Annotated in this window: 113 protein-coding genes (2 of these 113 running past the window's edge); 53 read left to right on the top strand and 60 right to left on the bottom strand. The window is 69.2% G+C overall.

The window, feature by feature from the left end; genetic code table 11:
- From AB0B91_RS35210 to AB0B91_RS35165, 10 genes are all read right to left on the bottom strand, one after another.
- Positions 1–157, bottom strand: partial view of an iron-containing alcohol dehydrogenase family protein gene (locus AB0B91_RS35210; RefSeq protein ID WP_358328908.1) — the 5' end (the start) only. Its footprint begins 878 nt before the window's first position; the window shows 157 of its 1,035 coding nt (coding positions 1–157); its start codon is at positions 155–157; its stop codon lies off the left edge, out of view.
- 217 nt (positions 158–374) lie between these two features.
- On the bottom strand, positions 375–3,227 hold the full coding sequence (locus AB0B91_RS35205; RefSeq protein ID WP_358328853.1) for a CDP-glycerol glycerophosphotransferase family protein: 2,853 nt from the start codon (positions 3,225–3,227) through the stop codon (positions 375–377).
- A 101-nt stretch (positions 3,228–3,328) separates the two neighbouring features.
- A complete protein-coding gene (locus AB0B91_RS35200) occupies positions 3,329–3,646 on the bottom strand; it encodes an MGMT family protein (protein ID WP_358328850.1) in 318 nt (105 codons plus the stop codon).
- Positions 3,634–3,993 (bottom strand): hypothetical protein, encoded by a 360-nt coding sequence (locus tag AB0B91_RS35195; RefSeq protein ID WP_358328847.1) that lies wholly within the window; start codon positions 3,991–3,993, stop codon positions 3,634–3,636. The genes AB0B91_RS35200 and AB0B91_RS35195 overlap by 13 nt, the downstream gene beginning before the upstream one ends.
- Before the next feature lie 22 nt (positions 3,994–4,015).
- Entirely contained in the window at positions 4,016–5,173 is a 1,158-nt protein-coding gene (locus tag AB0B91_RS35190) for a S8 family serine peptidase (protein ID WP_358328844.1), read from the bottom strand.
- Positions 5,167–5,967: a hypothetical protein gene (locus AB0B91_RS35185; protein ID WP_358328841.1), complete on the bottom strand. Its 801-nt coding sequence runs from the start codon at positions 5,965–5,967 to the stop codon at positions 5,167–5,169. The genes AB0B91_RS35190 and AB0B91_RS35185 overlap by 7 nt, the downstream gene beginning before the upstream one ends.
- Before the next feature lie 155 nt (positions 5,968–6,122).
- Positions 6,123–7,445, bottom strand: coding sequence for a S8 family serine peptidase (locus AB0B91_RS35180; RefSeq protein ID WP_358328838.1), 1,323 nt, complete (start codon positions 7,443–7,445; stop codon positions 6,123–6,125).
- On the bottom strand, positions 7,439–8,158 hold the full coding sequence (locus tag AB0B91_RS35175) for a hypothetical protein (protein WP_358328835.1): 720 nt from the start codon (positions 8,156–8,158) through the stop codon (positions 7,439–7,441). The genes AB0B91_RS35180 and AB0B91_RS35175 overlap by 7 nt, the downstream gene beginning before the upstream one ends.
- 69 nt (positions 8,159–8,227) lie before the next feature.
- Entirely contained in the window at positions 8,228–9,409 is a 1,182-nt protein-coding gene (gene moeZ / locus AB0B91_RS35170) for an adenylyltransferase/sulfurtransferase MoeZ (RefSeq protein ID WP_219539309.1), read from the bottom strand.
- Between the two features lie 43 nt (positions 9,410–9,452).
- Positions 9,453–10,352, bottom strand: a complete 900-nt coding sequence (locus AB0B91_RS35165) for an alpha/beta hydrolase (protein WP_358328832.1) — start codon at positions 10,350–10,352, stop codon at positions 9,453–9,455.
- 414 nt (positions 10,353–10,766) lie between these two features.
- On the opposite strand from AB0B91_RS35165, the gene AB0B91_RS35160 reads away from it, so the two are divergent.
- Positions 10,767–11,120 (top strand): hypothetical protein, encoded by a 354-nt coding sequence (locus tag AB0B91_RS35160; RefSeq protein WP_358328829.1) that lies wholly within the window; start codon positions 10,767–10,769, stop codon positions 11,118–11,120.
- A 313-nt stretch (positions 11,121–11,433) separates the two neighbouring features.
- On the opposite strand, the gene AB0B91_RS35155 is transcribed toward AB0B91_RS35160, so the two are convergent.
- Positions 11,434–12,306 carry a Ku protein gene (locus AB0B91_RS35155; RefSeq protein WP_358328826.1) on the bottom strand — a complete coding sequence of 291 codons (873 nt, stop codon included), beginning with the start codon at positions 12,304–12,306 and terminating at the stop codon, positions 11,434–11,436.
- A gap of 82 nt (positions 12,307–12,388) precedes the next feature.
- Between AB0B91_RS35155 and ligD (AB0B91_RS35150) the strand changes: the two genes are divergently transcribed.
- From ligD (AB0B91_RS35150) to AB0B91_RS35130, 5 genes are all read left to right on the top strand, one after another.
- On the top strand, positions 12,389–13,270 hold the full coding sequence (ligD, locus tag AB0B91_RS35150) for a non-homologous end-joining DNA ligase (protein WP_358328823.1): 882 nt from the start codon (positions 12,389–12,391) through the stop codon (positions 13,268–13,270).
- Positions 13,267–14,148, top strand: coding sequence for a non-homologous end-joining DNA ligase (gene ligD, locus AB0B91_RS35145; protein WP_358328820.1), 882 nt, complete (start codon positions 13,267–13,269; stop codon positions 14,146–14,148). The genes ligD (AB0B91_RS35150) and ligD (AB0B91_RS35145) overlap by 4 nt, the downstream gene beginning before the upstream one ends.
- Before the next feature lie 33 nt (positions 14,149–14,181).
- Positions 14,182–14,397 carry a hypothetical protein gene (locus tag AB0B91_RS35140; protein ID WP_358328817.1) on the top strand — a complete coding sequence of 72 codons (216 nt, stop codon included), beginning with the start codon at positions 14,182–14,184 and terminating at the stop codon, positions 14,395–14,397.
- 62 nt (positions 14,398–14,459) lie between these two features.
- Positions 14,460–15,080 (top strand): TetR/AcrR family transcriptional regulator, encoded by a 621-nt coding sequence (locus tag AB0B91_RS35135; RefSeq protein ID WP_214639794.1) that lies wholly within the window; start codon positions 14,460–14,462, stop codon positions 15,078–15,080.
- Between the two features lie 83 nt (positions 15,081–15,163).
- A complete protein-coding gene (locus tag AB0B91_RS35130) occupies positions 15,164–15,397 on the top strand; it encodes a DUF3107 domain-containing protein (RefSeq protein ID WP_250906424.1) in 234 nt (77 codons plus the stop codon).
- Positions 15,398–15,459: 62 nt separating this feature from the next.
- On the opposite strand, the gene AB0B91_RS35125 is transcribed toward AB0B91_RS35130, so the two are convergent.
- Positions 15,460–16,104 (bottom strand): ferritin-like fold-containing protein, encoded by a 645-nt coding sequence (locus tag AB0B91_RS35125; RefSeq protein ID WP_358328812.1) that lies wholly within the window; start codon positions 16,102–16,104, stop codon positions 15,460–15,462.
- Between the two features lie 337 nt (positions 16,105–16,441).
- Between AB0B91_RS35125 and AB0B91_RS35120 the strand changes: the two genes are divergently transcribed.
- The 3 genes from AB0B91_RS35120 (at position 16,442) to AB0B91_RS35110 (ending at position 20,334) form a co-directional block, all read left to right on the top strand.
- Positions 16,442–18,343, top strand: a complete 1,902-nt coding sequence (locus AB0B91_RS35120) for a DEAD/DEAH box helicase (RefSeq protein ID WP_358328809.1) — start codon at positions 16,442–16,444, stop codon at positions 18,341–18,343.
- Positions 18,344–18,515: 172 nt separating this feature from the next.
- Positions 18,516–19,409, top strand: a complete 894-nt coding sequence (locus AB0B91_RS35115; protein WP_358328806.1) for an alpha/beta hydrolase — start codon at positions 18,516–18,518, stop codon at positions 19,407–19,409.
- A gap of 13 nt (positions 19,410–19,422) precedes the next feature.
- Positions 19,423–20,334, top strand: coding sequence for an oxygenase MpaB family protein (locus tag AB0B91_RS35110; protein WP_358328804.1), 912 nt, complete (start codon positions 19,423–19,425; stop codon positions 20,332–20,334).
- Here the strand turns inward: AB0B91_RS35110 and pqqE are convergent.
- The 9 genes from pqqE to AB0B91_RS35065 form a co-directional block, all read right to left on the bottom strand.
- Entirely contained in the window at positions 20,285–21,364 is a 1,080-nt protein-coding gene (gene pqqE, locus AB0B91_RS35105; protein ID WP_358328801.1) for a pyrroloquinoline quinone biosynthesis protein PqqE, read from the bottom strand. The two genes, AB0B91_RS35110 and pqqE, sit on opposite strands and share 50 nt — an antisense overlap.
- Positions 21,361–21,600 carry a pyrroloquinoline quinone biosynthesis peptide chaperone PqqD gene (gene pqqD, locus AB0B91_RS35100; protein ID WP_358328798.1) on the bottom strand — a complete coding sequence of 80 codons (240 nt, stop codon included), beginning with the start codon at positions 21,598–21,600 and terminating at the stop codon, positions 21,361–21,363. Before pqqD ends, pqqE begins: the two co-directional genes overlap by 4 nt.
- Entirely contained in the window at positions 21,600–22,268 is a 669-nt protein-coding gene (gene pqqC / locus AB0B91_RS35095; protein ID WP_358328795.1) for a pyrroloquinoline-quinone synthase PqqC, read from the bottom strand. The genes pqqD and pqqC overlap by 1 nt, the downstream gene beginning before the upstream one ends.
- Complete coding sequence (locus tag AB0B91_RS35090) at positions 22,265–23,065, bottom strand: MBL fold metallo-hydrolase (RefSeq protein WP_358328793.1); 801 nt, start codon at positions 23,063–23,065, stop codon at positions 22,265–22,267. Before AB0B91_RS35090 ends, pqqC begins: the two co-directional genes overlap by 4 nt.
- Before the next feature lie 12 nt (positions 23,066–23,077).
- Complete coding sequence (pqqA, locus tag AB0B91_RS35085) at positions 23,078–23,230, bottom strand: pyrroloquinoline quinone precursor peptide PqqA (RefSeq protein WP_358328790.1); 153 nt, start codon at positions 23,228–23,230, stop codon at positions 23,078–23,080.
- Positions 23,231–23,340: 110 nt separating this feature from the next.
- Positions 23,341–24,507 carry an MFS transporter gene (locus AB0B91_RS35080; RefSeq protein WP_358328787.1) on the bottom strand — a complete coding sequence of 389 codons (1,167 nt, stop codon included), beginning with the start codon at positions 24,505–24,507 and terminating at the stop codon, positions 23,341–23,343.
- 53 nt (positions 24,508–24,560) lie between these two features.
- Positions 24,561–25,568, bottom strand: coding sequence for a PD-(D/E)XK nuclease family protein (locus AB0B91_RS35075; protein ID WP_358328784.1), 1,008 nt, complete (start codon positions 25,566–25,568; stop codon positions 24,561–24,563).
- Positions 25,552–26,262: an MBL fold metallo-hydrolase gene (locus AB0B91_RS35070; protein ID WP_358328781.1), complete on the bottom strand. Its 711-nt coding sequence runs from the start codon at positions 26,260–26,262 to the stop codon at positions 25,552–25,554. The genes AB0B91_RS35075 and AB0B91_RS35070 overlap by 17 nt, the downstream gene beginning before the upstream one ends.
- A 64-nt stretch (positions 26,263–26,326) precedes the next feature.
- The gene (locus AB0B91_RS35065; RefSeq protein WP_358328778.1) at positions 26,327–26,953 is read right to left on the bottom strand and encodes a DUF6758 family protein; all 627 of its coding nucleotides are present in this window, start codon (positions 26,951–26,953) and stop codon (positions 26,327–26,329) included.
- 73 nt (positions 26,954–27,026) lie between these two features.
- On the opposite strand from AB0B91_RS35065, the gene AB0B91_RS35060 reads away from it, so the two are divergent.
- Positions 27,027–27,422: an NUDIX domain-containing protein gene (locus tag AB0B91_RS35060; RefSeq protein ID WP_358328776.1), complete on the top strand. Its 396-nt coding sequence runs from the start codon at positions 27,027–27,029 to the stop codon at positions 27,420–27,422.
- Positions 27,423–27,431: 9 nt separating this feature from the next.
- Here AB0B91_RS35060 and AB0B91_RS35055 read toward each other — a convergent pair whose 3' ends face one another.
- A complete protein-coding gene (locus AB0B91_RS35055; protein ID WP_358328773.1) occupies positions 27,432–28,736 on the bottom strand; it encodes an MFS transporter in 1,305 nt (434 codons plus the stop codon).
- A 124-nt stretch (positions 28,737–28,860) separates the two neighbouring features.
- Here AB0B91_RS35055 and AB0B91_RS35050 point away from each other — a divergent pair, with 124 nt between their 5' ends.
- Positions 28,861–29,352, top strand: coding sequence for a GNAT family N-acetyltransferase (locus AB0B91_RS35050; protein ID WP_358328770.1), 492 nt, complete (start codon positions 28,861–28,863; stop codon positions 29,350–29,352).
- 129 nt (positions 29,353–29,481) lie between these two features.
- On the opposite strand, the gene AB0B91_RS35045 is transcribed toward AB0B91_RS35050, so the two are convergent.
- Positions 29,482–29,979 (bottom strand): GNAT family N-acetyltransferase, encoded by a 498-nt coding sequence (locus AB0B91_RS35045; RefSeq protein WP_358328767.1) that lies wholly within the window; start codon positions 29,977–29,979, stop codon positions 29,482–29,484.
- A 272-nt stretch (positions 29,980–30,251) separates the two neighbouring features.
- Between AB0B91_RS35045 and AB0B91_RS35040 the strand changes: the two genes are divergently transcribed.
- Positions 30,252–31,094: an SMP-30/gluconolactonase/LRE family protein gene (locus tag AB0B91_RS35040; protein ID WP_358328764.1), complete on the top strand. Its 843-nt coding sequence runs from the start codon at positions 30,252–30,254 to the stop codon at positions 31,092–31,094.
- A gap of 26 nt (positions 31,095–31,120) precedes the next feature.
- On the opposite strand, the gene AB0B91_RS35035 is transcribed toward AB0B91_RS35040, so the two are convergent.
- From AB0B91_RS35035 to AB0B91_RS35025, 3 genes are all read right to left on the bottom strand, one after another.
- Positions 31,121–31,861 carry a class I SAM-dependent methyltransferase gene (locus AB0B91_RS35035; protein WP_358328761.1) on the bottom strand — a complete coding sequence of 247 codons (741 nt, stop codon included), beginning with the start codon at positions 31,859–31,861 and terminating at the stop codon, positions 31,121–31,123.
- 259 nt (positions 31,862–32,120) lie between these two features.
- A complete protein-coding gene (locus AB0B91_RS35030; RefSeq protein ID WP_358328758.1) occupies positions 32,121–34,835 on the bottom strand; it encodes a hypothetical protein in 2,715 nt (904 codons plus the stop codon).
- Positions 34,836–35,138: 303 nt separating this feature from the next.
- Complete coding sequence (locus tag AB0B91_RS35025) at positions 35,139–36,140, bottom strand: type II CAAX endopeptidase family protein (protein ID WP_358328755.1); 1,002 nt, start codon at positions 36,138–36,140, stop codon at positions 35,139–35,141.
- Positions 36,141–36,239: 99 nt separating this feature from the next.
- On the opposite strand from AB0B91_RS35025, the gene AB0B91_RS35020 reads away from it, so the two are divergent.
- Together AB0B91_RS35020 and AB0B91_RS35015 are read left to right on the top strand one after the other, a co-directional pair.
- Positions 36,240–36,974 carry a hypothetical protein gene (locus tag AB0B91_RS35020; RefSeq protein ID WP_358328752.1) on the top strand — a complete coding sequence of 245 codons (735 nt, stop codon included), beginning with the start codon at positions 36,240–36,242 and terminating at the stop codon, positions 36,972–36,974.
- Positions 36,971–37,513 (top strand): DUF6529 family protein, encoded by a 543-nt coding sequence (locus AB0B91_RS35015; protein ID WP_358328749.1) that lies wholly within the window; start codon positions 36,971–36,973, stop codon positions 37,511–37,513. The genes AB0B91_RS35020 and AB0B91_RS35015 overlap by 4 nt, the downstream gene beginning before the upstream one ends.
- A gap of 64 nt (positions 37,514–37,577) precedes the next feature.
- Here the strand turns inward: AB0B91_RS35015 and AB0B91_RS35010 are convergent, their stop codons facing one another.
- On the bottom strand, positions 37,578–38,516 hold the full coding sequence (locus AB0B91_RS35010; protein WP_358328746.1) for a CoA ester lyase: 939 nt from the start codon (positions 38,514–38,516) through the stop codon (positions 37,578–37,580).
- A gap of 1,709 nt (positions 38,517–40,225) precedes the next feature.
- Positions 40,226–41,395, bottom strand: coding sequence for a helix-turn-helix transcriptional regulator (locus tag AB0B91_RS35005; protein WP_358328743.1), 1,170 nt, complete (start codon positions 41,393–41,395; stop codon positions 40,226–40,228).
- Between the two features lie 172 nt (positions 41,396–41,567).
- On the opposite strand from AB0B91_RS35005, the gene AB0B91_RS35000 reads away from it, so the two are divergent.
- The 6 genes from AB0B91_RS35000 (at position 41,568) to AB0B91_RS34975 (ending at position 44,167) form a co-directional block, all read left to right on the top strand.
- Positions 41,568–42,443, top strand: a complete 876-nt coding sequence (locus AB0B91_RS35000; RefSeq protein ID WP_358328740.1) for a DUF3037 domain-containing protein — start codon at positions 41,568–41,570, stop codon at positions 42,441–42,443.
- A 181-nt stretch (positions 42,444–42,624) separates the two neighbouring features.
- On the top strand, positions 42,625–42,915 hold the full coding sequence (locus AB0B91_RS34995) for a DUF6247 family protein (protein WP_358328737.1): 291 nt from the start codon (positions 42,625–42,627) through the stop codon (positions 42,913–42,915).
- Positions 42,916–42,923: 8 nt separating this feature from the next.
- Complete coding sequence (locus tag AB0B91_RS34990; protein WP_358328734.1) at positions 42,924–43,160, top strand: hypothetical protein; 237 nt, start codon at positions 42,924–42,926, stop codon at positions 43,158–43,160.
- A gap of 35 nt (positions 43,161–43,195) precedes the next feature.
- Positions 43,196–43,339 (top strand): hypothetical protein, encoded by a 144-nt coding sequence (locus tag AB0B91_RS34985; RefSeq protein WP_358328732.1) that lies wholly within the window; start codon positions 43,196–43,198, stop codon positions 43,337–43,339.
- 132 nt (positions 43,340–43,471) lie between these two features.
- The gene (locus AB0B91_RS34980; protein ID WP_358328730.1) at positions 43,472–43,687 is read left to right on the top strand and encodes a hypothetical protein; all 216 of its coding nucleotides are present in this window, start codon (positions 43,472–43,474) and stop codon (positions 43,685–43,687) included.
- A gap of 114 nt (positions 43,688–43,801) precedes the next feature.
- Positions 43,802–44,167 carry a hypothetical protein gene (locus tag AB0B91_RS34975; RefSeq protein WP_358328728.1) on the top strand — a complete coding sequence of 122 codons (366 nt, stop codon included), beginning with the start codon at positions 43,802–43,804 and terminating at the stop codon, positions 44,165–44,167.
- A 49-nt stretch (positions 44,168–44,216) separates the two neighbouring features.
- Here AB0B91_RS34975 and AB0B91_RS34970 read toward each other — a convergent pair whose 3' ends face one another.
- The gene (locus AB0B91_RS34970) at positions 44,217–45,203 is read right to left on the bottom strand and encodes an EamA family transporter (RefSeq protein WP_358328726.1); all 987 of its coding nucleotides are present in this window, start codon (positions 45,201–45,203) and stop codon (positions 44,217–44,219) included.
- 95 nt (positions 45,204–45,298) lie between these two features.
- Between AB0B91_RS34970 and AB0B91_RS34965 the strand changes: the two genes are divergently transcribed.
- Both AB0B91_RS34965 and AB0B91_RS34960 read left to right on the top strand, forming a co-directional pair.
- The gene (locus tag AB0B91_RS34965) at positions 45,299–46,510 is read left to right on the top strand and encodes a CBS domain-containing protein (RefSeq protein WP_358328724.1); all 1,212 of its coding nucleotides are present in this window, start codon (positions 45,299–45,301) and stop codon (positions 46,508–46,510) included.
- A complete protein-coding gene (locus tag AB0B91_RS34960; RefSeq protein WP_358328722.1) occupies positions 46,500–46,967 on the top strand; it encodes a DUF1003 domain-containing protein in 468 nt (155 codons plus the stop codon). Before AB0B91_RS34965 ends, AB0B91_RS34960 begins: the two co-directional genes overlap by 11 nt.
- Here the strand turns inward: AB0B91_RS34960 and AB0B91_RS34955 are convergent.
- Positions 46,951–47,412 (bottom strand): MarR family transcriptional regulator, encoded by a 462-nt coding sequence (locus AB0B91_RS34955; RefSeq protein WP_358328720.1) that lies wholly within the window; start codon positions 47,410–47,412, stop codon positions 46,951–46,953. The genes AB0B91_RS34960 and AB0B91_RS34955 overlap by 17 nt on opposite strands.
- Positions 47,413–47,571: 159 nt before the next feature.
- Between AB0B91_RS34955 and AB0B91_RS34950 the strand changes: the two genes are divergently transcribed.
- Positions 47,572–48,708 (top strand): Mrp/NBP35 family ATP-binding protein, encoded by a 1,137-nt coding sequence (locus tag AB0B91_RS34950; RefSeq protein ID WP_358328718.1) that lies wholly within the window; start codon positions 47,572–47,574, stop codon positions 48,706–48,708.
- A gap of 224 nt (positions 48,709–48,932) precedes the next feature.
- Here the strand turns inward: AB0B91_RS34950 and AB0B91_RS34945 are convergent, their stop codons facing one another.
- The 4 genes from AB0B91_RS34945 to sigE form a co-directional block, all read right to left on the bottom strand.
- On the bottom strand, positions 48,933–49,289 hold the full coding sequence (locus tag AB0B91_RS34945) for a sec-independent translocase (RefSeq protein ID WP_358328715.1): 357 nt from the start codon (positions 49,287–49,289) through the stop codon (positions 48,933–48,935).
- A gap of 300 nt (positions 49,290–49,589) precedes the next feature.
- A complete protein-coding gene (locus AB0B91_RS34940; protein WP_358328712.1) occupies positions 49,590–51,128 on the bottom strand; it encodes a trypsin-like peptidase domain-containing protein in 1,539 nt (512 codons plus the stop codon).
- 196 nt (positions 51,129–51,324) lie between these two features.
- A complete protein-coding gene (locus AB0B91_RS34935; RefSeq protein ID WP_358328709.1) occupies positions 51,325–51,861 on the bottom strand; it encodes an anti-sigma factor in 537 nt (178 codons plus the stop codon).
- Position 51,862: 1 nt separating this feature from the next.
- The gene (sigE, locus tag AB0B91_RS34930) at positions 51,863–52,504 is read right to left on the bottom strand and encodes an RNA polymerase sigma factor SigE (RefSeq protein ID WP_214639755.1); all 642 of its coding nucleotides are present in this window, start codon (positions 52,502–52,504) and stop codon (positions 51,863–51,865) included.
- A 161-nt stretch (positions 52,505–52,665) separates the two neighbouring features.
- On the opposite strand from sigE, the gene AB0B91_RS34925 reads away from it, so the two are divergent.
- The gene (locus AB0B91_RS34925; protein ID WP_358328705.1) at positions 52,666–53,304 is read left to right on the top strand and encodes an O-methyltransferase; all 639 of its coding nucleotides are present in this window, start codon (positions 52,666–52,668) and stop codon (positions 53,302–53,304) included.
- On the opposite strand, the gene AB0B91_RS34920 is transcribed toward AB0B91_RS34925, so the two are convergent.
- Complete coding sequence (locus AB0B91_RS34920) at positions 53,301–54,707, bottom strand: leucyl aminopeptidase (RefSeq protein ID WP_358328702.1); 1,407 nt, start codon at positions 54,705–54,707, stop codon at positions 53,301–53,303. The genes AB0B91_RS34925 and AB0B91_RS34920 overlap by 4 nt on opposite strands.
- Positions 54,708–54,785: 78 nt before the next feature.
- Positions 54,786–54,953, bottom strand: a complete 168-nt coding sequence (locus AB0B91_RS34915) for a DUF3117 domain-containing protein (protein WP_020545024.1) — start codon at positions 54,951–54,953, stop codon at positions 54,786–54,788.
- A gap of 179 nt (positions 54,954–55,132) precedes the next feature.
- Between AB0B91_RS34915 and AB0B91_RS34910 the strand changes: the two genes are divergently transcribed.
- Together AB0B91_RS34910 and AB0B91_RS34905 are read left to right on the top strand one after the other, a co-directional pair.
- Positions 55,133–55,909, top strand: a complete 777-nt coding sequence (locus AB0B91_RS34910; protein WP_358328699.1) for a PaaX family transcriptional regulator C-terminal domain-containing protein — start codon at positions 55,133–55,135, stop codon at positions 55,907–55,909.
- On the top strand, positions 55,906–56,682 hold the full coding sequence (locus AB0B91_RS34905) for an enoyl-CoA hydratase-related protein (protein WP_358328697.1): 777 nt from the start codon (positions 55,906–55,908) through the stop codon (positions 56,680–56,682). The genes AB0B91_RS34910 and AB0B91_RS34905 overlap by 4 nt, the downstream gene beginning before the upstream one ends.
- A 5-nt stretch (positions 56,683–56,687) precedes the next feature.
- Here the strand turns inward: AB0B91_RS34905 and AB0B91_RS34900 are convergent, their stop codons facing one another.
- The 6 genes from AB0B91_RS34900 to AB0B91_RS34875 form a co-directional block, all read right to left on the bottom strand.
- A complete protein-coding gene (locus AB0B91_RS34900; RefSeq protein WP_358328694.1) occupies positions 56,688–57,239 on the bottom strand; it encodes a DNA-3-methyladenine glycosylase I in 552 nt (183 codons plus the stop codon).
- Positions 57,236–58,264, bottom strand: coding sequence for a hypothetical protein (locus tag AB0B91_RS34895; protein WP_358328691.1), 1,029 nt, complete (start codon positions 58,262–58,264; stop codon positions 57,236–57,238). The genes AB0B91_RS34900 and AB0B91_RS34895 overlap by 4 nt, the downstream gene beginning before the upstream one ends.
- Positions 58,265–58,344: 80 nt before the next feature.
- Positions 58,345–58,929: a TIGR00730 family Rossman fold protein gene (locus AB0B91_RS34890; protein ID WP_358328688.1), complete on the bottom strand. Its 585-nt coding sequence runs from the start codon at positions 58,927–58,929 to the stop codon at positions 58,345–58,347.
- Positions 58,930–58,939: 10 nt separating this feature from the next.
- Positions 58,940–59,737 (bottom strand): TIGR00730 family Rossman fold protein, encoded by a 798-nt coding sequence (locus AB0B91_RS34885; protein WP_358328685.1) that lies wholly within the window; start codon positions 59,735–59,737, stop codon positions 58,940–58,942.
- 228 nt (positions 59,738–59,965) lie between these two features.
- Positions 59,966–61,021 carry a succinyl-diaminopimelate desuccinylase gene (dapE, locus tag AB0B91_RS34880; RefSeq protein WP_358328683.1) on the bottom strand — a complete coding sequence of 352 codons (1,056 nt, stop codon included), beginning with the start codon at positions 61,019–61,021 and terminating at the stop codon, positions 59,966–59,968.
- Positions 61,021–61,854, bottom strand: coding sequence for a 2,3,4,5-tetrahydropyridine-2,6-dicarboxylate N-succinyltransferase (locus AB0B91_RS34875; RefSeq protein ID WP_358328680.1), 834 nt, complete (start codon positions 61,852–61,854; stop codon positions 61,021–61,023). Before AB0B91_RS34875 ends, dapE begins: the two co-directional genes overlap by 1 nt.
- Before the next feature lie 97 nt (positions 61,855–61,951).
- On the opposite strand from AB0B91_RS34875, the gene AB0B91_RS34870 reads away from it, so the two are divergent.
- A complete protein-coding gene (locus tag AB0B91_RS34870) occupies positions 61,952–62,713 on the top strand; it encodes a hypothetical protein (RefSeq protein ID WP_358328677.1) in 762 nt (253 codons plus the stop codon).
- A gap of 15 nt (positions 62,714–62,728) precedes the next feature.
- On the opposite strand, the gene AB0B91_RS34865 is transcribed toward AB0B91_RS34870, so the two are convergent.
- From AB0B91_RS34865 to fdxA, 3 genes are all read right to left on the bottom strand, one after another.
- Positions 62,729–63,400: a DUF4178 domain-containing protein gene (locus tag AB0B91_RS34865; RefSeq protein WP_358328674.1), complete on the bottom strand. Its 672-nt coding sequence runs from the start codon at positions 63,398–63,400 to the stop codon at positions 62,729–62,731.
- A gap of 78 nt (positions 63,401–63,478) precedes the next feature.
- Positions 63,479–64,549, bottom strand: a complete 1,071-nt coding sequence (gene dapC, locus AB0B91_RS34860) for a succinyldiaminopimelate transaminase (protein WP_358328671.1) — start codon at positions 64,547–64,549, stop codon at positions 63,479–63,481.
- An 81-nt stretch (positions 64,550–64,630) separates the two neighbouring features.
- Positions 64,631–64,957, bottom strand: a complete 327-nt coding sequence (gene fdxA / locus AB0B91_RS34855; protein WP_214639743.1) for a ferredoxin — start codon at positions 64,955–64,957, stop codon at positions 64,631–64,633.
- A 104-nt stretch (positions 64,958–65,061) separates the two neighbouring features.
- Between fdxA and AB0B91_RS34850 the strand changes: the two genes are divergently transcribed.
- The 9 genes from AB0B91_RS34850 to AB0B91_RS34810 all read left to right on the top strand — a co-directional run bounded on the left by AB0B91_RS34850 (position 65,062) and on the right by AB0B91_RS34810 (position 78,214).
- Entirely contained in the window at positions 65,062–65,292 is a 231-nt protein-coding gene (locus AB0B91_RS34850; protein WP_358328668.1) for a hypothetical protein, read from the top strand.
- 17 nt (positions 65,293–65,309) lie between these two features.
- A complete protein-coding gene (locus AB0B91_RS34845) occupies positions 65,310–66,371 on the top strand; it encodes an ABC transporter substrate-binding protein (RefSeq protein WP_358328666.1) in 1,062 nt (353 codons plus the stop codon).
- A gap of 102 nt (positions 66,372–66,473) precedes the next feature.
- Positions 66,474–67,250, top strand: coding sequence for a class I SAM-dependent methyltransferase (locus AB0B91_RS34840; protein ID WP_358328663.1), 777 nt, complete (start codon positions 66,474–66,476; stop codon positions 67,248–67,250).
- 142 nt (positions 67,251–67,392) lie between these two features.
- Positions 67,393–69,408 (top strand): hypothetical protein, encoded by a 2,016-nt coding sequence (locus AB0B91_RS34835; RefSeq protein ID WP_358328660.1) that lies wholly within the window; start codon positions 67,393–67,395, stop codon positions 69,406–69,408.
- Positions 69,409–69,411: 3 nt separating this feature from the next.
- On the top strand, positions 69,412–71,232 hold the full coding sequence (locus AB0B91_RS34830) for a UvrD-helicase domain-containing protein (RefSeq protein ID WP_358328658.1): 1,821 nt from the start codon (positions 69,412–69,414) through the stop codon (positions 71,230–71,232).
- 48 nt (positions 71,233–71,280) lie between these two features.
- On the top strand, positions 71,281–73,128 hold the full coding sequence (locus tag AB0B91_RS34825; protein WP_358328655.1) for a sigma factor-like helix-turn-helix DNA-binding protein: 1,848 nt from the start codon (positions 71,281–71,283) through the stop codon (positions 73,126–73,128).
- A gap of 60 nt (positions 73,129–73,188) precedes the next feature.
- Entirely contained in the window at positions 73,189–74,565 is a 1,377-nt protein-coding gene (gene cysS / locus AB0B91_RS34820) for a cysteine--tRNA ligase (RefSeq protein WP_358328652.1), read from the top strand.
- Positions 74,566–74,717: 152 nt separating this feature from the next.
- On the top strand, positions 74,718–77,285 hold the full coding sequence (locus AB0B91_RS34815) for a penicillin acylase family protein (protein WP_358328648.1): 2,568 nt from the start codon (positions 74,718–74,720) through the stop codon (positions 77,283–77,285).
- Positions 77,286–77,371: 86 nt separating this feature from the next.
- Entirely contained in the window at positions 77,372–78,214 is an 843-nt protein-coding gene (locus AB0B91_RS34810) for a hypothetical protein (RefSeq protein ID WP_358328645.1), read from the top strand.
- 11 nt (positions 78,215–78,225) lie between these two features.
- Here AB0B91_RS34810 and AB0B91_RS34805 read toward each other — a convergent pair whose 3' ends face one another.
- Positions 78,226–78,462, bottom strand: coding sequence for a hypothetical protein (locus tag AB0B91_RS34805; RefSeq protein WP_358328642.1), 237 nt, complete (start codon positions 78,460–78,462; stop codon positions 78,226–78,228).
- Positions 78,463–78,492: 30 nt separating this feature from the next.
- A complete protein-coding gene (locus tag AB0B91_RS34800) occupies positions 78,493–78,924 on the bottom strand; it encodes a hypothetical protein (RefSeq protein WP_358328639.1) in 432 nt (143 codons plus the stop codon).
- 89 nt (positions 78,925–79,013) lie between these two features.
- On the opposite strand from AB0B91_RS34800, the gene AB0B91_RS34795 reads away from it, so the two are divergent.
- Positions 79,014–79,922, top strand: coding sequence for a hypothetical protein (locus AB0B91_RS34795; protein ID WP_358328636.1), 909 nt, complete (start codon positions 79,014–79,016; stop codon positions 79,920–79,922).
- Positions 79,923–80,129: 207 nt separating this feature from the next.
- On the opposite strand, the gene AB0B91_RS34790 is transcribed toward AB0B91_RS34795, so the two are convergent.
- Genes AB0B91_RS34790 through mshB form a run of 3 tightly spaced genes read right to left on the bottom strand, consistent with a single transcriptional unit; the run spans position 80,130 to position 82,000 of the window.
- The gene (locus tag AB0B91_RS34790; RefSeq protein WP_358328633.1) at positions 80,130–80,630 is read right to left on the bottom strand and encodes a flavin reductase family protein; all 501 of its coding nucleotides are present in this window, start codon (positions 80,628–80,630) and stop codon (positions 80,130–80,132) included.
- 18 nt (positions 80,631–80,648) lie between these two features.
- Positions 80,649–81,083, bottom strand: a complete 435-nt coding sequence (locus tag AB0B91_RS34785) for a DUF6113 family protein (RefSeq protein ID WP_358328630.1) — start codon at positions 81,081–81,083, stop codon at positions 80,649–80,651.
- Between the two features lie 11 nt (positions 81,084–81,094).
- Positions 81,095–82,000 carry an N-acetyl-1-D-myo-inositol-2-amino-2-deoxy-alpha-D-glucopyranoside deacetylase gene (gene mshB / locus AB0B91_RS34780; protein ID WP_358328627.1) on the bottom strand — a complete coding sequence of 302 codons (906 nt, stop codon included), beginning with the start codon at positions 81,998–82,000 and terminating at the stop codon, positions 81,095–81,097.
- A gap of 30 nt (positions 82,001–82,030) precedes the next feature.
- Here mshB and AB0B91_RS34775 point away from each other — a divergent pair, with 30 nt between their 5' ends.
- Together AB0B91_RS34775 and AB0B91_RS34770 are read left to right on the top strand one after the other, a co-directional pair.
- Positions 82,031–84,097, top strand: a complete 2,067-nt coding sequence (locus AB0B91_RS34775; protein ID WP_358328624.1) for a DPP IV N-terminal domain-containing protein — start codon at positions 82,031–82,033, stop codon at positions 84,095–84,097.
- 210 nt (positions 84,098–84,307) lie between these two features.
- Positions 84,308–85,720 carry an alpha/beta hydrolase gene (locus tag AB0B91_RS34770; RefSeq protein WP_358328622.1) on the top strand — a complete coding sequence of 471 codons (1,413 nt, stop codon included), beginning with the start codon at positions 84,308–84,310 and terminating at the stop codon, positions 85,718–85,720.
- A 340-nt stretch (positions 85,721–86,060) separates the two neighbouring features.
- Here the strand turns inward: AB0B91_RS34770 and AB0B91_RS34765 are convergent, their stop codons facing one another.
- Together AB0B91_RS34765 and AB0B91_RS34760 are read right to left on the bottom strand one after the other, a co-directional pair.
- Positions 86,061–87,818: an ABC transporter ATP-binding protein gene (locus tag AB0B91_RS34765; protein WP_358328619.1), complete on the bottom strand. Its 1,758-nt coding sequence runs from the start codon at positions 87,816–87,818 to the stop codon at positions 86,061–86,063.
- A gap of 1 nt (position 87,819) precedes the next feature.
- A complete protein-coding gene (locus AB0B91_RS34760; protein WP_358328616.1) occupies positions 87,820–89,478 on the bottom strand; it encodes an ABC transporter ATP-binding protein in 1,659 nt (552 codons plus the stop codon).
- Between the two features lie 774 nt (positions 89,479–90,252).
- On the opposite strand from AB0B91_RS34760, the gene AB0B91_RS34755 reads away from it, so the two are divergent.
- Positions 90,253–90,873 (top strand): phosphotransferase, encoded by a 621-nt coding sequence (locus AB0B91_RS34755; protein WP_358328613.1) that lies wholly within the window; start codon positions 90,253–90,255, stop codon positions 90,871–90,873.
- Between the two features lie 15 nt (positions 90,874–90,888).
- Here the strand turns inward: AB0B91_RS34755 and AB0B91_RS34750 are convergent, their stop codons facing one another.
- Positions 90,889–91,398 (bottom strand): GNAT family N-acetyltransferase, encoded by a 510-nt coding sequence (locus AB0B91_RS34750; RefSeq protein ID WP_358328610.1) that lies wholly within the window; start codon positions 91,396–91,398, stop codon positions 90,889–90,891.
- Between the two features lie 425 nt (positions 91,399–91,823).
- Between AB0B91_RS34750 and AB0B91_RS34745 the strand changes: the two genes are divergently transcribed.
- From AB0B91_RS34745 to AB0B91_RS34735, 3 genes are all read left to right on the top strand, one after another.
- Positions 91,824–92,957, top strand: coding sequence for an epoxide hydrolase family protein (locus tag AB0B91_RS34745; protein WP_358328607.1), 1,134 nt, complete (start codon positions 91,824–91,826; stop codon positions 92,955–92,957).
- Positions 92,958–93,210: 253 nt separating this feature from the next.
- Positions 93,211–94,008 carry a class I SAM-dependent methyltransferase gene (locus AB0B91_RS34740; protein ID WP_358328604.1) on the top strand — a complete coding sequence of 266 codons (798 nt, stop codon included), beginning with the start codon at positions 93,211–93,213 and terminating at the stop codon, positions 94,006–94,008.
- Positions 94,009–94,123: 115 nt separating this feature from the next.
- Positions 94,124–94,843, top strand: a complete 720-nt coding sequence (locus AB0B91_RS34735; protein WP_358328601.1) for a methyltransferase domain-containing protein — start codon at positions 94,124–94,126, stop codon at positions 94,841–94,843.
- A 292-nt stretch (positions 94,844–95,135) separates the two neighbouring features.
- On the opposite strand, the gene AB0B91_RS34730 is transcribed toward AB0B91_RS34735, so the two are convergent.
- From AB0B91_RS34730 to AB0B91_RS34720, 3 genes are read right to left on the bottom strand one after another with little or no spacing between them, the layout of a single operon-like run.
- Positions 95,136–95,879, bottom strand: coding sequence for a succinate dehydrogenase/fumarate reductase iron-sulfur subunit (locus AB0B91_RS34730; RefSeq protein WP_358328598.1), 744 nt, complete (start codon positions 95,877–95,879; stop codon positions 95,136–95,138).
- The gene (locus AB0B91_RS34725; protein WP_358328595.1) at positions 95,876–97,798 is read right to left on the bottom strand and encodes a fumarate reductase/succinate dehydrogenase flavoprotein subunit; all 1,923 of its coding nucleotides are present in this window, start codon (positions 97,796–97,798) and stop codon (positions 95,876–95,878) included. Before AB0B91_RS34725 ends, AB0B91_RS34730 begins: the two co-directional genes overlap by 4 nt.
- Positions 97,795–98,541 carry a succinate dehydrogenase cytochrome b subunit gene (locus AB0B91_RS34720; RefSeq protein WP_358328592.1) on the bottom strand — a complete coding sequence of 249 codons (747 nt, stop codon included), beginning with the start codon at positions 98,539–98,541 and terminating at the stop codon, positions 97,795–97,797. Before AB0B91_RS34720 ends, AB0B91_RS34725 begins: the two co-directional genes overlap by 4 nt.
- 134 nt (positions 98,542–98,675) lie before the next feature.
- Here AB0B91_RS34720 and AB0B91_RS34715 point away from each other — a divergent pair, with 134 nt between their 5' ends.
- From AB0B91_RS34715 to AB0B91_RS34670, 10 genes are all read left to right on the top strand, one after another.
- Positions 98,676–99,605, top strand: coding sequence for a LysR substrate-binding domain-containing protein (locus tag AB0B91_RS34715; RefSeq protein ID WP_358328589.1), 930 nt, complete (start codon positions 98,676–98,678; stop codon positions 99,603–99,605).
- Complete coding sequence (locus tag AB0B91_RS34710) at positions 99,602–100,777, top strand: SpoIIE family protein phosphatase (protein ID WP_358328586.1); 1,176 nt, start codon at positions 99,602–99,604, stop codon at positions 100,775–100,777. The genes AB0B91_RS34715 and AB0B91_RS34710 overlap by 4 nt, the downstream gene beginning before the upstream one ends.
- The gene (locus AB0B91_RS34705; RefSeq protein WP_358328583.1) at positions 100,774–101,922 is read left to right on the top strand and encodes an ATP-binding protein; all 1,149 of its coding nucleotides are present in this window, start codon (positions 100,774–100,776) and stop codon (positions 101,920–101,922) included. Before AB0B91_RS34710 ends, AB0B91_RS34705 begins: the two co-directional genes overlap by 4 nt.
- Positions 101,912–102,364 carry a response regulator gene (locus tag AB0B91_RS34700; RefSeq protein ID WP_358328580.1) on the top strand — a complete coding sequence of 151 codons (453 nt, stop codon included), beginning with the start codon at positions 101,912–101,914 and terminating at the stop codon, positions 102,362–102,364. The genes AB0B91_RS34705 and AB0B91_RS34700 overlap by 11 nt, the downstream gene beginning before the upstream one ends.
- 250 nt (positions 102,365–102,614) lie before the next feature.
- The gene (locus AB0B91_RS34695; RefSeq protein WP_308127512.1) at positions 102,615–103,346 is read left to right on the top strand and encodes a hypothetical protein; all 732 of its coding nucleotides are present in this window, start codon (positions 102,615–102,617) and stop codon (positions 103,344–103,346) included.
- A 23-nt stretch (positions 103,347–103,369) separates the two neighbouring features.
- The gene (locus AB0B91_RS34690) at positions 103,370–105,259 is read left to right on the top strand and encodes a fumarate reductase/succinate dehydrogenase flavoprotein subunit (protein WP_358328577.1); all 1,890 of its coding nucleotides are present in this window, start codon (positions 103,370–103,372) and stop codon (positions 105,257–105,259) included.
- Positions 105,256–106,008 (top strand): succinate dehydrogenase/fumarate reductase iron-sulfur subunit, encoded by a 753-nt coding sequence (locus AB0B91_RS34685; protein WP_225300743.1) that lies wholly within the window; start codon positions 105,256–105,258, stop codon positions 106,006–106,008. Before AB0B91_RS34690 ends, AB0B91_RS34685 begins: the two co-directional genes overlap by 4 nt.
- Before the next feature lie 116 nt (positions 106,009–106,124).
- Positions 106,125–106,829 carry a helix-turn-helix domain-containing protein gene (locus tag AB0B91_RS34680; protein ID WP_358328574.1) on the top strand — a complete coding sequence of 235 codons (705 nt, stop codon included), beginning with the start codon at positions 106,125–106,127 and terminating at the stop codon, positions 106,827–106,829.
- A gap of 3 nt (positions 106,830–106,832) precedes the next feature.
- Positions 106,833–107,633 carry a class I SAM-dependent methyltransferase gene (locus AB0B91_RS34675; protein WP_358328571.1) on the top strand — a complete coding sequence of 267 codons (801 nt, stop codon included), beginning with the start codon at positions 106,833–106,835 and terminating at the stop codon, positions 107,631–107,633.
- Positions 107,634–107,647: 14 nt separating this feature from the next.
- Entirely contained in the window at positions 107,648–108,463 is an 816-nt protein-coding gene (locus AB0B91_RS34670; RefSeq protein WP_358328567.1) for an oxidoreductase, read from the top strand.
- Between the two features lie 329 nt (positions 108,464–108,792).
- Here the strand turns inward: AB0B91_RS34670 and AB0B91_RS34665 are convergent, their stop codons facing one another.
- From AB0B91_RS34665 to AB0B91_RS34650, 4 genes are all read right to left on the bottom strand, one after another.
- A complete protein-coding gene (locus tag AB0B91_RS34665; protein WP_358328564.1) occupies positions 108,793–110,157 on the bottom strand; it encodes a hypothetical protein in 1,365 nt (454 codons plus the stop codon).
- 74 nt (positions 110,158–110,231) lie between these two features.
- Positions 110,232–111,200 (bottom strand): hypothetical protein, encoded by a 969-nt coding sequence (locus AB0B91_RS34660; protein WP_358328561.1) that lies wholly within the window; start codon positions 111,198–111,200, stop codon positions 110,232–110,234.
- Positions 111,201–112,085: 885 nt separating this feature from the next.
- Entirely contained in the window at positions 112,086–112,478 is a 393-nt protein-coding gene (locus tag AB0B91_RS34655) for a (deoxy)nucleoside triphosphate pyrophosphohydrolase (protein ID WP_358328559.1), read from the bottom strand.
- Positions 112,475–113,075, bottom strand: partial view of a bifunctional lytic transglycosylase/C40 family peptidase gene (locus tag AB0B91_RS34650; RefSeq protein ID WP_358328556.1) — the 3' portion only. 500 nt of this gene lie beyond the right edge of the window; only the last 601 of its 1,101 coding nucleotides appear in the window; its start codon lies beyond the right edge, outside the window; it ends in the stop codon at positions 112,475–112,477. The genes AB0B91_RS34655 and AB0B91_RS34650 overlap by 4 nt, the downstream gene beginning before the upstream one ends.

Here is a 113,075-nt window from a genome sequence, read left to right as displayed (position 1 = left end):
CATCGATCCGCAACTCCTCGCAGATGCCGTCACCCTGGCTGGGCCCGACGGCGACGGCCACCCTGCCCTGCCGGGCGATCTGCAGGTCGGTCAGCAGCGTGCCGAGGCTGGCGACCGCACCGGCCCGGACGTCGACGAACAGGGGAGCGGAGAGCATGCGGGCCAACAGCGGCATGATTGTCCTTGTCCTCGGACCGGATGTTGATGTCGACAGCGAAATGAGCTGATCAAATCCGTGAGGTTAGCAGCACCTAGCGATCTTCGTACTCGGCCGATCCCACCGCCCCCTACGAAGCCCTTCGGCGGCGGGGCCGGAAGGTAGCAATGCCTGAGGCCCCAGGGCGAAGCGCCCTGGGGACCTCAGGAGAAGAGCCTCAGGAGAACAGGCGGTCTACGACTCGGGCCGTGGCCTTGCCGTCGTCCCTGGGGGCGAAGGTGGCGCGGAAGGCGTCGTAGCGGTCCGCGTGGGCCGCCGCCACCGAGTCGATCGAGCGTAGTGCGTCGATCACCTCCGCCGACGTCGACAGCACCGGTCCCGGCGCCTGCTCCGGGAGGTCGATGTACAGGCCTCGCTTCGACGAGTATTTCGCCAGGTCGTACCCATAGAAGACCATGGGCCGGCCGGTGGCCGCGAAGTCGAACATGACCGAGGAGTAGTCCGTGACCAGCACGTCCGCCACGAGCAGCAAATCCGCTATGTCGGGATAAGTCGTGACGTCGTGGGCGATGTCGGGGACGGCGGGCATGGCTTGCATGGGGTGGGCTCTGACCAGCAGCTCGTGGTCCGCGCCCAGTGCCTCGCGGGCCTTGGCCAGGTCGAATTTGACCATGGCGTTCTTGCGGTCATAGTCGCGCCACGTCGGTGCGTACAGCACCACGCGCTTGCCCTCGACCAAGCCCAGCCGCGCCCGCACCGCGGCCGCCAGCGAGTCTCTGTCCGGCGAGCAGAGCACGTCGTTGCGCGGCAGCCCGCTCTCCAGGATCTCGCCCTGGTAGCCGAACGCCCGCCGCAGCACCGGCGTGGCCCACGGCGACTGCGAAAGCAGCACGTCCCAGCCGCGTACCTCGGCCGCCTGCCGGTGCCAGATCGGCGGCCGGGGGTCGCGGGTCATGTGGGGCTGGTCGTTGCCGATGCGCTTGACCGGGGTGCCGTTCCAGGTCTGCAGGACGACCTGGTCCTCGCGGGAGCGGAACCAGACCGGCAAAAACGCATTTGTCACGATAAATCGGGACCGGGCGAGCGCAGCGTGGTGCTCACGGCTGCCGGCCCGCACCGAGGTCGTGCCCGGAGGCGGGGTGAACGCGCCGTCCTTGACGATCCAGATGTGCTCGCGGTCGTCGCCCCGCCGCACCCGCTCCTCGTAGATGGCCCGGACGCTGTCGGCGTAGAGGCGCCCGTCGTTGACCACGTAGACGGTCGCGTCGGTCAGCGGCTCGGTGCGTTGCGCCGGGTAGAAGACCCGCCGCAGCACGTGGGTGCCCGCGACGCCCTTCTCGTCGGCCGGCCGTTCCTCTTCGACCGCCACCACCGGCACGTCGAAGCGCGTCGAGAGCATCCGGAAGGACCGCCCCTCGAACGCGCGCGGCTTCTCGTCGAGGTCGGGCAGTGTCGCGTGGTCCATGCGGAGGGGGACGATCTCGCCCGACGGGTGCCGGACCGACATGTTCCAGGTGCCGGACGACAGCGGCACCACCTCGCCGAAACGATCCATCGAGGCGGGCTCGAGACGTACGGTGAACTGGTCGCCCGTACGGACCATCGGCACGTGGTAGGACAGCCCCGACCGGTGGCGCAGCGTCAGCACGCGCGGCCCGGCGGCGTCGGGGTAGCCGCCGCGCAGCACCAGCGCGGGCCCTTCCCACACCGCCGAGGTGATCACCGGGCGGATGCGGTGCGCGGAGACGAGCACGCGGTCGCGCCGGTCGCCCAGCACGGTGATCTCGCGGTCTCCGGAGGGTGCCCTGGTCTCGACCAGGTCGCCGAGCATGACGGACGCGGCGGGGTCACCCTTCGGCTCGACCCAGAGCCGCCGCCCGTCCTTCTCCTGCAGCAGCGCGGGCACGGCCAGGCTGACCAGCACCTCGGTGCCGTCGGCGACCGGCGTGAACTCGGCGGCCATGCGGTGGCCGCCCAGCCGGGCATGACCCTTGGTCACCGTACGGCCGGCCAGGAAGATCTTCAGCTCCAGGCGCTCGCCCTCGACGGAGACCCCGGCGAGCTCGGCGCGGTTGGGCTGGAGGACGACCTGGAGCGCCCGGTCGGAGGTCCACACCGGCCTGACCCACAGGCCCGGTTGGAGCTTGAGACCGGCGGGCCGTTCGGTGCGGCCGGGGGACGCGCCACGCAGCAGACCGGTGGCCCGCGCGCCGCGGCTGTAGAAGACGATCTCGGCCCGCCACGTCGTGGTGTCGTGCACGGCGGGCCGGTGGCGCAGCCGCCTGCGTACGGCGTGCACGAGGCCGCGCACGGCTCCGCGCCAGCGCAGGGACCACGGGCTGAGCTCGGCGGTGAACCCGGACCAGTCGTAGTTGCAGCCCGGCTCGCGCGCGCCGTGGGTGGCCTCGGGGGCCAGCACCCGGCGGGTGCGCATGCGCACCGGAGGCAGCCAGCGCGGCCCGCGCAGCACCACGGTCGCCCAGTTGAACCGGCGGCTGCGCACGGACAGGCCCGCCAGGTAGGCGAAGCCGGTGACGCGCAGCTTGCCGTTGACCCACACGATGTCGTCGATGTGGGTCACGGGCACCATGTCGGCGCGCCGCAGCCGATAGAGGCCGGCCGGGAGCTCGTCACGGAAGGGAAGGTCGGCGTACCAGCGCAGGCCCTCGCGGATCCGCTTGGACGGCTCGGCCGCCGCCGCCACGACCTTGGTGAGCGTGTCGCCGTCGACCAGCTCGTCGTCCGGGCGGTGCTCGATGAGGTGGCAGATCAGGCGCCGGGCGACGGGCAGGTCACGCTTGACCCCCGCGTCCACGGCCGCCAGGTAGGGGCGCACCAAAGTGACGAGCTCGCGCCTGCGGGCCGCGCCACGCTTGACCGCCAGGTCCATCCGGGCGCCCAGCGGCCCGCTGAGCACCTCGGCGTCGAACGCCGAGTCGTGGCCGCCCGATCCCACGGCCCGCATGACCGCGTCGAGCGGCTCACCCCGGTCACAGAGATCCTGGACAGCCTTCAGGCGATCGGCGATCTGATCGCCGCCCTGACTCAGGGCTGTGACGCCGGTTGCCATCGGTAAGGCACCGCCTTTCGAACCGCCATCACTGGTTCATGCCATCGTAAGGGGACTAACGTGCAACGGATTCGCCTAACGAGCGAATCCGCAGGTCAAACTCATTTCTTAGAATCGGCTGAACGCCCGTCCCAGCGAGCCTGCCGCATGTCGACGCGCTCGCCGCGCAACGGTGTGCCCTCGTCTCGCCAGTGCTCCAGGCAGCGTCGTACGTGGTCAGGGGCCGCGCCGGTGCCGTCGGAATGCACCACGCGCCACCACGGCACGCCGCCGCCCCAGGTCGACATGACCTGCCCGACCTGACGCGGGCCGCCCTCGCCGAGGTATTCGGCGATGTCGCCGTAGGACATCACCATGCCCGGCGGGATGGACTCCACCACCTCGAGGACCCGTTCGGCGAACGGGTTCACGGACTCCATGCGTTGGGCCCCGCCTCGATGATCTCGTGGTATTTGCCGATTTCGACCACCGTACCGCCGGTCACCAGTTCCACGATGCCGTCGCGCACGGTGTAGTTCTCGCCGTCTTCGCCGACGAGCCGGGCGCCGAGCGCGGCCGCCAGCCGGATGAGCTGCGCCAGTTGCCAGTCGGAGCCCGGCTCGCCGATCACCTGATCGCGCCAGTGCCCTACGACGTGCGTGTCACCGGCGTGTCCGGCGACGATCTCGTCCGGCCCGCGCAGCCCGAAACCGGCCGGCGCGATCGCCTTCGCGAGCTCGGCGAACGCCAGGGGCGCTTCACGAACTACGCGCAGCTCGTATCCCATGACGCGCGACCATAGCGGATCTTTACTCGCTGCGCTGATTGAGCACGATGATGGCTCCGCAGAACATGATCAACGCCACCAGGACGCCTCCTCCGTAGAGCCACAGCCGCCACGGATCGGGCCCCGGCCGCGATGGCACCGGTGAGTCCTCGCCGACGCCGAAGTGCTGGTCGTCGGGCACGGCGACGTCGCGCTGCTCCCCCGCCAGCCGTTCGGCCGCGTTGAGCGCGGCACCGGCGTCGACCACACCGAACCCGGTCTTGTCGTCGTATCCCGCGGCGGGCCGTCCCCTGGCGCTCGCGGCCAGGGCCTGCGCGACCTGCTCGGGCGCCATGGTGGGATAGCGCGACTTGACCAGCGCGGCCACCCCGGCCACCAGCGCGCTCGCCGCGCTGGTGCCCTCCGAGAGCTCGTAGCCGCCCTTGCGCTTGGCGATGGGCACGCCCACGCCCGGCGCGGAGACGAGGACGGACAGGTTGTCGCTGCTGAACGTCGCGCCCTTGCCCTGCTTGTCGACGGCCGCCACGCCGATGACCCCCGAATAGCCCGCGGGGAAGCTCCAGAACGAGGTGCCGTTGTCCTTGGCGTACTGGGTCTGCCCGTCGTTGCCGACGGCGGCGACCAGCACGGCGCCCTTTTCGAGCGCGTAGGAGACGGCCTCGCGCTCGGACTTGAGCGGCCCGTACGTGCCGATCGACATGCTGATGACCTTGGCGCCGTGGTTGGCGGCGTAGCGGATGGCACGGGCCAGCGGGCTCTCCAGCGAGGTCCGTTCCTCCTGCTGGGGATCGATGGTGTCGCCGGTGGGGTCGTCGTCGAGGGCCAGGGCCAGGGAGAGGATGCCCGACTCGGGCGCCACGCCGATCAGCCCTTTGCCGGCCCCGGACCCGGCGATGAGCGCGGCCATCGCGGTGCCGTGCTTGCCGGGCTTGGCCGCGCGTTCGACGGTGGCCGCGGTCATGTCGGGACCGGCGGTCACGCGGCCGCGCAGCTCCTTGAGCGTGCCGTCGACGCCGCTGTCGACCACGGCCACGGTGACGCCCTTGCCTTTGGTGACCGTCCACGCCTGCTCGACGTTGAGCGCGTCGAGCACCCACTGTTGCTGGTCCCTGACGGGCGGGGCCACGGGAGCGTGCAGCATGACCACGGCGGCGGTCAGCGCGCGTACAACGGTCAGCACACGTTCCCCTGAGTGCAGGGCGGGACCTTAGGGGGGTCCGCCAGGAAATAGGCGATCTGGTTGCCGATCGACTTGGCCGCCGGCCACAGCTCGCTGTGGAGGATCTCCTCCGGCGGGATGGCCGCCCGGGTCCTGCCGTCCGCGTAGCCCGCCGTCGAGAACACGATGTACGGTCCGGCGCCCACCCAGCCGGTGCGCTGGCGCTGCTCCACCCCGAACCGCTCGGTCACCGTGCCGGAGAAGGCCACGGGCAGCACGCCGACCCGGTCGTCCTGGGTGAGCTGCTCGGTCGCCGAGAGCCTGGACTCCTCGTCCTTCAGTACGGCCACGCCGACCGTGAAGACGAACGTGGCCGTCTGGTCGACGTAGGTGGCGCGGAGCATGGTCACGCATCCGTGGTCGTCGAGGATGCCCGCCACGGAGGGGTCGACGGCCTTGCCGCACTCGGTCTGGGGTGCGATGCCGACGCGCCGGGCGTACTGCTGGGCCTTGTCGAGCCCGACGTACTTCACCTCTTCCGGGAAGACGCCGGTCGCGGGCCACGCCTGCCAGCGCCTGGCGATCTCCTCCTGTTTGTACTGGTTCTGCTCTGCCGCGGTCAGCGGGCGCGACCTGGTCTCCTCAAGCAGCCCGATCGTGCCGAGGAGCACGAGGACGGCCGACATGACCACGACGATGCCGACGAGCGTCACGAACAGGCGGCGGAAACGCACACCCTGCCGGAGCATGGCCTGCTCCACGCGCTCCTTGGACGCCGCCTTGTCGCGGCCGTTGGCCGCCGGCCACGCGCGCACGCGAGATCGGCGACCGGCTGGAGCACCGAGCGGGTTCTTCCGTCCCGATGTGGCTCCCCCGGCGCGCGGCAACCCTGAGGTGGACCTACGTGCCTTCACCACCGCCTCGTTCCCAGGCTCGGTTCGTGTCTATTTCGTCCCCCTTAGCGGACGGATCATGCGCCTTGACCGCTCTGAGCGCGGCGCACACGCCTGACCAGGGCGAATATCGCCCACATGGAGGAGAGCGCGCCGAGGGCGGCCGCCAAGGCGATCGTCCCATAGACCTTGACCCGCGCTTGGTCCCGGCTGACGACCTCGATCCGGCCCGCCGATCCGCCGCCGAGCGGCCGGGCCGGGTCCTGTGCCTGGGCCCCCGCGGCCGTCTCGGTGTAATGAGCGAGCCGCCCCGCTTCGGCCAGCGCCTTGGCGGCGTTGACCACGCCGAAGCCGGTGCCGGTGTCGTAGCCGCCCGGCGGCCGGTCGGTCGCGCTCGCGGTCATGGCCTGCGCGACCAGCGGCGGCGACATTTCCGGATATTTGGCCTTAATGAGGGCGGCCACTCCGGAGACCAGCGCGGTGGCCTGGGAGGTGCCTCTGCCGACCCAGTACTCGTCGCCGGGGCCCGCGCCCATGATGTCGACGCCGGGCGCGGCCACCAGCACCGAGGAGTTCCAGTTGGAGAACGTCGCCCGGCGCAGCCGCCGGTCCGTCGCGCCCACGGACACGACGCCGGGGAAGGCGGCCGGGTACGAATAGGGGGCGAATCCCGTCTCGTCGGGCTCGCCCGCACCGTCATTGCCCGCGGCGGCCACCAGCACGACGCCCTTGGAGATCGCGTAGCGTACGGCCGCCCGCTCCTCCTGGGTCGCCAGCTCCTTGGAGATCGACATGTTGATCACGCGCGCCCCCCGATCGACCGCGTAGCGGATGCCCCTGGCCACCACGTTCTCGAAGCGCGCGGCGGTGTTGAACTCCCTGAACCCCGGTTCCTCGTCCTCCAGTATCACCCGGACCGACAGGAGCCGCGCTTTGGGAGCCACGCCGATCACGCCGAGCTTGCTCTGGTGGCCGTGGCCGTGCCCGGCGATCAGCGAGGCCATGTACGTGCCGTGCAGGCGACGCGGCGGCACCCCCGGCGGGTTGGCGCCCTCGGTGAAGTCCCGGCCCACGGTCACGGAGCCGGCCAGGTCGCGGTGGCCGGGATCGACGCCCGAGTCGAGCACGGCCACGGTGACGCCCGCGCCCTTGCTGACCCGCCACGCCTTGTTCAGCTCCAGCGTGCTGATCACCGGCTGCTGGCCGCCGCGCACGTCGTCGGCCAGGGCCGCCTCGGCACTCATGAGCCCCGGCGCGGGCCCGGCCCCCAAGACACCCAGCGCCGGCCCCGCACTGAAGAACACCACCGCCGCGACGAGCACGCCCGCACGGGTCGGCACCCCGCGGCCCAGCACCCTGCGGGCCAGCGCCGCACGGGCCAGCACCGCGCGGCTCAGCACCGCCACTCCTGGGAGGCGCAGTCGGGCATCCGGGGCGTGCTCAGGTCGGCCAGGACCCGCTCGGAGATCTCGCTGGCGAACGCGAAGATGGCCGGCCGCTGTTCGCCGACGGAGCGCGCCGGCCGGCCGTCGACCTGGCCCGCCGTGGTCAGCACGAGGTACGGGCCGGCCTGACGTACGGAGCCGGCCTGGCGTACGGAAGGGGCGAAACGGTCGGAGACCGTGCCCTTGAAGGCCAGCGGCCGCAGGCCGGGCACGGGCGCGCCGGCGGCGGAGAAGGCGGTCTTGGCGTGCGCGGCCTCGAACTCGTCGGACAGGGCCACGACGCCGATCGTGACGAGCACGCCCTGCAGCGCGTCGATGTAGGTGGCGCGCAGCACTCCCCGGCAGCCCGCCTTGCGCAGGGCCTTGGCGGCTTTCGAGTCGACGGAGCCGGCGCAGGCGAAACCCGGCGAGATGCCGACCCGGCTGGCCCGCTCCTGTCCGCCCTGCTCGGCGGAGTAGGGCAGGCTGGCCGGGAAGATGCGCCCGGTCGCCCAGGTGCGCCAGCGTTCGGCGACCTCCCGCTTGGCCGCCGCGTGCAGCTCGGCGGTGCTCGGGCCGCGTGACAGCTCCGAGCCCGCCGCACTGGCCGAGACCCCGGCGGCCACCGCGCAGACCATCGTCAGCACGGAGGCCATCACCAGGGCGGGCCAGGGGCGAGCGTCGTCCACGCCATCGACCTTTATGCGGGCGACCGGGCGCCATCCGCAGAAACCGGACCCTCGGGGAAAGGACCGGACTCAGTAGGAGGGCAGGCTGGGGTCCACGGTCTTGACCCAGCTGAGCACGCCGCCGCCGACGTGCACCGCGTCGGAGAAACCGGCGTTCTTGACGATCGCCAGCGCCTCCGCCGAGCGCGCGCCCGACTTGCAGTGGAGCACGATCCGCTTGTCCTGCGGCAGCTTCTCCAGGGCCGAGCCGTTGAGGAACTCGCCCTTGGGGATCAGCGTGGCGCCGGGGATGGAGACGATCTCGTACTCGTTGATCTCGCGGACGTCGACGAGGAAGATGTCGTCGCCGTTGTCCTGCATGGCCTTGAGCTCGCGCGCGGTGATCGTCGAGCCCGTCGCGGCCTCGGCGGCCTCGTCGGAGATCGCGCCGCAGAACGCCTCGTAGTCGTCGAGGAGCTGGGTGACCGTCGGGTTCTTGCCGCAGAGCACGCACTCGGGGTCCTTGCGGACCTTGACGTCGCGGTACTTCATCTCCAGGGCGTCATAGATCATCAGTCGGCCGACCAGCGGGTCGCCGATGCCGGTGAGCAGCTTGATCGCCTCGTTGACCTGGATGGAGCCGATCGAGGCGCACAGCACGCCCAGCACGCCGCCCTCGGCGCACGACGGCACCATGCCGGGAGGCGGGGGCTCGGGGTAGAGGCAGCGGTAGCAGGGGCCGTGCTCGGCCCAGAAGACGCTCGCCTGGCCGTCGAAGCGGTAGATCGAGCCCCAGACGTACGGCTTGCCGAGCAGCACCGCGGCGTCGTTCACCATGTAGCGCGTGGCGAAGTTGTCGGTGCCGTCGACGATGAGGTCGTAGCCGGAGAAGATCTCCATCACGTTGTCGTTGGTCAGCGCCGTGTTGTGGATGACGACGTCGACCAGCGGGTTGATCTCGCGGACCGTGGCCGCGGCGCTCTCGGCCTTCGGCCTGCCCACGTCGGACTGGCCGTGGATGATCTGGCGCTGCAGGTTGGACTCGTCGACGACGTCGAAGTCGATGACGCCCAGCGTGCCCACGCCAGCCGCGGCGAGGTACATCAGCGCGGGCGATCCCAGGCCACCGGCGCCCACACAGAGCACCTTGGCGTTCTTCAGCCGCTTCTGCCCGGCCATCCCCACGTCGGGAATGATCAGGTGGCGTGAGTAGCGGCGCACTTCGTCGACGGTCAGCTCCGCGGCCGGCTCGACCAGTGGTGGCAACGACACTTTCTACGCTCCCGTTCCAGGGGGACCTATCCCCCTGTGAAACCTAGTTGGCGAGTCGGGCATTCCCCAACCGCGTCTCACCGATCAGACGGCGGGCCTCCGCGGCCACCACACGGGGCGTCTCCATCATCGCCACGTGCCCGGCGCGCGGCAACAGCACCAGTCTGACCTGCCTGAACGTACGGGCTGCCTTGGCGGCCATGGCGGGACGCACCAGCCGGTCGTGCCTGCCGTGGACGATCAGGGTGGGCGCCTCGATGAGGGCGGCCTGACGCCACAGGTTCTCCTCGCCGCGGCGGAAGTACTCGGCCACGATGCCGCGGGCCGAGCCGATCATGGCGGCGGCGGCGTAGGCCAGTTCGTCGCGCCTGCGCTGCTCCTCGACCGCGTCGTGGAGGCGTACCGGATGGACCGCGGCGACGTCCGCCCAGACCATGGCGAAGGAGGCCTTGATCCGCTGCTCGGCGGGGATCAGCCGGAGCTTGTCGGCCACCCACTCACCCAGCCTGGGCAACGCCGCGGCGGCGACGCGTATCGGGCCGTACCTGGGCAGCAGGTCGGGCAGCGCCGGCGAGATGAGGACGAGCGAGCGGACCAGGTCGGGGCGGGTGGCGGCCACCCTGACGGCGACCGCGCCGCCCAGCGAGTTGCCGAACAGATGCGCGGGACCGGTCTCCCGCAGCAGGCCGATCACCGCGCGAGCGTGCGCGGCGATGGTGTAGTCGCCGTCGGCCGGTTCGGGCGAGAACCCCGCTCCTGGCAGGTCGATGGCGTAGCCGGTGACGAGGTCTTTCAGCTCGTCCATCAGGTCGGTCCAGTTGGTGGCCGCACCGGCCAGGCCGTGGACGAAGACCGCCTTCTCAGGGGCGCCTTCCGGAGTCACTCGTACATGCACCGAGCCGAACATGCGTCCTGGCCAGTGCGGGATCGGCGCTGCTGCCATGCGTCCTCCTCGCTCACCCAACGATAGCCGTCCTCGCCTTCCAGCCTACATTTCGGGCAAATGCCCCTTTATTAGCATTTATGAGTACGCAATTCACGCAGAAGCACGCGGTGCCGCCGTTCGCAAAACGGACAAATCATTTCATTTCATTTCATAAATGCTTAATGAGAGCAATGAGAGAGTTAGCGTATAGCAAAACAGAACAAGGCCCGTTTATCCGCTGGCTCGTCGGAAATAAATCCGCACGGATGACGCATTAGACGACATCCAAGATATTTACCGTTCAGTCCGGTAAATATCTGGAACGGGGCAACCGATCCTTTAGGGGGGAATTCAATGCCCAAGTTCAAGAGTGTCCTCGCAGGGCTAGCGATCAGCACGGCAGCGGCCGGCAGCGTGATCGGCCTGGGCGCAGTGACCACCGCAACGTCCGCCAGCGCCACCGCCTCCGCCGCCACCAACGCCGGCGTCGTCGCCGGTGGTTGGGGCGGCTGCCACCGTCGCTGCGGCTGGGGCGGCGGCGGCTGGGGCGGCTGGGGCGGCTGGGGCCGTAGGCACAACCGCGGCGGCCGGGTCAAGGTCCACATCCACCTGCACAACAACAACACCAACAGCGTCCGCGGCGACAATGACGCTGACGCGGACGCCCGCAACTTCAACCGCAACGACGCTGACGCGGACGCCCGCCAGCTCCAGGCCCAGGCCCAGCTCGAGCGCGAGCGCGAGAACGAGTTGGCGCGCCAGCTCGCCCAGCGCGGGGTTGAGTAACAACGCGGAGACGACCCGTCCGGGGACACTCCAATAAGGGTCGCCGGATACGGTCCGAGGAGATAGCCATGCAACCGGTTCTCCGGTTTGGGTGAGTTCCGGGGCGCGTGCTGAGTGCCCGTGTTCTCATAAAGGAATACAGGCACTCAGAAAAGTCGCCACGCCCACGCGTACGGACTCGGCGGGAATTCGTTCCCCATGGCATTGAGGGGAGCGGCCGATAAAGTCGCTTCCCTCCTGGATGTGTGAACATGAAAGGCGCCTTCGGCAATCAAGCCGAAGGCGCCTTGCCTTTGCCGGGCGCACCGCCCGATCAGGCGGATTTGCGAGCCTTACGCTTGGGAGCGGCCTTCTCCCCCTCGTCCTTGGACTCCTTGGCGGTCTTCTTGGGCTTGGCGGCCGCGCCGGAACGCTCGCGCTTGGCCGCGTCGACGCTCGCCCGCAACGCGGCCATGAGGTCGACGGCGGGACCCGCCTCCTCCTCGCCCGCCGGCGGCGCGACGACCTCCTTGCCCTCCACCTTCGCCTCGATCACCTGCTGCAGTGCCTCGCGGTAGGCGTCGTGGTACTCGGTCGCGTCGAAGTCCGCCTCCATCGTGGTGATGAGCGACTCGGCCATCTTGAGCTCCTGGGCCCGTACCTCGATGTCCTCTTCGAGGAAACCGAAGTCGGGCACGCGGATCTCGTCCGGCCAGTACATGGTCTCCAGCACGAACACCCCGTCACGCACCCTGAGCGTGGCCAGCGACTCCCGCTGCCGCAGCGCCACCTTGACGACCGCGACCTGCCCCGAGCTCTCCAGGGCGTTGCGCAGCAGCACGTACGGCTTGGCGCCCTGCGCGTCCGGTTCGAGGTAGTACGACTTGGCGAAGTAGATCGGGTCGATCTGTTCGGCCGGCGCGAACTGGAGGACGTCGATCCTGCGTGACGTGCTGAGCGGCAGGTCCTCGAAGTCCTCGTCCGTCAGCACCACGATCTCGCCGGTGGCCAGCTCATAGCCCTTGGCGATGTCGGCGTAGGGGACCTCCTCACCGTCGAGCGTGCACACGCGCTTGTAGCGGATCCTGCCGCCGTCCTCGCGGTGTACCTGGTGGAAGGTGACGTCCTTCTGGTCGGTCGCCGAATAGAGCTTGACGGGAATCGTCACGAGGCCGAAGGAGATCGCCCCTTTCCAGATGCTCCGCATGGGCACTCCTCAGCTCTAGCGGGCTCGCCATATGGGCACATACCCCCTCATGGGGTCGCCAATGCCATACCCAATCGAACCGATGCTCGCCGCACCTGGGCAACTACCCCCGGATCGCGAGCGGTATGGCCTGGAGGTCAAATGGGATGGCATCCGCGCCATCCTCCACCGCAACGGTGCCCTGAAGGTGACGGGAAGGCATGGAGCCGATTACACCCGCCGGTATCCCGAAATTTCGGGGTTCGGAGTGAAGAATGCGGTGATCGACGGGGAGGTCGTCGCGCTGGACCCGCGCGGCCGCCCCAGTTTCGTCCGGCTGCAGCACCGCATGCATCTCACCGATCCGGAAGAGACGATGCTGAAGTTGTATCCGGTCACCTACCTGCCCTTCGACCTGCTCTACCTCGACGGCATCACCCTGCTGGACCTGCCGTACCGCGACCGGCGCAGCCTCCTCGACGAGCTGGACGTCGGCGCCCCGCCGTACTTCCCCGGAGACTCCGACCTCCTCGCCGCCACCAAGGAGCAGGGGCTCGAAGGCGTGGTCGCCAAGCGGCTCGACTCGCCGTACCGGCCGGGCACCCGCTCGCCATGGTGGATCAAGGTGAAGCATCTCAGCACGCGGGAGGTCGTGATCGGCGGCTGGAAACCCGGCAAGGGCCGCAGGTCGGGCGGGGTCGGCTCGCTGATCATGGGCGTGTTCACGGAGCCCGGCCTGACCTACGTCGGGCACGTCGGCACCGGCTTCACCGAGGACGTGCTCGACCAGCTCGACGCGTTCCTGCGCCCGCTGGAGATCCCGCGCAGTCCCTTCCAGAACGAGGTCCCGTGGCGCAACCGATGGGTTAGACCCGAGCTCGTCGGGGAGGTGGCCTACACGATGTGGACCGACGATCTGCGACTGCGCCACCCCGTGTGGCGCGGGCTGCGCCCGGACAAACTCCCTTCGGAGGTGACGTTGTGAGTCCCCAGAAGGTGCCGGTGAAGGTCGGCGGGCGGCAGCTGACGCTGAGCAACCTGGACAAGGTGCTCTATCCCGAGGCCGGATTCGCCAAGGCCGAGGTGATCGACTACTACAGCCGCGTCGCCCCCGTACTCCTGCCGCACCTCGAAGGCCGGCCGCTCACCGTCAAGCGCTACCCCAACGGCGTGACCGGCCAGTCCTTCTTCGAGAAGAACGCGCCCGAGCACACCCCGGACTGGATCAGGAGGGTCACCCTGCCCGTGCCGGGCAGCACCAAGAACCGCGAGACCATCGACTTCGCCGTCATCGAGGACCTGCCCTCGCTCGTCTACTACGCCAACCTGGCGGCCCTGGAGCTGCACGTGCCCCAGTGGCGGGTGTCCGCCGACGGCGAGGCGCTGCCGCCCGACACGCTCGTGTTCGACCTCGACCCGGGCCTGCCGGCGACCATCGTGGAGTGCTGCCGGGTGGCCCTCATGCTCCGCGAGGTGCTGCGCGCCGACGGCCTCACCGCCCGGCCGAAGACCAGCGGCAACAAGGGCATGCAGCTGTACGCGGACTGGGACGGCCGCGAGGAGCCCTCGGCGTACGCCAAGAGGCTGGCCCAGGTGCTGGAGAAGGCGCACCGCGAGCAGGTGGTCAGCGTGATGGCCAGGAAGGCCCGCCCCGGCAAGGTGTTCATCGACTGGAGCCAGAACAACCCGGCCAAGACCACCGTGGCCCCCTACTCGCTGCGGGCCGGGGAGCGGCCCACGGTCTCGACGCCGCTGCTGTGGAAGGAGGTCGAAGGCTGCGAGCATCCGGAGGACCTGGTGTTCGCGACACACGACGTACTGGCCAGGGTCGAGGAACACGGCGACCTTTTCGGTCAGGCGTAGTCTGGTTCCGTCCGCACCTAGAAGGGGACTGCAATGTCGGAGATGGACGTACGTGGGGACGACCTCCCCTTCGACGAGATGATGGAAGAACTCCCGGTCGAGGCTCCCGAGGCCGACGCCGCCGAACAGCACGTCCTGATTCGCGGCACCGGGGGCGGGACGCTCCGGGAGACCCCGCTGGAGGTCGATCCCGCCGACGCCGCCGAGCAGGCCCGCGAGGTGGACCTCGATGATGACGACTATCGCTGATGAGCCGCTGAGCCGCACGTAGGATGTCCGAACAGCCGACTCAGAGACCCATGGAGACCAGCGTGACCGCAACCCCGGACGCCAAGCCCCGGGGCACTCGGCTGCCCCGACTGGCCCGCCGCCGGCAGCTACTCAGCGCCGCGCAGGAAGTGTTCGTGGAGAACGGCTATCACGCGGCCGCCATGGACGAGATCGCCGACCGGGCAGGAGTCAGCAAACCCGTCCTGTACCAGCATTTCCCCGGCAAGCTGGAGCTCTACCTCGCGCTGCTCGACCTGCACGTCGACGACATGGTCAACCGCTGCCGCGAGGCGCTGGCGTCCACGCACGAGAACAAACTCCGCGTGCAGGCCACGTTCAGCGCGTTCTACTCCTTCGTCTCCACCCAGGGCGAGGCGTTCCGGCTCGTCTTCGAGTCGGACCTGCGCAACGTGGCGCCGGTGCGCCAGCGCGTGGAGCGCTCGCTGCAGGAATGCGCGGAAATGGTCAGCGCGGTGATCCAGGAGGACACCGGCTGCACCAGCGACGAGGCCCACCTGCTCGGTGTCGGGCTGGTCGGCATGGCCGAGGTGAGCGCCCGTTACTGGGTGACCACGCACGGCTCCATTCCGAAGGACGCGGCCGAGCAGCTCATGGCCCGGCTGGCCTGGCGCGGCATCAGCGGTTTTCCGCGTACGGCTTAAACCCGTTCGCTGGGCGCGATCAACTGCGTTTCCCGGCCGGTCAGCGGCGACGATGGGGTGAGCCGGCCCCGTCGAAAGGGAGCATGATGGAAGTCAAGATCGGCGTACGCTCCGTACACCGCGAACTCGTCGTCGAGACCGAACTATCGTCCGAGCAGGTCGAAGAGGAGATCAGAAACGCGCTCGCCGCCGATCGCGGCGTGTTCTCCATCACCGACGCGAAGGGGCGGCGCGTGATCGTGCCGGTCGCGTCGATCGGCTTCATCGAGATCGGCGAGGACGAGTCAAGGCCCGTCGGCTTCGGAGGCACCCTCTAGCGGCTCGAGCGGGGTGCGGCGGCAAGCGCCGTACCCTCGCTTGAGCGAAGCGATCCAGACATTCAGATGCCGAGGGCGGCCATCCGCTTGCCGTGTTCCTCGGTCAGTTTGGCGAACAACCGGGAGATCTGCGCCTGGTCGTCGGACGCCGACTCGACCAGCAGCAGCGCCAGCTCCGGCCGGGCCGCCGCGACCCGCTGCCCCTGGCTGAGCGCCTCGCCGACCAGCCGCCGCGCCCACAGCGCCAGCCGGCCGCTCGCCGTCGGGTCGGCCACGAGACCGGCCCTGACCCGCTCCACCGCGAACTCCGAGCGCCCCTCGTCCACGAGCACCTCATCGACCAGCTTCGCGATCGACGGGTCGAGGTGCCTGGCCGCCTCCCGGTAGAAGTCGAGCGCGATGCCCACACCCACGTACGCCTTGACCAGCGCCTGCAGCCAGTCGCCCGGAGCCGTCTGGGTGTGCCAGGCGTCCAGCGCCTCGACGAACGGGGACATCGTCTGTTCGGGATCGGCGCCGAGCTCGGTCAGCCGGTCGTGCAACAGACGGAAGTGGGCGTATTCGGCCACGGCCAGTTCGCTCAGCGCGACCTGATCGGCCAAGGAGGGGGCGAGGGACGCCGCGTCCTCGGTCATCCGCGTGAAGGCGCTGAGCTCGGCATAAGCCAGCACACCGAGCAGATCGACGACTCCTGGAGACTCGTTCATGGAAGGCAGCGTACTTCGGGAACATTCGGAAACTCGGCCAACGTTGTGGTATCGAGTACACTGCTCTGTGAAAGTGCGACCGCACTGTGTTAATTCGGGGGAATTCCCCGTTAACCCCCCACTCCCGGGTCTGCGGTCGCGATGACGCGAGAGGGCTGGCTCTACCGCGAGGACCCAGGCACGGGGTTTGTTTTCCGCCCGTCGGTCCCGGCAGGCCCGCCTTCATTTGAGACTGAGGCAGGCCACGCTGACGACTTTCCGAGACCTCGGAGTCACACCTGAGATCGCTGATGCCCTCGAGACCGAGGGCATCACCACACCGTTCCCCATCCAAGAGATGGCACTCCCGCTCGCGCTGAGCGGCCAGGACCTGATCGGTCAGGCACGCACAGGCACGGGAAAGACCTACGCGTTCGGCATCGCGATGCTCCAGGGCATCGGCAAACCGCGTAAGAACCGTAAGAAGCCACGCGGGCTGGTCGTCGTGCCCACCCGCGAGCTGGCCGTACAGGTCAGCGAAGACCTGGTCACCGCCGCCGGCAAGCTCGGCTCGCGGGTCCTGACCGTCTACGGCGGCCGGGCGTACGAGCCGCAGGTCGAAGCGCTCAAGGCGGGCGTCGACGTCATCGTCGGCACCCCCGGACGGCTGCTCGACCTGGTCAAGCAGAAGCACCTCGACCTCAGCCAGATCACCTCACTGGTGCTCGACGAGGCCGACCGCATGCTCGACCTGGGGTTCCTGCCCGACATCGAGCGGATCTTCAAGCTGATCCCCGACGAGCGGCAGACCATGCTGTTCTCGGCGACCATGCCCGGCGAGATCGTCGCGCTGTCCCGCAAATACCTCAACCGGCCCACGCACGTACGGGCCGAGCACGAGAACGGCGAGGGCGGCGAGGGCATCCCGCACCCGCAGGTACGCCAGATCGTGTGGCGCGCCCACCGGATGGACAAGATCGAGATCGTCGCCCGGCTGCTCCAGGCCGAGGGCCGCGGGCTCACCATGGTCTTCTGTGAGACCAAGCGGGCCTGCGACATGGTCGCGGAGCAGCTCGAGACCCGCGGCTTCGCGGTCGCGGCCGTCCACGGCGACCTCGGCCAGGGCCAGCGCGAGCAGGCCCTGCGCGCGTTCCGCAGTGGCAAGATCGACGTGCTGGTCGCCACCGACGTGGCGGCCCGCGGCATCGACATCGACGACGTCACCCACGTGGTCAACTACGACTGCCCCACCGACGACAAGACCTACGTGCACCGCACCGGCCGCACCGGCCGGGCCGGGCGCACGGGCATCGCGGTCACGTTCGTGGAGTGGGAGGAGCTGACCCGCTGGAAGATGATCAACCAGATGCTCGGGCTCGACTTCGCCGAGCCCGAGGAGACCTACTCCACCTCGCCGCACGTCTTCACCGAGCTCAACATCCCCGAGGGCACCAAGGGCGTCCTGCCGCATGCCAGCCGTTCGCGGGCGGGCCTGTCGGCGGAGCGCATCGAGGACCTCGGCGAGACCGGCAGGACGCGCACTCGCAACGGCGGTCGCCGCCGTGACGAGCGCCGTGACGAGCGCGAGGAGCGTCCTGCGCGCACGCCGCGCCAGCGCCGCCGCACCCGCGGCGGACTGCCCGCAGAAGAGGGCACCGCACCCGTCGAGACGCCGGAGGTCGAGCCCGTGCCCAGTCGCTCCAGCAAGTCGACCGCCAGAAAGACGGAGGAGACACCCGCCATCATTTCAGCTGACGAGATCGAGGCGGCCACCGAGCCGCGGCGCGGTCGCACTCGCAGGGGGGCCGCCTCGGCCGCCATCGAGAACGCCCTCGCCGACGCCCCGGAGGCCCCGCTCACCGACCGCGAGCCGGTTGTCGAGCAGCAGGCCGAGCGGAAGCCCGTGGCCGAGCGGAAGCCCACCAGGGAGCGCAAGCCCGCCGCCGAGCGCAGGCAGGTCGTCGAGCAGGCTCCCGCAGGGGAGCGGATCACGGAGGAACAGGTCGTGGAGGAACGGGTCATGGAACGGGCGCCGATCGCCGAGACGAGCTTCTCCACGCCCCCGCCCCCGGTGCGCCAGGAGCCGGACCGCATCGTCCCCGCGAGCCCGTTCATGGTGATCTTCCAGTCACCCGATCTGGCCACGGACGACGACGACATCGCCCCGTCGGCGGCCACCGAGCGCAAGCAGGCGCGCCGCCAGCCGCGCGGCGGCAGTGGCGGTAACAATGGCGGTGGCAACCGCCGCCGCGTCGGCTAGACACCTGGCAGACGCGGGGACAGAAGGCTGAACAGAAGCAGGCGCGTACCGCATCCCGCGGTGCGCGCCTGCCGCGTTTTCACCACATAACCGGACAACTTTCCGCGAACTCGCACCAGCGTACGGAGTATGCCGGTGTCTAGGCCCTGACCTCTGGGTATTGTTGCCTCACGTGAGTACGCCGCGATTCCTCGACCTGCCTCCTGGCGTTGCACCGCACAAGATCGAAACGGCCCAGGGCACCTTCGCGGCCCTTGAGGCGCTTCCGGTCAGCGGTGTGGTTGAGCGCTGGCCCGCCCTCCTGATCCCCGGGCTGACCGGCAGCAAGGAAGACTTCATCGCGGTCCTGCAGACCCTGGCCCTGTCGGGCCGCCGGGTGGTGGCCGTCGACCTGCGCGGGCAGTACGAGACGCCGGGTCCCGACGACCCCGGCGCCTACACGTGCGCCGCGCTCGGCGCCGACGTCGACCTGCTGGCCCAGACGCTCAGCGGCGGCGACGAGCCGATGCACCTGGTCGGGCACTCCTTCGGCGGGCTCGTCGCGCGCGAGGCGGTCATCGACGGCCGGACGAAGTTCGCCTCGCTCACCCTGATGAGCTCAGGGCCGTCCGCCATCGTGGGCGATCGGGCACGCAACGGCAGGGCCCTGCTGAAGGAGGTCCCGGTCCGGGGGCTCGAGCACGTCTGGGCCACCAAGATGGAGCCCGAGGCGCTGGCCAACGGCGTCCCCGACGAGATCATCGCCTTTCTGCGCAAGCGCCTGCTGGCCAACTCGCCGACCGCCCTGTCGCGGATGGCCGAGCAGACGCTGAACGCGCCCGACCGTACCGACGAGCTCAGGCAGATCGAGGTGCCCACGCTCGTCCTGTACGGCGAGCACGACGACGGCTGGCCGGCCGAGCTGCAGTCGGAGATGGCGGCCAGGCTGGAGGCCGAGTGCGTGGTCCTGCCCGGCGCGGCCCACTCGCCCGCCGTCGAGGCTCCGGAGACCACGGCCGCGGCGCTGATCCGGTTCTGGAACGCCGTCGAGAGCCCGCACTTGGACACATGGTCTAATGCCGTGTAATTATCTACTTACTATGACGAGTAGCGAAGACATCGTCGTCCAGCCGCCGCACAGCGCGACCTGGCTGGTGCACCTCGACCGCTCCATGTGGGTCGGCGGCGTACGCGGCCTGATGCTCCAGGCGCTGCACCCCATAGCGATGCGCGGCGTCTGGCAGAACTCCAATTTCCAGCAGGACCCGTTCGGCCGGCTGCGCCGCACCGCCGACTTCGTGGGCCGCACGACGTTCGGCAGCCCGGCCGAGGCCGACGAGATCGGCCGCCGGGTGCGCGGCATCCACAAGAGCCTGCGCGTCAGCGACCCCGACACCGGCAGGACGCACCGGGTCGACGACCCCGAGCTGCTGCTCTGGGTGCACTGCGCGGAGGTCTCGTCCTACCTGGAGGTGGCCAGGCGCGGCGGTCTGGGGCTCACTGAGCGCCAGGCCGACTCCTACCTGCGGGAGCAGCGCAGGAGCGCCTCCTACGTCGGCCTGCACCCCGAGGACGTGCCCGGCTCGTGCGCGGAGATGGACGCCTACTTCAAGCAGGTACGGCTCACCCTGCGCGTCACCGAGGAGGCCGCCTCGACCGTGCGGTTCCTGCTCTGGCCGAGGCTGCCGCAGGAGCTGAGGGCACTCACTCCGGGCAAACCTGCCTACTTCCCGTTCGGCGCGCTGTGCTACTACACGCTGCCGGATTGGGCCAGGCAGATGTACGGCGTGCTGCCGGAGGTGCCGAGGGCCACGGTGACGGCCGGGCTGAAGGCGTTCAGGCTCGCCATGAACTCCCTGCCCGAGCCGCTGCACGACCACGCGTTCATGCCGTCGACCAGGGAGATGCTGCGGGCCGCCCGCGAGCGGCTCGGTGCCGCCGGCTACGACACCACCAAGGGGCTCAGGGGGCTGACCGATCCGCGGCGCCGGCCGAAGGGGCTGGCCGCCTGAAGGTCCACGTGCCACCGCCGGCCAGCTCGTCGAGGAGATGGTGGTCGGGCGACAGCCCGCAGGCCGGGTCGGTGCGGCCGGCGTCGCCGGTGAGCGCGTACGCCTGGCAGCGGCAGCCGCCGAAGTCGAGCTCCTTGCGCGGGCAGCTCGCGCAGGGCTCGCGCATCCAGCCGGTGCCCCGGTAGGCGTTGAACGCGGGTGAGTGCTCCCAGATCCAGCCGATCGAGTGGTCACGGGCGTTCGGCGGCTCCAGCGGCAGGTCGTAGGCCGCCGGGCAGGGCAGCACCCGGCCGTCGGGCGCGACGGTGATCGAGATCGCGCCCCAACCGCCCATGCAGGGCTTCGGCACGCCGTCGAAGTAATCGGGGATCACCCAGATCAGCTCAACATCCGTTTTTTCCCGATATTTCACGACTGTGGCCGCGGCGCGGGCGAGTTGCTCCCTGGTGGGCAAGAGCGCGGCTCTGTTGAGCAGCCCCCACCCGTAGAACTGGGTGTTGGCCAGCTCGATGCGCTCCACCCCCCACGACAGTCCCAGCTCGATGATCTCGCCGACGGCGTCGAGGTTCTCCCGGTGCAGCACCACGTTGAGCCCGAACGGCAGCCCGCTCGCCGCCACGACGGCGGCCGCCCGCTCCTTCCACGCGAACGAGGCGACTCCGGCGATCCGGTCCGACTCGGCGCCGGTCGCCGACTGGACCGACAGCTGCACGCTCCGCAGCCCCGCTTCGGCGAGTTCGCCGAGCCGTCGTTCCGTGAGCCCGACGCCGCTGGTGACGAGCTGGGTGTAGACGCCCTCCCCCTCGGCCGCCGCCACGATCGGCGCCAGATCCGGCCTGAGCAGCGGCTCGCCACCGGACAGGTGCGCGTGCACCACGCCGAGCCCCGCCGACTCGGCGATGATCCGCTGCCACTCGCCGGTGCTCAGTTCGCTCGACCTGGCCGCCAGTTCGACCGGGTTGGAGCAGTACGGGCAGCGCAGCGGGCACGCGTGCGTGAGCTCGGCCAGCATGGCCCAGGGCGCGCTCACCGCAGCCACCCCTCCCCGCGCACCCGGTCGAGGAACTCCACCACATCCGCCGCCACGCCCTCGGGGAGCTCCGCGACGATGTCGGCCACGGTCCGTTCGCCGTCGCAGAGGCCGACGATGGTCGCCGCCTCCTCGTTCAGCACGACGATCCGCTCGGGCACGATCAGCAGGTCGGCCTGCCGTACCGGATCGTGGCGGAGCATGGCCGCGCGGGACAGTGCGGGGCGCCAGGTCATCAGTAAGCCCCGTCCACCGCGTCGAGCAGCGCCCACAGCACGTCGCACTTGTAGCCGAGGGCCGTGATGGCCTTCTCCTGGTCCGTACGGGTCCGTGCCCACTCCTGGACCAGGGCGAGGGCTTCGCCGCTGTCCTGGCGGCCCTGAGAGACGCGTACGCGGAAGTAACGCAGCCCCTCGGGGTCGATCCACGGGTAATGCTGCTCGAAAGCGGCGATCCGCGTACGCATCAGGTCCGGTGCGAACAATTCCGTCAGCGAGGCGGCCACGGCTTCGAGCGCGGAGCCGTTGCGGCACAGGTTCACGTAGCCGTCGACGGCCAGCCGTACGCCCGGCAGCACGCCCTCGCCCGACAGCAGCAGGGCCCGCTCCAGCCCGGCCGCCTCGCCGAGGCGCAGCCACCGCTCGATGCCGCCCTCGCCCGGCGCGGTGCCGTCGTGGTCCTGGATCCGGCGCAGCCACGTCCTGCGCAGCTCGGGCGTCTCCAGCTTGCCGAGGATGAACGCGTCCTTGATCGGGATGTGCCGCTGGTAGTGGAAGCGGTTGAGTATCCAGCCCCGCAGCTCGTCACGGGTCAGCTCGCCCGCGTGCATGCGCTGGTTGAAGGGGTGCAGGTGGTGGTAGCGCTTCTCCGGTACGGCACGCAGCTCGGCCTCGAAGCCGTTCACAGGTCGATCACCATCCCGTCGGCGGCCACCTCGATCCCCAGCTCGGCGAGCACCTTGTGCTGCTCGGCCGCCGGGTCCACGAGGGGGTTGGTGTTGTTGAGGTGGGTGTACAGGCGGCGGCCCGGCAGCCGGGACAGGCGCTCCATGGTCGCCTCGATCGGCAGGTGGCCCATCTGGGTGGCGGTCTTCTCCGAGATTCCGGTACGGCGGGGCTCCTCGTCGTCCCAGAACGTGCCGTCGATGATGACGCATTCGGCTTCGTCCAGCTCGTCGGGCCACACGCCCATGGCGGGGGCGTAGACCACCGCTCCCCCCATGAGTCGCAGGGCGGACACCCAGTCCGGAGCCTCCGGGGAAGCGGCGTACCGGGGGCGCTTGGCCGAGATCGGGATGAGGTCGGCGTCGGCCCAGGAGAGCCGCAGGTAGGGGCGGAGGATGTCGGCGAAGGGGCGCAGCGCCTGCCGTACCACCGGGGTGCAGCGGACCGCCAGCTCGTCCGCCTCCCTGAGCCTGAGCAGGCCGATCGTGTGGTCGAGCTCGGCGTCGGTGAGGATGACGCCCTTCAGCGGCGACTCGCGCGGCCCCGGTCCCGGCCGCAGCCACGCGCACGCCTCGATCTGGTCGGCGATGTCGGGCGTGGCGTTGACGACGTAGCACCCGTCGTCCAGTTGTACGGCCAGGCTGGCGTGGCGCCTGCGGCGGCCCGGATGAGCGCGTGCCCCGGAGCAGCCAGGGCACGCGCAGTTCCACTGGGGCACGCCGCCACCGGCCGCGGTGCCGAGCACCTGCAGTCGCATGGCGGTGTCCGGTTACCTGGTGGCCAGGAAGTACGCGGTCATCTCCATCGACGCCTCGACCACCTGGTAGTCGGGCTTGTGCCAGGTCGTCTCCTCGCCGCGGGCCTTGACCTTCTTCGCGTGGATCCTGGGTGGTTGCTTACCCTGTTCCTTCGGCTGGGACATGCGCACCTGCCTTTCAGTAGGGGGTTACACCCGATATGACTGCCTACGGCGCTTGCCGTCAATGGCTTAGGTCGGAGCTATCCAGGGGAATTTAGGCTTATAGCCGGTTTCTATTGGTTTTGGCGGGATTCTTCATCCGATGTCTCGACGGGGATGATAAATCCGGCGAGCAGGATGAGGGTCGAGGCCGTGACCATGACCCAGCCGCTGGGGCCCATGCTCGCGGGGTCGAACAGCACACCGGTGATCGAGGCGGCCGTGGCGGCTCCGATGTACCGCGACGCCTGGAACAGGCCCACGGCCATGCCGGTCTCGTTCCGGTCGGTGTGGACGAACACCAGCGAGTTCAGGCCGAACTGGCTGAACGCTGACGCCAGGCCGATCAGCGACGTGGTCACCAGCACCAGACCGATGGGCCCGGCCCAGAACATCACGCACGATCCGGCCAGGAGCAGCGCCGCGCTCGCCAGCAGCACGGCCCGCAACCCCGCCCGCGCGGCCAGCGCCACCGCCACGGGCGTCATGACGATCGCCGACACGGCCATGGGCAGCACCAGCAGCCCCGCGAGATGCGGCGGCAGCCCGCCCGAGCGCTGCGCCCAGAGCGGCACCATGATGAACGCCAGATAGAACACCACATTGACCAGCGCGAACAACCCGTACGTCGCCAGCAGCGCGGGCCGCGGCCTGGGCAGCCACGCCCGCCGCCGCCGAACCGGAGCCACCTTGGGCAGCCAGCGCAACGCCGGCACGAGCGCCAGCGCCGCGAGCGGGACGTTGACCAGGAAGATGGCCCGCCAACCCCACAAGCTGACCAGGAACCCCGCCAGCACCGGCCCCGCGGCGGCGCTGGCCGTCAGCACCATCGAGATCATCGCGATGACGCGGGGCGGCGGCCGCCCCTTCTCCGCCGTCGCCGTGATGATCGCCATCCCGGCCGGGAGCGTCGCGCAACTCCCGAACGCCTGCAGCAGCCGGGCCACCACCAGGACGGGATAGGTGGGGGCCACGGCGGCGAGGGCACCGGTCAGTCCCACCATGATCAGCCCGGCGCAGAACACCCGCCGCGGACCAAACCTGTCGGCCAGCGCGCCCATGACCGGCGGCACGGCGACGGCCGTCAGGTAGAAGCCCGCGGCCAGCCAGGTGACGGCGACGACGCCGACGTGGAACTCGGCCTCGATGCGGGCCAGAGCTATGGCGATCATGGACGAGTTCAGCGGGTTGAACAACGCGCCGAGCGCCACAGCCACCGGCAGACGCCCCACCCGACCCACAACCCGACCATAACCGGATATGTCCAACCATGGTCATGGCCGGGTTGCCGTCGTTATTCGGCCAGGGCGTCCCAGGGGCGGTGCTCGGGGGCGGCGGCCATGCCCTCGGGGCAGTGGCGCCGGAAGTCGCACCAACCGCAGAGCGGGCCGGGGTTGGGGGGAAACATCTCGTCCAGCTCGGGCGACATGGCCGGGGGCCCGACGTGCGGACGCTCTCCGGCAGACCCACCGGTCGCACCTGAGCCGCCGTTTCCGGTCGTACCCGGGACCGGATCAGACGCCGTACCCGATATCCGGCGGCTCGCCGCGCCGGAGGAGCGGGCGCGTACGGGACCCGGTGCGCCCATCACCTCGCGGTAGCACTCATCGGCGGTGGCGGCTTCGACCCCGACCTCCTCCGCGCGTCCCAGGTGGCGCGCGAGGGACTCCTCGGTGTGGCGCCATTCGATGATCTCGCCGGTCGGCAGGTGGTGCAGCTCGACCGAGTGGCACGGGGTGCGCATCATCCTGGAGGCCGCGATCGCGTAGACGGCCAGCGCGAGCGAGGACCGCGCGTCGTCCTGGGTGAGAGGCCGCCGCCCGGTCTTGTAGTCGACCACCACCAGCTCGTCACCCCGCCGGTCGAGCCGGTCGATCCGGCCGGACACAGCGATGATCTTGGTGCGGGTGGCCACCGTACGCTCGACGCCGACCGGATCATCCGACGGATCCAGTGTGCCGACATATCCGGACACGAGGTCGCGGGCACGCCCGAGCCACTGCGCCGACTGGTCCGCGTCCCTGAACCCCTCGGTGATCCACCCGTTGGTCAGCAGGATGGCCGCTGTCAGTGGCGTCCGCCGCTCGTACGGCTCACGCCACCAGGCCGCCAGCGCGTTGTGCACGCTGGCCCCGACGCTGTTGTGCGCCCACGCCGGCCCCTTGGACGGCTGCGGCCGGTCCAGGTAGGTGAACCGGTAGCGGCGGCGGCAGTCGAGCCAGGCGTTCAGCCGCGACGGCGTGCACGAATAGAGCCGTCGCGGCATCCCTTCCAGCGGAAGCTGGTCATACACTCCGGCCATCACCCGGATCGAGCCTGATCCCGGCGGCCTTGGTGCCGTCGGTGAGCGGGCCCTCGTCCGTGTCGGACGACTCGCTGAGCTGCCAGTCGCCGAAGTGCGGCTCCAGGTCGCCGACCGTCACCTCGTCGCCGTGGGCGGCCAGCACCCGCGTCTCGGCGGGCAGCGTGAACAGCCGCGCGCCGATCGCGTTGAGCTGGTAGTTGAGGTCGGGGTATTCGCCACCGATCTTGCCGGGCCCGTCGGCCTGCAGCGTCTCGCCGGTGAACACCACCCCGAGCCCCTCGCAGTAGAGCGAGACCCCGCCGGGCGTGACGCCGGGCGTCTCCATGACATCGAGCCGCACGTCGGCGACGGCGAAGATGCCGTCGTCCTCCATGTCGATGTCGGGCCAGGTCTCGGTCCAGGTCTCCCGCCAGAGCGGCTTGTCCTTGGGGTGGAGGGCGATCACCGCCTCGTCCCTGCTGGCCACCTCGATGGCGGCGCCGACATGGTCGGGCAGACCGTGGGTGCAGATCACGGCGAGCACCTCTCGCTCGCCGACCTTCTCCAGGATCTTGTCGGCGTCACGCGCCGGGTCGATCACGATCACCTCTTCGTCGTCGCCGACGATCCAGATGTTGTTCTCGACCTTGTGCTCGGTGCCGTCGACGTCGACGACACCCTCGCTCACCACTCGCTCGATACGCGCTGTCACGTCTCCGAACTCTAGTCCGTCTGAGTGACGACGCGAATCGCGTTGACGGTGACTCGTCGGGTACCTAGTGTCCCAGCCTCGGCGAGAACGCGCCGAAAGGCAGGTCGAGCTCGAGATCGCGCAGGTCGTGGAGGCTCAGTTCGGCGAGCCCGATGAGGCAGCCGGCGTCGGCGGGCCAGGCGATCGTCCACAGCCAGTTGCCCCTCGCCTCGCCGGCGTAGACGGCCCGGTCGGCCGCCGCGCTCACGCACCACAGCGCCGTCGGGTGCCCGAGCACCCCGATCTTCGCGTTCGGCGGCCCGGAGTCGAACCCCTCTCCGGGATCGGGACCGTCCAGCCCGGCGAACGCGGCGCCCAGCCCGACGCCGGGTTCCTCGGCGATGACCAGCAGGTCGGCGGGCCCCTGGGTCAGCGAAGGCCCGCACAGCGCGACCACGCTGGCCCGCCCCCCGGTACGCTCGTCGCCCGCTTCCGCGAAGCCGGTGACCAGCCAGCCGGGCGGCAACGGCCATGGCAGCCACACGGGCACCATCGAGCTCTTCCGCAACACCTCGACCGCTCTGGCGGACGGCGGCCAGGGCGGCTGGTAGGGCAGGACATCACCGTGCGCATCACATCGCCACGCACTCGACCAGGCACTCGGTCCATGAAGCGGACCAAAACACCGTGGGCAGGTTGGAACCGCTCTCACAGCTACTCACGCTGCGTCCTCGGGTACCGCCACGTCAAGGCCGCATCCGGTGTCTGGTCATAATCTTGACCGTGTGCGCGTAAATTGCGTGGGCGCGATCATCGTCGACGCCTCTGACCGGCTCCTGCTGATCAAGCGCGGTCACCCGCCGGGCGCGGGCCTGTGGTCGATCCCGGGCGGCCGGGTGGAGCCCGCCGAGACCGACGCCGACGCCCTGCGACGCGAGGTCCTGGAGGAGACCGGCCTGCTCGTCACGGTCGGCCCCCTCGTGGGCACCGTGGACCGCCCCGGGCCGGACGGCGTGACGTACGAGATCCGCGACTACCGCGCCACCGTCACGGACGGCACGCTCGCCGCGGGCGACGACGCCGCCGACGCCCGCTGGTGTTCCCGGGACGACCTGGCACGGCTCGTACTCACGGACGGCCTGCTGGAGGCGCTGACGGCCTGGGACGCGCTACCGGCATGACGCCCCGCCTCAAGCGCGCAGGTCCGTGCGATGGTCGTCGCCCCGGAGGCTCAGCAGCGCCACGGCGCTCACGACGCAGGCCGCCACCACGTAGTAGGCGGGGATGTCGACGTCCTTGGTCGTCTTGATCAGCTCGGTGATGATCAGACCCGCCGACCCGGAGAACACCGCGTTCGACAGCGAGTACGCCAGCCCCAGGCCTGTGTAGCGAACCGTGGTCGGGAACATCTCCGCCAGCATCGCCGGCCCCGGTCCCGCCATCAGACCGACCGCGACCCCGGCCACCAGCACGGCCAGTCCCTTGGCCCAGCTCGGGGCGCCGGGGTCCTGGAGCAGGTTCAGCAGGGGGAAGGCGAGCACGATGACCGAGATCGCCCCCGCCAGCATCACCGGCCGCCTGCCGATCCGGTCGCTCAGCACGCCCGCCGGGATGATCGCCAGCGCGAACCCCAGGTTGGCCAGCACCGTGGCGATCAACGCCTGCTGGAAGGTGGCGTTCAACGTGGTCTGGAGGTAGGAGGGCATGACGACCAGGAAGGTGTACCCGGCGGCCGACCAGCCCATGAGCCGCCCGATGCCGAGCACGATCGCCTTGGTCACCTCACCGGCGGTCGGCTTCGTGAGCGGCTCCGCCGTGCTCACCCGCTGGAACGACGGCGTCTCCTCCAGCCGCAACCGCAGCCAGAGCGCCACGAGGCCGAGCGGGAGGGCCAGCAGGAACGGCACCCGCCATCCCCAGTCCGTCAGATCCTGCTGAGACAGCGCGGTCGCGAGCAGGGCCGCCGCGCCCGCTCCCCCGAGCAGCCCCAATGCCACGGTGAACGACTGCCACGACCCGTACAGCCCGCGCCTGCCACGCGGCGCGAACTCCGTCATGACCGAAACCGCCCCGCCGAACTCCCCTCCGGCCGACAGCCCCTGCACGATCCGGACGAGCGTCAGCAACCACGGAGCCGCCGCGCCCAGAGTGGCGTACGTCGGGAGCACCCCGATCAGTGCCGTGGCCCCCGACATGAGCAGAACGACCAGGATGAGCAGGGGTTTGCGGCCGATCCGGTCGCCGAGCCTGCCGAAGAGCGCGGCACCGAGCGGCCGGAAGAAGAACGCCAGGGCGAACGAGGCGTAGGTCTTGACGAGCGCTTCCACGTCGCTCGCGCCTGCGGGGGTGAAGAAGTTGGCGGCGATGATGGTGGCGAAATAGCCGTAGACGCCGAACTCGTACCACTCGATGAAGTTGCCGATCGAACCGGCGATCAAGGCCCGGCGGGAGCGGGCGGGGTCTATGTGCTGGGGGTCACGAGCCGTCGCCGTCATCTGGTGCCCTTTCGGCCGTCCGGAATGACGACAAGCTTCATAGATGTTGATAAGTGTGTCAATTACCTTCAACGACCGCTTAATACGGTTGCGATCAGGACGTTCGGGGCGGCAACCTGCCTGGATGATCGAATTGCAGGAGCTGTCGGCGGATGACTGGGCCCTCTGGCGAGAGCTTCGGCTCGTCGCGCTGGAGGAGGCACCGTACGCGTTCGGGGTCCCGCTCGCGGACTGGCAGGGCGACGGCGACCGCGAGGAGCGCTGGCGAGCCCGCCTGAGCATCCCCGGCTCACGGGACCTGATCGCCCTTCTCGACGGGAAACCTGTCGGGATGGCCAGCGGGATCCCGGGCGAGCGGGAAGGCGTGGCCGAAATGATCTCGATGTGGGTGAACCCGGCGGCGCGGGGACAGGGAGTCGCCGACCGGCTGATCCGAGCCGTGGAGTCGTGGGCCGTGGAGGCAGGCGCCGAGGTCCTGGAGCTGGCGGTCGCGCCGTTCAACGAGAAGGCGATCGCGCTGTATCGGCGGAACGGTTTCGAGAACACGGACCAGATCGGCGACGAGCTGCCGAATGGACTGCGGGAGCTGGTGATGGCGAAGAAGCTGGCCCCTTAGAGGCATGCGGGAATTGTCCATGATCAACTGTAATTTTTGTCCGCAGCGAGCGGACGGCCGAACCACGCCGCGCCGAGTGCCGAAGCCCGTCGGCCGCCGCTTCGACACTCGGCGCGGCGAATGTAACCGCTAGGAAAGGTCCGGGGTTATGGCGCGGAACCGGATGATCTGTTCCTCAGTGCTCCACCGCTGGAAACCAGCCTTCTCCAGGACGCGGATCGAGGGCGGGTTCGACGGTTCCACGTTGGCGCACACCGTGTGCACGCCTGGCGCGGTGAGGGCGAACGCCGCCAGGGCCCGGGTGGCCTCGGGGGCGTAGCCGCGGCCTCGCCGGGAGGCGACGATGCCGTACCCGATCTCCAGGGTGCCGTCGCTCGGCGGCCAGAACAGGCCGATCGAGCCGACCACCAGGCCGCTTTCGCGCTCGATGACCTGACGGTGGCCATAGTCGCCCAGCCAGGCGGGGTGCTCGGCGAAGAGGCCGGCGATGACGTGATCGCCTTCGGCGGGGAAGTCCGCGGCCCAGTGCGCCGGGCGGGTGCCGTCCAGGACGGCGGCGACCTCGCCGTCGGTCCACGTCCGCAGGATGAGACGGGCAGTGGTCAGATCGGTGGGGAAAGATGACACGTGTGACTCCTGGTCGTTTGGTACGACCCGGACCGCGCTAGCTTCGCGCGGGCCGGACAAGGGCATGCTGATGACGGCTGCTGGCAGCCATATTCATCAACCTCCCTCGTCACACGGCGATCACGCGCCTCTCGCGTAGGCGCGACGTTAGCAACCTCCGCCGAGGATGTCGAAACGAGCCGCTCGGCTTCTACGTCACTTACAAATGGCAGCACGCGTGCTACTCGTCCTCATAGACGTCACGCTCAGAGACGTCGCGAAGGGAGTCTTCGATGTCCGAACTGCGTACCTGGCTCACCGATCTCGGGTTGCTCGAGTCGCCACGCTGGCACGACGGCCGCCTGTACTTCTCGGACTGGACCGCGCACGAGGTGATCGCGCTCGACCTCGACGGCAAGCACGAAGTCGTCGCCCGGGTGGACTCGATACCCCTCTGCACGGCCTGGCAGCCTGATGGGCGGATGGTGATCGTCGACTCCGCGCGGGGACTGCTGCTGCGCCTGGAACCCGACGGATCGCTGACGACCCACGCCGACCTGACCGGCATCGCGCGCGGCTGGAACGACATCGTCATCGACGGCCGTGGCAACACCTATGTCAACCGCGTGGGCTTCGACATGCTCAGCGGCGCGGCGTTCGCTCCGGGGGCCGTCACACAGGTCAGCCCCGACGGTTCGGCACGTGACGTGGCCGACGGCATCTCCTTTCCGAACGGGATGGCCGTGACACGGGACAACTCCACGCTGATCGTGGCCGACTCGTACGGCAAAAGGCTCATGGGGTACGACATCGGCGCTGACGGCGGTCTCTCGAACGGCCGGGTATGGGCCGACCTCGGGGACGGCGTCCCTGACGGGATCTGCGTCGATGCCGAGGACGCCGTCTGGTACGCCGACGTGCCCAACCGGCAGTGTGTCCGCGTACGCGAGGGCGGCGAGAAGGTGCGGACCATCGACCTCGACCGCGGCGCCTTCGCCTGCGAACTCGGCGGCGAGGACCGCACGACGCTCTTCATCGTCGCGGCGGAGTGGCGCGGCATGCCCGAGATGGTGCCGCCCGGCACCGGCCAGGTGCTCTCGGCCGAGGTCGAGGTGCCCGGCGCCGGCTGGCCGTAGAGGCGTCCGCGGCCAGCCGGGTGCGATCACGAGTCGGTGAGCGCGGCCGGGCGCCGGAACAACGCCGTCAGCAGGAAGGGAACGCCGAAGACCGGCGCGTCAGGCGACTGCTCCTTCATGGGACGCGACTCGACCTCGGTGAAGTCCGAGAAGATCCAGCGCAGCGCCTCAGGCGTATAGGCCAGCCCGCCGTCCAAGCGACCCTGGCGGTAGAACTCCTCGTCGGACAGCTCGGACCCCATGGCTCCGGCGGCGAAGCAGGTGAGGGCGAGCTGACCGCCGGGGACGAGGAGCCGGTCCAGCAGGCTCAGGTAACTCACCCGGCGATGCGGCGGCAGATGGTGGAGGCAGCCGGAGTCGTAGACCAGGTCGTACTGGCCGGGCGGCAGTTCGACGGAGAAGATGTCGCCGCAGTGGAAGCGGACATCGACGCCGGCCTCGCGGGCCCGCTCCTCACCCCAGGTGACGGCGGCCGGGGACAGATCGACGGCGTCCACCTCGAACCCGAGTGAGGCGAGATGGATGGCATTGCGCCCTGGTCCACAGCCAAGGTCCAGGGCTCGGCCCGGGGCGAGCAGGCCGCGCTCGAGGTAGGACACCAGGCTCTCGTCCGGCTTGGCCACGAAGAAGGGGATCTGCGTGGAGCGGTCGGAGTAGAACGTGTCCCACCAGGTGGCGGCGTTCGGTGTCCATCGGTCGGCATCCGCGGCGAAAAGCCGGTCCAGCATGCTGAGAACGTCGTCCGCCGTACGGATATCGCGGTTCACGCATAGCCTCCTCAGGGCACGGCCGCCCACGCGGCCAGACCCCTGGATTTTACCGGTTTTACGTCGCGTTTGCCCACGTCAGAGGCGGTTTCCGGCGCCGCTCGAAAGGGCTGCGGAGCGGCCTGGATCCTCCATGGGTGCAAGGCCTCCAGGCAGGCGGTCGTAGCCCGGCAGCGCCTCCGTCAGGGGCGTCCAGGTGGCATCTGGAGAGCCCAGCGAGCCCCCTTTGCCGTACCCGGTGAAATCAGGCCAGAAAAGGTCAGCGGTCGGAGGAAAGCGAAGACGTCCAGAGAATCATGTGGTCGGCGTTGTAGGTCGTAGAGCGTCCCAACGCCACCACCTCCGACCCCATCACCGTCACCGCCGCCAGCCACTGCATCCCCTGGCCCGCCAGCCGTCCCTTCGTCAGATCCACCCGGTTCCACGTCAGACCATCCTCGGACAGCCAAACCGCGCTGTCCCCTTCCCCCGGCGCGCCGTGCCAGCCGACCGCCACCAGCCCCTGGTCCGCCGCCGCGAGGTCGTACACGGCCGCCGCCTGGTCAGCAGGCAGCCACGCCGTACGCCAGGTCGTACCGTCGTCTTCCGAGACCGCGGCGAAGGTGCGGCGCGCGCCGGGCGTCTGGGCCGTTCCGATCGCGATGATCTTGTCCTGGTACGCCACTACCTGCCGCAATCCGGCGGAACTCGCCTCCGGGGGCGAGAGGCGATGGCGGGGCTTCCAGTTGACGCCGTCCTCCGAGAACCAGACCACGGCGCTCTCCTGGTCGCCGCCGCCCGAGCCGCCGATGGCGACGTATCCGGACGGCGTGGCGGCCATGTCGTACACGCGCACACCGGAGCCGCCCTGCGGCAGCTTCTTCGACCGGGTGAATTTGCGCAGGTCAGGCGTGAACCAGAGCGCGGCGCCCGGCATGCCCGCCGCGTTCCTGTCCTCGCCGGCCAGCACGTAGCCCGCCTCGCCGGCGGCTACGACGTGCATGCTCAGGTACGGGTGGTCCTGGGTACGGGCCAGGTCGCCGGAGGCGGCCACCTTCTTCCAGGTGCGGCCGTCCTCGGAGGACACCAGGAGCGGATCGGTGACCGACGTGTCCGCCTGGGTGCTGCCGACGGCCAGCCAGCCGCGGCGGCCGTAGGCGACATCGTCGAGGATCTGCTGGTTCGTCCCGCCGAGGCTCATGGAGGTCCAGGACTGCCAGTTCAGGCTGGTCCAGATGCCCGCGTCGCCGGAGGCCGAGCCGACCGCGACGTACCGGCCGTCATGACCGGCCAGGCGGGTGGTCTGGCGGGCGATCCTCGACAGGCCGTCGACACCGGCGAGCCGGATGCGTGTGGCGTCGCCGCGCGGGGGCGCGGTCATGAGGACGAGCTGGTTCTCGACGTCCGCCGTCGCCTGGTCGCCGCCCGCGAACAGGGTGCCCGAGTCGGAGATCGTGAAGCCGCGCAGCGTGGCGCCCGGCAGGTTCCCGAGGTCGGTCCGCTTGGCCCAGCCACGCCCGTCGGAGCTGGTCAGGATGGAGTACTTGCCGAGGTTCGCCTGGCTGACCGCGGCGATGCCGGACGGATAGGTGACCAGCGAGTCGATGCCGGGGCTCGTACCGCTCAAGCCGCGGATCGAGCCGCACTGCGCCCACTGCGCGCCGGTCGGCGAGCAGTAGACGCGTACGTCGCCGGTGATCGTACGCTGCCTGGTGGGTACGAGGACGAACTGCTTGGGCAGTACGGCCACCGACGACCCGGTCCTGGCCTCGGGCAGCTGGAACGCGGTGGCCTGGTAGGTGGCGCCGCCGTCGCTCGACCTGACGACCCGCGAGCCGTCGCCCTGGCCGGACTCTGCGATGGCCACGACGGTGTCGCCCTTGGCCACGACCGCGGTGAGCTCGCGTACGCCGAGACCGCTCGTGTCCACCCGCTCCCATGCGCGCCCGTCCGGAGAGTGCCAGGCCGCGGGCCCGCTTCCGCCGTTTCCGAGCGTCGTACGGCCGACCGCGACGAACCCCGACGACGTCCTGGCGATGCCGGAGATCAGGTCACCGTTCCTGAACGCCGACAGGCCGCTCTGCTCCACGGCCGACCAGCTGAACCCGTCGGTGCTCGTCCACAGGCCGCGCTCGCCGCCCACCCCGTCGCCGCCGCTCGCCAGCCAGCGACCGGCGCCGCCCACGACCCGTTGAACCGTCGGGGTGCTCGCCCCGCTGACCTGGCCGAGCTGCCACGTCTTGCCGCTGTCCGGCGAGAACAGGAACAGCGGCCGCGGCGTCGGGCTCGTCGTGTCGCTGCCGACGGCCACCACGGCGCGGCCCACGGAGGTCATGTCGTTGAGCTTCTGGTCGGAGCCGTCACCCGCCGAGGGCACCGTGAACAGCTCGTCTCCCGAGCGTTCCGTGCCGTCGGACAGCGCCAGTCCCGGCTGGTCGGACGAGCGCCACTGCCACACGAGCACACCGCCGGCCACGAGCAGGACCAGCGCCAGGAGTATGGCGGTCGGCGCGGCCAGGCTGCGCCGGCGTACCGGACTCGCCCTGCGGATCGCCGACGGAGCGGGGCCGCGGTGGTGCCTGCCACTGGAGCCGCCCGGCCGGGGCGGGCCCGACGCGACGAGCAGGTCCGGCCTCGTGGGCCGTCCGGCGGGCGGGCGCCCGACGCGCCGCACCTCGCCTTCCTCCTCCTGTTCGGCTTCCTCTGGAGGTGCCTCGGGGTCCGGCGTGCTGTACGGGGCCTTGTGCTGGGGCTGGTCCTCCGTCTCGAACCAGGATCGGGGTTCGTCCTCGGCCTGAGGCTCGGCCTCGGGGCGGGGCGGGCCACTGGCCACCAGCTTGTCAGGATGGTTCACGACCCGGCGGGGGCGGCTGCGCGGCTCCGTCTCGGGTTCCACCGTCGGGGAGCTGTACGGCCGGCGCCCCTTGGGCGGGTCCGGGGGCTCGTCCTCGGGGACGGGGGAGGAGAAGGGCGGCATACCCCAGGGGGAGGACACGGGTAAGCCCCGAGTCCGATCATCGGTGGGACCCGGCGGGGAGTGCCGGATCCGGGGCTCGCTCGCGGGCTGCGGGTCGTCACCCGGCGGGTCACTGGGGCCGGAGGCCACGCGTCGCACCTCCTAGTACGTACCGATCGAACTGAGCGAACGAGCCCGGTAGAGGTTTGCCGGATCGTTCCAGGGCGGCCTCGCCGAGATGATCACCTCCAGAATCCTCGCCCACTCACAGGATCCAGAGCAACACGACTGAGCCCGAATGGCGAGACCTCTCTAGCGAGATTCCTGGCACCAGCTATCTATTTATCCCGAAACAGTGCCAACTGACCGCTTTTTAGCTAGGTACATCACCCCAACCGCGAACACGCTCAACTGCACCACGGTCCCCGCCAGCGCCTGCCAGGGCACCTCCCCCTGCTGTAGCGCCTTGTCCAACTCCCCCGCGGCCGCGCTGAGCCCGAACGCGAGAACGTTGTTCGTCACGTGCAGCGCGATCGGCGCCTCCAACCCCCCGGTCCGCACCGCCAGCCACCCCATGAGAGCGCCGAAGCTGAACACGTCGACGAGCCCGGCCCACGTGTACCCGTGCAGGGCCGCGAACAGCGCCGAACCGAGCAGGATCCCCCAGATCGGGTTGCGCAGATGGGCCCCGAACGCCTGCAGGATCCAGCCGCGGAAGATGTACTCCTCGGCGGCGGCCTGGAACGGCACGAGCAGCGCGATCGCGATCAGCGAGGGCAGGAACGCGCTCCACCCGGCCCAGCCGAACATGTCCGTGACCTGCTTCCCGGTCACCATCATCGCGACGGCCTGGGCGGCCTGCCCGAGCGCCAGGGCGATCACCGCCAGCACCAGGCAGCGCAGCAGCCACGGCCAGCGCAACCGCCCGGCGACCGAGGAGAGCGACCCGGGCCGCCGCCGCTGGACCAGCGCGACCGTACCGAACACCGCGGGAAGCACGGCCGCGATCGAGAGCAACACCACGACCAGCCCGAACACCGGATCGCCGAACAGCTGATCGGGCCGCAGCGGCGCGGGGATGCCGAAGATCGTCGCCAGCACCGCGCCGACGAACAGCACCACCGCCCCGATGACGACGAACGCGATGGCCACCACGATCGTCCCGACGACCTCCCGCCACGGGCCGCGGTCACTCACTCTGGCCAGGTGGTCGTACCGCGCGCCCTGGGGCATCGGCAGGAACCAGGGCTCCCGAGCGGGCACGGGCGGCGGCTGGTAGGGGTAAGCCGGTCGGCCCGGCGGCTGCGTTCCGTACGGAAGCTGGGGTCCAGGATTTTCCTGCATCTCTACATTCTGTCCGGGAGATGAGCATTAGTTCACAGACGATCCGTTAGTTTGAGCGGATGCTCGGTGGAGTAAGCATTTCGACCCTGGGAGCAGTTCATGTCAAGGCTGGGACCTGTCATCACCCTGACAGCGGGCGCCGCGCTCGCCGTCGGGCTGGGTGTCGCCAGCATCACCGCGACACCGGCGGCGAACAACACGGCCGCCGCCACCTCCAACGAACCCCCCGCGACCGAGACCGCCGCCGCGGCTGAGCCTTCCGCCGAACCTTCGGCGGAACCCACTGCCGCCGCCGCAACCCCCGAACCCGAACCCACCCAAACCGCCGCGAAGACCATCGACAAGGCGGACTACGGAGGCTACGTACGGGGCAACGGCGGCCTGATCGCCATCTCCACGCGCGACGGCAAGACCGTCGGATACTTCTGTGACGGCAAGACCGAAGCCTGGTTCAAGGGCAACGAGAAAGACGGAAAGATCACCCTTAAGGGCTTCGGCGCCGCGGCTGTCGGCGGCACCTTGAGCGGCGGCAAGGCCACCGGCTGGATGAAGGTCGGCGGCAAGAAGTGGACCTTCTCCGCGGCCAAGGTGGTCAAGCCCTCGGGCCTCTACCGGGCGACCGCCCAGGTGAGAGGCGCCAAGATCCGCGCCGGCTGGATCGTACTGAAGCAACCGCAGGGCGGCTTCAGACAGGTCGGCGCCGCGTTCTCCGACGAGAAGCAGCTGCGGATCCCCGAACTGAACGTCTACCAGCCGACTTCCCCGGTGCCGCTCGATGACGACACCACCCTCAACCCGAAGGACGTCGACGGCTTCATCCAGGAGATGCAATGACCGCCACGGCGCACAAGCCGACCAGCATCACTCCCTTAGTGGTCCCGCTGCTGGTCGGCGGTCTGGTGGCGGTCGCCCTCGGCGTCTTCGGTCGTATCCACACCCCCACCGGCTTCGCGGTCGGCCCCGCCGGTTTCTCCGCGGCGCTGCCGATGAAGGTGTGGCTGACGACGGGCGCGTTCGTGCTCGCCGTCGTCCAGGTCGTCTCCGCATATTCCATGTGGGGTAGGCTCGGGATCTCCATCCCGCCGGCCGTACATCGCTGGTCGGGCCGGCTGGCCTTCCTGCTGACCATCCCCGTCGCCTTCCACTGCCTGTACGCCCTGGGGCTGCAGTACGACGTGCCCAGGGTGCTCGCCCACTCGCTGCTCGGTTGCTTCTTCTACGGGCTGTTCACGGCCAAGATGCTGGTCCTGCCCAAGCGGGGCACGCCCGGCTGGACGCTGCCCGTGCTCGGCGGGTTCGCGTTCACCGCGCTGACCTGTCTCTGGCTCACGTCATCGTTCTGGTTCTTCACCACGATCGGCTTCAAGGTCTGACGGCTTGAAGGCCTTGACGGCTTGAAGGCCTTGACGGCTTGAAGGCCTTGACGGCTTGAAGGCTTTAGTCCTCCGGGCTGAACGTCTTCGTACGGCTCAGCCCGGCAGCCCGCCCCTTGGCCGCCACGACGAGCGCCATCTTGCGCGAGGCCTCGTCGATCATCTCGTCCCCCAGCATGACCGCGCCGCGCTTCTCGACCGTCGTGTAGTAGTCGTACGCCTCCAGGATGAGCTCGGCGTGGTCATAGTCCTGCTGCGACGGCGAGAACACCTCATTGGCCGCCTCCACCTGCGCCGGGTGGAGCACCCACTTCCCGTCGAACCCGAGCGCCGCCGCCCTCCTGGCCACCCGCTTGAAGCCCTCGACGTCCTTGATCTGCAGGTAAGGCCCGTCGATCACCTGCAGATCATGCATCCGCGCGGCCATGAGCAGGCGCATCAGGATGTAGTGGTACGCGTCGCCCTCGGTGTAGCCCGGCGGCTGCTCCCCCACGACCATCGTGCGCATGTTCACCGACGCCATGAAGTCGGCCGGCCCGAACACCAGCGCCTCCAGCCGCCTCGACGCTCCCGCGATGGCATCCACGTTGACCAGCCCGCGCGCGTTCTCGATCTGCGCCTCGATCCCGATCCGCCCCACCCGCAACCCCATCGTCTTCTCGATCTGGGTGAGCAGCGTGTCGAGCCAGACGACCTCGGTCGAGTCCTGAACCTTGGGCAGGATCAGGCAGTCGAGCTTGTCCCCCGCACCCTCCACCACCTCGATCACGTCACGGTAGGTCCACTGCGTCGACAGATCATTCACGCGTACGACCCGCGTCTTCCCCGTCCAGTCGCCTTCCCGCAACGCGGTCACGACGTTCTTACGGGCCTCATCCTTGGCCAGCGGCGCGACGGAATCCTCCAGATCGAGGAACACCTCATCGACGGCAAGGGTCTGGGCCTTCTCCAGGAACCTCGGATTGCTACCTGGGACAGCGAGAACAGATCGACGTGAGCGCATGCGCACACGCTAATGCCCTGCCCGTGGCTCGTCGCACCCACCCGCCTACCGCCCACCCGTTACCCATTTACCGGCTTGACCATCTGACGCCCGCCCCACACAAAGGCCTTCGCCCTTGAAGCGCTTCGCGCACTGGGCTCAGACGCTTCTCCCAGTCGGGCCAAGCCCCGACCCCTGCAGGCCCTCGCTCCGCTCGGACGCCCTATTGGCGCGGGCTCCGCCCGCGCACCTTCCGGACCCGGCCACCTGCTTCGAAAGCCCATTGCGGACAGGGGGCGAAGATGACCCCGTCACAGGTGGGCACGATCGCAGGTCAACTGGGTTACGTGGGCGATCTCCCGGATGATGCGTGAGCGATGAGCACCTAACGGATCTGTATCGCGCTCCGTGGCGGGGACCGTAACTGCTGGTGATGCTTCACGCTGCTGCCAGTTGACTGCCTACACGGCCGTACTGGGTGACTATCTGAGCGACGACGCCCGCGAACGAGCCCTGCCAGCGGCACACCTCCACATCGAGGCACGAGATGCCCTCAACAGGAGCGCCGGAGTCCGGCGGCAGCGATACGAAGCTGTGCCGCATCTCTCACGAGGACAGTCCCTACCACCCAGATCGGCACCATCGAGGATCTTGCGGAAGTCGGACCGTACGTTGTGTGCGGTTCCGCTCCTGACACGGAAGATGGCATCGGATGCCGAAGGACTGGTGGTCTCTTACGGGCAGATCCACCTAGGTTCGTCAGTCCTCCGCTGAGGCGGCATGGTTGCTGTCCGTCCCCCGCCCCCGCTCCCGCTGCGCCATTGTTCGTGATCCTCTGTTGGCGTCAACGCCGTCCGGTGGATGCGGGGTGCCGTTGGTGGACGGACACGGAAGACAGCATTGCCGCCTCGCGCTGGCCACAATGTTCGTCAGCGATCGAGGGCCCGGGCGTCGCCCGGGATTCTCCTGCATCGCAGCATTTCATCTCGGGAGTGGTGCAGCCGGAGCTACCGTGCCTCGCCGCATAGCAGCGCTGCCCACACCTCGTAAGCCTGACGTAGCGGCCAGCGAAAGGTCTCCCTGATCTCATGTTGGGGCGCGCATTGGAGGGTGCGGCGGATGAATGCCTGGCCGCCGGCCTGACAGAGCTCGTAGAACGTCGCGCGGCATTCACAGGTCCAGGCCAGGACCCGGACCCGGCTCACCCCGCAGAACGGCGAATGCCAGACCAGTTCCATGTGCTCGTGTTGTGGCACAGGTATGTGCGGCCCCAGGCACGCGTCTGAGTCGATCACGATGAGCCGCCCATAAGCGGTTTCTGGCGGAGTTCCGCGTACCGAAGAGCGACCCGACGAGCAGTGGTCACCGGGTCATCGACCGGAGCAAACGCGTAGACCCATCGCCCGGTGCGCGAGGATTTCCGACCCGACCACCAGCGGTAGCACCAGCCGTCGGTCCAGACCACCAGGTCGACCCATACGGACACCAGAGCGAGCCCATGTCCTTCGTGGATATCGGTCTGGATGCCAAGCCCCGCCAATTCATCACGCAATCGCCTAGCGGCTTGCGACGGCATTACAGGCGATTCTCTATGCGCGTTTAGTGCACGGAATCCCGTAGCAGTGGAATGCATGCTTCAACGCTATGAGCAGGCCCGACAGGCCCGGAAGTGCGACTTCGTGTCACTTCCTCATGGCCGCCAACCGAAGTGACACGAGAGGTGCCACAATTCAGTATTCAAGTCTCACAAAGTCCGCGAGATCGCACATTTCATCGGTGAGAGTACGCCGCCTGCCGATGATCCGCTCCAGGATGTCTCTGGCATAGCGCTGATTCGTCATCCACTCCGGGGCATCGTGCCGAACACCTTGCAAGATCTCAAAGGCCTCATTGTGCCGGTGCATGCGTCGGTGGGCCTCGGCCACGTCAAGGAGATGCCGGTTCCGGTTGTTGGAGGTCGGGCGCAGGTCAGTGACCGGGATCGTCTGTGAGAGCTGGAGGACCTTGTCCGGCCGATCCTCGATCATGGCGTTCTCCACGCGCTTCATCGCGACGGTTACCGGGCCGAACGTCCGAAGGAAGTCTTCGCCCGGCGTCAGGTCGCAGCCCATGGCCACGGCCGCGGTGCGCGCGAGGCGAATCGTGTCGTCCGCTTCTCCGGGCCGGTTGTCGCGAATGGCGGCGGCAGAGGAGCGCAGCAGCAGCCAGCCCCAAGCGGACAGCTGATGCGGCGTCGCGCGGGAGATACGAGGTTCCACCTCATCAGCCCAATGCGTCGCCAGCTGGCGGGCTTCGTCGAGGCGGCCCTGCCGCAGGAGAAGCCAGCAATGCGTACTAATCGTCGCCGCCACGTCCAGGGAGTCGTTCATGTCATCCATGGCCCGCGACAGCGCGAACTCAGCCTCGTCGAACTGACGCGTCTGGGTCATCAACCAGCCGACGAGGTGCAGCAGCCTGCCTCGTACGTTGCGCGCTGACAGGTCTATCTCCATCAACGCGTCCGCGTCCCGGAGCATCACGGGCAGCATCGCGGCAAGCTGCGAGTAGCGATCCTGTTTCCACAGCGGCATCGACGCTGCCAATGCCTCTCCCAGACCTTCTCGCGTTGGCGCCTCTGCGGGCTGACCATCAAGCCCGTAGAGCGCCCGCCGTACCGGCGCCCAAAGGTCTAGCGCCTCCTCGTCCGCCGACTCCGCGTCCAGCCTGATCATCAGCGAAGTCGTCGGCACCTTGAGAGCCACTGCGATCTTGCGCAACGTCTCCAGCCGCACGTCTTTCCGCGCATCCTGTTCCAGCTTGCGGACAAGAGAGACGGACACGCCGGCAAGGTCGGCCAGACCCCGCTGACTCAAGCCCCGGCGCTTCCGGACGCTGCGAAGGCGTTCGCCAATCGTAGCCACGACTCCATGCTAAAGACGGCCCGCCGAATGGTGGCGTGATCGCGAACTCTTCCCGGGCTCACCTGTACTCTCGCCCTCGGCGACCAAGTTGGAGACGATGCCGTACAGCCAGGCCCGCGCGCTAGGGTGACCGACGTCATAGCGCTGATCCGAGTACTGGGAGGTCAGTCCAATGAGTCGTTACCTGTACTCGATTGTTCGCTGTCTCCCCGATCCAAAAACGGGAGAGTTCGTCAACATCGGCGCAATAGCGGGAGATCCCGCGACAGGCGACTGGTCGCTGCGTCAACTCAGCAACTTGCAGCGCGTCCGCCGCTTCGTCGACCGTCCCATCCTGGAAACGGCCACAGGGTGCCTGCTCAAGCTGTACGACGACATCGAACGCAACCAGGCGGCACTCCTGGAAGACGCAGGCGAGCCCCTGGGCGAGGACTGGCTGGACCGACTCCACCGTGATTACCGCAACGTCGTGCAGTTCAGCACTCCGGCACCGGTGATCGCAGATGATGCTCAGGATGCACTCGCGTTCGTCTTCGAGCACCTCATAGTCGATCCAGTCGAGTCACCCAGGCATCGCTCGGTCACTCGTCACGCGCTCCAGAGTCAACTGCGGAAGGCCTACCAAGAGGCGAACATCGCCGATCACCTGGTGCGCTCGAAGGTGCAACTCCATGTGGGAGCGAGGTTGCAGTCTCCGATGGACTTCGCCATCGCCAACGGCAGAGTCGTACAGCTCACCCAGACCTGGTCGTTCCGCCTGGCCCAAGTCGACGAAGTGCCCGACAGGGTGAAGTCATGGGGTTACGCGATCGGGCGCTTCCGAGACGGAGAAGATGCTCGGGTGGTAGACGCGTTCGGAAATGTGAGCAGTATCGCTCCAGATGTAGACCTCGAGGTCGTGATCGCTCCGCCGGAGACACCTGAGGAAACGAAGGCATACGAAGAAGCCGAGCAGGTGTTTGAGAACCTCAGGGCCGAGGTGCACGCCTCACAGGACGTCGGAGCCATCAGCGCCAAGGCGGCGGAACTAGCGCGCTCTCTCAGTTAGCGTTTCGACCACGTCACCTTAAGGAACGCGACCGCACCGCTTCTCGTCCTCAACCAGCTGGCAGGTGTGCTTCCCTTAGACGGCTACGGCATTCGCTCGGCACTCCGCACTTCAAGAGCATCTCCCGCGGCGGCCGACGGGAAATCAACACATACCGAGAGGGCGTGCCTAGGCTATGGGCATGGCTGCTGAGCCGCCGCACGAGATCGGGGATGATCCCGCGGAGATCTTGCGTCTCCTGCCGGAGAGGTGGCACGAGCAGTTCCTCAGTGACCATCACACTGACTTGGACGCGGCCCACGAGCTGTGGCGCTTCAAGCAGCTTCAGGAGCTCCTGCACATCTGGCGGTTGCATGCGATTGCGGTCTCCAACCCTGATTTCGATCACGCCGAACGGGTGGTGCGTGAGGGACGGACTGATGAGTTCGTTTCGATGGAGATGGCGTTTCCGGGCTGGGCCGACCGCCAGTGAACTATCGCGTGGAGCTCCACGTCGCAGCACTGGCCCAGATGAAGGGGTTGCCGAGCAAGGAATTCGACGCGCTCCTCGCCAAGACCGTGGATCTGGTCGAGAAGCCGTGGGATGCCCGCATGCTGTTGTACGCGGATCAGCCCGAGTATCGACAGACGACCTTCGGTGACTTCGGCATCATGTACTTCAAGGTCGACGACGCCGCCGAGTTGATCTGGATCTTCAACGCGGCCTGGACGGGCTGATAGCGCCAGGAACATCAGTCGCGATGGTCGACCGTATGCGTGGGCTCAATTCGTACCGGACAGCGCGCGAAGACCTGAAGGATCCCGCATCCGTGCTAGCCGCGATCCACGCCGCCGCCCCGACGATGTCGGAGGAGGAGTTCCAAGCCAAGAAGGCCAAGCTGTCGTGCTGGATGTGACGGGGCCCAGGCAGGGTCTGGTTAACAGCAGGGGCCGATGGTGAATTCTTTCCGTGCAACCTTGCGTAAAGAAAGAATCCTTTACATGATCTTCCTCGTCACCCCTTGTCTCTCCCAGCAGAAGGAAGACACATGCGCGTGCGTACCACCCTCCTGTCCTTAGGGCTGGCCGCTCTGACGGTCACCGGCATGAGCGCTCCGGCACAGGCCGCCACCTGGACCTACATCGGCGCGTACCCCAGCAAGTCCGCGTGCATCAACGCCGGCCTGTCGTACCAGCGTCAAGGCTGGGACGCGTTCAAGTGTGTGCTGATCGCGGGCAGCGAGGTCGACCTCTGGGTCAAATAGGTCCCGACAGGCAAGGGCGGCGCCGTCCGGATTCCGGGCGGCGCCGCCGTTCCATGTTCTGGCCCCGACCACGCCGTGCCGATCAGAGAGAGTCTGTCCGAGTACAGTCGAGGCGTGAGCGACATAGCCGCGGCCATCGAAGAGGGCGCGAAGAAGTCCGACGTTCTCTGGCTCACCCTCGACCGCCCGCGCCTGGCCTGGCACGCCTGGCACGAGGGTGCCATCTACCTCGTCACCGGGGGCGGCGAGCAGCAGTTGCCGGGCCTTGTGGGGCTCGACACCGTCCAGGTCATCCTGCGTAGTAAGGACAACGGCGCCAGGCTGGCCGACTTCGAGGCCGACGTCCAGGTGGTCGACCAGGCGGCGGCGCCCGAGGCCATCGCCGCGCTGGCCAAAGGACGGCTCAACGCCCCCGACAGCGAACACCTGACGGACCGCTGGGCACGCGAGTCGACCGTACTGCGACTCACACCGCGCTAACCCGGCCGCACGAAGACGAACGCCCCGCCGACCAACGGGCTTCCAAAAGTCACACCGCGCCGACCGGCCGCTCGAGCTCGTCCTTGGGGAACTCCCTGCCAGGCTCCGGGCCAGCAAGCGGCGGGCTCGGCTCCGGATGGTGGGCGGTGGCGGTCTGGGCGAGGAGGGCGCCTGTGAGGACGATCAGGCCGCCCACGATCTGGAACACGCCCAGCGTCTCCCCCACCAGCGCCCACGCCACCACCGCGCCGCCGATCACCTCCAGCGAGGCCACCGTCGCGCCCACCGCGGCCGTCAGCCGCCGTACCGCGTTCACGCTCAGGATGTACGCGGCGATGGTGGCGATCAGCACCATCCACAGGTACGCCCCGAGCACCGGCAGCGTGTGGCCGCCCTCCGGGGCGGAGGCGCGGGTGAAGGCGTCCCACGGGATGTTCCACGGCCGGGAGAAGGGCACCAGGATCACGGCCGACCCGACCAGGCCCCAGCCGATCAGCCCGAGGGGGTCGATGTCGTCGCCGAAGCTGTCGCTCATCAGGAAGTAGCCCGCGCAGCAGGCTCCGGCGAGCAGGCCGAGCAGCAGGCCCAGGGCGTCGAGGCGCAGGCCCTGCCAGGCCTCCACGACGATGGCGAGGCCCACCACCGCGGTCACGGCGCCGACGTAGGCCGCGCGGTGCAGCCGCAGCCGGCGTACGAAACGTACCCAGAGCACCACCATCACCGGCGCCATGAACTCCAGCAGCAGCGCGATCCCCACCGGCAGCCGCGTGATGGCCACGAAGTAGAGCGACTGGACCGCGGCCACCGCCACCAGCGCGTACAGGGCGAAGAACGGCAGCCGGGAACGCGGGATCCGCAACGCTCGCGGCTTCACCAAAGCCAGCACGGCCACCAGGAACAGTCCCGCGCCCGCCATGCGCACCCAGACGGCCTCGATCGGGGCCAGCCCGGCGGCTATCAGGTACTTGGCCATCGGGCCGGAGAAGGCGAAACAGCACGAGGACACGAAAGCCAGCGCAAGCCCTGGGTACTTCACGACCAACCTCAAATCCGTAATTACCGTAAGACGCTTTTGATACTGTCATGGCAGGCGTCGGAAGCGCAACGCACCCGCACTGTTAGCCTGCTGACGTGAAGATCTTCGTGGCCCGCCTGGCGGGGACCCCGGTCTTCGACCCCGCAGGCGATCAGATCGGCCGCATCCGAGACGTCGTGGTCGGGCCGCACGACGGCAATCCGCCGAGCGTCCACGGCATGGTGGTCGAGATCCAGCCGCGGCGGCGGGTGTTCCTGCCCATCACCAGGGTGCGCGGCATCGAAGCGGGCTCCGTGATCTTCACGGGACGGCTGAACATGCGCAGGTTCGAACAGCGCGACACCGAGACACTGGTCATCGGGCAGATGCTCGACCTCACCGTGCGGCTCGACGGCGAGCCGGTGACCGTCTACGACGTGGCGATGGAGGAGACCAGGCCGTCGTTCTGGCAGATCACCAAGGTGGCCGTCTACCGGGGCAGGAGGCGGCGCGAGACGAGGATCGTCGACTGGGGCGAGGTGACGGGGTTCGGCGTGCTGCAGAAGGACCAGGGGGCCGCCGGGCTGATCGCCGCCTTCGAGTCGATGCGGGCCGCCGACCTGGCCAGCGCCCTGCACGACCTGCCGGACAAGCGCCGGATCGAGATCGCCCGCGCCCTGGACGACGACCGGCTCGCCGACATCCTGGAGGAGCTGCCACCCACTGACCAGACCGCCATCCTGCGCGCGCTGGAGGTGGAGCGCGCCGCCGACGTCCTGGAGGCGATGGACCCCGACGATGCCGCCGACCTGCTGCACGACCTGCCCGACGAACAGGCGACCCAGCTGCTCGCGCTCATGGAGCCCCAGGAGGCGGCGCCCGTGCGGCGGCTGCTCACCTACGCCGACGACACCGCGGGCGGCATGATGACCAGCGAACCGGTGATCCTGCCGCCCACCGCCACGGTCGCCGAGGCGCTGGCGCACATGCGGCAGAAGGACCTGACGCCCGCCGTCGCGGCCCAGGTCTACGTGACCAGGCCGCCCACCGAGACGCCGACGGGCGCCTATCTGGGGGTGGCCCACTTCCAGCGGCTGCTGCGCGAGCCGCCGTCCACGCTGCTCGGCTCGGTCATCGATCCCTCGATCGACCCGATCAGGCCGGAGCTGACCGTGCACGAGGTCGCCTCCTACCTGGCGAACTACAACCTGCTGGCGGCACCGGTCGTGAACGAGCTCGGCAGGCTCGTCGGCGCGGTAACGGTCGACGACGTACTCGACCACATGCTTCCCGAGGACTGGCGAGAAAGGGCCCATCGTGACGACTGAACGCCTCGACCAGCCACGCGCGCTGCGCCGCTCGCTGCGTCCGCACTACGACCCGGAAGCGTTCGGCCGGCTGTCGGAGCAGATCGCCCGCTTCCTCGGCACGGCCCGGTTCATCGTCTACATGACGGTGTTCGTGGCGATCTGGGTGACCTGGAACATCGCCGCCCCGCCGAACCTGCAGTTCGACTCCTATCCGTTCATCTTCCTCACGCTCATCCTGTCCCTGCAGGCTTCCTACGCCGCGCCGCTCATCCTGCTGGCCCAGAACCGGCAGGACGACCGGGACCGCGTCCAGTACGAGCAGGACCGCGGGGCGGCCGACCGCAACCAGGCCGACGTCGAATACCTGACCCGTGAGATCGCCGGGCTCCGGCTGGCGATCGGCGAGGTGGCCACCCGCGACTACCTGCGCTCGGAGCTGCAGCGGCTGGCGGAGGAGCTCAAGGAGCGTCGGTGATGGCCAGCTTGGCGAGCATCTCGCGGACCAGGCGGATCTCACCTGGTCCCAGCCGGTCGAGGAACTCGGACCTGATCCCGCGCAGGTAGGTGGGGGTGGCCTCGGCCAGCCGGGCCGCGCCCCGGTCCGTCAGCACCGCGAACAACCCCCGCGCGTCGCTCGCGCACGCCTCGCGCGCCACCAGCCCGTCGCGCTGGAGCCGGTCGATGAGCCTGGTCAGACCGCTGCGCGAGAGCAGCACCCGGCCGGCCAGATCGTTCATCCGCAGCCGCCACCCCGGCGCCTCCGACAGCTGGGTCAGCACGTCATAGGAGGCCAGCGGCAGGCAGTGGGCCACGAGCAACTCGGCCTCCAGATGGCGGGTGATGTGCACCTGGGCCCGCTGCAGCATCCGCCAGACCGTCAGCTCCTCGGTGGTCAGGCCCTCGTCACGCTGAAGAGTCACGGAGTAACCTTAGAACGTTGCACGGACACCTAACACAGCTCGGATTATCCGCGCGGGGTCCCTGGTTCATACGATGGAGGGGCATCCTCACCGGCGTGCAGCGCCCGGTCACACATATACGACTAAGGAGGGACGGCACTCCCTCGTGCCGAGACTTCGATGGCACCAACACAGGAACAGGTGACGGCGGCCCTCGCCACCGTCATCGACCCCGAGATCCGTCGCCCGATCACCGATCTCGGCATGGTCAAAAGCATCGACATCGGTGCCGACGGTGTCGTGCGCGTGGGTGTCTATCTCACCGTGGCCGGCTGTCCGATGAAGGACACCATCCGCCGCGACGTCGCCACCTCGGTCACCAAACTGGACGGTGTCACGGGCGTCGAGATCGAACTCGACGTGATGAGCACCGAGCAACGCAAGAAGCTCCAGACCACGCTGCGCGGCGACCGGGGACCCGAGAAGGAGATCCCCTTCAACCAGCCGGGCTCGCTGACCCGCGTCTTCGCGGTCGCCAGCGGCAAGGGCGGCGTCGGCAAGTCGTCCGTCACCGTCAACCTGGCCGCCGCCATGGCCGCCAACGGCCTCAAGGTCGGCATCGTCGACGCCGACATCTACGGCCACAGCGTCCCGCGCATGCTCGGCGCCTCGGAGCGTCCCACCAAGGTCGAAGACATGATCATGCCGCCGGTGGCGCATGACATCAAGGTCATCTCGGTGGGCATGTTCAAGCCCGAGGGCAACAGCGCGGTGGTCTGGCGTGGGCCGATGCTCGACCGCGCGCTCCACCAGTTCCTCGCCGACGTCTACTGGGGCGACCTCGACGTCCTGCTGCTCGACCTGCCGCCGGGCACCGGCGACATCGCCATCTCGGTGGCCCAGCGGCTGCCGTCGGCGGAGATCCTCGTCGTCACCACCCCGCAGATGGCCGCCGCCGAGGTGGCCGAGCGGGCGGGCTCGATCGCCGCGCAGACGCACCAGCAGATCGCCGGTGTCATCGAGAACATGTCCTGGTTGCCGTGCCCGCACTGCGACGAGCGCATCTCGGTCTTCGGCGAGGGCGGCGGCCAGACCGTGGCCGACGCGCTGACCCGTACTCTGGGGACCCGCGTCCCCCTGCTGGGCCAGATCCCCATCGACCTCCGCCTCCGGGAGGGCGGCGACGAGGGCAAGCCGCTCGTGCTGACGGACCCCGACTCTCCGGCCGCCGCCGAACTCCGCACCATCGCCACCGGCCTGAGCAAGCGCTCCAGCAGCCTCAAGGGGCTCCAGCTGGGGCTATCTCCGAACCGCTGACGCGCGGACTGACATAGCTAGGGCCCGCTCTCAGAGCGGGCCCTACAGTCTTTTCACGCCTTTGTTTACGGCAGGCACGGTCTTTCCAGCATTTTGTTTTACGGCAGGCCCGGTGAGCCCCACCCACCGTGCGGGGCCGGGCTCTGTCCAGGGGGACGCTCCTCCGGTGGAGGTGGCGGGCCGCCGTGACGAGACGGTGAGACCGCCCGCGTGGGATTCGCGCCTCAGGTGGCTTCCGCGTCATAGGGAGGCAGCTCGCCATAGCCCAGCTCCTCGACCGGCTCCGCAACGTAGGGAGCGGTGGCCGGTTCGAGCTGGGGGGACTTGTTGGTCCAGTCGTCTTCGTCTTCGAGCAGGTGCTTGCGGACGAAGTTCTTGGGATTGAGGTCGCTGGGGTCGAAGTTCTGAAACTCCGGGCCCAGGCCCGCACGCAGGTCGTCTCGCGCGCTGTTGGCCATCCGGCGCAGGTTGCGCAGCGTCTTACCGGCCTGCGAGGCCGCCTGAGGCAGCTTGTCGGGACCGAAGACGAGCAGCGCGATGACGACCAGCGCCCCGATCTCCAACCACCCGAGTCCGAACACCGTGAGCTCCTACCGCAGTCCAACCAATCCGGGAACGACCCCGACCCCTCCAGACTAAGGGCAATCACCCTCACCCCGGCCGCCAGCCCCTGACCAAACAACCTCAAAACCACAACATCCCAGAAAAACCGAAACCCAACTGGTCAATCGCAGAGCACGCGGACGGTCTCACCGTCTCGTCACGGCGCCGAACCACCTCCACCGGAGGAGCGTCCCCCTGGACAGAGCCCAGCCCCGCAGGGTGGGTGGGGCCCACCGTGCCTGCCGTAAAGCAAAAAACTGTAAAGAGTTCTTCAAAAATCAGGATGGGGTCGGGGTGGGACCATCATCAGCAGTGACGACGAGGCTGGCGGTGCGTTCCTGGCCGGCGCGTTGGTACTTGATGGTGATCTTGGAGCCGGGAGCCTTGCTGCGGATCAGGGCGATCAGCTCGTTGCCGTCCTGCAGCATCAGCCCGTCGATCTCCAGGATCACGTCGCCCGCCTTGAGACCCGCCTTCGCGGCGGGGCCGTTCTCGTCCACAGGCGCGCGGCCTTCGACGCGGTCCGAGGCGATGCGGACGCCCTGGCCCTTGTAGTCCTTGTCCAGGACGATGCCGATCTTCGGGCGCTTGGCCTTGCCGGTCGTGATGATCTCCTCGGCGACGCGGCGTGCCTGATTGACCGGGATGGCGAAGCCGAGGCCGATGCTGCCGCCCTGGCTGCTCATGGAGCGGCTCAGTGTGGCGATGGCGGAGTTGACGCCCACGACCTCGCCCTTGCCGTTGACCAGCGGGCCGCCCGAGTTGCCGGGGTTGATCGCGGCGTCGGTCTGGATCGCGCTGATGTAGGCGGGTTCTTCGGTGCTGGTGCCGCTCTCGTCGCCCGCGATGACCGGGCGGTTGAGCGAGCTGACGATGCCGGTGGTCACCGTGCCGGTGAGGCCGAGCGGGGAGCCGATCGCGATGACCGGGTCGCCCACGACCACCTGGTCGGAGTTGCCGAGGGTGATCTCGGGCGTGCCGAACGTCTCTTCCGGCTTGACCACGGCCAGGTCGGAGCCCGGGTCACGGCCGACGATGCGGCCCTTCGTGGTCTTGCGGTTGTTGAACATGATCTGGATGTCGCCGCCCTTGGCGGCCGGGGCCACCACGTGGTTGTTGGTGACCACGTAGCCGTCCTTGATCAGGAAGCCGGAGCCCGACACGCCCTCTGCGCTGCTGGCGTTGACCTCCAGCGAGACCACGCTGGGCCGCACCCGCGCGGACACGCCGGCGACGGAGTCGGGGGCTCGGTTCGTGGCGGCGCTCGGGATCGGGCCGAGGCTGTAGGAAGGGTCGGTGCCGCTGCTGCTCGACCTGGTCATCAGGTAGGTCCCGACGCTGCCCAGCCCCGAGGCGACCAGGGCGATGACGACGGCCAGCACGATCAGGACGCCGGTGCCGGGACCACGCCTGCCCGGCGCTCCCCCGAAGCCGCCCTGCGGACCGCTGGGCGGTGGTGCCCAGCCCGCGCCCATGCCGAGCGCGTTGGGCGGTGGCGGCGGGCGCTTGTCGCCGCCGTAGGGCGGCGCCCCCGCCGAGTTGCCGAAGTAGGGGCTCTCGTAGGCGCGCGTGCTGTTGTGCGGCGTCTCCTCGGCCCGTGCCTGGCCCGGGCCAGGGTAGGAGGGGGTGCCGTACGACGCGGTGTCCGCAGGACGGCCTGAGGGGTCACCCCACCGGCTGCTCTCGAACGAGGCGGTCTCGGACCGCCATCCAGACTGCTCCGCCTGATCATCGGCGGGCAGGAACTCCGGCCGCCCCTGTGGTTCAGGGAAGTCCGACGGCATGCGTCCTTCAGGTGGGCGCGACTCGTCGGTCATCTAGATCTCACCACTCCTTGCCTCGGACACCGCAATCATGGTGTTAACGGCATACGAGAGTTGTAAAGCAATTGTCAGGCAATCCTGCAACATATGTGGACACCTGACAGATTCCCGAACTCAGATCGTATGCCCCTGACGCCATCGACTACGCCACACCGAGTATCCCAGGCAATCCTGGGAGCGGACCTCAAGATCAGGGCGTGGCGGTGGGCAGAGTAGTGGTCGGCGACGACGTGGGCGTGTGCCGCGCCTGCTCGAACATCTCGGCCGGCGGAGCCTGGGCGGTCTGGCCGACGCCGGAGACGGCGAAAAAGGTGCCGAGCGCGACGGCCGCGGAGACCACACCGACCGCCACATAGGTGCTACGCCGCCTAGTCCCGCGCCCAGGGCCCGAAGCGCCACCAGTCGCGTCCCTGCGCGGGCGGTTGTCCAGCGGGGCGATGCTGTGCGGCCCAGGGATGGGGACCCCGCCGAACGTCCGGGTAGGGAAAGGCCGCTCCCTGGGCGGCAGGGGGCCGCCGGGCTCGGACATCCGCAGCAGCGACATGGTGAGATCGGCCGGCATCACCGGACCGTCGAGCGACCGCAGGCGCGACTTCAGCGCCCGCATCGACTCGACCTCCCGCCGGCAGTCGCCACAAAAGGTCAGATGGGCTAGAGCGCGGTCGCGTTCGGTGTGATTCAGCTCACCGTCCACGAGCGCGGAAACACGTTCTCCAAGATGCGACATATCAGACTTCCTCCCCACGGGTTCCCGATGGGAATGATGGCGGGGGGAGTTGGGAATTACGGGGGGCCCGGTGATCGAGCGCCTCCCGCAACTGCGCCCGGCCACGGTGAATACGGCTTCGGACCGTACCCAGCTTGACGCCGAGCGTGGCCGCGATCTCCTCGTACGACAGACCTTCGATGTCACACAGCACGATCGCGGCCCGGAACTCCGGTGCGAGCGCGTCGAGCGCGGCCTGGATGTCCGGCTCAAGGTGAGCGTCATCGAACGCCTGCGCCGGTGACGGCTCGCGCCCGCGCAGCCGTTCGGCCGCGTCGTCGGCGAGCCCCTCGAACCGGATGCGCTGCTTGCGCCGCGCCATGTCGAGGAACAGGTTCGTCGTGATCCGGTGCAGCCAGCCCTCGAACGTTCCGGGGGTGTAACTCGATAGGGACCTGAAGACCCGCACGAAAACCTCTTGGGTGAGGTCTTCGGCATCGTGGACGTTGCCGGTCAGGCGATACGCCAGCCGGTATACGCGTGCGGAATGAGTCCGCACCACTTCCTCCCAGGTGGGAGGAGTCCAGTCAGACACGGGAGTATCGGCCTGGTGGTCACTTTCGTCCACCAGAACTCCTCTCATTGGGACCACCGCTACCGCCATAGTGCCTGGTTTCGTCCCTTCGTGCGTACTGCCTGCCTTCCGGACCGGCAAAGCCCGTTTAAACCTGCAACGCCTCAAGGCCGTCTTGAGTTCCCGTCCCGGCGTGTCTCCCCTAGGCTGCGATCGGTGACCAATCGCACGAAAGTGGGGGGAGGAGGCCGATGACCAGTCCGGTAGAGGCCACTCTGGCCTATGCGGAGCAGTTCCATCACGAAGATGAGATCCTGCACGCGGCGCGGCTGCGCGGCCTGGAGATGGGTGCCACACCCATCCTTCCCGGGGGCGGAGCGGCACTCTGCTTCCTCGCCACGGCCGTCAACGCCAAGTCGGTCGTCGAGATCGGCACCGGCTGCGGCGTCTCAGGCCTCTGGCTGCTCCGCGGCATGCGCCCCGACGGCACGTTGACCAGCGTCGACGTGGAGCAGGAGCACCAGCGGCTGGCCAGGCAGGCGTTCGCGGAGGCCGGGTTCTCCGGCGGGCGGGTGCGGCTGATCGGCGGACGGGCGCTCGACGTGCTGCCCCGGCTCTCCGACGGCGGCTACGACATGGTCTTCGCCGACGGCGCCAAGCAGGAGTACGCCGACTACCTGGCCGAGGCCGTCAGGCTGCTGCGCGTGGGTGGCATCGTCGCCTTCGACAACGTCCTCTGGCACAACCGCGTGGCCGACCCGGCGCAGCGCGACCCCGACACGGTCGCGCTGCGCGAACTGGGCAAGCTCGTGCAGTCCGACGACCGCCTGCGCTCGCTGTTGATGCCGCTGGGCGACGGGCTGCTCGCCGCCGTCAAGACCGCGTCCTAACGCGTCAGCCACTCCAGCAGCACCCGCACCCCGAACCCGGTCGCGCCCTTGGTCAGCACACCGTCGTCCACGGTGCTGCGCCCGACGCCCGCGATGTCGAGGTGCGCCCACGGCCGCTTGCCCGCGAACTCCCTCAGGAACAACGCCGCCGTGATCGACCCGGCCCCATAGGTGGAACCGCTCTCCACGTTGGCCAGGTCCGCGATGGGCGAGTCCAGTGCCGGCGCGTAGTCGTCGATCAGCGGCATCCGCCACAGCCGGTCGTCACTGACCTGCCCCGCGTCGACCAGCCGCCGGGCCAGGTCGTCGTCGGTGGCGTAGACGGCGCCGTAGCCACGGCCCAGCGCGACGGTGATCGCCCCGGTGAGCGTGGCGATGTCTACGACCGCGTCGGGGTCGAGCTCGGCGTCGGCGTAGGCGAGCGCGTCGGCCAGCACCAGCCGCCCCTCCGCGTCGGTGTTGAGCACCTCGACCGTGCGTCCGCCGTAGTGCTTGATGACGTCGCTGGGCCGCTGGGCCGTACCCGAAGGCATGTTCTCGGCCGACGCGATCAGGCCGGTGACCCGCATCGGCGCGCCGAGCCGGGCGAGCGCGGAGATGACGGCGATCACCACGGCGCCGCCCGCCATGTCGGTCTTCTGGGTCTTCATGTTCTCGTTCGGCTTGAGCGACAGGCCGCCCGAGTCGAACGTGATGCCCTTGCCCACCAGCACCACATGCCGGTCGCTCGGCTCGGCCGGGGTGTAGGAGAGCTGGATGAGGCGGGGCGGATTGACCGAGCCCTGGCCGACGGCCAGGATGCCGCCGAAGCCGCCCGCCTGGAGCTGCTCCTCGTCCCAGACGCGTACCGGCACGTCGTGCTCGGCCGCGCGCTCGGCCAGCCAGGCCGGGTTCTTGACCGACGCGGGCGTGTTGGTCAGGTCGCGGGCCAGCGCCACCGCCTGGGCCACGGTCTGGCCCCGCCGCACCGAGCCCTCGTCGGCGCCCACGAACGCCAGCGCGCGCACGGGCAGCTTGCCCGGCGCGCCGATCTTGAAGGTATAGGCCGCCAGCAGCGCCGCCTCGGCGAAGGCCGTCACGTCTCCCCGCGGCGGCACCACGGCCAGCGCCTGCTTGCCCTTGGCCTTGCGGGTGAGCGCCGCCGCCGCCTTGCGCAGCGCGCGCGGCGAGCCGTCGCCGACCCCGTACAGCAGCACCCGGCCGACACCACCCTCCCGCGCCACCGGGACCTCGATCACCTCACCCGCCTCGCCCTTGGCGTCGTAGTGCGCCAGCAGGGCCGCCGCCGGCACGTGCAGGTCGAGCTCGATGGCGGGAACAAGATCGGCGTCAAAGGGCACCGCCAGCAGCTCGACGTCCGCTGGGACGTCGGCCACCACCGATGCCGTGGTCTCAATGGGCACGCAAATCCACCTCAAACGTCGGCGGCCCTGGCGCGGATGCACGCCAGGGCCGGGAAACGACCTGTGTCTCGGGAACTCTCAGCCGACGACGTTCTTCAACGCCTCGCCGAGCGCCTTCGCCTCGTCGGCGGAAATCTCCACGACGAGCCGGCCGCCACCCTCCAGGGGGACCCGCATAACAATGCCGCGCCCTTCCTTGGTGACCTCCAGCGGACCATCGCCGGTCCGCGGCTTCATCGCCGCCATGCGTGCATCCCTTCCTGCCTTGGGCTCCCGCGGCCCGCGATTTCGACCGCCCGTGAGGATGGCCGACGCATTCACGTCATCTGTGATGTCCTATTCTCCCGCATCGAGAGCGCTCATGGGTAACGATCTCCTCCCAGAATGCGTTGTCCTGGCTGGCGAAGGCGTCCAAACTGGACTTCGTGCACGCTCGCGCCGCTCTGTTCGACCTCTATGGAGACCACCTGCGCTCGCGCGGTGGGCAGGCGTCCGTGGCCGCGCTGGTACGGCTCATGAAGCCCTTGGAAATCGCCGCTCCAGCCGTACGGACCGCTGTTTCCCGCATGGTGCGGCAGGGCTGGCTGCAGCCCGTCAGGCTGCCCCAAGGCGCTGGTTACGGACTTACCCCGAAGTGCGTCAGACGTCTGGACGAGGCGGCGTTGAGAATTTACCGAGCCGGAACTCTGAGCTGGCGTGGCCGGTGGCACGTGATCGTGTTCGGGCCGGTCAAGGACCGTGCGCGCCGGGAGCGGATCCGCGCCGACCTGACGTTCCTGGGTTACGCCGCGCTGTCGGAGACGACCTGGATCGGCCCGCGTTCGTCGATCGAACTGGACAACCTGCTGGACAGTGAGGGCGTGCGCGCCGACAGATTCGACGCGGCGCTTGAGGGCGACCCGCGCGAACTGGTGGCCCGCGCCTGGGATCTGACCGCCATCGGCGCGGCGTACGAGGACTGGCTGTCAGAAGCTGTCAATCTGGTCGGCGCGCTGCCCGGCGGCGCCCCGGCTGATCAGGTGTTCGCGACCAGGAGCAAACTCGTGCACGGATGGCGCAACTTCCTGTTCCGGGATCCCGGCCTCCCTCCGGAACTGCTGCCGTCCGGCTGGCCGGGAGAGAAGGCCAGGGCCTACTTCGAGCAGGAGGCGAGCCGCCTGCTGCCCGCGGCCGCCGCGTTCGTCGACAGGGAGCTACCTTGATCCGCTATGACGTGACCGATTCCGTCGCCACCATCACTCTCGACCGGCCCGACGCGATGAACTCGCTGACCGCCCAGCTGAAGACGGCCCTGCTCGACTCGCTGCACCGCGCCGCCGCCGACCCCGGGGTCCGCGCAGTGCTGCTCACCGGCTCCGGACGGGCCTTCTGCGCGGGCCAGGACCTGCGTGAGCACGCTGACGACCTGGAGGCGGGCCGCGGCCTGGCCAACACGGTCCGCGAGCACTACAACCCGATTGTGGAGCTGATCACCACCATGGCCAAGCCGGTCGTGGCCGCGGTCAACGGCGTGGCCGCCGGGGCGGGCGCCTCGCTGGCCTTCGCCTGCGACCTGCGGGTGGCCTCGGAGAAGGCCAAGTTCGCGATGGCGTTCACCGGAATCGGCCTGGCACCCGATTCGGGCGCGTCGTGGACGCTGGCCCGCCTGGTCGGCCCGGGGCGGGCGGCCGAACTCCTGCTGCTCGGCGAGCCGCTCAGTGCCGCCCGCGCGCTCGAACTGGGCGTGGTCACGCGCGTGGTGCCCGCCGACGACGTGCTCAAGACCGCCCAGGAGCTGGCCGTACGACTGGCGGCGGGGCCGACCGTCGCGTTCGCGGCCACGAAGCGGGCGCTGGCCTACGCCACGACGCACTCGCTGCCGGAGACCCTGGCCTTGGAGGCCGACCTGCAGGACGCGTGCGCGGCCACCCAGGACCACGTCGACGCCACGCGGGCTTTCCTGGCCAAGGAGCAGCCGTCGTTCCACGGCCGCTGATCGCTTTATGCCTGCCGGGCGACGCAGCCCTCGATGTGGTCGTTGACCAGGCCGATGGCCTGCATGAGGGCGTAGGCGGTGGTCGGGCCGACGAACTTGAAGCCGCGCTTCTTGAGGTCCTTGGCCAGTGCCTTGGAGGCCGGGGTGATGGCCGGGACGTCGGCCATCGACCTGGGGACCGGTGACGCGTCGTCGGCGTACTGCCAGACCAGGTCGGACAGGCCGCCGGGGAGGTCGAGCGCGGCCTGCGCGTTGTTGATGGTCGCCTCCACCTTGGCGCGGTTGCGCACGATGCCGGGGTCGCCGAGGAGCCGGGTCACGTCCTCTTCGGTGTAGGCGGCGACCTTGGGGATGGAGAACTGGTCGAAGGCCGCGCGGAAGTTCTCCCGCTTGCGCAGGATCGTCAGCCACGACAGGCCCGACTGGAAGGCTTCCAGGGCGACCCGCTCGAAGACGCCGTCGTCGCCGCGGACCGGACGGCCCCATTCCTCGTCGTGGTACGTGATGTAGATCGGGTCCGCCATGCCCGTCCAGGTGCAGCGGATCACTTCCGTCACTTGCGCTCGTCCCCGTCCTCGCCCGGCGCGACCCGCACCGGCTCTGCCCCGTGCTCCCTGTCTTCCCCCGACAGGGCCCGCACGGGCTCACTCTCGTGCTTCTCCGCGTCCTCGCCGGCCGGGACCAGCACCGGCTCAGCGTCGCGCTCCCGCACGTCCCCGCTTTGCGGGACCGGCACTGGATCGGCGTCGCGTTCCTGCCCGTTCTCGCCTTGCGGGACCGGCACTGGCTCCGGGTCGCGTTCCTGCCTGTTCTCGGCCGGGCGGGCCTGAAGCGGCTCTGCCTCGCGACCGTGCTCGCCGGCCGCGGCCGCGGCGTCGAACGCGGCCGTCGCATCGGGGTGAGCCTCCACTCGCACGTCTGCCCCGCCGAGATGGGAGCCGGGATGGGCGTGGACCTCGGCATTCGGCTGGGCGCCGGGTGGCGTGGCGTCGTCTTCCGGCGCTACCGCCGCGCCAGGCTCCGCCGCCGCGCTCGGCGCTACCGCCGCGCTCGGGTCCACCGCCGCGTCCTGCGGCCCGTCCACGTTCTCAGGTCCGTCCGCGTCCTGAGGCTCGTCCGCGTCCTGAGGCTCGTCCTCGTACGGCCAGGCGTGTCGGTCGCCCAGCCCGTGCGGCTCGGCGGCCGAGTCCCCCTTCTGGGAGAAGGCGAAGGGCGCGGCCGGCGGCTCGTGCTCGGTGCGTAGCTCGCCGCCCGGAGCCGCGTAGACCTCCTGGCGGGCGTACAACCGGCTCGACAGCAGCTCGGAGACCCGCTGTTCGAGCACCGCGATCCTGGTGTCACGCGCGCTGATCGCGGTCGCCGCCCTTCGCAGGGTCTCGTCGACGCTCTGCGTGTGATAGCCGACCAGGTTCACCGGCAGCTGCAGCGCCATGAAGTCGACCGCCGTGAGCTGCCCTGGCTCGGGCAGATCGAGAGGCGGGACGTCCGGCGGGAACTCGGTCAGCTCCCCGCCCCTTCCGAGGGAGACCAGGACCACGCAGGCCAGAATGGCGAGCGCGGCAATGGCGAGTACGACCAGCACATTGGCATCGTACTCATACGATCGAGGCACGAGTCTCGCACTTGCCGCGCCTGTTACCTCTTGGGACTCCCCACGGCGGGTCAGCCGGTGGACTCCCCGAGCTCCTCGACGCTGGGCCGCACATGCTTGGCCGTGGCCTCTAGGTGCGCGAACGCCTCCTCGACCGTGCTGGTCCAGGAGATGGCGTCGAAGACGTTGGCGCGCGTGAAACCCGCCTCGTACATGTTCTCAATGAGCTGCCGCAGCGGCGTGTACAAGCCCCATGGGTCGAGGATCACCAGGGGGCGGTCGTGGATGCCGAGCACGCGGGCCGTCCAGATCTCGAAGAGCTCCTCCAGCGTGCCGATGCCGCCGGGCAGCACGAGGAAGGCGTCGGAGCGCTCGTCCATGAGGGCCTTGCGCTCGCGCATGCCGGTGGTGACGATCAGCTCGTCCGAGTCGGTGTCGGCGACCTCGATGTCGACCAGGACCTGCGGGATCACGCCGATGGTCCGGCCGCCGGAGGCGCGGGTGGCCGTGGTGACGGCGCCCATGCACGAGACGGTGGCGCCTCCGCTCACCAGCGTGTGCCCACGCTGGGCGAGCTCGGCGCCGACCTCTGTGGCGAGTTCGAGGTATTTCTCCTCAATTTTCAGACTTGAGGCGCAAAAGACGCAGATATTCACGCACCGGAGCTTATTGGGGCTCGGCGGACTGGACGGCAGCGGCCTCCTGCTCCTCCTGGAGCTGCTTGGACCGCGCAAGGTCCGCGTCGGCGATGATGCGTACGGCCTCTTCCACGTCGTCGGTCACGGTGATGAGGTCGAGATCCTGCTCGGCGATCTTGCCGCTGCCGAGCAGCGCGTTCTTGATCCAGTCGAGCATGCCGCCCCAGAACTCCGTGCCCATCAGCACGACGGGGAAGGACGTGACCTTCTGCGTCTGCACCAGGGTGAGCGCCTCGAACAGCTCGTCGAGCGTGCCGAACCCGCCGGGCAGCGCGATGAACCCGCACGAGTATTTGACGAACATCGTCTTGCGCACGAAGAAGTAGCGGAACTCGATGCCGAGGTCCACGTAGTCGTTCATCTTCTGCTCGAAGGGCAGCTCGATGCCGAGCCCCACCGACACGGCGCCGTCGACGTCGGCCGCGCCCCGGTTGGCCGCCTCCATGATCCCGGGGCCGCCGCCGGTGATCACCGCGTAGCCGGCGCGGGCCAGCGCCCGGCCGAGCTCGCGGCCCATGCCGTAGTCCGGAGAGTCTTCGCGAGTGCGTGCCGAGCCGAAGACGGTGACCGCCCGGGGCAGCTCGGCCAGCTGCCCGAACCCCTCCACGAACTCGGCCTGGATGCGCAGCACCCGCCACGGGTCCATGTGCACCCAGTCGGCGGGGCCCTGGCGGTCGAGCAGGCGTTGATCATGGGTGGTGCTGGGTGCGAGCCTGCCACGGATCACAGCCTGCCCCTGACGGCGTTCCGGACGTTTCTGTTTCATGCCGGTCACGCTAGCCCAACGCCCCCCGGCCCTGCGCACAACGAGAGCCGGTCACCGGCCAGACGGTCTTCGCGGCAAATGCCCTGGTAGATGGCCTGAAGAAGCCGAGTAAAAAATCTTGTAAGAAGCAGGAACCAGATTTCGACCTGCCTGCGTCTAACTGCCGAGGGTGCTGCTCGGGACTGAAAGTGGCTTTCCCCGCCAAATGGCCGGCGAGGAAAGCCACTTTCACTTTGTCAGCCAGTCCAGCAGGGCCCGCTCGCTCTCCACGATCTTCGTGAGCGACACGTACTCTCCCTGCTGATGCGCCAGGTTCGGGTCACCGGGACCGTAGTTCACGGCCGGAACCCCCAGTGTGGAGAAGCGCGCGACATCCGTCCAGCCCAGCTTCGCCCGCGGCGTGCCGCCGACCGCGGCGGTGAAGGCCGCCGCCACCGGATGGGTGAGGCCGGGCCGCGCGGCCGGGGCGCCGTCGGTGAACTCGACCTCGAACCCGTCGAACACCTCGCGTACGTGCTCCTGTGCCTCGTCGATCGACAGGTCGGGCGCGAACCGGTAGTTGACCGTGACCACGCACTCGTCCGGGATGACGTTCCCGGCCACGCCGCCGCGCACGCCGACCGCGTTGAGCCCCTCGTGGTAGGCGAGGCCGTCGACCACCGGCTGCCGGGCCTCGTAGGCGTTGAGCCTGGCCAGGACCGGCTCGATGCCGTGGATCGCGTTGACCCCGAACCACGACCTGGCACTGTGCGCGCGCTTGCCGGCCACCGTGATCTCGGCCCGCAGGGTGCCCTGGCAGCCGCCCTCGATCACGCCGTCGGTGGGCTCCATGAGCACCGCGAAGTCGGCCGCCAGCCAGTCGGGGTGCTCGCGCGCCACCCTGGTCAGCCCGTTGCGCTCGGCCTCGATCTCCTCGCAGTCGTAGAAGACGTAGGTGACGTCGCGGTTCGGTGCGGGCACGGTCGCGGCCAACTTGAGCGCGACCGCCACCCCCGCCTTCATGTCGGTGGTGCCGCAGCCGAAGAGCAGGTCGCCTTCGACGCGGCTGGGCAGGTTGGCGGCGACCGGCACCGTGTCGAGGTGCCCGGCGATCAGCACCCGCTCGCCGCGCCCCAGCTCCGTACGCGCGACGAGCGTCTCGCCGGATCTGTCGACCTTGAGGTGCGGCAACGCCCCCAGCGCCTGCTCCACCAGGTCGGCCAGCGCCCGCTCGTTGCCGCTCACCGACTCGATGTCCACGATGGCGGCGGTCAGCGTCCGCACGTCCTGCGTCAGGTCCAGCATCAGGTGTTCACTCCGTGTTCGCGCAGCACCTCGTTGAGCGCTGCCTTGTCATGGCGCTGCCCCGGCTCCAGGCGCTTGATCACCAGCACGCAGGGCAGCCCGAACGTGCCGCCGGGGAACTCCTTCTGGCGGGTGCCGCCGACGGCGACGCACCAGTCGGGGATCCGGCCACGGGCCAGCTCCTCGCCGGTCCGTACGTCGATCACCGGGATGGAGGCCGACAGGATCGTGCCCGCCCCGACGACGGCGCCACGCCCCACCCGGGCGCCTTCTACGAGCATCGCACGGCTGCCGATGAGCGCGTCGTCCTCCACCACCACCGGCACGGCGTTGGGCGGCTCCAGCACGCCGCCGATGCCCACACCGCCCGACAGATGGACGTTCCTCCCGATCTGGGCGCAGGAGCCGACCGTGGCCCAGGTGTCGACCATCGTCCCCTCGTCGACGTACGCGCCGACGTTCGTGAACGACGGCATCAACACCACGCCGGGCGCCAGGTAGGAGCCCCAGCGCGCGATCGCTCCCGGAACCACCCGCACCCCGTCCAACGTGGTCTTGAGCGGATGCCGGTCATGGTGCTGGAAGTCGCCCACCTGCGACCTGGCCATGCCGAGCACCTGGAAGCTGAGCAGAATCGCCCGCTTGGCCCGCTCGTCCACGACCACCTCACCGTCCGACAACCGGGCGGCCCGCGCCTGTCCCCTGTCGAGCAGGTCGATCGCGCTCACCACCACGTTGCGCGCGTCGAGGTCGCGGGGGGACAACTCCCCGCGCCGCTCCCACAGCTCATCCACCGCGGAGTCGATCGGTGACAGACTGCTCACGTGCTTCATGGCCAGGGAGCTTATCTGGCCGGGTAGGTTTTTCAGCGTGCGCCTGCGCTTCTCTCGCGGAGTCATCACCATCGCGGTCATAGTTCTTCTTCTCGCGGTGGCAATCTCCGTAGGTCTCTACCAACTGTTGAAAAAGACGCAGCCGCTGGCCATCCCCGAGGCCTACTGCAGCGTCAAGACTCCCAAAGGAGAGCTGGCTCTCGACATCGAGCAGGCCCAGATATCAGCCACCATCGCGGCCGTCGCGGAGCGCCGCAAGCTGCCCGAACGAGCGGTGGTGATCGCCTACGCGACCGCATTGCAGGAATCGAAGCTGGCCAACCTCGCCTACGGCGACCGCGACTCCGTCGGCGTGTTCCAGCAGCGCGAGTCGCAGGGGTGGGGCAAGCGCAAGCAGCTCCTCGACCCCGTCTACGCGAGCAACAAGTTCTTCGCCGCGCTGGTCAAGGTGAAGCACTACCGGAAGATCCCGCTGGCGGACGCCGCTCAGGCCGTGCAGCGGTCGGCGGGCGGCTACGCCTACGCCCAGCACGAGGAGGACGCCAAGCTCCTCGCGTCGGCGTTCACCGGGCGGGTCCCGAAGTCCGTCCACTGCTGGTACCCGCCCCCCAAGGCGAGCACGCCCGCGCCGAAGGCCAAGACCGCCGAGGCGCGGCGCCAGCTCGCGCGGGCGCTCGGCGATCCGGCCATCTCGACGCCGAAGCGCGGCTGGCTGGTCGCCGCCTGGTCGGTCGCCTACGCGCAGAAGTACGGCCTGCAGCGCGTCGGGTTCAGCGGCGCCACCTGGACCAACGAGTGGCGGGTGGACGGCTGGCAGTCAGGCGGCAAAGCGTCCGACACCCAGGTGGACATCTCCTGAGCGGGCGGGGCGGGTCTAAGGCGCGGCGCGGCTGACGATGCTGATCGAGCCGGGCGGCAGCGGCCTGGCATAGCTGGCCGTCCATCTGCTGCCCTGGACCCGCTCGAAGGAGAGCAGCCGCCCGTCGGAGGCGCGGTAGTCGGCGAAGTCGAGCAGCCCCCGCTCGGGGTAGCCGGTGTTGCCTTCCGACCGGAAGGCGGCCGTGCCCCGCTCCAGCGGGTGGAACTCGACGCCCTCCATGATCAGCATGCTCTTGGCGGGGATCATGCCCTCGGTGGGCACCTCGGTCCAGACGAGCACCTCCAGGTGCGACGGCTCGCCCTCGGCCGTGCCCTGAAGCACCTCCACCGACAGCCACTGCAGGCGGCGGGAGCCGTCGCGCAGCCGGTATTCGGTCCACTGCATGCCCTGCCACGAGATGTACATGGCGCCGAGCACCCGCGCGGGCGATCCGTGCACCTCTATCCGGTCACCGACCTTGATGGTGCGGGGATCGGCGTAGTCGGATCCGGCGTACCCGGGCATGCTCACCGGTGCCGGCAGCGGGGCCTCGATGGACGCGACCTCGACCGGCGGCGCGGTCGTGCGGCCCTTCCGGTCCTGGCGCATGGTCGCCAGGAAGGCACCCAGCAGCAGGAGGACGGTGGCGACGCTCAGCCCGAGTACGACCACGGAGGTCATGCTCATCGATCAGCTCGCTCCACTCGCGGTCTGCCTCAGCAAACGCCGTTATCAACTTATGCGTGCCCTGCTTCGCGGGGGATCCTACTGGAGGCGGCGCACTGCCGCACTGATGCGTTCATCAGTGGCAGTCACGGCGATACGGATATACCGCCCACCAGCCGATCCGTAGAATTCCCCGGGGGCCACCAAAATACCGATTTCGGAGAGTTTACTGACCTGTTCCCACGAACTTGTCCCATCTGTCGCCCAGAAATACAGGCCCGCGGTCGAGTGCTCGATCCGCCAGCCCGACTTCTCCAGCACCGGCCGCAGCTCGGCGCGGCGTGCGGCATAGCGTTCACGCTGCTCGTCGGCGTGCGCGTCGTCGCCCAGCGCGGCCGTCATCGCGGCCTGTACGGGAGCCGGCATGAGCATCCCCGCGTGCTTGCGGATCTCCAGGAGCCGCTTGACCAGAGCCTGATCGCCGGTCACGAACCCGGCACGGTAACCGGCCAGGTTGGAGCGCTTGGACAGCGAGTGGACCGCGAGCAGCCCCTCGTGGGAGCCCCCGCAGACGTCGGGATGCAGGATGGAGACGGGTCGCTCCTCCCAGCCCAGTTCGATGTAGCACTCGTCGGAGGCGACGACCGTGCCGCGCTCGCGCGCCCAGGCCACCACCTTGCGCAGGTGCTCGACGGGCAGCACCCGGCCCGTGGGATTGCCCGGCGAGTTGACCCAGACGAGGTCCACCTGCTGGGGCCCCAGCGCGAACAGGCCGTCGGAGGCCGTCGCCGCCGCGCCGGCCAGCCGGGCGCCCACGTCATAGGTGGGATAGGCCAGCTCGGGGAAGACGACCGTCTTGGCGCCCAGGTAGGTGGGCAGCCAGGCGACGAACTCCTTCGAACCGATCAGCGGCAGCACGTCACGCGGATCGACGGTGACCTCGTGCCTGCGCCGCAGCCAGCCTGCGGCGGCCTCGCGCAGCGCCTTCGTCCCGTGGGTGAGCGGGTAGCCGGGGCTGTTGGCGGCCTCGACGAGCGCGCTCTGGACGAGCGACGGCACCGGGTCGACGGGCGTGCCGACCGAGAGATCGACGATGCCGTCGGGGTGTGCCATCGCACGCGCCTTGTACGGCTCCAGCCGGTCCCAGGGGAAGTCGGGCAGGTTGTTCACGGTTCTCCAGGTATCGGTTGGGCGCGCCGTACACCCGGCAGCGGGGCGCGCCAATAGAGCGCCCCGGCTGCGGGATGCGACCTAGTGTTCCTCGGCCTGGGGCGGCAGCGCGGCGATGAGGGGGTGATCCTTGTCGATCTTGCCCACCTTTGAGGCACCGCCTGGCGAGCCCAGATCCTCGAAGAAGTCGACGTTCGCCTTGTAGTAGTCCTTCCACTGCTCCGGAAGGTCGTCTTCATAGAAAATCGCTTCGACGGGGCACACTGGCTCGCACGCGCCGCAGTCCACGCACTCGTCGGGGTGGATGTAAAGCATGCGCTCGCCCTCGTAGATGCAATCAACGGGGCACTCCTCGATGCACGCCTTGTCCAGGACGTCCACGCAAGGCTGCGCGATGACGTAGGTCACCTCGAGCTCCTTCTTCTCCGCACCATGGCATGACTCTGACCGCGGTCTGCTAGCCCTAGTATTGCCGTGCTTGCCAACTGGCCGGAACGGAGGGTGGCAAACTCGTGTCGGCTCGCCTGGTAATCGCGATCACAACCGCGGACATCGGAGCCCGGATCACCACCCGCAGACGGGACCCGGAGGGCTTCCGGGACGCCGTCGGGATCCTCGAATCCTGGGACGGCGGCGTGCTGCGCGTCCGCAAGAGGGACGGCACCCTGGTGGAGATCGCCGAAGAGATGCTGGTGGCGGCCAAGGTCGTTCCGGCCGCGCCTCCTCGACCTGGACGGAAGTAACGGTAAGTATTCGTTCTGTGACCGTACGTACCTGCGCCGCCGCAGCCGTCCTTCTCGCCAGCGCCGGATGCGGCGCGTCGCCGCCGCCGGCCGCCAAGCCGCTTTCGCCGGTGAACGTCAAGGCGACCTCCATGAAACAGGGCTTCACGTCCCTGGACCGCCTCGTCGAGTCCGCCAAGGGGGAAGGCGCGCTCACCGTGATCGCGCTTCCCCGGGATTGGGTGAACTACGGCGAGATCATCGACACCTTCACCGACAAGTACGGCATCAAGGTCAACGAGCTCGAACCCGGTGCCAGCAGCCGGCGGGAGATCGACACGGCCGCCCAGCTCAAACCCGACGTGTTCGACCTCACCCTCGACGTGGCGGTGGCCCAGGCCGCCAAGTTCGCGCCGTACAAGGTGCAGGGCTGGCAGGATCTGCCCGATCACATCAAGGACCCCACCGGCGCCTGGTACGGCGCCTACGGCGGCTACATGTCGATCGGGTACGACCCGCGCAAGGTCCCCGCTCCCGCCTCGTTCGCCGATCTGGCCGCCAAGCCCGGCTACCTGGTCGCGCTCGACGGCGATCCGCTGCACTCGGCGGCGGCCTTCGGCGGCGTCATGGCCGCCTCGCTGGTGTCGGGCACGCCGCAGCCGCAGCGTGGCGTCGAGTTGTTCGCCAAACTCAAGCAGGCGGGCCGGCTCACCGATCCCGCCAAGGCCAACACGATCGTGGACTGGGATTACCTCAACGCCGCCCGCGGCGCCCGCGACGCGGAGGGGTGGAAGGTGACGATCCCGCGCGACGCGCCGCTCGGCGACTACCACGTACAGGCGATCAGCAAGGACGCGCCGCATCCGGCGGCGGCTCGCCTCTGGGAGGAGTTCCTGCTCTCCGACGAGGGCCAGAACCTGCTGCAGAAGGGCTGGGCCCGCCCCGCCCGCGAGGAGGCGATGCTGATGCGGGGCACCCTCGACAAGGAGCAGGCTGCCAAGCTTCCCGTTGCGCCAGGATCGCCGGTATTGCTCACGATTCCGCAGACAGACGCAGCAAAGTCCTATCTGAAGAAGCGATGGACGCAAAGTGGGCTATGAGACCATTGTGACTTGATATGTCGCGGAGACATTCAGCCTCTAAAGTGAACAGACAGCACGGCCGCAGGGGGCCCGATGTCTGACGAATGAGAGCTGATCGTCTTGCGATACGACACACCGAGCTTGGAACGGTGGAGCAGTCGCGCCTACGACGGCAGTTTCGGCTACGTCTCGACGCAGGGCGCGCCTCTGGTGGACCTGCTCGATCCGCGGCCGGGAGAGCGCGTGCTCGACCTCGGCTGCGGCACCGGAGTGCTGACCGCCCAGATCGCCTCGCGGGGTGCCGACGTCCTCGGGATCGACGGTTCACCCGCGATGATCGAGAAAGCCCTCGCCGAGCATCCGGGCGTCGACTTCATCGTGGGCGACGGGCACGACTTCAGCGTGGCGCTGGCCTATGACGCCGTCTTCTCCAACGCCGCGCTGCACTGGATGAGCCGCGACCCCGTCTCCGTCATCGCCAACGTGCACGAGGCGCTCACGCCCGGTGGCCGGTTCGTGGCCGAGATGGGCGGCGCGGGCAACTGCGCGGAACTCACCGCGGCCATGCTGACCGCCTGGCGGGAGTACGGCCTGCGCGAGCCCGAATTGCCGTGGTACTTCCCCACCCCGGCCGAATACGCCCGGCGACTGGAGCAGGAGGGCTTCGTGGTCCGGCTGCTCGAATACTTCGACCGGCCGACCCCCCTCGCCGAATGCCCGCAGGGGGCCGCCGACTGGGTACGCATGTTCGCTTCCTCGGTGGTCGAAGGGTTGCCGCGGGACATCGTCGAACCGCTGCTCCAGCGGGTCAACGAACTCGCCGCGCCCGCTCTGCGCAGGGAGACCGGCTGGATGGCCGACTATGTCCGTCTACGCTTTGCCGCTGTCCGGCGCTGATCCGTAGGGGATGATGCGTAGGGGAGTTTTGCCGGACTATGGTCTGTTCCGTGGGGGGCGGAGAGCGTAAGGCTGCACCGCTGACGAAGTTGAGGAGCCTTGCGACGACACGGCGGCGTGAGGGGCTGGTGAACGGAACGGGATGAATTTCTGCCTGAGCGACCTCGTACCACCGTTGAGGTGGAGCGACGCGTCCACGATCACGCTGCTCACCGGGCAGCCGGAGCTTCCGGACGCCTGGTGGCGCAGCCTGCCCATGCCGCGGGTGCTCGCGGCCATCGGCCCCGAGTCGCTCGGGGAGCTGCTCACGGAGATCGCGCTTGAGCACTGGCCGGCCGCCGCCGTGGGCGATGTGCTGCCGGCGCTGCACGTACTGGACCCGGACGAGGCCGACGAGCCGCAGGTGGCGATCGCGCTCGACCGCGCCGGGTCGTGGACGGGGCTGCTCGCGCTGACCGGCCGGGAGCTGGTGGACCAGCCGTTCATCCAGGCGCGTCCGGTGCTCAACACGCTGTTCTCCGCGGTCCTGGTACGGCTCGCGCCCCAGCTCCACCAACGCCCGGCCCCGTTCGCCGAGCAGCCCCTGTTCGCCGCGGAGGCTCCGTTCGCCGTGGCGGCGCCGGTCGCTGAGCAGGCCCCGGTTGCCGAGCAGGTCCCGCCGGTGGAGGTGTCGGCGGGTGGGGAGGCTCCGCCCGCCGAGGAAGTGCCGGAGCCCGCGGGGGAGGTTCCCGAGGAGGCTGCGGCGGCCGAACAAGCGGCCGAGGAGCCGGTGCTGGACGCCGACGCCGAGCCGGTCGTCGAGGAGGTCGCCGAGCCGGAGCCGGAGCCCGAGCCCGTCCTGGACGCCGCCGACGAGCCCGCGCCGGAGCCCGCCGCCGAAGAGGCCGCCGCTCTCGAAGCCGAGGGCGCGGAGCCGGAAGCGGCGCCCGAACCGGAGGCCGTCGAAGCCGTACCGGAGCCCGAACCTGAGCCTGCCGCCGAAGAGGCGAAGCCCAGATACGACACACCGGCGGACTTCGAGGCAGCCGAATCCGAAGACCAGGAGTCCGAGGCCGAGCCGGAGCAGCAGCAGCCAGATGAGCGTGGCGGTCATGAGCTGCCCGAGCTCATCGAGGCCGCGTTCGCCGGTCTGGACGACAAGAGCTGGGCCGTCGCCCAGAACCGGGTCTTCACCGACCAGCCGTCCGCCGTGGACCAGCTCGCCAAGCTGTTCGCCGTGCCCGCCGCCGAGATCTCCGCCACCGAGACCGAGTTCCGGGCCCGCCTCGGCCAATGGCTGGCCAGCGAGGAGGCCGCCCCGTACCGGGCGCATCTCGACGAACTACGCCGGACGATAGGCCCGGCCGCCCCCAAGGAGCGGCTGATCGGCGCGGCCGACTGGCACGCCCTGGAGATCCGCGCGCTGGAGGTCCCCGCCTGGCAGTTCGTGCTGGCCACGCTGCCGTCGGAGGCACCGGCCGCGGCGCAGCCCGCTCCGGAGCCGGTCGCTCCGGCCGTCGAGCGGCCCGCGTCCGCGTTCGCCCAAGTGCCGCCGATCCCGTCGCCGCCGCCCGGGACGCCGCAGTTCCAGGCATTCGCCCCGGCCGTCGAGGTCAAGGCGGGCGAGGGCAACGGGGCGTCGGGCGAGCAGCCCAAGCCGTACCAGCCGCTGAAGGACGTCTCGCAGACCAGGCGCTGCTTCCGCCAGCCGGACGGCCGGTGGTGGCTGCGGATCGACGTGACGGCCGAGCAGCTCACCGGAGGTGAGTGCGCGCTGCCCACGGGGTTCGCCACGTACCTGGGTCTGTCGCCCGGGGAGAGCAGAACCGTGCGGAGCGCGGCCGGCGAGCTGACCATGACCTGGCACGGCCGGCCGGTGCTCGAATCCGTCGAACGGCTGCTGGCGGACGTCGGCGCCAAGGAGGGCGGGCACCTGTTCCTCACGCTGTCGGACGAGGGCGTGTTGCGGGCCCGGCACCTGCCGGTGGCCGCGCAGGGGGCCGAGAAGATCACCAAGGCGCTCCGCCTGGTCGGCTACACCGCCCCCGGCGGGACCCGCGACCAGGCCGCCAGGGTGATCGCCACCAGGATCGGGATGACCGGACCTGTCGGACTGCCCGACCTGCTCACCAGGCTCCGCGAACGCGGGGACCGCGATCTGCTGCAACTCCTGGACTGAGCCGTGCCGCGGCTCGCGATCGCCCCTGACTTCCCCAGGGACCTCAGCGCACTGGCACAGCCGGTGCGCAGGGACGCCGTGGTCGCGCTCCGCCGCCTGCTGCTGAACGTCTCCGGCGCGCCGCACCCCGAGCGGGTCAGGGGCGCCAGGGACGCCCGCGTCGCGACGCTCCGCCTCGCTCCGGGCCACCGGGGCGTGGTGGTGCGTCAGCGGGACGTGTACTGGCTGCGTACCGTGCTCCCGAATCCCGAGGCGTGGTCGTACGCGCAGCGGTACAGGTACGGCATCAACCCGGTGATCGGCGTCATCGAGGAGTGGGACGCCGAGGCCCTCGAACGGGTCGAGCCCGCGTTACGCCGATCGGCGGGCACCACGGGGCTGTTCGACCCGGTGTGCGATGGTGATCTGCTCGCGCTGGGCATCGACGTGCGCGCCCTGCCGCTGGTGCGGCTCATCACCAACGAGGCCGACGTGGAGGCGCTCGAACCGCTGCTCCCCCCGACCCAGCACATGCCGCTCGCGGTGCTGGCCCGGGGCGGCTCGCTGTCCGAGGCCTGGCGGGAGCTGGACGCGTGCCGCGCCTCTGATGAGGCCATCGACCGGATCGACGTGGACGACCTCCACGCGGCGCTGCGGCGCAGCCCGGACCGGGCGGTGTTCGCCACCGACAAGGTGGAGCTGGAACGGGTGCTCGCGGCGCCGGAATGGTGCGCGTTCCCGCGTCCTGAACAGCACCGGCTGGCCCACGCCACCCGCTACGAGCACCCGGTGCTGCTGATCGGCGGGGCGGGCACCGGCAAGACGATCATCGCGCTGCACCGGGCGGCTCATCTGGCCGCGCACGGGAGCGGCCCGGTGCTGCTGGTGACGTACTCACAGGGGCTGGGCGACGACCTGTCCGCCCGGCTCGACCAGCTGATCGACGACGGCGTGACGCGCAAGCGGGTCGACGTGGACAACGCCGAGCGGCTGGCCATGCGCATCGTGGCCAGCGCGGAGGGCCAGCGCCCCGCGCTGATGGGCCCCGGCGCGCGCACCCTGGCCGAGCTGACCGACGAGGCGCTCCGGCTGCTGTCGAGGAGCACGGGCGACCTGCTCGACGACATCGAGCCGGGGCGCAAGCCGTACCGGCACGTCGTGGTGGACGAGGCGCAGGACATCAGCCCGGCGCAGTGGCGGTTGCTGCGCGCGGTGGCGCCCAGGGCGCACGACGACATGTTCATCGTCGGCGACCCGCACCAGCGGATCACCGACACGCGCGTGACGCTCAGCTCGGTGGGCATCCCGGCCCTGCAGCACACGCTCAAGGTGTCCTACCGGCTGCCGCAGGAGGTGCTGTCCTTCGCGGTCCGGCTGCGCGGCGGCGGGCCCGCCGACGGGCTGGTCAAGGGCATGTCCCCGCTGTACGGGTTCCGCGCGCTGCACAACGGCGATCGGCCGGTCGTCAGGATGTACGACTCGCCGGAGGCGGAGCTGGCCGGGCTGGTGGCCACGATCGCCGCCTGGCTGGACGACGGTGTCCCGGCCGGCGAGATCGCCGTCGGCGCGCGTACCACGAAACTGGTCCGTGAGGCACGAAAAGCTCTCGGGCGGGCAGATGTACGGGTGGCGGCATTCCAGAATCTGAAAGGGCTGGAGTTCGAGCGGGTCGCGCTCATCGGCGTGGCGGAGGGCGTGGTGCCCGAACCGCCGCCCGACGATCCGAGCGCTCGGGCGAGAGCTCTGCAGCGGGAGCGGAGCATGCTGTTCGTGGCTTGCACACGGGCCCGATCCATGCTCTATATCTCCCATTCCGGAAGAGGTAGCCCCTTTCTGTCGCTCTGATCACATAGTCTGAACTGCGGATATCTTCCCTTTGCCGGTTGGACCCCAATGAACCTCAGCCTGAGCGACCTAGCGCCACCGCTGCGCTGGACTTCTCCTGTGCAGATCGCGCCGATCTTGGAGGAATCCCAGCTGCCCGAGGCGTGGTGGCAGGCGATCCCACTTGACCGCGCATGCGCCGTGATCACCACACAGACCGTGGCGGGCCATCTCGCCGATCTCGCCGTGACCTGCTGGGGTCACCTGCTGGTCGGCGACATCCTGCCGCTGCTGCGCTTCTCCGACCCGGCCGAGGCCGAGCGGACTCCGGAGATGCTCGGCAAGGACGTGGTGCAGAAGCTGTTCGGCGGGGTGTTCGAGCGGTTGCTCGAACCTCCGTCCGAGACGCTCCCCGCGCCCGCCGCGCGGCCGGACAAGCCGCTGCCCGAATTGATCGACGGCCTGTTCGCGGCGCTGGACGAGCGGCAGCGGGCGATCGCCCGCGACCGGCTCTACGCCTCGCAGCGGGCCACACTCGACGAGCTGGCGCAGCGCTTCTCGGTGACGCGGGAGCGGATCAGGCAGATCGAGCGCGATCTGCGCGACCATGTGGAAGCCTGGCTGGGCGGTCCGGAGGCGGTCGCGCTCGTCGCGCACGTCACCTGGCTGCGCGGCCGGTTGGGCTCGGCCGTACCCGCGGACGATCTGGCCGCGGCGGCGCCGTGGCACCGCGGCGAGCTGCGCACGCTGGGCATCCCCGCCTGGCGCTTCGTGCGCACGCTGCTGACCGGGTACGAGCAGGCCGACGGGTGGTTGATCGCGGGCGGCGCGGACGAGCTGAGGGAGAAGACGCGCCAGCTGTTCACCGACGGGCCACGGCCGCTCGCCGAGGCCGTCGGCATGGTCACGCAGCTCGGCATCCGCGAGGACGTGGCCGAGCGGTGGATCCTGGCCGTGCCGCAGTTGCGCGTCCTGGACCAGCACGTGGTGCCGTGGCCGCGCAGCATCAACGAGAAGGCGGAGGCGGTCCTGGCGGTGGCCGAGCGGCCGTTGACGCCGGAGGAGATCCAGGAGCGCATCGGCGAGGACTACAGCCTGGTCGGCATCCGCAACCAGCTCACCGCCGACGAGCGGTTCCGCCGCGTGGACCGGAACAAGTACGGGCTGACCAGATGGGGCGGCGACGAGTACCTGGGGATCAGGGAGATGATCGCCAGGGAGATCGAACGGGCCGGGGGCGAGGCGTCGGTCAGCACGATCGTCACGAGCCTCACCTCCCGCTACGACGTCAGCGAGAGCTCGGTGCGCGCCTACTCGGGCGGTCCCGGGTTCGAGCGGACGCAGCGGGGCTGGATCCGGGTGGCCGGCACCTCGCCGACCGGGGAGGCCGAGCCGTACCAGCCGCGCAAGGACGTGTCGGAGACCCGGCGCAGCTTCCGCAGCCGCGACGGCCGATGGTGGCACCGCGTCGACGTCAACGCCGAGCACCTGCGCGGGTCGGGGTCGCCGCTGCCGACGGGCTTCGCGGCGTACCTGGGGATGGCGCCCGGCGGGCAGCTCACGGCCTCGACACCGTCCGGAGACGTGGTGGTCAGCTGGCACAACCAGCCGACGATGGGGTCGATCAGGAACGTGCTGGCGGACTTCAAAGCCGGAGAGGGCGACCACGTCTTCCTCACCGTGTCCGACGGGGGCGAGCTGCTGACCCGCTACCTGCCCGCGGCCGCGCCGGGGATGCCGCCGCTGAACCGCGCGCTCTACCTGATCGGTTACACCGCTCCGGTCACCTCGGAGATCGAGGGGCTGCGGCTGATCGGGGCGCGCATCGGGCTGCCGGACACGGCGATCCGCGAAGAGGTCCTGGCGCGGCTGCGGGAGCGCGGCGACCGGGACATCATCGGCTTCCTGGGCGGCTGACCGTTTCCTGAGCGCTTGGCGCTTTCGGGCTTCCCGGAGTCCGGGGGCTAGGCTCGGGGGATGTTGCGGATCTACGACACGCGCGCCAGGCAGGTCGAGGAGATCGCCCCCGCCCGCGCGATGCGCATGTACTCCTGCGGGCCGACGGTCTATCGTCACGCGCACGTCGGTAACCTGCGCTCACAACTCCTGTCCGACCTGATCCGGCGGGTGCTGGAGCGGCAGCGGGTCCGCATGGTGGTCTGCCAGAACATCACCGACGTGGGCCACCTGGCCGACGACACGGAGGCAGGCGGGTCCGGCGAGTCCGGCGAGGACAAGGTGCTCGTGCGGGCGCGGGCCGAGGGACGTTCGGCGCGAGACCTGGCCCGCTATTACGAGGACTCCTTCAAGCGGGACACCGCCGCCCTGAACCTGCGCCCGCCGGAGCACATGCCCCGCGCGAGCGAGTCGATCGACCTGATGATCGAGCTGATCGCCAAGCTGACCGAGCGGGGACACGCGTACGCGCTGCCGGACGGGTCGGTCTACTTCGACGCCACGTCCTTCCCAACTTACGGTGAAATTTCCGGCAACCGGCTCGATGCCCTCCGACCCGACACCACCGACCCCCGCAAGCGCTTCCACGCCGACTGGGCCCTCTGGAAGCCCTCCGACGGCGAACTGTCCTGGGACGCCCCCTGGGGCCGCGGCTTCCCCGGCTGGCACATCGAGTGCTCGGCCATGTCGCTGCGCTACCTCGGCGACCGTATCGACCTCCACACCGCCGGCATCGACCTGCGCTTCCCCCACCATGAGGACGAACGAGCCCAGTCCAACTCGGCGGCCGGCCACGAGGTGGTGCGTCACTGGGTGCATGGGGAGCACCTGCTGTTCGACGGGCGGAAGATGGCCAAGTCCACCGGGAACGTGGTCCTGCTCTCGGACGTGACCGAGGCGGGCCTCGATCCGCTGGCCGTACGGCTGGCGTTCCTGGAGCACCGCTACCGGCAGCAGCTCAACCTCACCTGGGACACCCTGCGCGCCGCCGACAGGACCGTACGGCGGTGGCGGGCCCGGGTGGCGGAGTGGTCGGAGTCGCCCAGCGCGCCGATGGCGGCCGAGCACGTACGGCGGGTGGAGTCGGCCTTCGACGACGACCTCGACACGCCGGCCGCGCTACGGGTGCTGCGCGAGCTGGAGCGGGACGAGTCGGTGGCGCCGGGGGCGAAGTTCGAGTCGTTCCTGCATCTGGATCAGGTGCTGGGGCTGGACCTGGCCATCGAGATCGGGCGGCCTCGGGGGACGGTGCTGCCGCCGGGGGCGGCGGAGTTGCTGTCCGAACGGGAGCGGGCTCGGGAGGCCGGGGACTGGGCGGCGTCGGATCGGCTGCGCGACTCGCTCGCCACCATGGGGGTCCGGGTGTCCGACTCGCCTTCTGGGCAGGTGTGGGAGTAAACGCTTTCTTTTCCCTGTCGGTCGCCGGTCGGCGACCGTCTCCTGGCGTGCTGGAATGCCGTGGGCGGCGAGGTTTCCGGTGTTGTTCGCAGGGCGGGAGTAGTGATCGTTGCTGTCAGACTTGAGGGGCTGCGCGAGAGAAGGAGGTATTTGTGAGGTTGCGGCCCTATGCCTGGCTGCCCTGGCCGTTTCGGTGGGTGGCTCGGATGCTGACCGTGGTCCTCGTGCTCGCGCTGGTGCTCGCCGGTGTGCTCGTCTACACCGCCCGGCGGTCGTTCCCCCAGGTGGACGGAACCATCCGCCTGCCCGGTTTAGCCGGGAATGTAGAGATTTATCGCGATAAAGCGGGAATACCGCAGATTTACGCGGACAGCTCCGAGGACCTGTTCATGGCGCAGGGGTTCGTTCACGCGCAGGACCGGTTCTGGGAAATGGACTTCCGGCGGCATGTGACCTCCGGGCGGCTGTCGGAGCTGTTCGGCAAGGCGACGCTCGACAACGACAAGGCCATCAGGACCATGGGCTGGCGCAGGGTGGCCGAGCAGGAGCTGCCCGAGCTGAGCGAAAGTACGCGCCGCTACCTCGACTCGTACGCCAAGGGCGTGAACGCCTGGCTCCAGGCCAACCCCAACGCCTCCGACCGGAGCCTCGAATACTCGGTGCTCAAGGTGCAGAACGGCGCCTACCGGCCCGAGCCGTGGACCGCGGCCGACTCCGTGGCCTGGCTCAAGGCCATGGCGTGGGATCTGCGGTCCAACATGGAAGACGAGATCGACCGCGCCCTGGCGCTCACCAAGCTGCCCCGCGAGCGGGTCGAGCAGCTGTACCCGGAGTACCCGTACGACAGCCACGCGCCGATCGTCACCCGGGGCACGATCGCCGACGACCGCTTCGACGAACGCGCCCGGCTGGGCGCGCGCGGCACCACGACCCGCGGCCAGAACTTGACCGGCGGCACCACGACCCGCGGCCAGAGCGTGACCGGCGCGCTCGCCCAGGCCGCGAAGACGCTCGACGCGGTGCCCGGCACGATGAGCGCCGCGGACCGCGACGGCATCGGGTCGAACTCGTGGGTGGTCTCGGGTGAGCACACGGCAAGCGGCAAGCCGCTGCTGGCGAACGACCCGCACCTGTCGGCGCAAATGCCGTCCGTCTGGTACCAGGTCGGGCTGCACTGCCGGAAGATCACCGAATCCTGCTCCTATGACGTGACCGGGTTCAGCTTCTCCGGCCTGCCCGGCGTGATCATCGGCCACACGGACAAGATCGCCTGGGGCTTCACCAACCTGGGGCCCGACGTGGCCGACCTGTTCCTGGAGCGGGTGACGGGCGACACGTACCTGTACAAGGGCGAGTCGGTGAAGCTGGAGACCCGACAGGAGAAGATCAAGGTGGCCGGGAGCGGCACGGTCACCCTGAACGTCAGGAGCACCCGGCACGGCCCGCTCATCAACGAGGTCATAGGCGACGTCAAACCGAGCGACGGCGCCAACGCGGTGGCCCTTCAGTGGACCGCCCTGACCCCCGGCACCACCGTCGACGCGATCTTCGCGATGAACGCGGCCACCGACTGGCCGGAGTTCCGCGCCGCGGCCTCGCTCTTCGACGTGCCCGCGCAGAACCTGGTGTACGCCGACACCGAGGGCCACATCGGCTACCAGGCGCCCGGCCGGATCCCCGTACGCGAGAAGGGCGACGGCACGTGGCCGGTGCCCGGCTGGACGGGCGAGTACGACTGGCGCACCGCCCCCATCCCCTACGACCAACTGCCCTCCGTGGAGGACCCCGCCGACGGCTACATCGTGACGGCGAACAACGCCGTCATCGACCCCAAGCGCTACCGGCCGCTCCTGACCAAGGACTGGGCGTACGGCTACCGTTCCCAGCGCATCCTCGACCGGATCAAGCAGGAGATCGCGAAGGGCAAGGTCGACGCCGCGACCATGTCCAAGATCCAGCAGGACACGTACAACGGCCTGGCCAAGGACGTGGTCCCGGCGCTGATGCGGGTGCCTCTGGCCGGGCCCGCCGTACAGGCCAGGAAGCTGTTGCAGGACTGGGACGGCTCGCAGGGCGTCAACTCGACCCCCGCGGCCTACTTCAACGCGGTCTGGCGGCACCTGCTCAAGCTGACCTTCGACGACGATCTGCCCGCCGGGGCCCGGCCGAGCGGCGGCGACCGCTGGTACGAGGTGGTCAAACGCCTGCTCGACGCCCCCGACGACCCGTTCTGGGACGACACCACCACCAAGGGCCGTACCGAGACCCGCGACGACATCCTCCAGCAGGCGCTGGCCGCGGCGTACCAGGAGGTGGCCGACCGGCTCGGCACCGACCTGGCGGCCTGGCGCTGGGGCGACCTGCACCAGCTCACGCTCACCAACGGCTCGCTCGGCACCTCGGGCATCGCGCCCATCGAGGCCCTGTTCAACCGGGGGCCGTTCGAGGTGCCGGGCAGCAAGGACGCGCCGAACGCCACCGGGTGGAACGTGCAGCGCGACTACACGGTGACGTCGGTGCCGTCCATGCGGATGGTCGTCGATCTGGGGGATCTGGACAAGTCAGGGTGGATCAACCTGACGGGGGCTTCGGGGCACGCGTTCCACGACAACTACTGGGACCAGGCGCCGCTGTGGGCGAAGGGGGAACTGCTGCCGATGTACTCGAAGCCGTCGACCGTCCAGAAGGCCGCCGTCCACACCCTGCGCCTCACTCCCTGATCTTCTTGACTACGACCACGGACGTACGTGGATTCCAGACCGTGGGCTGACGCGGACGACCCCTTCACCACGTCAGCATGGCGGACATGACTCGCCTCTGGTACTTGATCGGACTGCTCCTGATCGTCTCCGGGCTCGTCCATCTGGGCGTGCTCGTGGTCGACGGCGGCCCGTGGGACGGCCCTGTGTCGTTCCGCAAGCCGTTCACGTTCGGGGTCTCGTTCGGGCTGAGCGTGCTCTCGCTCACCTGGGTGGCGCAGTTCGTCCGGCTGCGTCGTCGCGACCTGCTGCTGGGCGTCTTCGCCATGGCGTCGGTCGTGGAGGTCGCGCTCATCACCGTGCAGGCTTGGCGCGGCGTGCCCTCGCACTTCAACATGTCCACCAGCGTGGATGCACTCATCGCCAGGACACTGGCCGCCGGCGGCTTCGCCCTGATCGCCGTCGTGGTCCTCATGACGCTCTCCGCCTTCCGCCGCGACCCCGCCGCGCCGACCAGCATGCGGCTGGCCGTCCAGGCCGGGTTCGGCACGTTCCTGGCCGCGATGGCCTTCGGGGGCATCATGATCGCCCGTGGGGTGGTCGAGGTCATGGCCGGCTCCCAGCAGCTCGCCTACACGGTGGCCGGTTCGCTCAAGCCCGCCCACGCCATCCTCATGCACGGTGTGCTGCTCCTGCCCGCCCTGGCCTGGCTCCTCTCCCGCACCCAGCCGTCCGAACAGATCCGCCTGCGTGTCGTACGGCTGGCGATCTGGATCTACATCACCGTCTCCGCGATCGTCTCGGGCCTGGCCCTCTTCGGCATCACCGTCGTCAGCCCGTCCACCGCCTCTGTGCTCTGCGCGGGCGCGATCTCGGGCCTGGCCATCGGCGCCCTGACCCTGGGCACGCTCCTCCCCCGCACCCAGCGGCACAGCCTCACGGGCTCATAGACCCACAGCTATCAGGAGAGGAAAGAGCGCGACTCTCCGATCGCCAGGTCCCACAGGCCCTCCCGGGGCAGTCCCTGGGCATGCCAGGCCGACCGTGCGTTCTCGATCGGTGCGAGCAGCGGCTCCCCCGACAGCACGAACGCGCCGTGCCAGGTGACGCTCAGCAGCTCGCGAAACTCGGGAAGGGGCGCGGTGAGGCGATCTTTGAAGCTGTCCGGCCAGCGGGGAACATCGATCGTCTGCGTCATGCGCGCCCTCTGCCCTATGTAGCGGATCAGTCACCCGGACCGATCGCGACCTGCGCCCCTTCTCCACCACAGAGGTGCGCGCGGATACCCGCCGTCGTCGAGCCCGGCCAGCCGCTCGAAGACGTTGTACGAGGCCTGATGCCCGCAGACCAGTACGGAGACGAGCATGGCCACCAGGTAGAGCGGCAGCATCGGCAGGCCCGCGCACCAGGCCCACTGGGTCGCATGCCGGCCCTCGTGCAGGATGAGCTGGTCATCGAGCGAGTCGCGCCTGGTCAGCACGACGTTCCCGACGGTGAAGGCCCCGGCGATGGGGAAGCGATAGCGGTAGCCGAACGCGAGGACGAGGCCATTGGGCCCGTGCTGCCTGGCGGCACCGCCTAAAACGGAGATCAGCAGACCGAGCGGGGTGGAGAGGTTGACGTAGTTCACCGCCCGCCGGAACCGGTAGCGCTTGTTCATGCGTCTGAGCCTTGACCAATCTTGACAAGACGGAATAATGATCCGGGTCCTGAAATCTCCCCAAGAGCAGGATTATGAGATTCACCATCGTGGGTGCGCTGGTCGGCACCATGGCCTTGGCCGGAGTCGGCGGCGTCGCGATCACCCAGACGTCAGCGTCAGATCCCCTCAACTCAACTGGCCCTCCTCTCCGCGTCGAAGTGGCGTTACCAGCCACCACCCCGACGACGACTCCCACTCCTAATGTCGGGAAGTACACCGCGAAGACGAAGGTCGTCAAGAAGAAGGGCGTCTCGTATCTGGATGTATCCATCAAGTACGACGGCGCGGCCCGGTTCAGCGTGAAGCAGAAGGTCTGCAAGTCCAAGTCGTGCAAGACGACGGCCGCCGACCTCCCCGTGACCACCGGTGCCGGCCAGAGCAGCAAGAAGATCGGCAAAGGCAGCTACAAGGTCAAGGGCAAACCCAGCATCAAGGTCAAGGTCCTGCCCTGGCCCACACGCACCGTGACAGCCTCACCGACAGCGACGGCAACGGCGACGGTCACAGACGCCGCTGACCCCACCAATTCGGCGACCGATACGGCAACCGCGACAGTGACCCAAACAGCCATGGCGACCACCACGGTCACCCAGGCGGCAACGGTCACGGCCACCGAAACCGCCCCGGCGGCGACGGTCACCGCCACGGTCACCTTCACCTGCCAACCAAGCACCGAAGCGCCGGAGCCGGTGGCTCCCACCGCGACCCCATCGACCCCATCGACCCCATCGACCCCATCGACCACGGAAACCCTAGAACCCACCCCGACACCGACGCCGACCGCGACCGCGACGGACACCCTCGTTCAGACGCCAGCGGACACAGTGGCACCGACCGAGTCCGCCGTGGCCTCGGTCCCCACCTGCCCGGCACCGTCTGAAACGCCGTCGGAAACCGTCACGGCGACAGGAACACCGACGCCGACGGTCACGACCCCGACTGCCGAGGCGCAGTAACCGCGACCCCGCCGACCCGGCTCCCCCTCCGGCGCCGGGTCGGCGGTCACACCGCGCTCCACCGGCACCGGTCCACGAACGACCACGGCCGGGGTCAAGAATGCGCACGTCACGGCGCCCAGCGATCTCCACCGGAGGAGCGTGTCCCTGGACAGGGCCCAGCCCCGTATGGCGGGTGGGGCCCACCGGGCTGGCCGTAAAAGCTGCTCATAAGGTCTTGTAGCGGCCCTGATGGTAAACAAGCGGACGGCCATCAACCGGCCCGCCGAGAGAAGTCACTCCACCCACCACGATCGAGTGGTCACCGCCCTCATGAACAGCGGTCGTACGGACCTCCAGGGTCGCCAGGGCGCCGGTGAAGAGCGCCACGCCCGACTCGCCCCGATCATGCGCCCACCGATCCAGCTGCCCGTCGAGCTCCCGCCCCCGATGCGCGAAGAACCGCGACGCGTCCTCCATGGACGCCGGCAGCACCGACACCCCCCACACCCCCGCCTCCAGCACGGCGTCGTGGAACCGGGCCACCTTCTCCGCGCAGAACAGCACCAGCAGCGGATCCAGTGAGACGGACGTGAACGAGTTCACGGTCATCGCGTGATCGATCCCGTCGAGCCTGGTCGTGACGATCGCGACTCCGGTGGCGAACCGGCCGACCACCTCGCGGTAGGCATCCCGCTCAACATGCCGCTCTGTGGAACCATGGTGCACGATCGCTACTTTATGCCGCTACGTCGGGTTCCTTGGCTGCTGGCCGTGCAGCAACCACGAGCCGCTGTTCGACGAGGGCGTCAGGAAGAAGGCCACGATCACTGCCGCCATGCTCCCGTAGAGGTAGACGTACCCGGCGGGATTGCCGGAGATCACCAGGTCGCCCTGCGAGAGCTTGAGCGAGAACGGCATCGACACCAGCAGCCACCCGAGCCCCGTCACCGACACCCCGAGGCGCGCACCCATGAGCTTGCCCGCCCCGAGACAGACGACGAAGAGCGCGAGCAGCCAGCCGATCGCCGAGCCCGGGATCATCCCGACAAACGGGACAGGACCGACGTGCCACATCGCCTGCGTGAACCCGCCCACGATGCCCATGACCAGCCCCAGCATGAACAGCATGCCGTAGGCGGCTCCACCCAGCGCCGACTCGGCCTGGCTGCGTTGCTCCATGAAGCACGAGGTTAGTGGATGCCCGCGAAGAGATCGTTCTCGCGGTGGTGCGGAGCTCCTATGCCGCCCGACTCGATCGGCGCGCCGGGCATCGCGTGGCCGGGCGCCCCGATCGCCAGGATGTAGTGCTCGACGCCCAGCGCCTCCTGGCCGATGTTGTTCGACAGCGCGAACCAGGGGTCGTCGACGCTGATCTGCGTGGCGTGCGCGCGCATGGCGTCCAGCTTGTTGCCGACCCACGGCCGCGCGTCGATCTCCGTGGTGATGACGTCGTCGGGGCTGCCGAACGGCATGTCATCGACGTCCTCGACGAGAAAGTCGACGTCGGCGGCGCGCAGCGCCTCGGCCGCGCGGCGCATCACCGATTTGGCGACGGCCGTGTGGTAGAACTTCGCGATCCGCCATGGCTCCCCCTCGCCGAAGCGCGGGTCGGAGGCGAGCTCGTACGCCCGACGCGAAACGCGGTGTGCCTGGATGTGGTCGGGATGCCCGTAAAAGCCGTTGTCGTCGTACGTGACGAGGACCTGGGGCCGTACCTCGCGGATGACCTTGACCAGCTCGCCCGCAGCCTCGTCGAGGTCGGCCTGCCAGAACGCGGTGGGCCGGTCGTTGGAGGCGACGCCCATCATGCCCGAATCGCGCCAACGGCCCGGCACACCGAGGAAGCGATGGTCCTCGACGCCGAGCGCCTCGCAGGCCGCCGCGAGTTCGGCGATGCGGTGCTGTCCCAGCGTGTCGTCGCGATCGGCGGCCAGGTGGGCGAGCTCCTGGGGGATGACCTCCCCCTCCTCGCCGAGCGTGCAGGTCACGAGCGTGACGTGCGCGCCTTCCGTCGCATACTTGGCCATCGTCGCGCCGGTGCCGATCGACTCGTCGTCGGGGTGGGCGTGCACGAGCAGCAGCCGTCGGTCAGTCATGAGTTCGAGCGTACTGGCAGGATTAGAGCCATGAGTGAGAGCTTCCCTCGCCTGTCGGCCAGGACCCGCAGGTTCACCCTCGGAGTGCCCAGGGGCTTCACGATCTCCCCCGACGGCGGCAAGGTCGTCTTTTTGCGGACGAAGTCGGGCACCGACCCGGTTACGTGTCTGTGGGAGCTCGACACCGAGACGCACATCGAGCGCCTCGTGGTCGACCCGCGCACGCTCGACGCCGACGACGGCGACCTCCCGCCCGAGGAGCGCGCCCGGCGCGAGCGCAGCCGTGAGCAGGCGGGTGGCGTCGTCGGCTACACCGCCGACTCCACCGTGTCCAGGGCCGCCTTCGCGCTGTCCGGCAGCCTGTACGTCACCGACCTGCCCGGCGGCGACACGCGGCGGCTGGAGACGCCTGGCGCGGTCATCGACCCCCGCATCTCCCCTGACGGGCAGCAGATCGCCTATGTCAGCGCGGGCGCCCTGCGAGTGCAGGACCTCGTGACGGGTGCCGACCGCGCCCTCGCGGAGCCCGAGTCGGAGACCGTCACGTACGGCCTGGCCGAGTTCATCGCCGCCGAGGAGATGGACCGGATGCGCGGCCACTGGTGGTCGCCGTCGAGCGACGCGCTCCTGGTCGAGCGGGCCGACGAGGCTCCGGTCCACACCTGGCACATCGCCGACCCGGCCAACCCGGACCGGCCCCCGGTGGCTCAGCGCTATCCGGCCGCCGGCACGCCCAACGCGGTGACGCAGTTGTTCGTGCTCGGTCTCGACGGGTCGCGGGTGGCGGTGCCGTACGAGGACGAATACCTCACGACGGCCGCGTGGAGCTCCCACGCGCTGTCGATCGTCACCATGCCGCGTGATCAGAAGCGCCTGCGCCTGTACACGGTCGACCCGGCGACCGGCCGGTCCACGCTGGTCCGCGAGAACACCGATCCGGCCTGGGTCGACATCGTCACCGGCGTGCCCGCGCACCTCGACGACGGCTCGCTGGTCTGGGTGGCCTCCGCCGACGGCGGCAACCGGCTGTTCGTGGGCGACCGCGCCGTCACCCCGCCCACCCTGCAGGTACGCGCGGTGCTCGACGTCGACCACGACAGCGTGCTGTTCAGCGCGAGCGGTGACCCCACCGAGATCCAGCTCTGGACCTGGGACGGCCACTCGCTGCTGCCCGTCTCGACCCGTTCCGGCGTGTTCTCTGGGCGGATGTCCGGCGGCGTCGGCGTACTGACCGAGCAGAGCCTCGACACCGAGGGTGTGTCCACCACCGTCGTACGGCGTGACGGCATGGCGATCCCGATCCCGTCCATGGCCGAGCCCCCCGGCCTCGACCTCCGGGTCTCGCTCGGCCGTTCCGGCCGCCGCGAGCTCTCCACCGCCGTGGTGCTGCCTTCCTGGCACGAGCAGGGCTCCCGGAAACTCCCGGTCCTGATGGATCCCTACGGCGGGCCGCACGCGCAGCGGGTGCTCAACCGTCGCGGCGGCTACCTGGAGAGCCAGTGGTTCGCCGAGCAGGGCTTCGCCGTCATCGTGGCCGACGGCCGCGGTACCCCCGGCAGGGGCCCCGCCTTCGAACGCGCCGTGCTGAACGACCTGGCCACCCCCGCGCTGGAGGACCAGATCGACGCCCTGCAAGGGGTGGCCGAGCAATATCCCAACGACCTCGACCTGACGAAGGTGGCCATCAGGGGCTGGTCGTTCGGCGGCTTCCTGGCGGCGCTGGCCGTGCTGCGCAGGCCCGACGTGTTCCACGCTGCGGTGGCGGGGGCGCCCGTCACGGACTGGCGGTTGTACGACACGTGTTACACCGAGCGCTACCTGGGGCATCCGGACGAGCAGCCCGATGTGTACGACAACTCCTCGCTCTTCGGTGACGCGGCCAAGCTGGAGCGGCCGTTGTTGCTGATCCACGGGCTCGCCGACGACAACGTCGTGGCCGCGCACACGCTGCGCCTGTCGTCCGCGCTCCTGGCGGCCGGACGCCAGCACAGCGTGCTCCCGTTGTCCGGCGTCACCCATATGACGCCGCAGGAGGTGGTGGCGGAGAACCTGCTGCTGCTGCAGGTCGAGTTCTTGAAGCGCTCCCTGGGCGCGTGACGCGGCTTCACCGCCGACGGCGGCTCCTTGGACCCTCAGACGGGTGACGCGACCTTCGCCCACAAACCAGGACTGACAACCGTGAGCTGATTCCCCGCGTGGTAGGTGTCATCAGCCCGTGGCATGACATGCCACGGGCTGATCTGCCTCCCCGCAGACCAGCCCGTGGTCCGATGCGGCCCAAGCCCCCTCCGCGGGATCGTCGTGCCCATGTTCAAACCCACCGTCCTCGCCCTCACCCTCCTCGCCTCCGGCTTCCAAACGCAGCAGGCGGCGCCTGCCCTCGCCGCCCAGCGAACACCCACCCTCACCTGGGCGGCCACCTGCCCGAACGACAAGGTCGGGATGACCTGTGCCGACCTCCAGGTCCCTGCCGACTGGCAGAAACCCGACGGCCGCAAGATCACTCTCAAACTGGGCCGGCTGAAGGCCACCGGCACGTCCTCCGAAGGATCGGTCCTGATCGCCTACGGCGGCCCGGGCGGCCCGGGCATCGCCTTGACCCAGACCTACGCGGACCTCTGGGCCAAACTCCGCGAACGGATGGACGTCATCACCTGGGACACCCGCGGCTACGGCGAGCAGTTCGGCGGCCTCAGCACCGGCCTGGCCTGCACCTGGACCCGCGTCCCATTGCCGGACTTCCCTGAGGACGACGCCGACTTCGGGCGGCTGTCCGACACCAACCGCGGCTACGCCGAAGCCTGCCGCAACAAGGACCCGGAGCTGTTCGCCAACATGAGCTCGGCCGACAACGCCAGAGACATGGAGGCCATCAGGAAGGCCCTGGGCGAGGCCAAGCTCAACTTCTACGGCGCCTCCTACGCCGGGATCTACGCACAGGACTACGCCCGGCTCTTCCCCGGCCAGGTGCGCACCATGGTGCTCGACGGCACGATCAGCCACAGCGGCACCGACTGGACCGCCGACATAGCCGACATGGCCAGAGACAACGAGACGTCGTTCACCCGCTTCTCCACCTGGTGCGCCGGTGCCGGCAAGTGCCAGGAAGTGCCCGCTCAGTGGCGCGGCCTGGTGGCCAAGGCCGACCGCTCCCCGATCCCCGCCAAGTCGGCCGGCATCGCCTACACGGGCCGCGACCTGCAGTCTCTCGCCCTAGGGTTCGCCCAGCAGGGCGCCCCCGGCTACCCCAAGCTGGCGGACGCCATCCGCAAGGCCGTGCACGGTGACGCCTCCGGCTTCGTCCCTGCCCGCGGCTCCCGCTACCCCGACCAGTCAACGGGCGTCACCGAATGCACCGACTGGCCGCGCCCAGCCAGCCGGGCCGAGCTCAACAAGACGATCGCCCGGCTCCGCAAGATCGCCCCCAACGCGGGCGCGGCCAACACACTGGCGACGGGCACGCTCGGCTGCATCGGCTGGCCGGTATCGGTGACCAACCCGCCCGCACCCCTCCCCAAGGGCCTGCCGCCGATGCTCGGCGCGGGTGCCTGGCGCGAGTCGGACGCGGTCGCCCGCATCCTCACGCAGGTCCCAGGCAGCGCCACCATCCACCACGACGGGCCGGGACACACGCTCTACGCCTTCAACGAATGCGCCCGCACCCACATCATCCGCTACTTCACGGACCGCACCCTGCCCTCTGAATCGACGAAGTGCTGACCTCTGGAAGCCCCCCACCCACTGGAAGCCCCCAACCCACGGTCGAAGTGCTGGCCACCTCACCCGCAGCCAGGAGCCAGTGACGACCGGAGCGGCGCACCAACCGCTCCACAAGGCTCCGTACGGCCCGCCCTCACTCGCTCGTCCCCCCTCCTGTCGTCACGAGCGAGTGGCAGCAGGAATCCATGCCAGCTACTCCACAGGGCTGCGTACGAACCACCCATCACCAACTCCTCCCACCTATGGGCCGGAGCGAGTGACAACCGGAGCGCCACACCTGCCACTCCACAAGGCGCGTACGAACCACCCACCTCACCACCAACTGCTCCTCGCTCACAGGTCAGGAGCGAGTGACAACCGGAGCACCATGCCAACTACTCCACAAGGCCGCGTACGAGCCGCCCTCAGCGACCAGCTCGTCGTGCGACCCCAGCTCGCTGATCCGCCCGTCCTCCACCACCGCGACCCGGTCCGCGTCGTGCGCCGTGTAGAGGCGGTGGGCGATGGCGATCACCGTGCGCCCGTCGAGCACCGCCGCCAGCGACCGCTCCAGATGCCGGGCCGCGCGGGGGTCGATGAGCGAGGTGGCCTCGTCCAGCACCAGCGTGTGCGGGTCCGCCAGCACCAGGCGGGCCAGCGCCAGTTGCTGGGCCTGGGCGGGAGAGACGGCCAGCCCGCCGGACCCGACGACCGTGTCGAGTCCGTCGGGCAGGGCGAGCACCCAGTCGAGCGAGTCGACCGCGGCGAGCGCCGTGCGCACGGCGGGGTCGTCGGCGTCCGGACGGGCGATCAACAGGTTGTCGCGGAGGGTGCCCTTGAAGATGTGGTGCTCCTGGGTGACCAGCGCGACGTGACCGCGCAGGTCGTCGATGGGCAGCTCGACCAGGGGCACGCCGCCCACCGACACCGAGCCGGTGCGCGGGCCGTGGATGCCGGCCAGCAGCCTGCCCAAGGTCGACTTGCCCGCGCCGGAGGGGCCGACCATGGCCAGCCGCTCCCCCGGCCGGACGGTCAGCGATACGCCATGCAGCACATCGCGGCCCTCGCGGTAGGCGTAGCGGACATCGTCGGCCTCCAGCAGTTCGCCCGCGGGCTGGGCGGTGGAGGCCGTCCGGTCGTCGGGCACGTTCGCCACGCCGAGCAGCCGGGCCATGGCGGCGCCGCCCACCTGCAACTCGTCGATCCACATGAGAAACCGGTCGAGCGGGTCGATGAGCTGCTGCGCGTACAGGGTGGCGGCGGTGACCTGGGCCAGCGAGACCCAGCCGTTGGTGTAGAACAGGCCGCCGACCAGCAACGTCGAGACGACCGGGATCACGTAGCCGAGCTCGACCATGGGAAACCAGACCGTGCGCAGCCCCAGCGTGTAGCGTTCGGCGGCCCACGAGCCGCCGATGTCGCGCGCGGTCCGCGCCTCGCGCCGCCGCTGGAGGCCGAGCGCCTCCACGGCCCTGGCGCCCTCGACGGTCTCGGCCAGCCCCTCGGTCATCTCCGCGTAGGCGGCGTTCTCGCGCAGGTAGCCGTCGCGGGCTCGGTTGAGATACCAGCGGGTGGAGATCCAGAGCAGCGGCGCCGCGATCAGCATCGGCAGCATGAGCAGCGGGCTGACCAGCACCACCGCGCCCATGGTGATCGCGAAGGTGACGATCGCGATCAGCGTCTCGGGTACGGCGTGCCGGACGGTCCGGGAGAGGGAGTCGACGTCTCGGGAGGTCCTGGTGATCAGGTCGCCCGAGCCGGCCCGCTCGACCGTAGACAGCGGCAGGCCGAGCACTCGGTCGACGAAGTCCTCACGCAGTTCGGCGAGGACCTTCTCGCCGAGCCTGGCCGAGGCGAGCACCGCGTAACGTACCAGCGCGCCCTGCCCCAACAGGAACACTCCGATGCCGACAGCAACGAGCAGCACATTGACGTGGCCGCCGTCCTGGACGTTCTGCACCAGTTTGCCGAGCTGCCAGGGCACGGCCAGCCCGACGATCGCCGCGAGCCCGTGCAGGGCCAGGGCGATGGCGAGCCGGCGCGGATACTTGAGCGTCAGCCGCCTGGCGTAGGCGCGCACCTGTTTCTGGTCGGCGACCGGCAGGATCTCGCGGGCCATGTCAGTCCTCCCCTCTCGTCACGGTCGCGGTGTATTCCGGCGAGGTCGCCAGCAGGTCGCGGTGCGCGCCTTCGGCGAGCACCCTGCCGTTCTCGACGTAGATCACGTGGTCGGTGCGGTCGAGCACCAGCGGGCTGGTCGTGCAGACCAGGGTGGTCTTGCCGGCGCGGGCCTTGGCCAGCCGCTCGCCGATGCGGGCCTCGCTGTGCGCGTCGACGGCGCTGGTCGGCTCGACCAGGATGAGCACCTCCGGATCGGCGAGCAGTGCCCTGACCAGCCGCAGGCGTTGCTGCTGCCCACCGGAGAACTCCCGGCCCGCCTCGGCGACCAAGGCGTCCAGCCCGTCGGGCAGGGCCTCGATGATGTCCTCGGCGCAGGCGACGTACAGCGCCTGCTGTACCCGCTCGTGGGAGGAGCCGCCACGAACGTCGAGCTCGTCGCGGAGCCTGCCGGCGAACAGGCGGGCGCCGTTGTCGGCGACCAGGATGCGCGTACGGACCTCGGCCATCGGCAGCGTCGCCAGCTCGGCCCCGCCGAAGGTGACGTCGCCGTCGGAGTAGCGGCCCAGCCGGTCGGCGATGGCGATGGCGTCCTCCGGCGCACCGGCCGCGATCGCGGTCAGGACGCCCGGCTGTACGGTGACGCCGCTGTAGGAGTCGCGCAGCACGCCGCCCTCGCTGGTGCCGGTGCCCCCTGACACCTCGGGCTCGATGGACAGGATGCGCACCACGCGGCGGGCCGCGACGTGACCCTTGGTCAGCTTGTCGGCGACCTCGGTGAGCGTACGCATCGGGCCGATCAGGAAGACCGCGTAGCCGTAGAAGGCGACGAGCTGTCCAGCGGTGATCTCACCGCCGATCGCGAACGACGCGCCGATCCCGGTGACGACCGCGATGAGTACGCCGGGCAGCAGGATCTGCGCGCCTTCGAGCAGCGACTCGACCTTCGACACGCTGACGCCCGCGTGCCGTACCCGCTGGGACTCTTCGCGGTAGCGCGCGGCGAACACCTGCTCGCCGCCGATGCCGCGCAGCACCCGCAGGCCCGCCACGATGTCGGCCGACCGGGTGGACAGCTCACCCGCCAGATCGCGCTGGATCTTCTGCCGCTTGTGCAGCGGCCTGAGCAGGGGCCCGACCGCGACGGCCATCAACGGCACCCCGAACATCACCAGCAGGCCCAGCGGCAGCGAGGTGGAGATGAGGATCACGGTGACCGCGATGATCGCCACGACGGCGCCGGTGCCGCGCAGCAGGACGTCCATCGAGTTACCGATGTGGGCGATGTCGGAGTTACCGACGCTGACCACCTCACCGGTCGACACCCGCTTGGGCAGCGTGGCGCCGAGCCGGGTGGCCTGCCTGGTGGTGACCTGTACGGTGCGGTAGGCGGCGGCCAGCCAGTTGTAGACCGCCATCCGGTGCCGCATGATCCCGGTGAACGCCTGCATCAGGCCGAGCCCGAGCATGATCGCCGACCAGATCAGCAGCGCCTGGGTGTCCTTCGCTGTGACGGCATCGATGCCGTTGCCGAGCACGGCGGGGACCAGCGCCTGCACCAGCCACCAGACGGTGGCGAAGCCGATGCCCGTCAGCAGTGCCGGCGTCTGCATGCGCGCGTTCCACCACAGGTACCGGAGCGGACTGCGGATATCGGGCATGCCTGGATCGGCTTCAGGAAGGGAGCGCATAGCTCATCAAGGTTGACAAGGGACCTGCTGACCCGGCAAACCATTTTCCGACTGACAGCCACGCCGACGCCCACCACCCAGGCCCCACTTCGGAAAGATCGCCCGCTCCGCCCCACCTCGGATCGCCCGTCACCGCTCCGGCCGCGATCCCCCGTTCCGTTCCCGTTCCCCTTCCGAGCAGGATCGCCCGTCCCTACTTCGGTCGGGATCGCCCGCCTCGCCCCACCTCGCATCGCCCGGCCCCACCTCGCATCGCCGGTCACCGTCGTGGATCGCCCGCCACCGTCGCGGCCGGGACCGGGGGCCGGGACCGGGACCTGGGGCCGGGACCGCCACCGTCGCGGCCGGGACCGGGACCTGGGGCCGGGACCGCCACCGTCGCGGCGGGGACCGGGGACCGGAGGCCGGGGGCCGGCGTTCCTCCCTCGGACGGGATGGCCATCCCGTCTCCTCCCGGGGTCGATGAGGCCCCTCCATCCGCGATCGGAGGGTTCCGGGGCGATGATCCATTACCCGATCACTCGTTCGGACGGCTTCCTCTTAAATGCCGCAGCCCGAGACACGCCGAAGCGCTTTACAGGGCGCATGTTCGCATCGGGATGACACTTCGTAGTGCTTTCGCCGTTCAGCCGCCCGGTGCCTGCGGTTTCCGCGCCGTTCTACGGCGGGCCCGGTCTTACACCGTGTATCGAGGGTGGCTCAGGTGATTCCGGGGACCTCCGCGGTGCGCCAGAATCGGTCCCTGTGAAGCACGGGTACACCAACAGCACGGTCGGCGACGACACCTGGGTCGTCAAGTGTTACGAGGGTCCTGACGCGGCGATCCGCCTCAGGACCGAGAGCAGGTTCCTGCGCCGGTTGCGCGGGCGACTGCCTGTGCCCGCCGTACATCAGGTGACCCCCACGAGCGTGACCACCCGGTACGTACGCGGCGCGCACGGCCAGGACCTGCTCGACGAAGGCCGCGTGATCGAGGTCCTCTCCGGATGCGGGCAGACGCTCGCCCGCATCCATCGGCTGGGGATCGTGCACGGCGACTACGGGCCGCAGAACCTGCTGTTCGACCCGGCCACGTTCGAGACGGCGGCGATCCTCGACTGGGAATGGGCGCACCCGGGCGAGCCGACCGAGGATCTCGCCTGGTGCGAATGGATCGTGCGCATGCACCACCCGGAACACGTACCGCGCCTGCCGTCCTTCTTCGACGCGTACGGCGGGCCGGTGCCGTCGTGGCCGGATCGTCACGCGGCCATGCTGGCGCGCTGCCGTGCCCTGCTCGACTTCACCGGCCGGTGGGAGCCGGGCGGTGACGGCGAGAAGCTGTGGCGTGAGCGCCTCGACATCACCGCCTCCTGGACCGCCTGACACACCCGACCCCAGTCAGGGCAGCAGTTGCAATCGCCAGTCGTTGCAGCGCATCGGATGACCGGCCGGATATTCGAAGTCGACTTCCCCGACGAAAGTGAACCCGGCCTTGCGGCAGATCGCATTGGATGCCGGATGTCCCACGGACGGGTAGGCGTGCAGATGCTTGTTCCTGCCCTCCGCCCGAGCCTTGATCGCCACGGCGATGGCGGCGGCCGTCGCGATGCCCCGCCCCTGGAACTCCGGTAACACCCCCCAGCCCGTCTCATACACGGTCTCGCCCTGCCATTCCCGCTCCCAGTAGCCGATCGAGCCGGCCGACTCCAGCTCAGGCTCGACGACCACGCTGAACATGGCACCCAGTCCCGGCGCATCCAGCTTGAGATAGCGCTCGTGCCGCGCGACCACCTGGTCCTCGGTTTCGGGACCGCCCAGGTGCTCGGTCATCTCGGGGTCGTTGAGGCGGCGCAGTAGCTCGAGGTCACCCTGCGACCAGGGCTCAAGCCGGACAAAAGGTATCTCCATCTCGCGGATGGTACTCAACGAGTCTGACAACCATGATGCTGTTGTCTCGTCCGGGTGAACCTTGCCTGGGCACCGTCGAGCCTCTCGGCGCGGTGCCTGACCCGCGACGGCTGAGCGACCACGTCCCGGACCTACCCGACGCCCAACGTCGTCACCGGCGACTGGCCGGCGAGGGCCTTGGCTGCATGGAGCACTCGGCACCGAACGTCTCAAACCGTTCCCGAAACCCGAGGCCGTACGGCCGACAGCACACCTGCCGAGCGGCTGGACATCCGCGGGTTGGAGCATCAGGAAGCACCAACACCCCGGATCTTGGCGCCCACCAACAAGACCCACCGCATCCACGCATGCCCGTCATCTAGGAAAGAACTCGACCGCAATGGCTTCTACCGTCGATCCCGTTGTCGCGACCCATCGGGAGAAGCATGAGTACCGAGATCCGCCCATTCAAAATCGACATCGTCCAGGCAGATCTGGATGACCTGAACGAGCGCCTGGATCGCATCCGGTGGCCCCAGCAGTTGCCCGGCGAAGGATGGAGCCGTGGTGTCCCCACTGCGTCCCTGCGAGAACTTGCCGGCTACTGGCGCAACGAGTACGACTGGCGCCGACACGAGGCGCGACTGAACGAGTTTCCGCAGTTCATGACCGAGATCGACGGTCAGGACGTCCATTTCCTCCACATACGCTCGGCCGACCCCGCCGCTCTGCCACTCATCCTCACGCATGGCTGGCCGAACTCGTTCGTGGAGTTCACCGAGCTCATCGGCCGCCTCACCGATCCCCGCACGCACGGCGGTGATCCCGCCCAGGCCTTCCACGTCGTCGTGCCCTCTGTGCCAGGCTTCGGATTCTCCGCGCCGCCGCGCGGGACCGGTTGGACCGCGACACGCGTGGCGCGGATCTGGGCAGAACTCATGGGCCGCCTAGGTTACGAGCGATATGGCACGCAAGGCGGAGATTTCGGAGCGTATGTTGCTCCAGAGGTGGCCAAGATTGCCCCAGACCATGTTGTCGGCGTCTATGTCATCGGTGGTCTTGGCTTCCCCACCGAGAAGGATCTTCCGGAGATGACGGAGAAGGAGCAGGCCGCCTTCACCCTTTTGATGGAACAGGACTGGATGAACGGGGTCGACCACCATGCGCTGCTGCGTACGGCCCCGCAGACCTTCGCCTATGGGTGGAACGACTCCCCGCTCGCGGCACTGGCCTGGATGACCCAGAAGTTCCACGAGTTCAACGCCTCCGGCCGGCCCCTGGAGCAGGCGATCGACCGGGACCTGTTCCTGACCAACGTGAGCCTGTACTGGTTCACCGGGACGTTCGGGACGTCGGCCTGGCCGTACTACGAGAGTAGTGGCTTCGGCTGGCCGGAAGGGCAGGACCTCGTGCCGACCGGCGTTTACAGCGGACCGCCCGGCATCCGCCGGCTCGCGGAACGCCACAACACCATCCTCCACTGGCCAACGGACAACCCTGCCGGTCACCATTTCATCGCCATGGACCAACCAGATCATTTTGCCGCTGACATCCGTACCTTCTTCGCCAAACTCCGCTGACCCGGCGCCTCGTCCTCCCCGGGCGAGGCGGCCTCACGCGCTATCCACCGAAGATGCGGTGTACAGGTCCGCTGCCGATGTACGGACCAAGCCCTCAACCCACAGCCCAGCGCGTCACCCGCTGACAGGGTTGAGCCGGAACGGACAGTACCGGCGAAGTTTTCAACGCCCGGATCAAGACTGTCAACCGGGCGTCCGATCAGAGCAGGATGCTCCGGTGACAGCGGTGTCGCCGTAGTGTCAGGATCGGAGTATGTCCCGCGATCTTCGGCTGCGAGCCACCTTCGACAGCGCGGCCGACTCCTATCAGGACGCACGCCCCGACTACCCGGCCGAGCTGTACTCCGACCTGCTCGCCATCACGGCGATCACGCCACCCGCGCACCTGCTCGAAGTCGGATGCGGTCCGGGGAAGGCCACGCTGCCCCTGGCGCGGATGGGATTCCAGATCACCGCGATCGAACTCGGTGCCGCCCTGGCGGCGGAGGCACGGCACCGCCTCGCCGAATTCGGCGACACTTCCGTGATCACGTCGTCATTCGAAGACTGGGAGCCGCCGACAGGGACCCGCTTCGATCTCGCCTATGCGGCCACGGCGTGGAAGTGGGTGGACCCGGAGGTCAAGTACGCGAAAGCCGCCAAGCTCCTCATCCCGGGCGGCCACCTGGCCGTGTGGAACGCCGACCACGCGATGCCGGTCGGCTTCGACCCGTTCTTCACCGAGATCCAGCAGGTCTACGAGGAGATCGGCGAAGTCCATGACGGCCCGTGGCCACCGCCGCCGCCCGAGGACCTGCCCAACCCCGTCGCCGCCGAGTTCGAGGCCTCCGGGCATTTCACGGTGGTCGGGACGAAGCTCTACGTATGGGCTCTGCGCTACACGGCGGACGAATACATCGCCCTGCTCGACACGTTCTCCGGCCACATCGCCATGGAGCCGGCCAAGAACGAGTACCTCTACCAGGAGATACGCCGCCGCCTCGCCGCACGCCCGGACGGACGGCTCACCCGCCACTGGTCGGTCGTCCTCACCATCGGCCGACGCCTTTAGAGCGCATGACGTGGAGAGCGCACTGGACGTCTTGCAGGTCCAGGCAGTACGACAATGCGCTGGATCTTGCCGTTCTCTCCTCAGAAACCGCACATTCCCCTGCTTGGCTCAGATCATGACGACCATCGCGTACCTTGACCAACTCGCCGCCAGCGCCCCCGGTCGCGCGTACAAGCGTGACTTGCTGACCATGATGGACCTGCGGCCCGGCCAGACCGTGCTCGACATCGGTTGCGGGCCCGGCACCGACCTGGCCGACCTCTCCGACGGCGTCGCCTCTTCCGGTACGGTGATCGGCCTCGACCATGATCCGGTCATGGTGGACCGGGCCCGGGTACGGCTCGCCGGCCGTACCAACGTCGAGATCCTCGTCGGCGACGCCCACGCGATGCCGCTCGCCGACGACAGCGTCGACCGGGCTCGCACGGATCGGATGCTGCAACATGTGCCGGATCCGGGGCGAGTGGTGGCGGAGTTCCGCCGCGTGGCCCGACCGGGCGCCGTCATCGCCATGGCCGAACCCGACTGGCACGGCCTGCTGATCGACTCACCGGCAGGCCAGGGCCTCGTCCGGTACATCACCACGGAAGTGATCCGGAACCCGGCCATCGGCCGCAGCCTCGTCCGCCTCGCCGAACAGGCCGGGCTGACGGTGCGGACCGCAGCGGTGTTCAGCCCGGTGATCCGGGACATGGAGACGGCCGAACAACTCTTCGGCCTCCGCCGGACCCTCTCCAGGGCTGTGGACGCGGGCTACCTGGATCCCGCCGATGTCGGCTCGGCACCGTTCGTGGTCAGTTGCACGCTGTTCATGGTGGTGGCCGACGCCCCTTGACGGCGCCCACCCTTGACGCCCGGCTCCCCCGACACCACCAGGGACGGCACCTCCGTCGGCAACTCCTGCCCCGCGACCGGACGGACGCCCGGACGGGTGGCCGGACGGGTGGCCGGACGGGACGGGTGCCCGGACGGGTGCCGGACCGGTGGCCGGACGGGACGGGTGCCGGACCGGTGCCGGACCGGTGCCGGACGGGTGGCCGAACTGGGCGGGTGCCGGGCGGGCGGACCTGGCGGATGCCGGGCGGGGGCCCTGGGGACGGAGCACTCCGCCCCCAGGGTCAGGCAGATCAACCGGCCGAGTTGGCCTTGAGGTAGTCGCTGTTCATCTGGGCGATCGTGTCCAGTGGAATCCCCTTGGGGCAGACAGCGGTGCACTCACCCGTGTTCGTGCACCCGCCGAACCCCTCAGCGTCCATCTGGTCCACCATCGCCTTGGCCCGCGTCAGCCGTTCCGGCTGTCCCTGGGGAAGGAGCGACAGGTGGGTGATCTTCGCGGCCGTGAAGAGGGACGCCGAGCCGTTGGGGCAGGCCGCCACGCAGGCGCCGCACCCGATGCAGGTGGCGGCGTCGAAGGCGTCATCGGCGTCCTCCTTGCGGACCGGGATGCTGTGAGCGTCGGGGGCCGAACCCGCCGGGACCGAGACGAAGCCGCCGGCCTGGATGATGCGGTCGAACGCCGACCGGTCCACCACCAGGTCCTTCACCACCGGGAACGGTGCCGCGCGCCACGGTTCGATGGTGATGGTGGCGCCGTCTTCGAAGTGGCGCATGTGGAGCTGGCAGGTGGTGGTGGCGCGCTGCTCGCCGTGGGCGACGCCGTTGATGACCATGCCGCACATGCCGCAGATGCCCTCGCGGCAGTCGTGGTCGAAGGCCACCGGATCGTCGCCGGAGAGGATGAGGCGCTCGTTGAGCACGTCGAGCATCTCCAGGAACGACATATCCGGCGAGACCTCTTCAACCCGATAAGTCACCATCTTTCCGGGAGCTGAGGGGCCGTTCTGGCGCCAGACGCGAAGGGTCAGGTTCACTTGTAGCTCCGCTGGGTCATCTTGACGTACTCGTACTCGAGCGATTCCTTGTGCAGCACCGGTCCGTCCCCGGAGAACTCCCAGGCCGACACGTGGGCGAAGTGCTCGTCATCGCGCAGGGCCTCGCCCTCGGCGTCCTGCGACTCGGCGCGGAAGTGGCCGCCGCACGACTCGGTACGGATCAGCGCGTCGAGGCACATGAGCTCGGCGAGGTCGAAGAAGTCCGCGACCCGCCCGGCCTTCTCCAGGACCTGGTTCAGCTCCTCGGCGGTCCCCGACACCTTGACGTCGCGCCAGAACTCCTCGCGCAGCTCCGGAATGCGCTCCAGCGCCTTGCGCAGCGACTCCTCGGTGCGCTCCATGCCGCAGTAATCCCACATGAGCTTGCCCAGCTCGCGGTGGAAGGAGTCCGGGGTGCGCGTGCCGTTCACCGCCATCAGCCTGTCGATCTTGGTACGCACCTTGATCTCGGCCTCGGCCACGGCCTCGTCGGAGACCTCCTCGAACGGCCCGGCCGCCAGGTAGTCGCCGAGCGTCGTGGGCAGCACGAAGTAGCCGTCGGCCAGGCCCTGCATCAGCGCGGAGGCGCCGAGGCGGTTGGCGCCGTGGTCGGAGAAGTTGGCCTCGCCGATCACGAACAGGCCGGGGATGGTGGACTGCAGGTCGTAGTCCACCCACAGGCCGCCCATCGTGTAGTGGACGGCCGGGTAGATGCGCATCGGCGTCTCATAGGGGTTCTCCCCCGTGATGCGCTCGTACATCTCGAAGAGGTTGCCGTACTTCTTCTCCACGGCCTCCCGCCCGAGGCGGCCGATCGCGTCGGCGAAGTCCAGGTAGACGCCCAGCCCACCGGGGCCGACGCCGCGTCCCTCGTCGCAGACGTTCTTGGCGGCGCGGGAGGCGATGTCCCGGGGGACGAGGTTCCCGAAAGCCGGATAAATCCGCTCCAGGTAGTAATCGCGGTCGGCTTCCGGGATCTCCCCGGCGGGCCGCGAGTCACCCCCGACCTTCGGCACCCATACGCGGCCGTCGTTGCGCAGCGACTCCGACATCAGCGTCAGCTTCGACTGGTACTCGCCCGACACCGGAATGCAGGTCGGGTGGATCTGCGTGTAGCAGGGGTTGGCGAAGTACGCGCCGCGCTCGTGCGCCCGCCAGATCGCCGTGGTGTTGCACCCCTTGGCGTTCGTGGACAGGAAGAACACGTTCCCGTAGCCGCCGGAGGCCAGCACGACCGCGTCGGCCACGTGCCGCTCGATCTCGCCCGTGACCATGTCACGGACGATGATCCCGCGCGCCCGGCCGTCGGCGACGATCAGGTCGAGCATCTCGTGCCGGGTGAACATCTCCACGGTCCCGGCCGCGATCTGCCGCTCCAGTGCCTGGTAGGCGCCGAGCAGCAGCTGCTGGCCCGTCTGGCCGCGCGCGTAGAAGGTGCGGGAGACCTGCGCGCCGCCGAAGGAGCGGGTGTCCAGCAGTCCGCCGTACTCGCGGGCGAACGGGACGCCCTGGGCGACCGCCTGGTCGATGATGTTCACGGAGACCTGGGCGAGGCGGTAGACGTTCGACTCGCGGGCCCGGAAGTCCCCGCCCTTCACCGTGTCGTAGAAGAGGCGATAAATCGAGTCACCGTCGCCGCGGTAGTTCTTCGCGGCGTTGATCCCACCCTGCGCGGCGATGGAGTGCGCGCGGCGCGGTGTGTCCTGGTAGCAGAACGACTTGACGTTGTAGCCCAGCTCGCCCAGCGTCGCGGCGGCCGACCCGCCGGCCAGGCCGGTGCCGACCACGATCACGTTGAGCTTGCGCTTGTTGGCCGGGTTGACGAGCTTGGCGGCGAACTTCCGCTTCTCCCACCGGTCCTCGATGGGACCCGAAGGAGCCTTGGTGTCCTGGATCTCGGGGCCTTCGGTGTACTTCACTTGATCACTCCGAACGTGACGGCGAGCGGCGGCGCGAGAAAGCCGATGACCAGGACCGCGGACACCAGCGCCGCGACCGGGCGAAGGGCCTTGAAACGGGCGGCCCAGCCGAGCGTCTGGAACATGCTCCAGATGCCGTGCCGCAGGTGCAGGCCGACCATGACGACGGCCACGACGTAGAAGAGCGTGACCCACCAGCGCGACAGGTCGAACCCGGCGATCATCCGGTCGGCCGGCGCGGAGTCGAACCCCTTGGGGTTCACCACGCCGAAGGTCAGGTCGAGCAGGTGCCAGACCAGGAAGAGCAGGATCGTGACGCCGCCCCACCGCATGATGTGCGTGGTGTAGCCCTGGGCCTGCGACTTCTTGGCCACGTACTTCACCGGCCGGGCGTGGCGAGCCCGCCGCGCGAGCGAGATCGCCGCCCACATGTGCAGGACCACCGACACGACGAGGCCGACCTCCAGGATCGTCAGCACCGTCCGGTACGGCGCGAGCGGCTCCAGCAGCGTGCGGAGCGCCTCGGCGTACTCGTTGAACGAGTCCTTGCCCAAGAAGATCTTGAGGTTGCCCAGCATGTGGAGGACCAGGAAGAGCACCATGGCGGCGCCCGTCACGGCCATGATGACCTTCTTGCCGTTCGACGAGCGCAGGAACCCGCCGCGCTTTCCGGGCGTTGGCTTCTTCGGTGCGGGCTTCGAGACTGGCGCGGTAGCGGCGCCCCGCTCAATCGTGGCTGTCACACCTTAAGACGCTAGATATCCAGCCATGATCCGTCCAAGTCATGACGGGCCTGGTTTCCATAGCCTTCAGCTATGATGCTTGGTTTGTACGGCCGACGTAAGGAAATCCCGTCAGCCGGTGCGAGGAAAATCACATGCAGTTGCAGCAACTCGCCTACTTCGTCGCGGTGGCGGAGACCAGGCACTTCACTCAGGCCGCCGAGCGGATGCGGGTCGCCCAGCCGTCACTCAGCAAGCAGATCAAGGCGTTGGAGAGCGACCTCGGCGCCCCGCTGTTCTCCAGGGCGCGCGGCAACGTCACGCTGACCCCGGCGGGAGAGGCGCTGCTGCCGCTCGCCCGCCGGATGCTGGCCGACGCCGGCACCGCCAGGCAGGAGGTGGCCGAGCTCGCCGGGCTGCGCAGGGGCCGGGTACGGCTCGGCGCCACGCCGTCACTCTGCGCCGGGCTGCTGGCCGACGCCCTGGCCCGCTTCCACCGCGCCTACCCGGGCATCGAGCTGCTGGTCGAGGAGGACGGCTCGCGTGACCTGGTCAGGGCGCTGGCCCGCGGGCAGCTCGACCTTTCGCTCATCATCACGCCGCTGCAGGGCGACGACCCGTCGCTGGTGACCGAGGAGATCCTGCGCGAGAACCTGGTCGTAGTGACACCGTCCCACCAGCCGGAACGCAAGCCGTACCTGCGCATCGAGGATCTGCGCGGCCGGGCGATGGTGATGTTCCGGCGTGGCTACGACCTGCGCGAGGCGACGCTGGCGGCGTGCCGGCAGGCCGGGTTCGAGCCCAGGTTCGCGGTGGAGGGCGGGGAGATGGACGCGGTCCTGCGGTTCGTGGAGGCGGGGCTGGGGCTGGCCGTGGTGCCGTCCATGGTGCTCGACGGGCGGCCGGGGCTGACCGGCACTCCGCTGGCGCCGCCGGGGCTCAGCCGGACCATCGCGCTGGCCCACCGCAAGGATGTGGAGCCGACGAGGGCGGCGCAGGCGTTCCGGGCGACGCTGCTCTCCTTCGTCGTCGAGGCCGGTCACGATCACACGCTTCCGCAAGGGGTCGAGCTCATCGCAGAATGAACCAGAACAGGTCCAACATCTATGAAGAGGCGCGTGTGACGGCAACGCTCAACGAAACGCTGACGCTCCTCCTCATCGAGGACGACGACGGTGACGCGTTCCTGGTGGAGGAGCTACTCAAGCAGGCCGAGGCCCCACCTCGGATCACCTGGGTACGCAGTCTGGAGGAGGGCAAGGCCAAGCTCGACTCCCGGATCCAGTGCGTACTCGTCGACCTCTCGCTGCCCGACGCCACCGGCCTGGAGGCGCTGGAGCAGGTGCTGGCGGCGGCACCGCACGCGGCCGTGCTGGTGCTCACCGGGCTGCGCGACGCCCACGTGGGGGTCGCCGCGGTCAAGGCCGGCGCGCAGGACTACCTGGTCAAGCAGGATGTCGACGCGCGGCTCCTGGCCAGGGCCATCCGCTACGCGATGGAACGCAAGCGGGCCGATCTGGCGCAGCTCCGGTTGGTCGCGGCCGAGCTGACCGCCAAGGAGAACTCCCGGCTGGAGAGCGGCCTGTTGCCCGTCGCCCTGCTGCACACCGACGCGCTGGACCACACCACCCGTTACCTGCCGGGCAGCCAGGGGGCGCTGCTGGCCGGCGACTTCCTCGACACCGTGCAGACGCCCGACGGTTCGGTGCACATCGTGATCGGCGACGTCTGCGGGCACGGCCCCGACGAGGCCGCGCTCGGCGTGGCGCTCCGCATCGCCTGGCGCACGCTGGTGCTCGCCGGGCAGACCGGCGAACGGCTGCTGCGCACGCTCGACGCCGTGCTGCGCGCGGAACGCCAGGCCCCGGAGATCTTCACCACGCTCTGCATGGCGACGATCACGCCCGACCTGCGCAACGCCAGGATGCGGGTGGTCGGCCATCCACCGCCGGTCCTGGTACGCGACGGGGTCGTCAGCGTGGTCGACGGCGCGCCCTCGGGGCCGCCGCTCGGCATCTTCTCCGACGCCGAATGGACCGTCCTCGACGTGCCCCTGGGCGACGAATGGTCGATGATGCTCTACACCGACGGCCTGATCGAGGCCGCGGTGGGCGAGCAGAAGGAACTGCTCGGCGTGGAGGGACTGGTCGACCTGGTACGCGAGCACGGCTCGATCGACCTCGACCGGCTCATCAGGCACGTGGGCACGCTCAGCGACGACCTCGCCGCGATACTCGTCAGCAGGAGGCCGGAGTGAGGATCCATCCGCTGCCCCCGCCGAAGCCGGCGACGGGCCTCGGCAAGTTGCCGGTGGCCCGCTGGTTCGTCGCCATCGGCGTGGTGACCGCCGTGGCGTTCGTGATGGGCTCTGTGCTGATCATGATGCTGGTCGCCGACGTACGGGCGCAGGGGCCGCGGCCCAACGTCGCGGCCCAGCTCGACCGGCTGAACGTGGCGCTGATCGTGCTGCTGGCCGTGATGGCCGCGGCGGGGGTCGGGCTGGTGTTCATCGTCCGTTTCGCCGTACTGAAGCCCATCGCCCAGCTCACCGACCAGGTACGCAAGGTCGCGGCGGGCGACTTCGACCATCAGCTCAGCGTGGAGCGGCCGGCGGAGCTGGCCGAGCTGTCGAGCCACGTCGACTCCATGCGCCGGCGTGTCCTGACGGCCTGGCGCCGGGCCGAGGAGCAGGCCGACGAGCTGCGCAGGTCCAACGGGGAGCTGGAGCAGTTCGCCTACGTCGCCAGTCACGACCTGCAGGAGCCGCTCCGCAAGGTCGCCAGCTTCACGCAGATGCTGGAGCAGAGGTACGGGGACAAGCTCGACGACCGGGCCAAGGAGTACATCCGCTACGCCGTCGACGGCGCCAAGCGCATGCAGCTGCTCATCAACGACCTGCTCGACTTCTCCAGGGTCGGCCGGGTCACCGGCGAACGGGTGACCACCGACACGGGCGCCGCGCTCTCCACGGCCCTGGACAACCTCTCGGCCGCGATCGAGGACACCGGGACGGTCGTCACCAACGACGCCATGCCCAAGGTCGTCGGCAACCGGGGCCAGCTCACCCAGCTCTTCCAGAACCTGATCGAGAACGCCGTCAAGTTCCGCTCGGACCTGCCGCCGCGCGTGCACATCGGCGTCGAGCGGGCCGGGGAGATGTGGGAGTTCAGCTGCGCGGACAACGGGATCGGGGTGGAGGCCAAGTACGCGGACCGCATCTTCCTGATATTTCAGCGTTTGCATGCGAGAGACGTGTATCCAGGGACTGGCATCGGGCTCGCGCTCTGCCGCAAGATCGTCGAGTATCACGGTGGGCAGCTCTGGCTCGACGGCGAGGCCGACGGGCCGGGCGCGACGTTCCGCTGGACCCTGCCCGCGGCTGGAGATGAAGATGACGACTGACTGGCGGCCGATCGAGGTGCTCCTCGTCGAGGACGATCAGGGTGACGTGCTCCTCACCAAGGAGGCGTTCGACTTCAACAAGGTCCGCAACCGCCTGCACGTGGTCAACGACGGTGAGCAGGCGATGGCCTTCCTGCGCCGGGAGAACGACTACCACGAAGCCCCCACGCCCGACCTCATTCTGCTCGACCTGAACCTGCCCAGGATGGGCGGCCTGGAGGTGCTCAGCGAGGTCAAGGCCGACGCCGAGCTGCGGACGATCCCGGTGGTGATCCTGACGACCTCGGAGGCGGAGGAGGACATCCTGCACAGCTACCGGCTGCACGCCAACGCTTACGTCTCCAAGCCGGTGGATTTTGAGCAATTTATCCGGGTTGTCCGCCAAATAGATGATTTTTTCGTGACTGTGGTTAAGCTGCCGAGCAAAGGGCAGCCCACGTGACAGGGGTACGTGACAGGAATCACAGCGAGTCATCGAAAAAGTGAGTGACCCTCCTCACAAATCCCGAGGCGGTCGTCGTAACGTATCCCCCACCAAATGCGCGCCGCGAGCGGAGGCCCCGCCCCGCCGTGTACGCGCCAACCGAACGACCCGGATTCCCTGTGAGCAGGGTCCGCGGGAGGTGGAGAGGTCCGCGATGACCCAGACGACGCCCGATGCTCCTGTCAGAAGGCAGCGTGCGCAGATCAGGGTGCGCACGTTGCGCACCGACAGATGGTGGCTGGCCCCGCTGCTGACGTTCCTGGCGCTCAGCGCCTTCCTCGTCTACGGCGTGTGGGCGATCATCGACGGCAGCTACTACTTCGACCCGTACATCGCCCCGTTCTCGTCGCCCTGCCTCACCACCTCGTGTGCTGAGGGAGCGCGGCTGTTCGGCTGGGCGCCGATCGGCGACTGGTACACGCTGCCGCCCGGCCTGCTGATTCTCGGCCTGCCCGGTGGGTTCCGGCTGACGTGCTACTACTACCGCAAGTCCTACTACCGGTCGTTCTGGCTGTCGCCGCCCGCGTGCGCCGTACAGGAGCCGCACGGCAAGTACAGCGGCGAGACCCGCTTCCCGCTGATCATGCAGAACATCCACCGGTACTTCTTCTACGCGGCCATCGTCATCGGCGCGATCCTGAGCTACGACGCGATCCTCGCGGTCATCCACAAGCCGCTGGGCCTCGGCTCCTGGGTCCTGATCGCCAACGCCGTCCTGATCGTCGCCTACACGCTGTCGTGCCACTCCTGCCGGCACATCACCGCGGGCCGGCTCAACCACTTCTCCCGGCATCCGCTTCGCTACCGGGCCTGGACCTTCGTCTCCAAGCTCAACGCCAAGCACCAGCCCCTCGCGTGGGCCTCGATGTTCTCCGTCATGGGCGCCGACCTGTACGTCCGCCTCGTCGCCAAGGGCATCATCGCCTTCCCGTACGCGTAAGGCCTCTTCTGTTAGGACATTCTGTGGAAATCGAGCGTCACGAATACGACGTCGTCGTCATCGGCGCGGGCGGCGCCGGACTGCGGGCCGCGATCGAGGCCCGCCAGCAGGGCAAGCGGACGGCGATCGTCTGCAAGTCGCTGTTCGGCAAGGCCCACACGGTCATGGCCGAGGGCGGCGCGGCCGCCGCGATGGGCAACGTCAACCCGGACGACAACTGGATGGTGCACTTCCGTGACACCATGCGGGGCGGCAAGTTCCTGAACAACTGGCGGATGGCCGAACTCCACGCCAAGGAGGCCCCCGACCGGGTCTGGGAGCTGGAGGCGTGGGGTGCGCTGTTCGACCGCACCAAGGACGGCAAGATCAGCCAGCGCAACTTCGGCGGGCACGAGTACCCCCGGCTGGCCCACGTCGGCGACCGCACCGGCCTGGAGCTGATCCGCACGCTGCAGCAGCGCGTCGTCGCGCTGCAGCAGGAGGACTTCGAGACACACGGCGATCACGAGGCCTACATCAAGGTCTTCGCGGAGTGTACGGTCACCCGCCTGCTCAAGGACGGCGACCGTATCTCGGGTGGCTTCGGCTACTGGCGCGAGACCGGAAATTTCGTGGTCTTCGACGCACCCGCGGTGGTGCTGGCGACCGGGGGCATCGGCAAGTCCTACGTGGTGACCTCCAACTCCTGGGAGTACACCGGTGACGGCCACGCCCTGGCCCTGCTGGCCGGCGCGAAGCTGATCAACATGGAGTTCATCCAGTTCCACCCCACCGGGATGGTCTGGCCGCCGTCCGTGCGCGGCATCCTCGTCACCGAGTCGGTCCGCGGCGACGGCGGCGTGCTGCGCAACTCCGACGGTGAGCGCTTCATGTTCAAGTACATCCCCGAGGTGTTCAAGGACAAGTACGCCACCACCGAGGAGGAGGGCGACCGCTGGTACACCGACCAGGCCAACAACCGCCGTCCCCCGGAGTTGCTGCCGCGTGACGAGGTGGCCCGCGCGATCAACGCCGAGGTGAAGGCGGGCCGCGGCTCGCCCCAGGGCGGCGTCTTCCTCGACGTGTCCACCCGGCTCCCGGCCGAGGAGATCAAGCGGCGGCTCCCGTCGATGCACCACCAGTTCAAGGAACTGGCGGACGTCGACATCACCGCCGAGCCCATGCAGGTGGGCCCGACCTGCCACTACATCATGGGCGGGGTCGAGGTCGACGCCGACACCGGTGCGGCGGCCGTGCCAGGGCTCTTCGCCGCGGGCGAGGTCTCGGGCGGCATGCACGGCTCCAACCGCCTGGGCGGCAACTCGCTGTCCGACCTGCTGGTCTTCGGCCGCCGGGCGGGTGCCGGGGCCGCCGCGTACATCGACGCCCTGCCGGCCAGGCCCAAGGTGGTCCAGGAACTCGTGGAGGAGGCGCACGCCGAGGCCCTGGCGCCGCTGGGCCGCTCCGGCGAGAACCCCTACGAGGTGCACCACGAGCTCCAGCGGACGATGAACGACCTGGTCGGCATCATCCGCAAGGCCGAAGAGGTGTCCGAGGCCCTGGAGGTCGTGGAGAAGCTCAAGGAGCGCGTACGGCTGGTCGGCGCGGCCGGCTCGCGCATCTACAACCCCGGCTGGCACCTCGCGATCGACCTGCGCAACATGGTCCTCGTATCGGAGTGCGTGGCGCGGGCCGCGCTGCTGCGCGAGGAGAGCCGTGGCGGACACACCCGTGACGACTTCCCCGGCATGAACCCGGTGTGGCGCCGCAAGCTGCTCGTCTGCTCGACGGAGGACGGCTCGTCCGTCACGGTCGAGGAGAAGGTCCAGCCTTCGATGGCCGACCACCTGATCAAGCTGTTCGACCGGGACGAGCTGACGAAATACCTCACCGACGAAGAGATGACCGAGTTCGACGGGATCGCAAAGTCATGAGTTACAAGGCAAAGTTCAAGGTGTGGCGCGGTGAGGGCGGTGAGGGCAAGCTCGAGGACTTCACCGTCGAGGTGAACGAGGGCGAGGTCGTCCTCGACATCATTCACCGCCTGCAGGCCACGCAGGCACCCGACCTGGCGGTCCGCTGGAACTGCAAGGCCGGCAAGTGCGGCTCCTGCTCGATGGAGATCAACGGGAAGCCGCGGCTGGGCTGTATGACGCGGATGTCCACCTTCACCGAGGACGAGACGATCACCGTCACCCCGATGCGGACTTTCCCCGTCATCAAGGACCTCGTCACCGACGTCTCGTTCAACTACGAAAAAGCGCGGGAAATCCCGTCGTTCACTCCGCCGGAGGGTGTGCGGCCGGGCGAGTACCGGATGAAGCAGGTCGACGTCGAGCGGTCCCAGGAGTTCCGCAAGTGCATCGAATGCTTCATGTGCAACAACATCTGCCACGTCATCCGTGACCACGAGGAGAACAAGCCCGCCTTCGCCGGGCCGCGCTTCCTCATGCGCATCGCGGAGCTCGACATGCACCCGTACGATGTGGCGGACCGGCAGGAGTCGGCCCAGGAGGAACACGGCCTGGGCTACTGCAACATCACCAAGTGCTGCACCGAGGTCTGCCCCGAGCACATCAAGATCACCGACAACGCGCTCATCCCGATGAAGGAGCGCGTGGCGGACCGGAAGTACGACCCGATCGTGTGGCTGGGCAACAAGATCTTCAAGCGCGCCAAGTAACGTCACAGCGAGACCAAGGCCGGTGAGGGCTCCCCTCACCGGCCTTTCTGTCGCCCGGGGGTGTGACTTGTTGACTGGTTTTGCTAAACTGGTCATCAAGTCACCATGGAGGTCGGATGCTGGGAAGACCGAGCGAAGCCGCCGACCGCGCCGACCGGATCCTCGACGCGGCGGCCGAGCTGACCGTGCGCCTCGGCTCCCGCAAGGTGACGATCGACGACATCGCCCAGCGGGCCGACATCGGCAAGGGCACCGTCTACCTGCACTGGCGTACCAAACAGCAGCTCTTCGAGGCCCTGTTCGTGCGCGAGGCCGTCATCTACATCGAGACGCTGCTCGGCGAGCTGCGCCGCGACCCGTCCGTGGTGCTGCCGCACCGCATGATCAGCACGCTGTTCCTGGTCGTCAGCCGCAGGCCGGTGCTGCGCGCGCTCCTCACCGGCAACCTGCCGCTGCTCCAGGGCAGGATGGCGGAGAGCGCGACGCGCGGCAACGAGCTGCTCGCCACCGCGCGCTTCCACGAGGTGATGCTCCGATACGGCCTGTTCCGCGACGACGTCGAGCACCTGATGTACGGCCTGACCGCGACGCAGGCGGGCTTCTACCTCCTCGACACCGTGGCTCCGGTGCCCGATGAGCCGGACCTGGTGGCCAAGGCCGAGGCGCTCGCGCACATCGTCCGGCACGCGTACGAACCGGCCGTGCCGCCAGGCCCGCAGATGATCGCCGCCGCCGCCGCGGAGATCATCGCCCTCTACGACACCCTGATCCCCCCTTATCGGGAGTTGCTCTACGGCGCGTACCCCATCAGACAGGACTGACAGATGCGCACAGAAAAGGTGGAACTCACCGGCGCCAAGGAAACCCTCCTGTACACGCTGTACTTCAGGGCACTCGACAGCCGCTCGGCGCGACCGATCCTCGACGACCCCTGGGCCGCCGACACGCTCGCCCGCCTCGACTACAACCGCTTCAAGATCAAGATGGCGGCCGGCGACCGCTACCTGGGCCTGCTGCGGGCCAGGCGGCTCGACACCTGGACCAGGCAGTACCTCGCCGGCCATCCCGACGCCGCCGTACTGCACCTGGGCTGCGGCCTGGACAGCCGGGTCCTGCGCATCGACCCGCCGGCCGGCGTCGAGTGGATCGACGTCGACTTCCCCGAGGTCATCGACCTGCGCGGGCGCCTCTACCCCGAGCGCGACCACTACCGGATGATCGCCTCCTCGGTGACAGAGCCCGGCTGGCTGGAGTCGATCCCCACCGGCCGTCCCGTGCTGGTGATCGCCGAGGGACTGCTGATGTACCTCATGGGACCGGACGTCAGGCAGCTCCTCGTCCGGCTGGCCGAACGCGTCCCGCACGGCGAGCTCGCCTTCGACGCCATCGCCCCCTGGCTCGCCGCCTTCTCCAGGACGCTCGGCTGGAAGCTCTCGTCACTCGCCGATCCGCACGAGCCGGAGCGCTGGACCGGCGGGCTCACCCTGCTCGACCGCGTCCCCGTCCTGTCGGACCTCGAACTGATCGCAGCCCCCCACTACCGCCTGACCCTCCAGGTCCTCACGAGGATGGCCTGGATACGGAACGCCATGTCGCTGTTCCGCTACCGCATAGGTGACACCTGAGGAAAGGTCGTTCCATGGCAGCCAAGATCTGCCTCGTCACAGGCGCCTCGGCCGGCATCGGCCACGCCACCGCACTCGAACTGCTGCGTGCCGGCCACACGGTCTACGGCGTGGCCCGGCGCGTCGACCGGATGGAGGACATCCGGCAGGCCGGCGGTCACACCCTCGCGATGGACGTCACGAAGGAGGAGGACCTGGAGCGCGTCGTCAGCACCGTCCTCGACGAACAGCCGGGCATCGACGTGCTGGTGAACAACGCCGGCGTCGGCGTGTACGGCGCCGCCGAGGACGTGCCGATCGACAGCGGACGTCACCAGTTCGAGGTCAACCTGTTCGGGCCCGCCCGGCTGATCCAGCTGGTCCTGCCTCGGATGCGCGAGCGCGGCGCCGGCACGATCGTCAACGTCTCCTCGATCGGCGGGGTGATCTCGCTCCCACTCGGCGGCTGGTATCACGCCTCGAAACACGCTCTGGAAGGCTATACCGACACTCTCCGCCAGGAGGTCGGCCGGTTCGGCATCAAGGTGGTGCTCATCGAGCCCGGCCTCATCAAGACGGAATTCGAGTCGAGCACGCCCCTCGACCTGAGAGAGGTCTCCGGCAAGGGGGCTTATACCGCCGTGGCGAACGCGATGGCGGACCGCGCGGAACAGTCCTTCTCCGGAAGCAAGGCCTCGGACCCGGCCCTGGTCGCCCAGTGCATCCGCGCCGCCATCGAGTCCACGTCCCCGAAGCCGCGCTACGCCGTCGGCTACCTGGCCAAACTCCTCCTGCGAATGAACAGCCTCCTCCCCGACCGCACCTTCGACAAACTCGTCACCCGGACGTGAGTATTCGTCGAACAGCCGTGATCCGATCTCAAGCTTCCACCGAACAACCGTGCACCCGAGCTGACCGCCGAACTCCCGCCGCCCACACGCGCCTCGCCCCGATTTCTGCGCCCCGCAGAGTCTCCGTCGCCCGTGCCTGAGCGCCCGACCCGCCTTTATGCGCCCCGCTGGCGTCGGCGTGCTTCTTTTCATCCTGTACGGCTTCGCATGGGTTACCCGCCCCACCGACGTCGGCGCGCGACATTCCAGCGCCGGTCGTGAACGCTCACGGGGCGCTCGCCGTAACGACTCGTTCTCAGCCGCCTTCTTCGGACTCGCGCATGACCGAGTTATGAGCGACGACCCCAACGACGCTTGGGCTCCTGCGGAGGAAGCGGCTGGATGGCGGTCACGTCGTCGGCAGGAGGCGCCTCCGCCGACAGCGTCTCTGCCAGCGGCGTCTCGGCGTGCGGTGCGTCGGCGTGCGGTGCGTCGGCCGGGGTGGCGGGGCCGAAAGCGTCCCACGGCTCGGCGTCGCCGGTCTCGGCGGCCGAGGCGGCGCCCAGGGGCCGCTCAGGCGAGTCGTCGTACGGGCCGGAGCCTCCGGGTGGGATGTCGGCCGGCGGCTGCTCAGCGGGCACCAGAGCCTCGAACGGAGCCCGATACGGCTCCTCCTCGGGGCGGCTGAAGGCATCGAAGTCGGGCTTGGCGGGCTCGTGGCTGAACGAGTCGAACTCATCCGGATGCAGCACCACAGGCTCACTCGGGGCCATGGGCGGCTGCTCGGTGCCGTAGCCGGGCTGCCCGTACATGTTCGGGTCCTGATAGACCGCGCCGTACTGGACCTGTCCGCCCGGATAGGTCTGTACAGGGACAAAGCTGATGATCGGCGCGTACGCCGTGCCACCCGGATAACCGGGCGCCGGGAAGGCTGCCGTGGCATAGCCGGGACCTGCCGGGTAACCGGTCGGTCCCGGCCCACCAGGGGCACCAGGACCACCGGGGGCTCCCGGGAAGCCGGGCTGACCCGGGCCGAGCTGCGGGCCCGCCTTGCGCACGGCCGCCGCGTGGGCCATCCGGCGCAGGCGCCCCTCGAAGATGAGCACCGCGAACAGCGCGAGCAGCACCAGGATGAGCGCCGGGATGCTGAGCTGCTGGGCCACCGTCCGCTGGTCGTACTCGGGGGCCGCGTTACGCAGTTCGAGCGGGACGGACTCGTCCGTCGGGCTCTCCGCCGAGGTCAGCGATGGCGTCGTCGTGGGAGTCTCGGTGGTCGCCACGGTGGGCAAGACGACAGCAGGTTCCGTGTCCTCGGGCGTGGTCGAGGGGGTCGTGGAGGGCACGTCCCCAGTCTGCGTCGGGAGCGGCTGCATCGGCGAGGGCGTGGTCTTCGGGGTGCTGGGGGTGCTGGACGCGGTCGGCTTCTTCGACTGCTTCGGGGTGGACGTCTTCGTCGTCGTCTTCGTGGGCGCGGTGACGGTCTTGGTGATCGTCGTCTCCGGGTCCGGCGTGGGGGTGCCCAGCGTCGTGGTGATGGTGACGGTGGTCTCCGGTGTGGTGTCGCACACTTCCCCGGCATCGCAAGGATCGACGGCGGGGTCGTAGGCCACCGCGGAGGCGCTCGCGCTCTGGATGACGAAGGGGACCACACCGGCGCCGGTCAATCCCAAGGCCAGGATCAGTGCGGACACGGCCGTCGCTCGCGTACGTGCCACCTGTGCCCTCCGCGCAGTCCCGAAACCATGGTCAAGGGAATCCTAGCCGGGTAAAAGCAACAGTAAAGACGGAATTACAACACCTTTCGCCACAATCGCGCGCGTTGTGCCCTGGCGACCAGCCACAGCCCTCCCAGCAGCACCGCGATCCCGCCGGCGGCCCACGGCAGCCCGCGTACGCCTGCCAGGGGATTCACCCGCTCGGCCGGGTGAAAGCGCTTGCCGGAAATGGCGAGAGGCAGTGGCGCCCCGACTTCTTCGGCCGAAGTCATCGCGCCCCATCCGGTCGCCGCGCCCGCGCCAAAACCGGGAGTACCAAGTCCCTGGGTGCCTTGTTCTGGGGTGCCGGGTCCCGGAGTAACGCCAGTGCCGAGCCCCGAAGTCCCTGCGGGGCCGACTCCCGGAGTGGCCAACCCTGGGGTGCCGCCAAGGACGGTTCCGGACGTCACGGGGGGAGCGACCTGAGGCAGTCTCAGTGCGGGCTCGCGGTGCGTCTCCGGTGGGAGCACCTGGGCCTGTACGGTCGTGCCGCCCGGGATTCCGCCAGACGCGTGCCCGTGACCGGTCGAGACGGTCCGCAGGTGGGACTTGCCCGGATGGCCGTTTCTGAGACTCTGCCTTTCAGCAGGTGCCTTGCCGGCCGGGTGAGCGTCGTCGACTCCGGGCCTGACACGCACCGCCCGGCCGTTCAGCGCGACGTCACCACGCGGGATCTCGACGAACGTCCCCGTGCGGTCGTCGGCGGACTCCCCGCGGGCCGCCACCTCACCGCGCGTTCTCTTCGAAAGGCCCTCAGCAGTTGCCTTCGTCCTGTTCGAGAGGCTCTCACCAGTCGGCTTCGTCCCGTTCGAGAGGCCCTCGACAGAGGTTTTCGCCCCTTTTGAGAGGGTCGCGAAAGACGCCTCCTTAACGGGCGGTTTGACGGGTGTCGCGGTGGAGCCGACGACGGTCGTGACAACACCGCCCGCCATCTCACGTGCCCGAGCAGCCGCCGTGAGCACGACCTCCTGCGGTCCGCGCGGCACGGTGAGCAGCACGTCCACGGACCGATCCTCCGCCGCGTCACCCAGCGCGCACACCCGAGCCTCAGGAACAACCCTCGGCACAACCCCGCCCGGCACAACCCTGCCCGGCACGGTCGCTGTCGGCGCGGTCGCGGCTGGCGCGGTGACCACCGACGCGGTCATCATCGACGATGGCCCAGACGCCAGGACACCGACCGATGCCGGCTCGGCCCCGACCAGCCCGAACCCCTGTCCGCCAGTCACCTGCCCACCCGTAGACGCCCCGCCAACCGCCCGTCCACCCGTAGACGCCCCGCCAATCGCCTGTCCACCCGTCGACGCCCGGTCAACCGCCTGTCCACCAGCCGCCTCACCCGCGAGCGCGTTCACCGCCGCGGTCCGGGCCGCCAAGGCACCGTCTAGTGCCGGCTCACCGCCGACCGGCCGCCCGCCTACCTGAAGTCCTCCGACCGGCCGCCCGCCCGCCTGAAGTCCACCCGTCTGAAGTCCGCCTGCCTGAAGCCCGTTTTCACCCAGCCCCGCGCCCGATCCCCCAGGGGTCGCGACGGGCAAGCCAGGACACGTCATCGATGTGAGGGCTCGCGCCGGACTGGTCGCCACCGCGAGCCGGGCGTCATGCCCCAGCCCGTCCAGACTCACCCGGAACCGCAGCGCGTCCCCGGTCCGTACCCACTTCCCGAAGTCGGCCGGATCGCCCAGCCGCTCGAACACCAGCGCCATCCCAGCCGCTCCAGCGGCCCTGAAGACCTGGGCCGCCACGGGCTCGCACTGGATGCCCACCACAACCGACGCCCCGGCGAAGGCCAGTGCCCCCGCCACGATCCAGCCATGTCTGACCACGTCGCCTCCCCCCGGTCGAGTGACATTACTCGCAGTAATCGTTATGTCACTCAGAGGAGACGGTTAACCCTGCCGGAGCAGATCTTCCACGGCGTTCATGAGCGGCAGATCCGCCTGGAGCCACGCCACGTCGTAGTACTCGCCGGGCCCGAGCCACCGCAACGCCAGATGCTCCTTGGCCTCCGGCACCCCCGAGACCACCCTGGCCAGCCAGGCCCGCATCACGTACCCCTCGGACAGCGGCCAGTCACCGCCGACCCGCGCGCCCACGGACACGGTCACCCCGAGTTCCTCGCGGCACTCCCGGATCAGCGCCTCGATCTCAGCCTCGCCGGGATCCACCTTGCCGCCCGGGAACTCCCACCCGCCGGCGAGCGTGGGCGGCTCGGCCCGTTGCGCGGCGAGCACGCGCCCGTCCGACGAAACGATCACTGCGGCTACCACGATCACTGTCATAGTGCGGCATTCTGCAGCTTCTTCAGCTGTTCGAGCACGTCTGGGTTCTGTAACGGTCGGGTGAAACCCACGATATTGTCGCGCGCCTGGTAGCTCGTCACCTTGATCGGCCCGCAGAGCGTGCAGCGCGCCTCCACCATCTTGCCCTTCGACACGACCATCCCGACATGTCCGGGGCTGTCGGGTCCCGTGCCCGGCCCGGCGTTGAAGAACACCAGGTCGCCCGCCTGTTCCTCGCCCTGCGAGATCTTCACGCCGAACGGCCACTGCCCGAACGTGGTCCGCGGGATCAGCAGCCCCGCCGCCCGGTAGGCGGCGTAGATGATGCCGGAGCAGTCGAACGCGTCGGGCCCGGTCCCGCCCCACAGGTACGGCTTGCCGCGCTGGGCCAGCGCGAACTCCAGGATCTTGGCCACCACGTCGCTCGGCGCGGCCTCGACCAGCGGATCGTCGCAGGCGTCGTCGGCCTGCGGCGGCACCTCGACGTCACCGGACTTGGCGTAGCCCTTGGCGATCTGCTCGACCTGGTCGACGTACCACCAGGCACGGTTGTAGATGAACAGCGCCTGCCGTACCTTCTCCGGAGCGCCGTTGCGC

This window comes from Nonomuraea sp. NPDC049141, assembly GCF_040648415.1.
Classification (GTDB): domain Bacteria; phylum Actinomycetota; class Actinomycetes; order Streptosporangiales; family Streptosporangiaceae; genus Nonomuraea.
This window is presented reverse-complemented; position numbering and strand designations above follow the sequence as displayed.

Coding starts and splice junctions, on each gene's coding strand:
- AB0B91_RS34995 (WP_358328737.1), top strand. CDS start 42,625: ATGGCTGCTGAGCCGCCGCACGAGATCGGGGATGATCCCGCGGAGATC.
- AB0B91_RS35055 (WP_358328773.1), bottom strand. CDS start 28,736: ATGACGGCGACGGCTCGTGACCCCCAGCACATAGACCCCGCCCGCTCC.
- AB0B91_RS35090 (WP_358328793.1), bottom strand. CDS start 23,065: ATGCGACTGCAGGTGCTCGGCACCGCGGCCGGTGGCGGCGTGCCCCAG.
- AB0B91_RS35040 (WP_358328764.1), top strand. CDS start 30,252: ATGTCCGAACTGCGTACCTGGCTCACCGATCTCGGGTTGCTCGAGTCG.
- AB0B91_RS35025 (WP_358328755.1), bottom strand. CDS start 36,140: ATGCAGGAAAATCCTGGACCCCAGCTTCCGTACGGAACGCAGCCGCCG.
- AB0B91_RS35130 (WP_250906424.1), top strand. CDS start 15,164: ATGATGGAAGTCAAGATCGGCGTACGCTCCGTACACCGCGAACTCGTC.
- AB0B91_RS34835 (WP_358328660.1), top strand. CDS start 67,393: ATGAATTTCTGCCTGAGCGACCTCGTACCACCGTTGAGGTGGAGCGAC.
- AB0B91_RS34680 (WP_358328574.1), top strand. CDS start 106,125: ATGCTGGGAAGACCGAGCGAAGCCGCCGACCGCGCCGACCGGATCCTC.
- AB0B91_RS34735 (WP_358328601.1), top strand. CDS start 94,124: ATGACGACCATCGCGTACCTTGACCAACTCGCCGCCAGCGCCCCCGGT.
- AB0B91_RS34700 (WP_358328580.1), top strand. CDS start 101,912: ATGACGACTGACTGGCGGCCGATCGAGGTGCTCCTCGTCGAGGACGAT.
- AB0B91_RS34875 (WP_358328680.1), bottom strand. CDS start 61,854: ATGAAGCACGTGAGCAGTCTGTCACCGATCGACTCCGCGGTGGATGAG.
- AB0B91_RS34925 (WP_358328705.1), top strand. CDS start 52,666: ATGACCAGTCCGGTAGAGGCCACTCTGGCCTATGCGGAGCAGTTCCAT.
- AB0B91_RS34715 (WP_358328589.1), top strand. CDS start 98,676: ATGCAGTTGCAGCAACTCGCCTACTTCGTCGCGGTGGCGGAGACCAGG.
- AB0B91_RS34670 (WP_358328567.1), top strand. CDS start 107,648: ATGGCAGCCAAGATCTGCCTCGTCACAGGCGCCTCGGCCGGCATCGGC.
- AB0B91_RS35120 (WP_358328809.1), top strand. CDS start 16,442: ATGGCACTCCCGCTCGCGCTGAGCGGCCAGGACCTGATCGGTCAGGCA.
- AB0B91_RS34865 (WP_358328674.1), bottom strand. CDS start 63,400: ATGAGCATGACCTCCGTGGTCGTACTCGGGCTGAGCGTCGCCACCGTC.
- AB0B91_RS35110 (WP_358328804.1), top strand. CDS start 19,423: ATGACGAGTAGCGAAGACATCGTCGTCCAGCCGCCGCACAGCGCGACC.
- AB0B91_RS34805 (WP_358328642.1), bottom strand. CDS start 78,462: ATGACGCAGACGATCGATGTTCCCCGCTGGCCGGACAGCTTCAAAGAT.
- mshB (WP_358328627.1), bottom strand. CDS start 82,000: ATGACTGACCGACGGCTGCTGCTCGTGCACGCCCACCCCGACGACGAG.
- ligD (WP_358328823.1), top strand. CDS start 12,389: ATGCTCGCCGCACCTGGGCAACTACCCCCGGATCGCGAGCGGTATGGC.
- AB0B91_RS34915 (WP_020545024.1), bottom strand. CDS start 54,953: ATGGCGGCGATGAAGCCGCGGACCGGCGATGGTCCGCTGGAGGTCACC.
- AB0B91_RS34885 (WP_358328685.1), bottom strand. CDS start 59,737: ATGAAACAGAAACGTCCGGAACGCCGTCAGGGGCAGGCTGTGATCCGT.
- AB0B91_RS34775 (WP_358328624.1), top strand. CDS start 82,031: ATGAGTGAGAGCTTCCCTCGCCTGTCGGCCAGGACCCGCAGGTTCACC.
- AB0B91_RS34710 (WP_358328586.1), top strand. CDS start 99,602: ATGAACCAGAACAGGTCCAACATCTATGAAGAGGCGCGTGTGACGGCA.
- AB0B91_RS34935 (WP_358328709.1), bottom strand. CDS start 51,861: ATGTCGCATCTTGGAGAACGTGTTTCCGCGCTCGTGGACGGTGAGCTG.
- AB0B91_RS34760 (WP_358328616.1), bottom strand. CDS start 89,478: ATGCCCGATATCCGCAGTCCGCTCCGGTACCTGTGGTGGAACGCGCGC.
- AB0B91_RS34745 (WP_358328607.1), top strand. CDS start 91,824: ATGAGTACCGAGATCCGCCCATTCAAAATCGACATCGTCCAGGCAGAT.
- AB0B91_RS34825 (WP_358328655.1), top strand. CDS start 71,281: ATGAACCTCAGCCTGAGCGACCTAGCGCCACCGCTGCGCTGGACTTCT.
- AB0B91_RS34980 (WP_358328730.1), top strand. CDS start 43,472: ATGCGCGTGCGTACCACCCTCCTGTCCTTAGGGCTGGCCGCTCTGACG.
- AB0B91_RS34655 (WP_358328559.1), bottom strand. CDS start 112,478: ATGACAGTGATCGTGGTAGCCGCAGTGATCGTTTCGTCGGACGGGCGC.
- dapE (WP_358328683.1), bottom strand. CDS start 61,021: ATGCTGGACCTGACGCAGGACGTGCGGACGCTGACCGCCGCCATCGTG.
- AB0B91_RS34675 (WP_358328571.1), top strand. CDS start 106,833: ATGCGCACAGAAAAGGTGGAACTCACCGGCGCCAAGGAAACCCTCCTG.
- pqqD (WP_358328798.1), bottom strand. CDS start 21,600: ATGACCTGGCGCCCCGCACTGTCCCGCGCGGCCATGCTCCGCCACGAT.
- AB0B91_RS35010 (WP_358328746.1), bottom strand. CDS start 38,516: ATGCGCTCACGTCGATCTGTTCTCGCTGTCCCAGGTAGCAATCCGAGG.
- AB0B91_RS34785 (WP_358328630.1), bottom strand. CDS start 81,083: ATGGAGCAACGCAGCCAGGCCGAGTCGGCGCTGGGTGGAGCCGCCTAC.
- cysS (WP_358328652.1), top strand. CDS start 73,189: ATGTTGCGGATCTACGACACGCGCGCCAGGCAGGTCGAGGAGATCGCC.
- AB0B91_RS35155 (WP_358328826.1), bottom strand. CDS start 12,306: ATGCGGAGCATCTGGAAAGGGGCGATCTCCTTCGGCCTCGTGACGATT.
- AB0B91_RS35000 (WP_358328740.1), top strand. CDS start 41,568: ATGAGTCGTTACCTGTACTCGATTGTTCGCTGTCTCCCCGATCCAAAA.
- AB0B91_RS34810 (WP_358328645.1), top strand. CDS start 77,372: ATGACTCGCCTCTGGTACTTGATCGGACTGCTCCTGATCGTCTCCGGG.
- AB0B91_RS35075 (WP_358328784.1), bottom strand. CDS start 25,568: ATGGCCGGAGTGTATGACCAGCTTCCGCTGGAAGGGATGCCGCGACGG.
- AB0B91_RS34740 (WP_358328604.1), top strand. CDS start 93,211: ATGTCCCGCGATCTTCGGCTGCGAGCCACCTTCGACAGCGCGGCCGAC.
- AB0B91_RS35195 (WP_358328847.1), bottom strand. CDS start 3,993: ATGGGATACGAGCTGCGCGTAGTTCGTGAAGCGCCCCTGGCGTTCGCC.
- AB0B91_RS34750 (WP_358328610.1), bottom strand. CDS start 91,398: ATGGAGATACCTTTTGTCCGGCTTGAGCCCTGGTCGCAGGGTGACCTC.
- pqqA (WP_358328790.1), bottom strand. CDS start 23,230: ATGTCCCAGCCGAAGGAACAGGGTAAGCAACCACCCAGGATCCACGCG.
- AB0B91_RS34940 (WP_358328712.1), bottom strand. CDS start 51,128: ATGACCGACGAGTCGCGCCCACCTGAAGGACGCATGCCGTCGGACTTC.
- AB0B91_RS34685 (WP_225300743.1), top strand. CDS start 105,256: ATGAGTTACAAGGCAAAGTTCAAGGTGTGGCGCGGTGAGGGCGGTGAG.
- AB0B91_RS35020 (WP_358328752.1), top strand. CDS start 36,240: ATGTCAAGGCTGGGACCTGTCATCACCCTGACAGCGGGCGCCGCGCTC.
- AB0B91_RS34765 (WP_358328619.1), bottom strand. CDS start 87,818: ATGGCCCGCGAGATCCTGCCGGTCGCCGACCAGAAACAGGTGCGCGCC.
- AB0B91_RS34950 (WP_358328718.1), top strand. CDS start 47,572: ATGGCACCAACACAGGAACAGGTGACGGCGGCCCTCGCCACCGTCATC.
- AB0B91_RS35200 (WP_358328850.1), bottom strand. CDS start 3,646: ATGGAGTCCGTGAACCCGTTCGCCGAACGGGTCCTCGAGGTGGTGGAG.
- AB0B91_RS35125 (WP_358328812.1), bottom strand. CDS start 16,104: ATGAACGAGTCTCCAGGAGTCGTCGATCTGCTCGGTGTGCTGGCTTAT.
- AB0B91_RS34985 (WP_358328732.1), top strand. CDS start 43,196: ATGCGTGGGCTCAATTCGTACCGGACAGCGCGCGAAGACCTGAAGGAT.
- AB0B91_RS35165 (WP_358328832.1), bottom strand. CDS start 10,352: ATGGCAGCAGCGCCGATCCCGCACTGGCCAGGACGCATGTTCGGCTCG.
- AB0B91_RS34800 (WP_358328639.1), bottom strand. CDS start 78,924: ATGAACAAGCGCTACCGGTTCCGGCGGGCGGTGAACTACGTCAACCTC.
- AB0B91_RS35205 (WP_358328853.1), bottom strand. CDS start 3,227: ATGGCAACCGGCGTCACAGCCCTGAGTCAGGGCGGCGATCAGATCGCC.
- AB0B91_RS35140 (WP_358328817.1), top strand. CDS start 14,182: ATGTCGGAGATGGACGTACGTGGGGACGACCTCCCCTTCGACGAGATG.
- AB0B91_RS35050 (WP_358328770.1), top strand. CDS start 28,861: ATGATCGAATTGCAGGAGCTGTCGGCGGATGACTGGGCCCTCTGGCGA.
- AB0B91_RS34770 (WP_358328622.1), top strand. CDS start 84,308: ATGTTCAAACCCACCGTCCTCGCCCTCACCCTCCTCGCCTCCGGCTTC.
- AB0B91_RS35015 (WP_358328749.1), top strand. CDS start 36,971: ATGACCGCCACGGCGCACAAGCCGACCAGCATCACTCCCTTAGTGGTC.
- sigE (WP_214639755.1), bottom strand. CDS start 52,504: ATGGCGGTAGCGGTGGTCCCAATGAGAGGAGTTCTGGTGGACGAAAGT.